This is a genomic window from Sphaerisporangium sp. NPDC049003 (assembly GCF_043197795.1).
Lineage (GTDB): Bacteria > Actinomycetota > Actinomycetes > Streptosporangiales > Streptosporangiaceae > Sphaerisporangium.
In genome coordinates this window covers 1-109,165 of the sequence record NZ_JBICTU010000026.1, presented here as the reverse complement: position 1 = coordinate 109,165, position 109,165 = coordinate 1, and the positions used below count along the sequence as shown (strand labels likewise).

Below are 109,165 nucleotides of genomic sequence, written 5' to 3'. Positions count from 1 at the left end.
CGGACCTGGCGGTGAACATGCACGGGCGCGGGCCGAGAAGCCATCGCCTGATGATGGACCTGCGGCCTCGGCGGCTGTGGGCCTTCGCCAACCCGGCCGTGCCCCGGCTGAAGGGGCCGGGCTGGCACGAGCACGAGCACGAGGTGACGCGCTGGTGCCGGCTCGTCACCTGGTACGGCTCGCGCGCCGACCCCGCCGACCTGGCCCTTCCCGTCCCGCTCTGCCACAACCCGGCGCCCGGAGCCGTGGTGATCCATCCGGGGGCCAGGGAGGCGGCGAGGCGCTGGCCGCCCGAGCGCTTCGCCGCGGTGGCGAGGGCCATGGTCGCCGAGGGCCTGAGGGTGGTCGTGACCGGAAGCCGGCGTGAGCGCCCCATGGCCCTGCTGGTCGCGTCCCAGGCGAAGCTGGCGCCGCGCAGCGTGCTGGCCGGCCGTACATCCCTGAAAGAGCTGGCCGGCGTGGTAGCGGGGGCGGGCCTGGTGGTCAGCGCGGACATCGGGATGGCGCAGCTCGCGACGGCGTACGGCACCCCGTCGGTGGTGGTGTTCGGCCCCGAATCGCCCGCCCGGTGGGGGCCGCCCGCGGACAGGCCGTGGCACCGGGCCCTCGCGCGCGGCGCCGATCCCCGGTCGGTGACCGTGGAGGACGTCGTGGCGGCCGGCCGCGAGGTCCTCTCCGTCCCCGTCCGCTGAGACTCCGTCCTCGTTCGCTGAGACTCCGTCCCCGTCCGCCGGGACGGCGTTCCCGAAAGGCGTTCCCCGAGAAGGCAGGGGTTTGGACGGGCTCCTGAACGGTAGCTGGGAGGGAACGGTGTCCACCAGCAGGAGGAAGAGGACGTGTTCCATCGATCGGCTCAGGTCGTCAACCGGCCGGAGCGCACATGACGTCGGATCTGTCGGGTATGGGAGACGTCCAGCCGAAAGGGGGACCGGCAATGAACGAAACGCCGGAACAGCGGTCTTCGACCGGTAAGCCCATGGTGACGGGAACTCCCCGGGACGTCATTCACCTACGCCTGGGGTCGTTCGTCCTGTTCCTCGCGGTGGCACTCGGAGTGCTGGCGCTGGTCGCCAAGGCCACGTTGATCGTCGTGGTCCTCGCCGTGGTCGCCGTGATCGCCGTCGTGGACGTCGTGCTGGCCGTACGGCGCCAGCGCCGTCTCGGCGGTGGACCGCGGTCCACCGGCTGAAGCAGCGGATCGCATGGTCCGCCGGCTGAAAGGGGAGAACGTGTTAAGCGGGAAGGTCGTCGTCGTGACCGGCGCCAGCGGTGGCGTCGGCCGCGCTGTGGTGCGGATACTCGGAGAAAAGGGCGCGAAGGTCGCCCTCATCGCGCGGGGGGAGACCGGCCTCGCGACCGCCGCCGCCGAGGTGGGAGGCGAGGGCGGCACCGCCAAGGTCTTCCCCGCGGACATGGCCGACCACGAGCAGGTGGACGCCGCGGCCGACAGCGTCGAGAAAGAGCTCGGCCCCATCGACGTGTGGATCAACGTGGCGTTCGCCTCGGTGTTCGCGCCGTTCACGGAGATCGAACCGGCGGAGTACGAGCGCACCACCAAGGTCACCTACCTCGGGTACGTGTGGGGCACCCGGGCCGCGCTGCTCCGGATGCGTCCGAGGAACCGTGGCGTCATCGTGCAGACCGGTTCCGCCCTGGCCTACCGCGGCATCCCGCTCCAGGCGGCCTACTGCGGCGCCAAGCACGCCATGAAGGGGTTCACCGAGTCGGTCCGTACGGAGCTGCTCAACGGCGGCAGCGACGTGAAGATCACCATGGTGCAGCTGCCCGCGGTGAACACCCCGCAGTTCGACTGGGTGCTCTCGCGGCTGCGCCGCCACCCCCAGCCCGTGCCGCCGATCTTCCAGCCGGAGGTCGCCGCGCGGGCGATCGTGTACGCCGCCGAGCATCCGTCCCGCCGGGAGTACTGGGTGGGCGGCAGCACCGCGGCGACGATCATCGGTGAGAAGTTCGCCGCCGGGCTGATCGACCGCTACCTCGGCAAGACGGGCGTCGACTCCCAGCAGACCGACGACAAGCCGAGCGGTGTGGCGAACCTGTGGGAGCCCGCGGACGAGCACCGCGACTACGGCGCCCACGGGAGCTTCGACCAGCGTGCCAAGGACCGCAGCGTCCAGGTGTGGTTGTCGCAGCACCGCAACCTGGTCGCCGCCGGCGTGGGCGGCGCCGCCGCGGCGGCTCTGGCCGTCCTGGCCGCCCGCCGCTGACAGCCGCGGACAGCCGCGGACAGCCGCGGACAGCCGGTCAGAAGGACCGGCCGGGAAGACCGGGTCACGGGAAACGGGCGGGGGAACGCCTCACATGCCGGAGGGCGACGGAATCGATTCCGTCGCCCTCTCGCTTTCCCAGATCTTCTCAACCCTCCCGGGAGGCCTCTGAGCTTTCCCGGACTTCCGAGCCCTCCCGGGGACTTCTGAGCTCTGCCTGGATATCCACGCCATTCCCGGATCTCCAGGCCCTGCTGGGACTTCTAGGCCGTGCTGGGGGCCGTCCGGCCGGATGGGGTCACTTTCCCGGCCATTCTCCTGTGGCGTTCTGGATGCCTTCCGCGCTCGCGCGGTCGATGGCGGCCTTCACGACACCGAAGATCGCGCCCTGGACCGCGGCGGCGATCAGGACCTCACCCCAGCCGTACTTCTTGGACGTGGCCTCGGGGGCGTCGCTCTTGCCCGCCGCCAGCTTCCAGACCTGCTTGAAGATCAGGCCCGAGATGAAGCCGCCGGCCATACCGGACAGCGCGCCCACCGACCTGTAGGCAAGCTTCTTCACGACTACTTCTTCCTCCGCAGCACCCGCCAGAGAACGAGGAGGCCGGCGGCCACCGCGGCGGTGACCCACGGGCGGTTCTTCGCCTGGGTGACGACCTTGTCGGCCGCGTCCTTCACCTCGTCGGGCATGGTGGAGCGGGCCTTCTCGGCGAGGTCGCCCGCCTTGCCCGCCAACTCGGTCGCCTTGCTCCCGGCCAGTCCAGCCAGGTCACCGGCCTTGTCGCTCGCCTTGGCCGCGAGGTCGCCGGCCTTGTCACCGGCCCTCGCGGCCAGGTCCCCCGCTCTGTCGCCCGCCTTGGAAGCCAGCTCTCCGGCCTTGTCACCGGCTTTGGAAGCCAGAACCCCGGCCTTGTCACCGGCTTTGACCGCGAGGTCGCCCGTGCTCTTCTTCGCCTCGGTCAGCGCGTCCTGCGCCCGGCCCGTAATATCCGCCATCGTGTCCTCCTTTGCCATGGCACCCCGCTACCCCCGCAGGAAGGGCTCTAACGGGTTTTCGTTCACCGGCGCGCCCTTAGGAGCCATCCGGAGGGCGAGAACGAGAAGGCCGGCCCGGCTTGAGCCGGACCGGCCGATGTGAACGCCGCCGAATTCGCTGTCGGGTCATCTGGCTTTCGCGGTGAACCTGCGGTTCGCCTTCTTGATGGCCTCGACGAGCTCGCCCTTGTTCATCTTCGACCGGCCTTCTACGCCGAGCCGGGCGGCCACCTTGTACAGGTGTTCCTTGCTGGCGTTGGCGTCGACGCCCTCAGCGGTCTCGCCCCGTGCCGGCGTGCCACGCGCGGCCTGGGCATCGGACGGGCCCTTGTGGGCCTTCGGCTCCCAGTGGTCGCCGACCTTCTCGAACGAATGCTTCAGCGCGGCGAACGCGGTGCGGTGGGCCCTTTCGCCCTCCCCATACGTCTCCACGGCTGAATCATGCGCTTTTATCCATGTTGCTTGTGCCTTTTTCGGGGAGCGCTCGATGGTCGACGGGAGCTCCTGCTTTCCAGGCATGGCCTCTTCCTCCTCGAAGAACCGCTGCCGGCCGCGTGGTGGTACGGCGAAGACGCTCGATGACGTTCCCCGCCCCCGCCGTCTTCCTACGCGAGCGGCGAAACCTTTGAACAGCCCGTCCATCCCCAAGAACCTGTCATGACTTTTCGTGACACATCCGGTTCCCGGGGACCCCACCTACGCCGCCGTCCCACGGGGACTCCAGGGTCAGACAATCGGGTCGTCGTAACGCCGCTCCTCGTACACCTGGGTTCGCGTGCCGTCGACCGGGCTGACAGGACTGACAGGGCTGACCGGGCTCACGGGAGTCGTGCGGCTGACGGCGGTCCGTCGCACGGTGGTCAGGCGCCAGATGCCGAACAGCAGTCCGGCGATACCACCGAGCATGAGAATCACGCCGACGACGTTGATGTCGACGCCCGCGAGGTCGAACTCGACGGCCCACGTCAGGATGGCGCCGAGCATGATCAGGAAGATGCTTCCGGCTATGGTCATGGAAATGCCTCCTTCGCTCCTCGCCCCCCCTACTTTCCCTCCCACGGATCTCAAACGTCCGAGGGCCGCCGAGTCCCGCCGCGCCGTACTCCGGTTATTCCGTTTGCCCAGGCAGACACGTCGGTGGTACGCACTCTTCCGTGACGTTCAGCGATAAACCGACCTTCACCGGCAAGCGTGTCGTCCTGCGCCCCGCCGGCCCTGAGCACGCCGACGGCCCGTGGGAGCGGAAAAGCAACGATCCGAAGGTCCCGCGTTCCGCACGGCCTTCCAGCGATCCTCCCGGCCACCCGGCACCGGCCGCCCCCGAGTGGCCGGCCGCGCGCGCGTCGGTGCTCCGCGACGCGGCCGGGATCGCCCTGACCAGCGGGGCGTACGCCGTGTCCTGCGGCGCGATCTGCACGGCCGCGGGGCTGACCATCCTTCAGACGCTCGCCCTGTCGCTGCTGATGTTCACGGGCGCGTCACAGTTCGCGATCGCCGGGGTGATCGGCTCCGGTGGCAACCCCCTCGCCGGTGCCGCCGTCGCCGTACTGCTGGGCAGCCGCAACGCGCTGTACGGCCTGCGGCTCGCCTCGCTGCTGAACGTCAGGGGCGCCCGCAAGGCCCTGGCCGCGCAACTCGTCATCGACGAGAGCACCGCGATGGCCGTCGGCCGCGATACCGAGCGAGCGGGGCGGCTCGGGTTCTGGGCGACCGGCGTCGGCATCTACGCCCTTTGGAGCCTCGGCAACCTGCTCGGCGCGCTCGGTGCCCAGGTCCTGCCCGATCCCGAGGTGCTCGGCATGGACGTCGCCGCGCCCGCCGCGTTCCTCGCCCTGCTGGCGCCGCGCATGCGCGCCGGCCGTCCCTGGGTCGCGGCCCTGCTCGCCGCCGCCACCGCGCTTCTCGCCGCGCCGGTGCTGCCGGCGGGCGTCCCCGTGCTGCTGGCCGCGCTGGTGGTGGGGGTGCTCGCGCTGCTCCTGCCCTCGAAGGCGACCGGACCGCGGCCCGCCCCGGAGAACGCTCCGGATTCTGTGGAGGAGGCCTCATGATCTGGTATGCCGTGATCGCCGCGAGCGTGGGCTGCTACCTCTTCAAGCTCGCCGGGCTGTCCGTGCCGGAGCGGGTCCTGCGGGACGACCGCACGCGCCGGATCGCCGCGCTGCTCCCCGTGGGCCTGTTGAGCGCCCTCATCGCCACCCAGACGTTCACGACGGGCCACCACATCGCCCTGGACGCTCGCGCCGCCGGGCTCGGCGCGGCCGTGATCGCGCTGCTGTTCCGCGCGCCTTTCCTGGTAGTCGTGGCGGTGGCCGTGACGACCACCGCCCTGTTACGCCTCCTCGGGTGAACGCGGGTGACCGCCTCGCACCCCCGGAGTCATCGGGATCTAGGCGCCGCCGTTCCGCGCCGCGTTCTTCTTGGCGATGCCCCTGACCACCTCATCGACGTGCGGCTCGCACACCGGGTCCCGGGAACGCCTGCCGGAGAACCAGCTCGTCTCGATCACGTAGTCGGCTGGATGCCCGCATAGGCAGGTGCCAGGGTTTTCTGGGTCTACCGGTACTACCGCTGTCTGCTGCCTGACCATGAATCGAGCGTAGCCGCGATATGACCTCTTTTCTCCAAGAACGCTCGCTTCTCCCCAGAAAGCAAGCCGCGTCGCGGGCGTGTGACCTGCTGCGCAGGCATCCAAGGCTAGGCGAAGCCGGCGCCGGCGGCTCCTCATATGCCTACAGTTGGCTCAGCGCGATACGCGCCGACGACCATGATGGGGATGCATGGAGATAGCAAGCTCCTTCTGGCGAGCCATCTCCGTCTACCGCATCGCCTCGCTCGCGTACGCGGCGCTGTTGCTCGCGGGGGCCGGAGGCTACCAGCGGCCCGTCCTCGGATGGCTCGTCATGGGCGTCATGGCCCTGTGGACCGCGGCCACGACGTTCGCCTACTCGATCGCCCGCGGCAGGTCGCTGCTGATGATCGACATGCTCGTCACCATGGGATGCCTGCTCGCCTCGCCGTACGTGCAGGGCGCGGACGCGGGCCCTGCCGGGGTCATGCCGGTCACCGCCACCTGGATCGGCGCCCCGGTGCTCGCCTGGGCCGTGTACGGCGGGCGCCGCGCGGGGGTCGTGGCGGCGGTCGTGCTGTCGATGGGCGACCTGTGGCTGCGAGGCCTGCGCGGATTCGACCTGTCGGTCCACGTCAACGGGGCCGTGCTGCTGGTCCTCGCCGGAGCCGTGGTCGGCCACGTCGCCCGGCTCACCAAACAGGCCGAGGAACGGCTCCAGCGGGCGGTCGAGATGGAGGCCGCCGGCCGCGAGCGCGAGCGCCTCGCCCGGGGCATCCACGACTCCGTCCTGCAGGTGCTGGCCATGGTGCAGCGTCGCGGGCTGGAGATCGGCGGGGAGGCCGCCGAGCTGGGACGCCTCGCCGGGGAGCAGGAGGCGGCCCTGCGCGAGATGATCCGCAGCGAGCCGGTCGCGGCGGGGTACAAGGACGCGGGGCTCGTCGACGTCGGCGCTCTGCTACGCCGGTACGGCTCGGCCACGGTGACCGTGTCCACGCCCGCGACGCCCCTTCTCCTGCGGGCGGAGCGGGCGCGCGACCTGGCCGCGGCCGTGGGCGCGGCGCTCGACAACGTGCGCCGGCACTGCGAGGAGGGCACCCGGGCCTGGGTGTTCGCCGAGGGGGACGCCGAGTCGGTGACCGTGACCGTCCGCGACGACGGCCCCGGCATCCCCGCCGGACGGCTCGCGGAGGCGGAGGCCGAGGGCAGGCTCGGCGTCGCGCAGTCGATCCGGGGCCGCGTCGCCGGTCTCGGCGGCACGGCCGGCTTCGTCTCCGTCCCCGGCCAAGGCACCGAGGTCGAGCTGACCGTCCCGGCTCCCGCTCAGGCCGCGGCCGACCTACAGTGGCCGTTGTGAACGCACTGCGGGTGATGGTGGTGGACGACCACCCGATGTGGCGGGACGCCGTCGCCCGCGACCTCGGCGAGGCGCGGTACGACGTGGTCGCGACCACGGGCGAGGGCCGCCAGGCCCTCCGCGTCGCCGCCGCCGTACGGCCCGACGTGGTGATCCTCGACCTGAGGCTTCCCGACCTGCCCGGGGTCGAGGTGGCAAGGGGGCTCGCGGCCTGCGAGCACCCGCCTCGCGTCCTGGTGCTGTCGGCGAGCGGGGAGCAGGAGGACGTGCTTGAGGCGGTCAAGGCGGGCGCCTCGGGCTACCTGGTCAAGTCGGCCGGCAGGGAGGAGTTCCTCGACGCCGTGCGGCGCACGGCCGAGGGCGAGCCGGTGTTCACGCCCGGCCTCGCGGGGCTCGTGCTCGGCGAGTACCGTCGCCTGGCCGTCCAGACGCCCGCCGACGACGGCCCGCGCCTGACCGACCGCGAGACCGAGGTGCTGCGCCTGGTCGCCAAGGGGCTCTCGTACAAGCAGATCGCCGAGCGGCTGGTGCTCTCGCACCGCACCGTGCAGAACCACGTGCAGAACACGCTCAACAAGCTGCAGCTCCACAACCGCGTCGAGCTGGTCCGCTACGCGATCGAACGCGGCCTCGACGAGACCTAGAGGCCGGCCGCCTCGACGATCGGCTCGACGACCGCCTCAGCGGCCGTTCAAAGGGCCGCTTCAAAGGGCCGTCGACCTCAGATGGTGTCCACCTTGTAGGGGTCGTGCTCGGCGAGAAGCTTGTCGAGGCGCGCCTGGTCGACGCGGCTGGTGATGTTGCCCACCTCCTGCCGGTCGCGCACACATTTGGCGAGCACGAAGGCCGAGGTCACCGTGTACAGCACGGCGACCGACAGGAACGCGCGGATCCAGGCGTCGACGGGCAGGTAGGCGATGCCGATCGCGGTGCCGGCGAGGGCGATACCGAAGGAGATGACGCACTGCGCGTAGTAGGCGCCGCTCATCGCGGGCTGCAGGGGCTTCGTCATGCCTAGATGCTCCCCCGAGGCCCGGCCCGCCGCCTGAGTACGCGTACCGTACCTCCACTGAGTACTTCACACGGCGCTGCGCCGCGGGCGAGACGTCGGGCGGGCCTAGGGGCGCACGGCGCCTGCCAGGCGGCCGCGCCAGTAGGCGTCAAGCGCCACCACCTTGACCACGTCGCCGGTGCGGGGGGCGTGCACCATCTTGCCGTTGCCCGCGTAGATGCCCATGTGGCCGAGCCCGTTGCTGAACAGCAGGTCACCGGCCTGAAGGGCGTTCAGCGACACCCGCCGGGAGGCGCCCCACGCCCACTGCTGGTAGGTGGTGCGGGGCAGTTCGACCCCGGCCCTGGCCCAGGACGCCTGGGCGAAGCCCGAGCAGTCGTACGAACCCGGCCCGGTGGCGCCCCAGCGGTACGGCTTGCCCACCTGGGCGTAGGCGAACTGCAGGGCCACCTTGGCGCTGCCGGACGCCGGGCCGTCGTACTTGATGCCCCGGCTGCCGGGGTCGCCCGCGTTGAACTGGTTGAGCCGCCGCAGCAGTCGTTCCTGCTCGCCGACGAGCGCCTCGACCTTCTTCTTCTCCTTGCCGACGTCGGCCAGGATCGTGGACATGTCGTCGTAGGCGGTCTTGGCCTTGGCGCGCCGCGTGCGCAGCCCGCGCGTGGCGGCGTCGAACGCCTCAAGGGTGCGGGCCTGCCCCGCCGTCACCTGGTCGGCCACGGCCAGCCCGGACAGCAGGCCGGCCGGGTCGTCCTGCGAGATGACGCCCGGCACGCTGAGCATGCCGCCGTACTGGTACATGTTCGAGGCGGTCGAGACGACGTCCTCCCGGAGCGAGTCGACCTTGCTCCGCTCGCGGTTCAGCTCCGCGTCGAGCAGGCCGTACTTCTTCTTGGCGGCCTTGTAGCGCTCGGCGACGGTGTTATAGCGCTCCACCATCGCGTCGGCCTGGTCCTGGAGCTTCTCAAGCCTGGCCTTGGCCTGCGCGACGGTGGGACGCGGCTCGGCCACGGCGCTCCCCTGAGACGCCACGAACATGGCGACGGCCAGCCCGGCGACCGCCGGAACGAGTCCCTTCCGGACGCTGCGCACGGGCACGAGGATCCCTTCCCTGGTCGACCGCGCCGTGGCCGGCCCGTCACCACCTCGACGGACCGGCCACGACGATTCGCACCATCAGGTACGGGCGACGGGGTCGAGCGGTTCACCAGAATGCAGGGATGGTCAGGGATGGGCCGACACACGGGAGGAGATGGGTGTGGCGGCATGGCGGGGCGCGGCGGGACGCCGCGCCGGACCGGCGTCGTCGCTTACAGGCCGGTCTCCGCGACCTGGCCGGCGGAGAGCTGGAGGTGGCGGGTGGTGTGTACGGCCTTCAGCATGCGGCGGTCGTGGGTGACCAGCAGGAGGGTGCCCTGGTAGGACGAGAGCGCCGACTCCAGTTGCTCGATCGCCACAAGGTCGAGGTGGTTGGTCGGCTCGTCCAGCACGAGGAGGTTCACCCCGCGAGCCTGGAGCAGCGCGAGGGCCGCCCGGGTGCGCTCGCCGGGCGACAGGGTCGCGGCGGGCCGCAGCACGTGCGCCGCCCTCAACGCGAACTTCGCGAGCAGCGTGCGCACGTCCGCGGGCGCCATGTCGGGCACGGCGGCGCCGAACGCCTCCAGCAGCGGCTCGTCGCCCAGGAACAGGGCACGGGCCTGGTCGACCTCTCCGACCACGACGCCCGGCCCGAGCGCGGCGTGCCCCTCGTCGAGGGGCACCCGGCCGAGGATCGCCGCGAGCAGCGTCGACTTGCCCGAGCCGTTGGCCCCGGTGATCGCCACCCGCTCGGCCCAGCCGATCTCCAGGTCGACCGGCCCGAGGGCGAACGCGCCCCGCCTGACCACCGTGCCCCGCATGGTCGCCACGACCGCCCCCGCCCGGGGAGCGGCGGCGATCTCCATGCGCAGCTCCCACTCCTTGCGTGGCTCCTCCACGACCTCCAGCCGCTCGATCATCCGCTCGGTCTGCCGGGCCTTGGCCGCCTGCTTCTCGCTCGCCTCGCTGCGGAACCTGCGGCCGATCTTGTCGTTGTCCGTGGCCTTGCGGCGGGCGTTCTTCACGCCCTTGTCCATCCAGGCCCGCTGGATCCCCGCCCTGGCCTGGAGCCCGGCCCGCGTCTCGGCGTACTCCTCGTACTCGGCGCGGGCGTGACGGCGGGCGACCTCGCGCTCGGTCAGGTAGGCCTCGTACCCGCCGCCGTAGGCGCGCACCTCCTGCTGGACGAGGTCGAGCTCGACCACCTTGGTCACGGTCCTGGCGAGGAACTCGCGGTCGTGGCTCACGACCACGGTGCCCGCCCGCAGGCCGGTGACGAAGCGCTCCAGCCGTTCGAGCCCGTCGAGGTCGAGATCGTTGGTGGGCTCGTCGAGCAGGAAGACGTCGTAACGGCTGAGCAGCAGCGACGCCATGCCGGCCCGGGCGGCCTGCCCCCCGGACAGCGCCGTCATGGGGTGGTGGAGATCGACGGCGAGGCCGAGGTCGGCGGCGACCTCCTCGGCCCGTTCGGTGAGATCGGCGCCGCCGAGGGCGAGCCAGCGCTCCAGCCCCGTGGAGTACGCGTCGTCGGCGCCGGGACGGCCCTCCACCAGGCCCTCGGTCGCGGCGTCCAGCTCGCGCTGCGCCGCGGCGACGCCCGTGCGCCTGGCCAGGAAGTCCGCCACCGTCTCCTCTGGCCTGCGCTCTGGCTCCTGCGGGAGATAGCCGACGACCGCCGTGGGCGGGCTGAGCTGCACGGTGCCGCTCTCGGGGGCGGCGAGGCCCGCGAGTATCCGCAGCAGCGTCGACTTCCCCGCGCCGTTGACGCCGACCAGCCCGATGACGTCCTCCGGCGCGACGACCAGGTCGAGCCCGGAGAACAGGGCCCTGTCGCCGTGTCCGGCCGCGAGATCCTTGGCGACGATGGTGGCGGTCATGCGTAAACGCTATCCGGCCCCGGCCGGACATCACACACCCCTGCCCCTGCCGCGCCCGGGATGTGTTTCCCGCCCGCCTACGGCACGGTTTACGATCGCCATGTGACGATCGGCGGTACGGCCCACGGCAAGCTCATGGCGATCAGCGACCTCCACGTGGCGTACTCCGAGAATCGCCAGATCGTCGAGAAGCTCCGGCCCGAGTCCGAGTCCGACTGGCTGCTGGTGGCCGGCGACGTCGGCGAGTTCGTCGCCGACATCGAGTGGGCGCTCACCCTGCTGAAGGAACGCTTCGCCACCGTCGTGTGGACGCCGGGCAACCACGAGCTCTGGACGCCGAAGGACGATCCGGTGCAGCTGCGAGGCGACGAGCGCTATCGCCACCTCGTCGACATCTGCCGGCGCATCGGCGTGCTCACCCCGGAGGATCCCTACGCCGTGTGGACGGGGCACGGAGGGCCCGTCACCATCGTGCCCCTCTTCGTGCTGTACGACTACAGCTTCCGCCCGCCGAACACCACCAAGGAAGAGGCGCTCGCGTGGGCGCACAAGTCGGGCGTGGTGTGCACCGACGAGTACATGCTCCACCCCGACCCGTACCCCAGCCGGGACGCCTGGTGCCGGGCCCGGCTGCGCGAGACCGAGAGCCGTCTCGAAACCCGTGACCCCAGCATCCCGACCGTCCTCGTCAACCACTTCCCGCTGGTCCGCCAGCCCACCGACATCCTGCGCTACCCGCAGTTCGCGCAGTGGTGCGGCACGGTCGAGACGGCCGACTGGCACCTGCGCTACAACGCCGCGACGGTGGTGTACGGCCACCTGCACATCCCCCGCACGACCTGGCACGACGGCGTGCGCTTCGAGGAGGTGTCCCTCGGCTACCCGCGCGAGCGGCGCGCGTACGGGATCGACGGCATGCAGGCGATCAGGCACGTCTTCCCCGAGGAGGCCACGTCGTGATCGTTCCCGAGGAGGCCACGTCGTGATCGAGAGCATCCTTCCCCCCTACGTGGTCTCGGCCGACCTCACAGAGGACCCTCCGGGGGCCGAGTTGTTCCCCGAGGAGGAGAAGATCGTCGAGCACGTCGTCGACAAGCGGCGCCGGGAGTTCACGACGGCTCGGCTGTGCGCGCGGCGGGCCATGAGCGCGCTCGGCCTGCCCCCCGCGCCGGTGCTCCCGGGCGAGCGGGGCGCGCCCCGGTGGCCGAGCGGCGTCGTCGGCAGCATGACCCACTGCGCGGGGTACCGGGGCGCCGTCCTCGGCAGGTCGGCGGAGGTCACCACGATCGGCATCGACGCCGAGCCCAACGACGTGCTGGCCGAGGGCGTCCTGGAGGTGATCTCCCTTCCCGAGGAGAGGGAGCATCTGCGCGAGCTGGCGCGCCACGACCGGGGCGTCCGCTGGGAGCGGCTCCTCTTCAGCGCCAAGGAGTCGGTCTACAAGGCGTGGTTCCCGCTCACGGGGCTGTGGCTCGACTTCGAAGAGGCCATGCTGGAGATCGACCCCGAGCGGGGAACCTTCCAGGCGCGGCTCCTCGTGCCGGGCCCCCACGTCGGCGGTACGGAGATCAAGGGATTCTCCGGGCGCTGGCTGGCCGGGAACGGGCTCGTCCTCACCGCCATCGTCGTCCCGTCCCCTGCCACCATGGCACGCACGACTCCATCCGGGGCTCCCGGCTCGTCGCTGACCGGGTCGTAGACGATCAGTTCCCCGGCTGAGCCCGTATCCCGCCAAGGCACCGTAACTTCCGATTTAAGGATGTTCGTCCGCATTCGTGATCGGGTACGGCTTCTGGAAACGCGGTCCGACCAGCGGAGGGAGGGATCGCGAATGGTCACCGTCGGCCTGCTGGTACGCGTGAACGCCCGGCCAGGGAAGGAACGCGAGACCGAGAACTTCCTGCGTGACGGGCTGGCCCTGATCGAAGACGAGCCGGGGACGGCCGCGTGGTTCGCACTGCGCATCAACTGCGCGACCTTCGGCATCTTCGACGCGTTCGAGCAGGACGCCGCACGGCAGGCGCACCTGGCAGGCAAGGTCGCGGCGGCCCTGACGGAGAGGTCCGACGAGCTCTTCACCCGGCCGCCCACCATCGAGAGGGTCGAGATCCTCGCCACCAGACTCCCGCGGTGACGCGCTCGAATCGTCACGCCCCCGGGTCGGGCTGGATGCGCTCGGAGAGCCAGGCGAGGGACATCGGGTAGCGGTAGTCGATGGCGCCGTGCCCCGCGTCGAAGAGCTCGAAGCGGATCAGGTCGCCCGGCACCTCGTGGTCGAGGAGCGCCCGGTGGAAGGCCTGGGCGCCGAGATCGAGGAAGTACTCGTCGCGCGTGCCCGCGTCGATCCAGATCCCCCGCATGGAGCGCATGGCGTCGGCGTGCTTCGGGACCATGCGGACGGGGTCCCAGTCGAGCCAGCGCTCCCAGACCTCGTCCCTGAGCACGCCCGTACCGGGATCGAACGGCAGCTCGGGGACGCCGTCCGGCCCGGCCGAGAAGGCGGCCGCGCAGCCGAGAACCGACACCAGCACGCCGTCGGCGGGGTGGGTGAACGCGGTGCGGGACCTGAACTCCCGCCACCACCGGCCGATGTCGCCGTCGAAGGCGCGCAGATGGCGGACCGCCTGGGCGAACTCGGGCAGGTAGCAGTGCTCGTAGAGGGTGTCGCCCGCGTGGGTGGCGAACGCGCCGAACAGGTCGGGGCGCAGCATCGGGGTGATCATCGCCCCGAACCCGCCGCTGGACTTGCCGGTGATCGCGCGATGGTCGCGATCGGCGAGGGTGCGGTAGCGGGCGTCTACCCACGGCACGATCTCGTCGCAGAGATAGGAGTGGTAGCGGCCGGTGCCGGGCGAGTCGACGAACTGGCTGCCGCCGTAGCTCGTCCAGGCGTCCACGTAGACGACGATGGCGGGCGGCGCCTCCCGGCGGGCGAAGACCTGGTCGGCGGTCTCGGGGAACGGCTGGCGGAAGGGCGTGCGGTTCCCCCACATGGCCAGGTGACCTGTGTAACCCTGGATCACGTAGATGGAGGGATACCGCCGGTCGGGCTCGTCGTCGTATCCCGGCGGCACGTAGACCCACAACGGTCTCCGGTGCGGATCACCCAGCGGGTTCCCGCGCAGCAACTCGCTCTCGACGGTGTGCTCGTCGATGCGTCCCTCAAGGTCGGCCCGCCACGGCAACATCTGTACCCTCCTTCGGCTCCCACATCCGTATCACGGATCCCGTGCGCTCCGCCTCTCCCTGGGCCGGGTGACCGGCGAGGTCATCACGAGTGAGCCGGCCAGGTCAGTGGAGCAGGATGCGGGCCCACCTGCGCCGGGCGACGACCAGGCCGAGCGCCCCCATGACCGCGAGGTACACCACGCTCACGATCACGCCGGACTCGACGTGGCCCAGGGTGAACCCCCTCAGCAGCTGGATGGCGTGGTTGCGGAGCAGCAGCAGGTGCGCGCCGCCCCCGCGCGGGACGCCGGGCTACTCGGCGACTCCGAGGATCTCCGCCAGGGGCCCGACCAGCATGCTCCTGCCCTTGATGTCCGCGATGACGGCGCTTCCGACGACGGCGTCCTGCCCGGGGAGCTGGCCCGCGCCGCGCTCGGGACCGAGCGGTACGACGATGACGGGCGGCATCGGCTCGTACGCCCGCACCTCGCCCTCGCCGGTGATCAGCGCACGGATGTTCCCCGCGACCACATCGGCCTGGCGGCCCGCGAACCCGGCCATCGGCGGGCCGACGGTGATGATGTCACCGAGCGCGAAGACGGTCTCCTGGCCGAGCACGCGCAGCTCGGGAGTGACCTCGATGAGATGCCCGGCCGTGCGGGCCGGGGCCAGGTCATCGGCGAGGTAGCCGGTGATGGGCCTGGTGCCGTAGCAGCGGTACCAGATGTCGGCGGTCACCTCGGTGCCCGCTTCGGTTGTCACCGTGAACGTCCCGGCGGTGCCGGGCTCTGTGGGAGGCGCCTCGCGCAGGGCGCTGCCCAGCAGCAGCTCGACGCCGAGGTCCTCCAGTTGGCCGCGCAGCTCCGCGCGGAGCTCCGGCATGAACGGCCCGGCGAGGATGTCGTCGGCCGTGTCGAGGAGGGTGACGTGCTTGCCGGGCCAGACGGCCTTGATCTCACCGGCGAGCTCCAGGCCCACGGGGCCGGCGCCCAGCAGCAGCACCCGGCCGGCGTCGGCGAGCGCGCGGTGCGAGGACCGGTAGCGCTCGTGCGCGACCTCGGCCTCCGTGGCGTCCGTCTTGCCGGGGAAGGGGTACGCGGAGCCGGTCGCCAGCACGATGTAGTCGGCGGCGATCTCCTCACCGGAGCCGACGATGACCCGCTTGGAGTCGACGGCGGCGGCGCGGTCACGCACGACCCGGCCACGGGTGAGCAGGTTGTCGTAGGCCATGAAGATGCGAGGCAGCCACGCCGGGTCCACCAGGGCCCGCAGCGCCGCGACGTTGTGCACGAAGGCGTCCTTGGGCTCGACCAGCACGACGTCGGCCACATCGTCGAGCGCCTTGGCGACGCGGATGCCTCCGTATCCGCCGCCGATCACCGCCACGGTGGGCTGCCAGTCAGGTGCGATGGTTTTCATTAGGATCCCCGATCTTGGTTCCTGTGCGGGATCGCGTCCGGCGGGGCCGGGCTCACGACGGCCGCTCGTCCGCGATGTCCGTTGACCCTAACATATCGTTGAACCACATCAATTATATTTCAGGCTCGATCATTTCGGCTGTGTTACGGTATAGGCATGAGAGTCGAGGACGTCGAGTCGCCCCGGGCGATGGACCGTCTCGGTCTGCTGCTGGCCCGCCACGGCGGCATCACGAACGAGCGCATACGTCACGCGCTCGGCGTGACCGGCCTGACCCCGAGGCATGCCGTGACCCTGATGCACCTCGCCGAAAGCGGCCCCATGGGCCAGCAGGTCCTCATCGAGGCGCTGGGCGTGGATCCCAGTGTGCTGGTGTCGATCCTCAACGATCTCGAACGCGACGGACTCGCCGAGCGCCGCCGCGATCCCGCCGACCGGCGCCGGCACATCGTCGAGATGACCACCGCGGGCGCCCGCACGCTCACCAGAGTGGAGCAGGCGCTGGAGGCGGTCGAGCGTGAACTGTTCGCCGACCTCGACGACGACGAGATCGCCCAGCTCCACCGACTTCTCAGTCGCATCAAGACCGCACCGGACGATCCCGGCTGCACCGAGGACTGACCGTCCCACCTGCTCGCCGCCCAACAGGTGCCGGAAAGCAAACGAGCCGGGGCCCGCACCTCGAAGGTGCGGGCCCCGGCCCTGTTACGCGCGTCAGATCAGACGGGAACGATGTTCTCCGCCTGCGGGCCCTTCTGGCCCTGGGTGACGTCGAACGACACCTTCTGGCCTTCCTGGAGCTCGCGGAAGCCCTGAGCGGCGATGTTGGAGTAGTGGGCGAAGACGTCGGCGCCGCCGCCCTCCTGCTCGATGAAGCCGAAGCCCTTTTCCGCGTTGAACCACTTCACAGTGCCAGTAGCCATGTCAATCTCCTTTGATAGGGGGGGTCGAGCCGGAATCGGCACTGTGCCGACCCCGCGTCGCCGCGATGAGCCCATCCGGAGATGACCGGCAAAACAAAAATGCACCTGATGGTTACATCTCGTCAGGTGCACACAGAGTTTATGGGTACCACAACTGCAACTGACACGAGGATAGCACACAGCCGTCACGACCCCCGCGACCCCCCGCCGCGGCAGATCCGCCCCCACGCGGCCACCACCGAACGCATCGTTTCCATCACTCAGAGTGTCGAGGGCGATCGGCCGCAATCCGTCCCGGCAGGTCACGCGTTGATCATGACCACCGGCAAACACCCCCACAAAAGCGACAATCCCACCATTAAGCGCTTTTATCGGGCTTTGTATTGGATTACGCGAGCATTTTGCCGGGAATTTATACCGCCAAAGATCAGGACTGGCGTTATGAATCCGATAATCCCCGGCGTCGTTCACCAGATACCAGGCCCTAGGCGGCCACCAAGGACACGGGTTCCGATCGCGGTGATATCCACCGCGAAATGGGTAAATCCGAGAAAGGCCCGTAGGTGCGGAACTGGCGGTCAATGAGCAGATTTTACTGATATCCGGGGGAAAACCATGCGTGGACGGCTCAAGTCAATCGTGCTAGGAATCGAGGTCGCGGTCCTGTTGGCCGTCTGTGCGCCCATGGCCACGGCCGCCTCCGGAGCGGAATCCGGCGGCGACGGGGACGGGCGGCGTTCGAATGGCGAGGTGGTCCCCGGTCGTGACGGGTCGGGCTCCACCGGGGTGTCGGTGCAGGTACTTCCCGCGCCCACCATCAGCCCGACCGTCAGCCCCACCCCCCTCCCGAGCCCACATCGGCCCGAGCACGGCACCGGCGGCCCGGCGCCCCACTGGCCCGGCGATCTCCCCGCCGGAACCTCGATCGACGAATCAGGAAGCCGTGACTACGGGACCTGGCCGGACATCGAGACCCACAGCTGGAGCAATCACGTCGAGGTCCGTGAATTCGGCCACGACCCATCCGCCGACACGGAAACCAGCCGCATAACACGCCACCAACCACGCGACGAACTCCCCGCCGGAACCGTCCCTTCAGCCCCCAACCCCGCGCCCCGTCAATCCGGCAAACTCCCCTTCACCGGAATGGACGCCCAGAGCGTGGGCATCGTGGTCGCGGGCAGTCTGGCGGCGATTATCCTGGGCGCCTTCCTCGTCAGCCTGTCGATCCGGCGAAGGCGGCCCGCTCCCCGCGAATAGCCCGCCGCCGTGGCACCGCCACGTCGCCGCCATGTCGTCGCCGTGTCACGGCCCTACGTGGACGTAGGGTGGGGCATCCCCATGCACGCGAACCGTGCCGCCACCCGCCGATGACATCATGTGACGGTGGATAGGGATGGGGAACACGGGCCGCGATGGGCCGGCGGGCAGGTCATGGCCGGGGGCTCTCCGCTGGTGCCGGGCGGGTACGCCCTGCCGGAGGCGGGCCTCCCCCTGGACTACTACCTGATCTTCGCCACGGCCGGTGACCGGCGCCGTGGAGCGCCGCCGTCGGGAGTCCTGGTCGAGGAGTTCCTCCTGCACGACGACCACACCGCGGCCGGCATCGGCAGCGCCGGGTGGACGCCGGCGACGGGCGCCTGGCGCAGCTCCCCCGCGCTGAGCCGCGAGATCCGCACCGACGCCCTGCTGCGTGAGCGGGTGCTCCCGGTGAGCCGCGCCGACGCCGCCGGCGCCTGCACGATGCTCGGCGGGGGCGCGTTGCCGCAGGAAGCACGGCTTCGCGGCTTCTTCGGTGACTGCCAGGCGCTGCCCACCGCCGCCCCCCTGGATCTGGGCTCACCCGATGGCGGAGGGGGGCGCCACTATCGCATCCTGTTCGCCGGAGACGTCCACGAACCCGGCCTCACCAACCTGCGGGCGTCCTTGAGGCTGGAGCCGGTCGGCGACCCGGCGGACCCGCGGGCACAAGTGATCGGCACGGCGACGGCGACCCCCGCCGGCCACACGCTCACCTGGGAACTGCGCCGCATCGGGCCGGGAATCGCCTGGTGCCTCGACGTGACCGTGAGCCCGGGCGCCGGCCCAGCCTCCGCCGTCGGGGCGCTGCTCCACCACCACAGGCAGGCGATGCGCGGCCAAGGGCTGATTCCCGTCACGATCGAACGCTTCGCCTGACCTGCGCCGCGGACGACGCCGCGTGCCATCTCGACGAATCCGCCGGCTCCCCAGCGTCGCCACAGAATGCGCGGGGTCGATTTGACGGCCGCCTGGCCGACGACGTCGTACACGCAGTGGCCCGCGGTCATGACGAGGCTCTTCTCGGTGCCCTTCGCGGAGGTCGCCGCGCAGGTGTAGTCGCGGCCGCCGCGGGTGAAGAAGACCCGGCCGACCGTCTTGGGCAACGCCGATGACCTTGGGCGGCTTCCCCTTCACCTTCCCGATCTTCTCCATCTGCCCGGTCGGCAGCCCCGGATTCCGCACCTTCTTGACCGGCACGGCCACCGCGGCCGGAGCCCTGGGTCCCGGCCGTCAGCGTTTGAGCCCACCGACCACCGTGGCGATCTGCTGCCACAACGCGCTGTCTCCGAGCGCGTAGCTGAGGAAGGGGATGAACAGCGCGGCATTGTTGAGGGTGACCCATCGGCGCAGGGATGGTTCGACCGGCCACGTGGGTGCTGCGAGAAGCAACCGGTAGCGGTTCAGCAGGGCTTCGAGCTGTTTGCTGACCTCGTCGTGGTCCTCTCCGACCTCGGTCAACGATGTCTGCGCCACCCGAATACGCGGAATGAGCCGTGCGGCCTGTAATCGCCATTGATCTGAGTTGTTACGCATTACCCGGTGAGCTACCCGCATCGGTAGGACAAAAGCGAGAATCTCGAAAATGACGGCGATCGCCAAAAGCCCCAGATAGGGTGTTCGCCACTGCCAGAGAAACGAGGGAAGAAGGGGAATGAGAAACCACCACATCGCCAGGTACACCGCGGGGAGTGCCGCCACCATAGACTGGCGGAAGTAGAATCGGCCGACCGGACCCAAGCCGGTGGCACCGTCGGGATGCTCCAGCATCGGGTCGAAGAGGGATCCGCGCCGGGGCGCGAGCCGCCACACCCTAGCGTAAGCGACCATCCTTCCCAGTCGTTGGCCCGCAACCACGCCCGCCAAAGACTGGAAGGCCAACCCCGCCGGGTTGTGCACAACGATATAGGCGAAGTTGGACGCGCTGGAGGCGAACCAGGCAGCGGCCAAGGCCACGCCGACCACAGTACCCGCGATTACTTGGTACCGTTTGCAGACCCGGCGCAGATCCCGACGGAGTCTACGCAGCTCGCGATTGGTAAGCCGCAGAATTCCGCTGTCAACCAGATCGCGCATTGTATGGTTCAACGCCGGGCCCAGAGTCTCACTCAACTCCACGCTGACGATGAAGGTCATCACCCCGCTCACATACAGCCAGTCCCACGGGTGACGATGTAGGGCGACCGACATGTATGCGACCACCAGCACGGCTACGATAACCGAAGCCCAAAGGAGCCTGCGCCGGAGTGCGGACATCGTCGTGGCTCTGAAAGAGTCGATGGCGATGACACCCACGGCGGTGATTGACCACGCATCGGCCAGGTTCCGGAGCGGCGCCTCATCTCCCCATACGGATTGGACAACCGCGACGACAGCGGCCACGAGTATCGGGATTACCCAGCTAAGCCAGCCGCGAAGATCGCTATCGCCTCGGAAAATACGGCGCCACATCATCGTCTTACGGTTCTCTTTCCTGGTCGAATTAGTGCCATCCTAAAGGATTCCGGTTGGACATATCCGCCTTACCACCTTCATCCGCCCTGCACCGATTTTGGATTACCTCGCTATCATTTGCCGAGAACATTGCGGTATCCGATCAGAGAGGACTCCATGATGGAACTCGAGAACGGGACGGCGCAGGACTTCCGGAGATCGTCATTCTGCAACCCTGATGGTGGCTGCGTCGAGGTCGCTCGCGGCACGCGCGGGGCCGCAGTGCGCGACGCCAAGAACCCGGCCGGCGCTGTCCTCGTCTTCACCGAAGAAGAGTGGACTGCCTTCGTCCGCGGCGTCCGCGCCCGTGAGTTCGACTGAGACCGTGTCTCAGATGGGCGCCCTCCATCAAACTCTGACCGATCTGGTGACACCCGGCGAACAGGAACTCTTGCGCTCAGAGGCCCTGCGTCTTCGCGCTAGCGCGGACACCCGGATACGGCGGGACCCAAAATTGGTGGATGACGCCCAACTAACGAGCCCGGCCTCCGGCTGGTACACCTCCGGCGGGGATGTCCGCTGGGACCTGCACCAACGCACTCTGGTGGACCGGCTCGGTGGAATGCTGGGCCGTTCCGTGCAGGCTGTGGTGTCGTCCTATCTGTACTACGGGCGAGGCGACTTCATCGGCCTGCACACCGATCAAGGCGCCTGCCAGCTCACCGTGCTGGTTCTCCTGGACGGGACCGCAGGTCCGCTCTGGGTCCATCCTGAGCTCTGCGGACTGTCAGCCGCCGAGTTGCTTCAGCACACCCGTGAACATGGCGTCTGTCCGCCTGGTGGCGTCGCCGTTGACTTAGGAGACGGCCCGACCCTACTTCATGGCCAGCTCCTTCCTCACCACCGTTCCCCTCACGAAGACGACAGGGAGATCGCCCTGGCGGCCTTCTGCTACGAAACCGCCGCCGATTGACCGGCGTAGGGCGGCTCATGACGATGGATCGGCACCATGGCCCCGTGCAACGGCGCCGCCGTGCTCGGACTCAGTGTCGAAGCCCCGGGACACTCGCGCAGGCCGCACAGCTCATTGAGCAACGCCACCATCGACCACAATGATGACCCGCGGCGGACGCAGGGTGGTGATCGTTGATCGGCCGCTTGCGGTTCATCTCCGCCTACCGCCTCGTCTACGGGGTCAAGCGGCTGTGCCGGGTGTGAACGTGGCGCGCAGCGCCTTCTACGCCTGGCTGGGGCGGGAGCCGGCCGGCGCGGGCCGTTGAGGACGAGCGGATCGTGGAGAAGATCCGGCGCTTTCATGACGCCTCGGGGGGACGAACGGCTCGCCGCGGATCACCGCGGACCTGCGTGATTCCGGGGAGCGCGTCAACGCCGAGCGGGTGGCCCGGTTGATGCGTGTGCATGGCATCGTCGGGCTGCATCTGCGTAAGGGCAGGCGGACCACGATCCCTGACGAACTCGCTCCGCCGGTCCCTGACCTGCTCAAACGTGACTTCGCAGCCGGTGGGGTCAACCGGAGGTGGTGCGGGGACATCACCTATCTGCCGGTCGGTGACTCGTGGATGTATCTCGCGACGGTGATCGATATCGGGTCGCGGCGACTGGTCGGCTGGTCGATCGCCTACCACCTGCGGACCGAGCTGATCAGCGACGCGTTGAAGGCGGCGGTCGGAGCGCGAGGCGGCCAGGTCGACGGCGTGATCTTTCATGGTGACCGCGGCTGTCAGTACACCTCGGCCGAGTTCGCGGCGCTCTGCGACGGCTGTCGGATCCGCAGATCGGCGGGCAGGACAGGGACGTGCCTGGACAACGCCCTGGCGGAGGCGTTCAACGCCACGCTCAAGCGTGAACTGCTGCAAGGGGGACAACGATCATGCCGGAGACCCGGTCGCGACCAAAGAGCCCACAACGACCCCACACAGGCCCGGAAATGACTGTGGGCACCCTCCGTCAAGTGGAGAATGCCCAGGTCATCGGCCGGTGCCGTGGTGCGCCGCCAGGGACTCGAACCCCGGACCCGCTGATTAAGAGTCAGCTGCTCTAACCAACTGAGCTAGCGGCGCGTGACTACGGTGACTTTAGCAGTCCTGGCCAGGCTCCGCACATCCTCAGCGGCGATGTGGGGCTTTTCAGGTGGTTCCCCACAGGGCCCACGCCGGGCGTGTCGCGCGGAGGCCTCCGGGTCAGCCGGTGGCGAGGACCACCGGGGTGGGGGGCGTGGCGGGATTGGTGTCGTAGACGCCCCACGCGCCGTTGGAGAACGGGACGGGGTAGTTCTTCTTGCCCACGCCGTCGCCCCACTTGGTGATCACGTAGTCGACCTTGATGTGTCCGGCGGCGAAGCCGGTGACCACCAGGGAGGAGTTGTTGAAGGTACCGCCGGTCAGCTCCGCGAAGGTCTTCCCGTCGATGTCGAGCATGACGCCGCTCTCGGACGGGATCCCCGGGCCTCGGTCGCCGATGAAGAACGGGGCCTTCTTGTCCTTGTAGACGACGTATCCCTCGGTGCCGAGAGGCCAGCTGGGGCTGGCGAACAGGCCCTTCTGCATCGGCTTGCCGATGGCCGGAAGTCCCGTGTCACCCATGCGTCCTGAGGCGTCGTCCCAGAAGTACGAGGCCCTGGTGGAGCCCTTGAGCAGCATCGGCTTCTCGGTCTGGACCGCGACGGGGTTCAGGGGCTTGTCGTCGGCGTGCGCCGAGACCGTGGCGCAGACGGCGGTGGCGCAGGCGAGGACGACGCCGGCGACACCGGACGTCCATCGACACTTGGGGGTGATCTTGAAAGGAGGCATGGGAGGATAGGATCTTTCATCAGAAGACAAGGGGACCCGCGCTCCGAGTGGTCAGGAGTTCGGTGCGGGGGGTGGAAAGCGCTCTCAGGGTGAGGCGAGGCTTCGTGGGGTCCATCGCGGCGCTGAGCGCGCATTCGTACGTGGTCGGTCAGCGGTGGCGGCTTGCCACCATGTGTCACAGAGGGCGTAGATCGCTCGCGTGCACGGCTGCTACCAGCCGACTTGTCCGCCGCTTCTGACGGCGAGATCCGGGTCTAGGGTTGCCCGGTGCAATGACTGCTCGGAGTGGGGTGCTCCACTCGGGTCTCCTCTCCAATCACGTCTACCGGGTTAGCTGACGGGTTCGGGCTTGGAGTCGCCCTACCGCTCACGCGGATTCACCCCAAGAGATTTGGGTCCCCGGCTCCCCCGGGCCTGGTGTGGCCCTGGAGATTCGACACTTGGGGCGGCGGCCTTCGGACTGAAGACCAGGTCACCGCCCCTTTCGTGGTTGAAACCTTACCCACCGAGTCAGGACAAAGCAAACGAAAGTGCTACAAAGCATTATTAGATCTACCTTCGCACCACAAACCCCTATATTTCAGACATCGGGGCTTATAGAGGACGTGCGGCGCGACGATCGGGGAGATCAGGGGAGATCAGGGGCCGGGAGACATGAATCGGGGCCGGACAGTCCCCCGCCTGTCCGGCCCCGATCTTCACGGTCCAGCGCCGATGCCTTCCCCCAAACGCATCGGGCGGTCCCGCTGTACGGACGCGGTCCCCCACCGCGTCCTTCTGGCGAAAAGCTCTGCGGCGCCCTCTCGGGCGGCTGGTCGCATCCCCCTTGACCTGCCTTAACACTACATACCGGGGCCTGAGCTACTCGTCATCGCCGGGTATAGATTCGGTCTAACTCGCTGGGATGACCGGGTACGGCCGGACCCGCCGGGCCAAGCGGCTATTCGGGCAGTTCGACCTTGACCTCGGTGCCCCTCTCCAGGGAGCGGCTGACCGTGCAGTGCCGCTCGTGGACCCGGTGGGCCACGGCGCGGAAGACCTCGTCCGCCTCCGCGTCTCCCTCGGGCAGCTCGACGTCGTACGTGATCGTGACCGGGCCGAGCAGCGTGGGCTCGGCCTTCTGGGCCTCGACCGTCATCGCCAGCCGTACGAGCCTGTGCCCGCGCTGGGCGGTGAGCGGCTCGACGGTCACGATGTTGCAGCCTCCGACCGCGGCGAGCAGTAGCTCGACGGGGGTGAAGACACCCTCCTCGTCACCACTGCCCATCGCGACCTCCGCTCCGCGCGCGTTGCGCGCCACGAAGCCGTTGTCAGTACGCTCCACATTCACCGATGCCATGCTCTGGAGCCTAGAGCCGGCGGGGAACGCTCAGGCGTCGGGGTGCTCGGAAAGGTAGGCGAGGTAGACGGGACGCAGCGCCTCCCCGAGCTCGCCCTCACCGGAGGCCATCGCGTCGCTGAGCAGCGCCGACACCCGGCTGAGATCGTTGGCCGTCTCATCCCCGTGACCGCTCGCGGCCTCGGCCGCCGGGATCACCTTCAGCAGTTCCCACAGGAAGCCGAAGTCACCGTGCGCCACGGCGTAGCGCACCGCCCTGTCGTGGAGCTCCTTGGGCGTCAGCGACTGCAGCTCGTCCTGGTCCATTAAGGCTCACCCCCTTTATGGCCCTTTCCCCGTGATCAGGGGGATATGCACGTTAGGCCAGTCGAACGATCATCTTGCCGAGGTTCTCCCCTCGGAGCATGCCGATGAAGGCGTCCGGGGCGTTCCGCAGCCCCTCCACGACGGTCTCCTCGAAGGTGATCTTGCCTTCCTGGAGCCACCCGCCGACCTCCCTGATCATGTCGGGCCTCCGGTCCGCGTGGTCCCCGACGATGAAGCCGCGCAGCGTGAGCCGCTTGCCGACGATCTTGAAGAGGTTGCGCGGGCCGCAGACCGGCTCGGCCGCGTTGTAGACGGATATGGCCCCGCACGCCGCGGTGCGCCCGTAGCGGCGGAACACCTCGATGGCAGCCTCCAGGTGCTCGCCGCCGACGTTGTCGAGGTAGACGTCGATGCCGTCGGGGGCGGCCCGCCTGAGCTGCTCGACCACCGGCCCCTCGGCCTTGTAGTCGAACGCGTCGTCGAAGCCGAGCTTCTCGATCACATAGGCGACCTTGGCGGGGGAACCGGCGCTGCCGACGACCCGGGAGGCGCCCTTGAGGCGGGCGATCTGCCCGGCCAGGCTGCCGACCGCGCCCGCGGCCCCCGACACGAACACCGTGTCACCCTTCTTGAAGGCCGCGATGTCGAGCAGGCCCACGTACGCGGTCAGGCCCGGCATGCCGAGCACCCCGAGGTATGCGGACAGCGGCACTCCCGGCAGTGGCGTGATCCCACGCGCCTCCGGCGCGTCCAGCACGGCGTGCTCCCGCCAGCCGTAGTCGTGCAGGACGATGTCGCCGATCTGGAACTCCGGAGCGCGGGTCTCGACCACCTCGCCGATCGCGCCGCCGCGCAGCGGCTCACCCAGCTCGAAGGGCGGCACGTAGGACTCGCCCTCGTTCATCCGCCCGCGCATGTAGGGATCGACCGACATGTAGAGGCCGCGCACCAGGATCTGGCCTTCGCGCAGGGGCGGGAGCTCCAGCTCGACCGGCTCGAAGTTGTCCTTTGTCGGCCAGCCGACGGGCCGTGACCGCAACACGATCGCGCGTGTCATGGTTTACCCCCTTCGATCCTCAATTCGCCACCCCTCCAGCGAACACTCCCGGTCAAAACAATCTTCCACCGGCCCCGGAACCGAGGGCCCGAGGTCGTCCGGCCCTACCGCCGGCCCGTGTCCCCGTGCGACCATCGGGAGCGTGAAGATCATTATCAAGATCCTTGTCGTCGCGGCGGCGCTCTGGGCGGCCACGCGCCTGATTCCCGGGATCACCGTCTCCGGGTCGACCACGGCGAAGTCCGCGGGCACCCTCATCGCGGTCGCCCTCATCTTCGGCATCGTGAACGCCGTCCTCAAGCCGATCATCAAGACCTTCGGCTGCGCCTTCTACGTGCTGACGCTGGGCCTCTTCGCGCTGATCGTGAACGCCGTCCTGCTGCTCCTCACGAGCTGGATCGCCGAGCAGCTCAAGCTGCCGTTCCACGTGAGCGGCTTCTGGGCCGCCTTCCTCGGGGCGATCCTCGTCGGCCTCATCACCTGGATCCTCGACATGCTCCTCGGCCTCAACGAGGACTGAAACGAGGACTGAAACGAAAATTGGGACAAGGACGTGAACGAGGACTGACAGGCGGCCTCACGAAGGCGGCCCGACGGACCCCCGCTCGTGCAGCTCGGGCGCCTGGATGATCCTTCGCCTGCGGTTCTGCCCGTCCGCCGCGGCGACCACCAGCCGCACGGCGGCCCGCACGATGCCGTCGATGTCCCAGTTGACCGAGGTCAGGCCGGGGGTGAGCAGCCCTGACATCGGGTGGTCGTCGTACCCCATGACCGAGATGTCGTCGGGGACACGGAGCCCCAGCTCGGCCGCCGCCGCGTACACGCCGTAGGCGATGGAGTCGGAGAAGCAGAAGGCCGCGCTGGGCCGGGCGCCGCTGTCGAGCAACGCGCCCGCCACCTTCGTGGTGGCCGCCAGCCCGTGGGGGGCGGTCACGACGTCGATGTCCAGCCCCAGGCGCTCGGCCTCGGCGGTCACGTGGACGTCGGCGGGCCGGTCGGGGGTGCTGGACCACGTCGGGGTCAGGACGGCGACGCGGCGGTGGCCCTTCTCCCTGAGATATTCGAGGGCCAGCGTGACCCCCCTGCGGTTGTCGAAGACCACCTCCCCCGCCGTTCGCGCGTCGATCAGGGCGTCGCCGATGGAGACCACCGGCAGCGTCTCGGCGAGCTGCGCCCACAGCGGCGCCGCCGGGTCGACCGGTTGCACGATCAGGCCGTCGACCCGCTGGTCGCGGAGCTGGCGTGCCAGGGTGCGCTCACGCGCGGGGTCGCCCGCGGCGTCGAGGATGAGCGCGTACCGGTCCTTGTCGCGCAGGGCCCGCCCGATGCCGAACGCCAGCGACTGCTGCCAGAGGTCCTCCAGCGACCCGCAGAGCAGGCCGATCATGCCGGTGCGCCCGCTCGCCAGGGCGCGGGCGATGGGGTCGGCCTCGTACCCCAGCTCGGCGGCGGCCTGGCGCACCCGCTCTATGGTCTCCTCGGACACCTGCATGCCCCGCAGCGCGTAGGACACGGCCGCGGGCGACAGTCCGGTCGCCTGGGCCACCTCGCGGATCGTCGCCCGTTTGCGTGGCTGGGAGCGCGGCATCAAGCCAGCCTATGCGGAATCCCCGCCACGCGAGGGGCCCGGCGCGTCTCGTCCTCTGGACAGAGTGTTGACGGCGACGAGGTGAAGCGGTTCACTGAATCGAATCAGTGAACCGTTTCACAGCAGATCCCCAGGCATACCCGATAAAGTCGATAGGAATTGTCGGGTAGAGTGCTTCCAGGAGGTGACAGCGGTGAGCATCGATGTGCACCAGCACATGTGGACGCCAGGCTTCGTCGGCGCGCTGCGGGCGCGCACGGAGCCTCCCTTCCTCGATGGCTGGACGCTGTTCCTCCACGGCGAGGAGCCCTTCACGGCCAACCCCCTCGACCACGACCTCGGTCACCGGCTGGCGTTCAACCGCGAGCACGGTCTCGACCTGGCCCTGGTGTCGCTGTCGAGCCCGCTCGGCATCGAGCACCTGCCGGCCGCCGACGCCTGGCCGCTGCTCACCTCCTACCACGAGGGAGCGCTCGACCTGCCCGCGTCCTTCAGGGCATGGGCCTCCACCTGCGTCACCGAGATCGACCCGGCGCGCACCGCCAAGGTGCTGGACGACGGCTTCGCCGGCCTCCAGCTCCCCGCGACCGCCCTGCTCGACGCCGAGGGCTTCGCCAGGGTCGCGCCCCTGCTCGACCTGCTGGAGGAGCGCGACCTGCCGCTGTTCGTCCACCCGGGCCCGGCCGGGGCGCCGGACGGTCCCGCGTGGTGGCCGGCGGTCGTCTCGTACGTCCAGCAGATGCACGCCGCCTGGTACGCCTTCCACGCGTTCGGCCGCCCGCGGCACCCGCGGCTCCGCGTCTGCTTCGCGCTGCTCAGCGGCCTCGCGCCCCTGCACGTGGAGCGTTTCATCGCCCGAGGCGGCTCCACCAGGGGCGTCGTCGACCCGGACGTCTTCCTTGAGACCTCGTCGTACGGCCACAAGGCCATCGACGCGATCAGCCGGGTGCTCGGCATCGAGGTCGTCGTCCTCGGTTCCGACGCCCCTTACGCCTCACCCCCCCAAGCCCTGCTCGGCGAGGCCGCCACCTACCAGATATCGGTGACCAATCCGAAGCGCCTGCTAGCTGTGGAAGGAGTTGTGCCCAGATGAGCTGGGAGTCATTGCCCGACCGATTCCTCGACAAGCGCGAGCTGCGCGGTCTCGTCGAGGATCTGGCGGAGCGGCCTGAGCTCTGGTCGCACCACGTCACGTTCGGCGAGGCCGGAGAGGCCCGCCACTACGCCTCCCTCTACCGGGACTCCTACGTCGACGTGTGGCTCATCTGTTGGCGCCCCGACGACGACACCGGATGGCACGACCACGATGTGTCCTCCGGGGCCCTGCGGGTCGTCGAGGGCACACTCAAGGAGTCGAACCCCCGCATCGGGGGCGAGCACCTGGAGACCCTGCTGTCCGAGGGCGACTCGATCTCCTTCGGGCCCGACCACATCCACCGGGTCAACGGCCACGCGGAGACCAGCGTGTCGATCCACGCCTACTCTCCCCCGCTGTGGCGCCTCGGCCAGTACTCGATCAGTGACGACGGCGTCATGCGCCGGGTCTCTCTCAGCTACGCCGACGAGCTGCGCCCGACGGAGGCCGAGGCGCTGGTCTGAGCCCTGGCCGTGCCCCGGCCCGAGCCCCGCCCTGGCTCTGGCCTGAGCCCGTCGAAGGTACGCCTCGCGATGCCGGGGTCGTCGGTGAACACCCCGTCGACCCCGAGTTCGTAAAGCCTGGTCAGCCAGCCGGCCATGTCGCCGTGCGCGCTCGCGTACCCGGGGGCCGCCGGGTCCCCCAGGCGGTAGTCGGCGGGGAGCTCCGAGTTCTCCGGGCGCACGGTCCAGACGTGCACGGCCAGGCCCGCTCGGTGGGCGTCCCCGACGAGCGTGGTCGGCGCGCCAAGGGTGCCGCCCGCGCCCGTCGGCAGCACCAGGCCCACGGAGGGGCCGATGCCGTCGGCGTACGCGGCGATCTCGCGCAGCCCCTCGGGCGTCGCCAGGTCGCGGTAGGTGCGCGGGTCCCCTGAGACGACCAGGTCCTCCGGAGCCCCGGAGGACTCCAGGAGCTGGATGAGCCGCAGGCGCGTCCTGCCGCGCAGCGCCTTCAGGTTGGCGGTCTCGAACGACTGGATGAACACGGGGTCCGTCCGCTCGCGCCAGCCGTACCGGTCGAGGGTCGCGAGCATCGGCTCCTCCAGGGGAAGCCCGATGGAGGCGAAGTAGCCCGGGTGCTTGGTCTCGGGGTAGAGGCCGACGCCGGCCCGGCGGGCGAGGGCGGCGATCTCGTCGAACGTCGCGACGCGGGCCCTGCCGTCGAAGGCGGCGCTGCCGGGGCGGAGCCCGGGCAGGCGCTCCACGGCCCTCAGCGTGCGCAGCTCGGCCAGGGTGAAGTCCTCGGTGAACCATCCGGTCAGCCTGCGCCCGTCGATCACCTTGGTGGTCCGGCGCGTGGCGAACTCCGGGTGCGTGGCGACGTCGGTGGTGTGGGAGATCTCGTTCTCGTGCCGGGCGACGAGCACGTGGTCCTTGGTGGACACCAGGTCGGGCTCGATGAAGTCGGCGCCCATCCGGATGGCGGTCTCGTACGAGAGCAGGGTGTGCTCCGGCCGGTAGGCGCAGGCGCCGCGGTGCCCGATGACGATCGGGCGAGGACCGAGCCCGCTGGTGTGCGCGCCGGAGACCGCGGTCGCTCCCACGTACGGCTGCGGGCCGGGGGCCGTGACCCCCGGCGGCAGGGACACGACAGCGGCCACGACCCACGCAAAGACGATCACCGGTCGATGTTAGGCCTGGTCAGAGGCTCATTCCCCGGTCGACACGCAGGGGACTCCCGGCCTGCCGCCGCCTGGCGGCATCGATGGCCACGAGTATCGGCGATCACCAGCGGCCGTCACCACTTATCCGCAATCATCTGCACATAAAACGATCAGTCATGCGTCGGCGTCGTTTCATGCTTTCGCGACCTCCGAGGCTTCCCGGCCTCGCGGCCGGTCGCTCTTCCCGTCGGGCAGCACATCAGACACCTCATGAGGAGTCTCTCGTGAACGGACCGTCCCTCCCCCGCCGCACCCTCCTGAAGGGCGTGGGCCTCGGAGCCCTCGCCGCCGGCGCGACCGCGTGCGGCTCGGTCAACGGCCTGGGCGCCGGGCCCGGCGACAAGATCGTGATCGGGTTCGTCAGCCCCCGTACGGGACCGCTGGCCGGCTTCGCCTCCGGTGACGGCTTCGTCGTCGACCGCGTGCGCGCCACCGCCGCGTACGCCAAGGGCTTCACGGTCGGCGGGAAGACCTACGAGGTGGAGATCGTGGTCAAGGACACCCACTCGGACCCGGGCCGGGCGTCCCAGGCCGCTCGCGAGCTGATCTCGCGGCACCACGCCGACATGATCCTCGCCAGCTCCACACCCGAGACGACGAACCCCGTTGCGACGGTATGCGAGGCCCAGGGGATCCCCTGCGTCTCGACCGTGGTCCCCTGGGAGGCGTGGTACTTCTCCCGGCAGGCCGATCCCCGAAACCCCAAGCCGTTCACGTACACGACCATGTTCTTCTCCGGGGTCGACCAGTTCGGCGGATGCTTCGTCCCGATGTGGGACAGGATCTCCACCAACAAGGTGGTGGGCGGTATGTTCCCGGACGACCCTGACGGCAACGCCTTCCGCGCCGCGTACCCGCCGATCCTGGACAACGCCGGGTACAGCTGGGTCGACGGCGGCGCCTACCGCGACGGGACGACCGCCTTCGGCTCGATGATCTCCACGTTCAAGCGCGAGCAGTGCGAGATCTTCATCAACGCCCCGCTCCCGCCCGACTTCACCGCCATGTGGAAGCAGGCCGCCCTGCGGGGGTTCCGGCCGAAGCTCGCCACCGTGGCCAAGGTCCTGCTGTTCCCCGCGGACACCGTCCCGCTCGGCAGCCTGGTCAGCAACATCGCGACCGACTCGTGGTGGGGCCCGTACATGCCCTACGCCTCCTCGCTCGACGGGGAGACCGCCAAGCAGCTCGCGGAGTCCTACCAGTCCGCCAGCGGCAGGCAGTGGCTGCAGACCCTGGGGTCGGTCTACTCGCTGTTCGAGATCGCCGAGAAGGCCTTCACCTCGGTCGACACCCCGCGTGACAGGAAGGCGGTCGCGACCGCGCTTCAGGAACTGAACTACTCGGGGATCTCGGGGGTGCTCGACTTCACCCGGGGGCCGGTTCCGGGCGTCGCCCTCCAGCAGCCCGTGGGGGTCCAGTGGAAGGAAGGGATCGGGCGGTGGCCGTACGAGATGGTCGTCGTGGACAACAGCCTCAACCCCGCCGTCAGGATCGGCGCGGACCTCACCCCCACGAACCCCTGACCGGCTCGGATGCGGGGCGCCCGGCGAGGACGCCGAAGGCCAGCTGGACGCCGCAGATGAGCAGGCCCGTCACCAGCGGCAGCGTCCAGCCGCCCGCGAGCTGGTGGAGCAGCCCGATGAGGAAGGGGCCGAGGGCGGCGAGCAGGTAGCCGGACGACTGCGCGACCGCCGACAACGCGGTGACCGAGGCGGGGTCGGGCGCCCGCAGGGCGATGATGAGCAGGGCGAGCGCGATCGAGGCGCCCTGGCCGACCCCGAGCACGATCATCCACAGCCACGGCAGCGTCGCCGGGGCGAACACCACGCCGAGGTACCCGGCGACGGTCAGCAGCGCGGCCACCACGATGTGCGGCACCTGCGACGGGACGCGACCCGCGTGTACCGGCACCATGAGCGTGGCGGCGATCTGGGCGAGGTTGGTGAGCGCCAGCAGGTAGCCGGCCTGGTCCGCGGGGAGCCCGGCGTCGCGGAAGATCGTCGGCAGCCAGGCGAGCATGATGTAGAAGGTCAGCGACTGAAGGCCCATGAACGCCATGACGTACCAGGTCACGCGCCTGCGCAGCAGCACGGCGTACGGCCTGTGCCCGCCGCCGTCCCGGTCGCGGCGGTACCGTCTCACCGCCTGCGGCGCCCACAGCACGGCCGCCGCCAGCGCGAGGACGGCGACGGATCCGGCCGCCGTGCGCCAGCCGTACCGCTCCTCGATGGGCACCATGACCGCCGACGCCGTGGCCGCGCCCGTCACCAGCCCCGACACGTAGATGCCGGTGAACAGCCCGACACGGTGGGGAAAGTGCTGTTTCACCACACCGGGCATGACCACGTTCATGATCGCGATAGCCGTGCCGGCGACGGCCGACCCGGCGTACAGGGCGGTCAGGCCGCCCATCCCGCGCAGGACGACGCCGGTGGCGAGGACGAGCAGCCCTATCAGCAGCGTGCGGTCGAGCCCGAGGCGCGTGGCCAGTGCGGGCGCGATCGGGGCCTGCAGGCCGAGGCAGACCACCATGACCGTGGTGATCGCCCCGCCCGCCGCGGGGGTCAGCGAGAGGTCGTCCATGATCTCGCTCAGCAGCGGCGACACCCCGGCGATGGCGGGCCGCAGGTTCAGCGAGGCCAGCACGAAACCCGCTATCAGCAGCACCCGTGCCCGGCCGAGCCCTCCAGGGGCGGATGCCCTGGTGGGGGTGGGGCGGGGCACGGACCCCGGTCCGGGCTCGGGGTCGGTGGTCGAACCGGTCATAGGCCCCGGAGCCTATCGGTGGCCATCACAACGGATACCTTGGGCTCAAATCCGTGGTGCTGTGCCGCCACCGTCCTCTGGGGTTCCGTACCTCTGTGGCGCCGCGCCTCTGTGGCGCCGCGCCGTACGGCCGCCCCCGCCCGGCGGGCCGATTGGGTGACAACGTTGTCACACCCCGTTGAAATGCGGGATGATGCGGACCGTGGCAGAGACCAGACGCGGGCGGCCGACGATGAACGATGTCGCCGCGACGGCCGGGGTCGCGCTCAAGACCGTCTCCCGCGTGGTCAACGACGAGCCGGGGGTCAACGCGGCGACCGCCGCGCGGGTCCGGCAGGCCATCGAGCTGCTCGGCTACCGCCGCAACGACGGCGCCCGTGTCCTTCGCCGGGGGCGCACGGCGAGCATCGGGCTCATCATCGAGGACGTCTCCGACCCGTTCTACTCCGGGCTGAGCCGCGCGGTCGAGGACGTCGCGATCCGCAACGGCTCACTGGTCTTCACCGGCTCGTCGGGGGAGGATCCCGAGCGTGAGCGCGAGCTGGTCCTGGCCTTCTGCGCCCGCCGGGTGGACGGGCTGGTCATCGTGCCCGCCGGCTCGGACCACGGCTACCTCGCCCCCGAGCTGAGCGCCGGCATCCGCGCCGTCTTCGCCGACCGCCCCGCCGGTCCCGGGCTCGACGTCGACACCGTGCTGTGCGACAACGCCGGCGGCGCCCGATCGGGGGTGGCGCACCTCATCGCCTGCGGCCACCGGCGCATCGGGTTCCTCGGCGACAGCGCCCGCATCTTCACCGCCGGGGAGCGCCTGCGCGGCTACCGGCAGGCCCTGGAGACGGCCGGCCTGCCGTACGACGGGTCGCTGGTCGTCATGGGCGCCCCCGACCAGAGGCGCGTCCACGCCGACCTCGCGCGCATGATGGAGCGGGGCGACCCGCCCACGGCCCTGTTCACCGGCAACGGCCGCACCACCGTCGCGACCCTGCGGGCCCTGGAAGCCCTCGGCACCGGGGGTCTCGGCGGCAGGTCGCCGTCGCGGATCGCGGTCGTGGGCTTCGACGACTTCGAGCTGGCCGACCTTCTCACCCCGCCCGTCACCGTGATCGCGCAGGATCCCGCGGGCCTCGGCCGCACGGCCGCCGAGCTTCTCTTCCGCCGCCTGGCCGGCGACAACGGCCCCGCCGAACGCGTCCAGCTTCCCACCCACCTCATCCCCCGAGGCTCCGGCGAACTCCCCCCGACCACCTGATCAGCGAACAGCGGCCTTACGACCAGAAATGAAGCGCCGGATCGTCGAGCGCCTCGACCACCTCGCGTCCCCGCAGCACCGTCTCGGCCCCCGGCAGGCTCCGGTAGCACAGCATCGCGTAAAGCACATCGGCGAAAGGCTGCTCACGGAGGGAGTCGGCTATTTCCGCCGCCTCCTCCTTGGCGTCCGAAGTCTGAATGAGACGTGCGCGGTCCCTGAGCATCGACACCGTTCGTATGAAGGCGGCGGCACGACCACGCTGCAGAGCACCCCGGTTCAACCCGAAGACGTCGATCGTCGCCGCGCCCCTGGGAGTCAGCGATCGGTAGACGCCGGTGTTCAGTGCCAGCTCAAGGTGTTCGTACGGGTCCTCGGCCGACGGATCCACGAGAAGGGGCGATCCGTCCTCGTCGAGCGGAAAGCACTCCCGCTTGTGGTGGCTGTTGCAATGGGAGCAGGCGAGGAGGTGGTTCGGCCAGTCGAAGGCGCGCAGAGGGGCATCGGCCAGGGGTTCGAAGTGGTCGATGTCGGTCCCGAAGCCGTCTCCGCAGTACATGCACCGCCTGATTCCGGTCGCCATGCTGTCGAGGTGGTCCGCCAACCCCGACCGGACGGCCCTGGCGTTCTTCCACATGGTGCGAGCCCTGGAGAGACCGGCGTTCTCCTCGCGGAGCTTGCTCGTATGCTCACGTAGCCGCGCACTCAGCTCGTCACTGAGGACGACTCGATAGACACGGATCATGGTGTCAGGCGATCCTCGCGGCGACCTCGTCGACGCGCGCGGCGAGCGAGCTGGTGAGGGTGTCCCGCAGGCGCTCGTACTCCTGCGCTTCCGCGGGAGAAGCCGTCCCCCGGAGGACGGCCCGTTCCAACTCGGTGAGCCTTCGCCGCATGTCCTCGGCGTGGTTCGAGTAGGGCGAATCCATGCCGAACAGGTCGGTCAGCAGCGCGTCGTCTCCACTGCCGTAGACCACGCGCTCGTACAGGTCGTCGTCGACGACGCGGGGAGGCACATGTTCGTCCACCCCGGGAAGCCGGATCAGACCTCCGGGATCGGCACTCTGGCAGATGTAGGGGCTGTGTGTGGTCACGATGAACTGGATGGCCGGGAAATGCTCCTTGAGCCACTCACCGATCTTCTTCTGCCAGCTGACATGCAGGTGGACGTCGATCTCGTCGATGAGAACCACTCCCGGCAGCGGGACAACGTACGTGCCGGAGAGCGCGGTGGTCATTTCGGTGCCGAAAACCTGGTGGAGCTGACGGGTCAGATCAAGCACCAGTGCTGTGACGGTCCTGTACCCGTCGCTCATCTCACGAAGAGAGATGAGCTCCCCGCCTCTCCTGGCCCACAGTCCCTCACTGTCGACCCGGTCGATCTGGAAACCGTCCGGCAGCAGTCCGTCGTTGAGCAGGCCGGTGACGAAGTTCAGAAGGTCGGCGGCTCCCTCGCGCTGCTCCAGCCGGCGTAGGTGCAGGTCGACGAGCCAGCTCACGCTCTCGGCCAGGGAAGCGTCCTCGTGGAACAAACTCGCCAGGCGCGACACGGGGCCGCTGCTCACCATGAGTCGCTGCGTGTCGGACGAGCCACCCACCAGACGACGGAAGGGCCCGTACCCGGCGAAGAACCACCCTTGCGGATTGTCCGCCCACGGACCGCGAAGGGCAGTGGCTCCATATGCCCGCATGGTCGGCTGGGTCCCGTAGTGCCCTGACTCATCGATGAGCTCGCGGCTCCAGGTCAGGCTCGCGGAGAGCCTGGTACCGGGCGGACGGCGCCGCGTACGGCCCGTGAGCCTGTCCGTCTCCGCATCGAAGACCATCTGCACCTGGGATGTGCCTTGGGTGGCCTGGTGGGAGATCCAGCCGTCGAAGGCCGGCACGAGGCTCCGGGCCACCGAAGGCCCGGCAAGGGCGAGGGCGAGGGCGCGCAGCAGTGTGGTCTTGCCGGAGCCGTTGCGCCCAGCGAGGACGGTCCAACCCGCGTGGCTGCCGTCTGGCCTGGTCAGCCGCAGATTCGCCGCGCGCGGACCAGAGAAGCCGCGCACGCCTGCGACTTCGAACTCGGCGATGTGCACCGTCGACTCCAACCCGTGATCGCTGCCTTCCTGCCTGCTGCAACGATAAGACGTCGAAGGTCCCACAGCACCCGGCCACCGTCCCGCCGGATTCCAGCTACTCCGAGATCTTCAGCCCGCCGACGAACGCCCGCCACTCCCCAGAGGCGACCAGCAACACCGGCCCAGGCGAATCCTTACTATCCCTTACCGCGACAACCCCAGAGAGATTCATCGCCACTTCCACGCATGATCCGCCGTCCGATCCCGATTTGGATGACTTTCGCCAAATCGCTCCGCTCAGGTCCACGCGGCCGACTCCCACTCGATGATCTTCAGGCTCATGTTCTGGAAGAGGTCTCCGGGCACCGTCGCCCTGTGGCCGTCACCGTTTCCCCGCCTGCTTCAGCCGCCCAAGAAAGACACGCCATTCACCGTCCGCGACCACCAACACAGGACCCCCCGGATCCTTGCTGTCCCGGACCCCCACCACCCCAGGGAGGTTCGTCGCCACTTCGACGCAGGCTGCCCCGTTCGATCCCGACCGGCTTGACTTACGCCATCTGGCGTCGCTCAGCTCCACTTCGCCCTCGCTTCCTCGATGATCCCTTTAGAAACACGCTGCGGATGAGCATCGGCGCGAATCGCGTCATAGCGACTCATAATCGGCTTAACGACTTCTGGATTATCTGTCACTTCGCCCTGCCCTGACGAGTCCACCCAGATGAGAGTTCGGTAACCGGGCAATTCGGCTGCTCCGAACGCGCCCAGCAGCCCGCAGGTGGACTCCGCCGCGAATGGCACGACCTGGACGGTCACCCTGGGATCTTGTGCGATCTCCAGAAGGTACTCCAGTTGTTGCCGCATGACCGCCGAGCCGCCAATCGACCGGTAGAGGACTCCCTCGTCGATGACGACGGAAACCATAGGAGGACTGTCTCGATTGAGCACTGCTTTTCGCTGCATACGGGTTACGAGCCGCTGTTCCACCAGGTCCGCTGCGACTCCTGGCTCGCCTGACAGGATGTGCCGGGCATACGGCTCGGTCTGGAACAGGCCGGGAACCATGAGCGGATCCCAGCTGCGGATCGCCGTGGCCTCCTGTTCAGCGTCCAGGTACTCACGGAACCAGCGGGGAGCGGAGTCCTTCCATCGATCGACCATCAACCAGAGGCTCGTCATCACTTTGTCGAGACCGAGAACCTGGTCACAGCGTTCCGCGAACATCCTCTCGGGTTTGCGCTCACCCCGTTCGACCATGCCGACCATGCTTGTGGAAAACAGAATCCTCTTGCCCAGTTGATTCTGTGTCATCCCTGCGGCCAGACGATGCCTACGCACCTCGAAGCCGAAGAGCGCCATCGGGGAAGCCTCTGGATTCAACTCCACTGGCTGTGGCATAGATCCTCCCCTGAGCAGGATTAATCCCGGCTAGCTCGCGGTAGCCATCAGCGTCACACTCGAATAGTGCTAGCGAAGAGTTACCGATTGACTTCACACAGTAGCGCAGTCTGGCCAAGCTGGAGAGGCGAAAGCTCCTTCGGACAGGCAGGCTCGGTGGACCGGATGACACTCTCCCAGCAATTCGGGCTCCCTTGGTGTCACTCCCTCACCGCGATCAAGGCGAGGTGGAAATGGCGGCGGACAGGCTGTTGGGGTGCGTGGAAGTGGTCGGGGCGGAGTCCTCGGTGGCGGGGGTGCGGGCGTTCGTGCGGGGGACGCTGGGCATGGGGCACCCCGCCCTGGACGACGTGACGCTCCTGGTTTCGGAGTTGACGACCAATGCCGTGCTGCACTCGGACTCGCGAGACGGCGGGCCGGTGAGCGTCACGCTGCTGGAATGCGATCAGGCCATCCGGGTGATCGTGAGGGACGCCGGTTCCGGCTCCCGGCCGCGCGTCTCGGGTGACCTCTGCGGCGAGGGCGGTCGCGGTCTGTTCCTCGTCGAGGAGCTCTCCCAATGCTGGGGGGTCGACGAGGACGGGACCGGCCGGGCCGTCTGGTGCGAGGTCAAAGTGTGATCACCTACGAACCGACGGGCAGGGAGCGGAACAGAACGATCTCGGTGTCAGGCGTTCGCGGCCGCTCGTTCCGTAGCCTTCACGGGTGGAACGGATTCTTGTGGCGGGCATCAGCGGGGCAGGGAAGACCACCATGGCGCGGGCCCTGTCGGCACGGCTTCGGCTGCCGTTCTACGAGATGGACTCCCTTCACTTCGCCGGTCCCGACTGGGCGACAAATCCCGACTTTCACCAGCAGATCGCGAAGATCGCTTCCACCCCCGGCTGGGTCTTCGACTCCTTCGGGTACCCCGAGGTCCGCGATCTGCTGTGGACGCGTGCCGACACCGTGGTCTGGCTCGACTATTCGCGAGCCGTGATCATGCCTCGCATCCTGCGCCGGTCGTTGCTCCGGACGCTGCGCCGTGAGCGGATCTTCGGCGGGAACGTCGAAACGTGGTCCGACTGGCTCAGCCGTGAGCATCCCGCGAGGTGGGCGTGGTCCCAGCACGCCGCCCGCCGTGCGGAGATCGGGCGACGCGCCCGCGACCCCCGCTTCGAACCGCTCCAGGTCATACGGTTCGCCTCGCCCCGAAAGGCCGACGAGTGGCTCCGGTCCAGGTGAACCGACCTCCCGGACCCACCTACCCTCCTGCCGGACGGACGGACGGCCGCGGCTCGCGCGGTTCGTCGTCTCCGCGCCGCACGCTCGTCAGGACATGCCGACTTGACCTCAACGTTGGTTGAGGTTCAAGACTGATCTCCACGAGATCGGTCATCGTCGTACAAGGAGAGTGGCATGCGGGTGGCACAGGTGACGCGTTTCGGAGGGCCCGAGGTTCTGGAGACGGTCGAGGTGCCGGATCCGGTCGCCGGGCCGGGACAGGTCGTGATCGACGTCTCGGTCGCCGACACCCTGTTCGTCGAGACGCAGATCCGCATGGGCTGGGGACGGGATTTCTTCCCCGATGAGCCGCCGTACGTACCGGGCGGCGCGGTCGGCGGGCAGGTGCTGAGCGTCGGCGAGGGGGTGGATGGAAGCTGGGTCGGCCGCAGCGTCGTGGCGAGCACGGGCGGTGGCGGAGGCTACGCCGAGCAGGCGGTGGTGTCGGAGGAGGCGCTGATCCCGGTGCCCGAGGGACTGGGCCTGGCGGAGGCGGCCGGGCTGCTTCACGACGGGGTGACGGGCCTTGGCGTGTTCGAGAGCGCGGAGGTCGAGCCGGGCGAGTGGGTGCTGGTCACGGCGGCGGCCGGCGGCATGGGGATCCTGCTCGTCCAGCTCGCGCACGCGGCCGGCGCGCGGGTCGCCGCCGCCGCGCGCGGTGTGCGGAAGCTCGACCTGGCCCGTGAGCTGGGCGCCGAGATCGCGGTCGACTACACCGAACCGGGCTGGGCCGAGCGGGTGCGGGAGGCGACCGGTGGCGCGGGTCCCGACGTGGTCTTCGACGGCGCCGGAGGCGAGTCCGGCCTGGCCGCGTTCGAGATCACGGCGCGTGGGGGCCGGTTCTCCGCGCACGGCGCGCCCAGCGGCGGCTTCAGCCCGGTCGACCCCGAAGAGGCGCGGCGGCGCGAGATCACCCTGCGCGGAATCCAGCACGTCCAGTTCGCCCCCGGCGAGCACAAGCGGCTGGCCGAGCGCGCGCTGTCGGAGGCGGCCGCGGGGCGGGTCAAGCCGGTCATCGGCCAGACCTTCCCCCTCGACCGGGCCTCCGACGCGCACGCCGCGATCGAGTCCCGCGAGGTCATCGGAAAGACCCTGCTGCTGGTGTGACCCACTTGGCCCGGTCCGGCTCCGCCCCACCGCTGCTCTAGGGGGCGGAAGCCGCGCCCGCCTGGAAGGAATCCGGCCGCGCGTGGGGAGGCTCCGGATGGGTGGGGTGGCGTTCCGGGCGCAGATGCCGTACGAGGGCGAGGGCGCCGAGGACGCCGCCCACTCCGGTCAGTGCGATGGCGAGGTGCGCGGGGACCATCTCGGCGAGCAGCCCGGCCAGCGCGGCCCCCGTCCCCTGGCTCGTCATCTGTCCCGAGGTCAGCAGGCCGAACGCCTGGCCGCGCACGTCCTCGGGCACGGAGTCGACGAACCTGCGCTGAAGGCCGAGGTTGTAGGCGAGGCAGAGCCCCGTCAGCACGGCGAGCGCGAGGCACCAGGCAAGGCCGGGCCGTACGGCGAACCCGATCATCGGCGCCCCGGCCGCCAGGGCGAGCGGGAAGGACAGGCGTTCGCGCAGCGCGGGGGCGGCGAACCGGCCCACGACGAAGTCCCCGACCGCCATCCCCGCCGCGAACGCGGCCAGGACCAGTCCGGCCTGGGACGGCGCCCCGCGCTCGCTGAGGTAGGGCACCACGACGGCCTCGGCGCCGGCCACGAACATCATCGGCACCCACGTCGCGAGCAGCAGCCCTCGGACGCGTCCGTCGGCGAGGAGCAGCCGGTTGACCCGCAGCGTCGCCCGCACGGGGTTCCTCGCCCGCACGGCTTCCCTGGCCGACACGCGATCACGCGGCGCCTGCGCTCCGGACGGGCCGGCGTCGCGTACCAGGGACGCTCGCGCGGGGCGGTCGGGCAGGCCGAGCCGCAGGACGAGCGCGCCCGCGGCGGACAGGGCCGCGGTGATCAGCAGCGCTCCTCCCGGCCCGGCGACCGTGAGGACGGCGCCGCCCACCGCGAGGCCGCCGATCTGCGCCCCCGCCGAGGTGACCGTCAGGACGGACCTGCCGAGGACGAACGCGTCGCCCGGCAGCAGTTCGGGTAGCGTCGCGGTGCGCGCGGCCCCGAAGACCGGGCTCAGCGCCCCGGTGGCCACGACGAGGAGCAGCATCGCCCAGACCGGCAGCCCCGCGAACCCCAGGGCGAGGCAGACGGCGGCGCGGACGAGCTCGCCCGCGATCATCAATCGCCGGGGGCGCAGGCGGTCGGCGAGCGAGAGCAGGAAGGTCCCACCGATGACGTACGGCAGGAAACCGCTCATATAGGCCAGCGCGGACAGTCCCGCCGAGCCCGTGCGGCCGTACACGAGCACGGAGAAGGCGAGCATCTTCACCGTGTCGCCCGCCACCAGCAGCGTGAAGCTGCCGAATAGCACGCGGAACTCCCGGACGGCGAACACCTCACCGAACCTCGCCTGACGCTCAGATCCCTCGCTCAACGGCCACCTCCCCCTTCCGGGGACGATGCTGCGCGAGGAGCCGGGGGCCTGGCTAAGCTTTCGGAAATAGACGAAAGGTGAGCGCATGCCACGGCTGATCCGCATCGAGGTCAGCCCGCAGGATGTCGTGGCCAGCCGGTTCGCCATCTCGCCGCTGATCGAAACCCTGCACGCCCTGTGGATCCTGTCGGGGATGCAGGAGGCAGGCGTCCACCGGCCGTGGGCCGAGCGGAGGCGGCGGGGGTACGGACGGCTGCTCCGGGAGATGCCCGGTCTCGCGGCCCTTGTGGCGCTGTTCCGGCTTGGCGACTACAACGCGGACTTCATCGCCCCGCCCCCCTCCGGGGTGAACGTCGCGTTCGCGGACGAGCTGACGGCGATGCGCGCCACGCCCCTCGCGCAGGCCCGTGACGAGATCGCCAGGAACCTGCGCGGCAGGCAGGCACCGCCTCCGGAGGTCATGGCCGTCCTCGACCGGCCAGACGTGGTCCAGGTGTTCGCGGACGTGCTGGAGGCCGTCTGGAAGGAGACCGTCGAGCCCGACTGGCCGCGCTTCCACGCGATCCTCGAACGCGACCTCGTGCGGCGCGCGGGACGCCTCGCGACCTACGGGTGGGCGGCGGCGCTCGACGACCTCAGCCCCCAGGTCCGCTGGCGTTCGGACGGCGGGTCAGGTCATGTCCAGGTGCGCATGACCGGGTCAGGGGAGAGCGAGACGCACCGGCTCGGCGGCCGGGGGCTGCTCCTCGTGCCGAGCGTCTTCTACCCGAGCAAAGTGGGGGTCTACCTGGAGGACGCGTGGCCGTACGCGATCGTCTACCCCGCCCGGGGGATCGCCGTGGACGACAGGCCCTCGAAGGGCCTCGCGCGGCTCATCGGGAAGACGCGGGCGACGATCCTGCTGCGGACCCCGGCCACCACGACCCAGCTCGCCGCGCTGCTGGAGCTGAGCGTCGGCGGGACCGGCGACCACGTGGCCGCGCTGCGCGAGGCCGGGCTGATCACCGGCACCCGGGTGGGCCGGTCGGTCCTCTACCACCGGACGCCACTCGGGGACGCCCTGGTCGACGGCGGCTGACCGGTCGTCCGGCGATCGGCGCGGCAGCCCCTCAGCCCCTCAGCCCCTCAGCCCCTACAAGAGCGTCAGCCCTTCAGCGCGCCCGCCATGAGGCCGCGCATGAAGAACCGTCCGAGCAGCACGTAGACGACCATGGTCGGGATCGAGGCGAGGATCGCCGCGGCCATCTGCTGGCTGTACGGGACGGTCTGCGCGCCGGCGATGTTGTTGAGCATCACGGTCGTCGGCCACGACGTCGGGCCGGTCAGGAACACCGCGAACAGGAAGTCGTTCCACATCGAGGTGAACTGCCAGATGATCACGACGGCGAACGCGGGCCCGGAGACCGGGATCACGATCGACCAGAAGCTCCGCAGCATCCCCGCGCCGTCGACCCGGGCCGCTTCCATCAGCTCGTCGGGAATCGTGACGTAGTAGTTGCGGAAGATCAGCGTGCAGATCGGGATGCCGTAGACCACGTGGGCGAGGATCAGCCCGGGGATGCCCCCGTACACGCCGAGGTCCACCATGAGCTGGACGAGCGGGATCATCACCCCCTGGTACGGGATGAACATGCCGAACAGGAACAGCGTGAACACCAGGTCGGCACCGGGGAAGCGCCACTTGGACAGGACGAACCCGTTCATCGCGCCCAGCGCGGCCGAGATGATCGACCCCGGGATCGCCAGCAGGAAGCTGTTGGCGATGCCCGGCCTCAGCTTGTCCCACGCCACCTGCCAGGCCTCGGTCGTCCAGACCTTCGGCAGGCTCCAGGCCTGGCTCGGGTCCGCCTCGGTCAGCGGCTTGAAGCTGGTGACCAGCAGCACGTAGATGGGGATCAGGAAGACCAGGACGAAGCCGATCAGCAGCACGAGCCGCACGTAGACCGGCCAGCGCGCCTGCCGGGCGACGGGCGAAGCCTCGTGCCCGGCCCTGGGCGTGGCCTCGACGGCCGTGGTCATGATCGCTTCTCCCTACGGGCGTTCCAGACCAGGTACGGCACCACGAAGACGGCGACCGTCAGCACGATGTACGCGGCGATCGTCGCGCCCTTCGCCGGGTCGTGGGCGTCGAACACGGCGACCCACATGAAGACGGCGGGCACGTCGGTAATGATCTGCTTGCCGGACACCGAGACGATCAGGTCGAAGACCTTGAGCGAGATGTGCCCGAGGATGATCAGCGCGGACAGGGTGACCGGCCGCAGGGACGGGAAGACGATGTGCCGGTAGACCTGCCACTCCTTGCAGCCGTCCACCCGCGCGGCCTCGCGCAGCTCCTCGGGTACGCCGCGGAACCCGGCCAGGTACAGCGCCATGACATATCCCGACATCTGCCAGATCGCTGGGATGGCCATCGCGGCCATCCCCCAGTCCTGGCCCCGGTACCACTCGTTCTGCAGGAACCCGAGGCCGAGCCCGTCGAAGAGCCGGTTCAGCCCGACCGCCTGGGCGTCCTGCCCGCTGTTCATCAGCCAGCGCCACACGACTCCGGTCGCGACGAAGGAGATGGCCATGGGGAACAGGTAGATGGCCCGGAAGCCGCCCTCACCCCTGATCCCCTTCTCCATGAGGAAGGCGAGGAGCCAGCCGAGGACCAGCGCGCCACCCACGAAGACCAGCGTGAAGACGACCGCGTGCCGGACCGAGATGCCCCAGCGCTCCTGGTCCCAGATGGAGACGAAGTTCGTGAGGCCCACGAACTTCCCCTCGGAGATCTCGTCGTGCTGGTCGGTCATGGCCAGCTTGAAGTTCCAGCCGAGCATTCCGTACACGAAGACCGCTATCGCGATGATCGACGGCGTCACCAGGAGCAGCCCTGGCAGCCATCTCTTGACGCGGGACACACATACCCCCAGTGAAGGCCCGCGCCCGCCACGCGCGGGCGCGGGCCGCTACGAGATCAGCTCACTGATTGTTGGCCTTGGCGGCCTCGACCAGCGCCGCCTGCAGCTTGACCGGGTCCTTGCTCTGCAGGAACAGGCCGACCGCCTCGGTGATGGCCGTCTTCCAGGCGTCGTTGGCGACCACGCCGTGCTGGATCGAACCCGCCAGCTTGTCGTTCGCCCACTGGCCGAGGTCCCACTCCAGGTAGTCCTTGTAGAGGGCCTTGTCTGCGTCCTTGCGAGCCGGGATGGAGCCCTTCTTGGGGTTGAAGGCGTCCTGGCCCTCCTTGCTCGCGGCGACCTTGAGCCACGCGAGCGCGCCCTCCTTGTTCGGAGCGCCCTTCGGGAGGGTGAAGCTGTCGGACAGCCACAGGAAGGTGCCGTCGGTGCCCGGCGACGCCGCCCAGTCGAAGTCCTGCTTGGACGTCTTGCCGAGGCCGCCGTCCGGGGGGTTGTGAAAGTAGCCGTACGCCCAGTCGCCCATGATGTTGAAGGCGGCGGCGCCGTCGGCGACCTGCTTGGCGGCGGGCTGCCAGTCGTCCTGCGGAGCGCCGGTGAACGACATGATCGTGCCGAAGTCGTTGAGCGCCTTGGTGACGGCGGGGCCCGACCAGTCCGCGCCCTTGACCCACAGCGCGTTGTAGGCGTCGGTGCCGAGGGAGCCGAGCAGCACGCTCTCCAGCAGGTGGACGGCCGTCCACTCCGAGCCGATCGACAGCGGGATCTTCCCGGCCTTCTTGACGGCCTGGAGGTCGGTGATGAACTCCTCGATCGTCTTCGGCGCCCCGTCCACGCCCGCGTGCTTCAGGACCCCCGGGTTGAACCACAGGACGTTGGAGCGGTGGATGTTCACCGGCACCGAGTAGACGTTGCCCTCGTAGGTGATCTGGTCGACCAGTTGCTGCGGGAAGACGTCCTTGAGCTTGAGCTCGTCGTAGAGGGAGTTCAGCGGTTCGAGCTTGCCGCCCTTGATGTAACCCTGCAGCTCGGCGCCCGCGTGCCCCTGGAAGGTGTCCGGCGGCTGGTTGGCCTGGAGCTTGCTGGAGAGCAGCGCCCGCGCCTTGTCACCCGAGCCACCCGCGACGGCGGCGTCGAAGAACGTCAGGTTGGGGTTCTGCTTCTCGAAGATCTCCCGCATGGCCTTCAGGCCGTCGGCCTCGCCGGGGCCCGTCCACCAGGAAAAGACCTCGACCTGCTTCCTCGCCGTCTGCCCGCCGCCGGTGTCGCTCGCGCCACCACCACCGCCACAGGCGGAGAGGGAGAGAACGCCCGCCACGGTGACCGCGACGGCCGACATCCACCGTCGTCGCATTCTTTGGTCCCTTCAAGGTTCGATGGAGGCTGTCCACGTAAGCCCGCCCCCGTGTACCAGGCCGTTGGTGACAACGTTGTCAGTACGCAATCAAGCCACTTCTCACAGCAGATCGTCAAGGGTGTGCAAATAACGTCTCCGTATAGGGCAAAACTCCCCATCCTCAAAGCCTGGTGATCACCTTGCGGTCCCCGTCGACGAGGGCCGCGAGTGTGATTCCGAAGTCGTCGACGATGCTCCGCAGCTGGGGGCGGGTGAGGCCGGGGACCGCGACCACCGTCGCGCCGCGCATCAGAGCCAGGCTCACCAGCACGGGGACGTCGCACCCGCCGTCGAGCGGCCAGGCCACCAGCACGACGTCCGACGCGACGAGGTCGGCCGTACGGTCGAGCGTGCGCACGCCCGCGAGGAACTCCCGGTGGCTCAGCACACCTTGCGCCATCGCCACGGCCGGCTCGGTGGCGGGGACCGGCTGCGGCTCGGGCAGGTCGCCCAGGGCGAGCAGTTCGTCGAAGTCGACCGAGTCCGGAGTGGGGCCGAACGTCACGATCTGCCGTACCCGCGAGGTGTCGGCCGCCTCGCCCGCCGCCTCCACGAGTTCGGGAGTGGTGAACAGCAGGCGGACGTCGTGGTGGGTGAACAGCGCGGCCATCTCGGCGATGCCGCTGCTCACGCTCACGGGCAGGGCCACTCCCCCGGCGGCGATCACGCTGAGCAGGGCGATGATCTGCGCGGGCACCGTGTGGACGTAGACCCCGGAGACCTGCCCCGCCTTCATTCCGCGCTTGACCAGGCCGGCCGCCGCCCTCGTCACGGTGGCCGCCAGCCGCTGGTAGGTGTAGACCGCTCCCCCGGCGAGGTCGACCAGGGCGTGCCGGTCACCCCGTTCGCCGGCCCTGCCGAGCAGGGCACCGGTCACGGTGGCGGTCGCCGGGAAAGTGCTGGGCGTCATCTGGACGACGGTACGGGCTGCCGCGTCTCTACCGGATCCGCCAATGTGTGTAGATAACTGTGTAGCCGCGCCGTGGACCCCTACACATGCCCCCTGACCGGAGCCCGGCCGCAGCGAGGCGATCACCGACCCACGGGCCGCGCGGGGACGAGCTCGGGCCGGCGGCGTCCTGAGACGCCGTGACCCGAGCTCGCGGGCCGCGCACCCCCGGGCTCGGTCTCCACCCCTCCGAGGTGACCTCACCCGTCACGCGGGACACGCGGCGTTCCTGCGCGACCGGCCGGCGGCCTGTCCGCGCCGCTCCCACGAGCCCCCTGCCCGGGGTCACCGGAGGACGGCCGCCGCCGACCGATCAGGCCACCAACTTAAGCCGGAAGACCGGGCCTCGCCCATGGTCCACTCTGCGCATTCAGGAGGTGACCAGGAGCCCGCCCACCTATGTAAGGGCTCACGCCCGCCGGCCTTCGGTCAGTCGCGCCCGCCCGACCTGTGGGCGCCCCACTCGACCATCCAGGCGGCCACCTGGGTGCGCGAGGAGAAGCCGAGCTTGGCCAGCATGTTGGCCACGTGCCGGGCGACGGTCGCCGAGCTGATGACCAGCTCGGCCGCGATCGCGCGGTTGCTGAGCCCCTGGGCGATGAGCAGGGCGATCTCCTGCTCCCGCGCGGTGAGGGTGGTTCCCGGGGCGAGGGAGGCGGGCGGCTCGCCGGGCGTGGCGGGGGGAAGGGCGCCGGGCGCGGAAGGGCGATCGCCCTGGGCCGTGATCTCCAGGGCGTACGCCACCGCCTGCTCCACCGTCATCCCATGGCCCCGCGAGGCGAGGCCGACCGGCGCGCCCGGCCCGGCCAGGCGCGCCGGGCCGCCCTGCTCGGCGGACCCCACCGGCTGGTCGAGGAGGGCGAGCAGGATCAGGGCGAGCGCGTCGCCCGCCGGCCCCTGGGCGGCGCGGTAGGACGCGAGCCCGGCCTCCGCGTGCTCGCCCGCCTCGTCCAGCCGCCCCTGCATCAGGGCGAGCGTGCCTCGCAGGGCGAGAGCCCGCCCGCGCAGGGCGCCCGACATGTGCGGCGGGGCGGTGGCGAGCAGGCGCTCCAGCCACGCGCCGACCTGGAACTGGCACGGCCCATCGCCGATCACCACCCAGCGCAGGTTGACGATCAGGCGGATCGCCGGCTCGGGGTCGCCGGTCTCGATCGACCATCTGATGGCGCTTGCCAGGTCGGGCCTCAACCCTTCGAGCCGCCGCGACAGGCGCTCATCCGCCGGCCAGGGCGCCTTGCGGCCCGGCCTGATCGCCGCGTCGAACTCCTCGGCGACCTGGTGGACGTAGTCGCGGTGACGCCGCCGGAAGCGGTCTTCCTCCCCTGCCGAGCTCAGCCGCTCGGCGGCGTAGTCACGAATGGGGCGGAGCAGGCGGTAGCGGGCCTCGCCCGCCATCTCGCCGCCGGGAACCACCAGCGACCTGGAGATCAGGCCGCGCGTGTGCGCCGGCATGTCCTCCATCCAGAGGCCGCCCCCCGCGCAGACCCGCTCGGCCATGCGCGGCGTCCATCCGTCCCTGAAGACGGTGACCCGCCGGAGCAGCGCCTTTTCGGGGTCGCTGAGCAGGTGGTAGCTCCAGTCGATGGTGGCGGCCAGCACGCGGTCGCGCGAGAGCGAACCCTCGCGGACGGGCGGGCTCATCGCCCGGAAATGGCCGCTGATGCCCGCGACCGCCTCTTCGACGCCGAGTTTCGTGGTCGTGGCCGCCACCAGCTCGATCGCGAGCGGGATGCCGCCGAGGCGGCGGACCAGCGACGCGACGGCCGCGGCTCCGTCACGGACCCTTGAGTACCCGGCCCACGCCCCGGCCGCGCGGTCGGAGAAGAGGCGTACGGCCTCACAGGGCGCGAGGTCACCGGGAAAGCGGCCGTCGCCGCCTTCGGGAAGCGTCAGAGGGGGGACCCGCCAGGCCGTCTCGCGAGCGAGCCCGAGCGGCCGGCGGCTCGTGGCGAGGATCCTGGCTTCGGGACAGGCGGACAGCACCCGCCCGCACAACCGGGCGCAGTCGTCGGGCATGGAGTCGCACCCGTCGAGGACCAGGAGCACGCGGCGGGTGCCTATCGCCTCGACCAGGGCGTCCTCGACCGGCTGCGACCCCTTGGGCGAGACGCGGAGCACCACGGCGACACAGGCGGCGATCTCGTGCGGCTGGACGGCGCCGGCGAGCTCCACCAGCCGCACGCCATCGGGGAACCGCCACGCCACCTCGGCTCCGACCCTCAGCGCGAGGCGGGTCTTGCCGATGCCGCCGACGCCGCACAGCGTCACCACGCGGCTCACGGCGAGGAGGTGCGCCAACTCGTCCACATCGGAGTGTCGCCCCACAAAACTGGTGGGCTCCGGCGGAAAGTTGGTGGTGGCGGTCATACGCCTCGGGGGGCTGGGGGGCTGGCCATTGCGTAAGTGTTCCATCAAACAACGGAGCGCGCTCGGCTGATGACGCTATTCGCGTCACCCCTGGTGGAGGCGGCCAAATCTGCCGACAGAATCAGAACTCTTTGTAGACTTCTGCGGGCGATTGAAGTCGCCGGGGAATGCGTCCGGGCACTTTGTCCCATCCAGGCGCCCCAAGTCCCTTCGTCTACGCGGGAGCAGATCTGTCAAGGCGGCGGCGCGATCCCGGTCGGCGGCCACAGAATGTTAACTACTTTCTCGTTTTTCGACCTTCCGTATTTGTGATCTTATTGGCTACTCTGCTCTGATCACGCCGCATGGACGGCCTCGCCGAGCGGGCCGTACACGAGCCCTGGCACGTTCCCGTGTGAAGTGTGCTCCAGCGGGCAGATCGGACGAGCAACGACGGAGACCGACGGTGACGCGAGAACGAACCCCCGTTTTCCTTCCCCCGCCCGTCCCGGGACCGAGGAAATGTTCCACCTCAAATCAGCGTTACGGACCGCCCGTTCTGCACGAAGAGTGATCGACAAAGGCTGAAGCTGCGATCCGCGGTCACGGAAGGTAAGATTCCACGAGCACCGGCCTCCTGGACGACTTTCGGACCGGTAAGGCACCTCACGTCGGGAGACTCAGATGGAAACCGCCGACCTGGAAGACCTGAGCCTCGAACTCCTCCTCATCGCCGCCCTTCACGAGGAGGCCGAGCGCCTTGCCGCGCAGCTTCCCGAGCCCTCGATCGGCAAGATCGACTGGGCCAGGCCCTTTCGCCGCGGGTAGCCCTGTAATGAGCGGCTTCGCCGGGCACAAGCGGAGCAACCGAAGTAATTGCCACTTTCAACTTAAATGCCCACCTTTACGAGGACGGCTTTAAACTGTCGGTGCCGCCGGTCACACTGCGAGCATGGCCGACCTCCCCCCGGAAACCTCCTCCCCGGACGACTCCACCCCCAAGGGCTCGCCACCGGGCGCCTCCGCCGCCGATGACGCGCCGGCCGATCTCGGCGAGGTCACCTTCAGCGACTGGAACGCCCACATCGTCACGATGACCGGCGTTGGATTCCTCACGGTGGCGCGCAGGCTCCCCGCCCTCATCGGCCACGCCGTCCGCATGGCCTGGCAGGCGAGCCCGCGCGACACCGTGGCGACGATCTCCCTGAGCTTGCTGGGCGGCGTCTTCACCGCCTTCGGGCTGCTCGCCACGACGGGCGTGCTGCAGGCCCTGTTCTCCGCCGGCCCGACTCCCGACCGGGTCAAGGCCGCGCTGCCCAGCCTGCTGCTCGTCGGCGTGGCCGCCACCCTGCGCACGACCCTGCAGGCCGGGGCCGGGTGGGCGCAGTCCCGGCTGGAGCCACAGGTCGGCCGCATCGCCGAGAAGCAGTTGTACGACCTGACCAGCCGCGTCGACCTGATCTGCTTCGACGACCCCGACTTCCACGACTCGCTCCAGCGGGCCCGCATGCGCGGCGTCTCCATGGTCGACAGCGTGGTCAACTCGGCGATCGACCTGCTCACCGGGCTGATCGGCATCGGCGCCGCCGCCGGCGTGCTCGGCATCCTGCATCCCGTGCTGCTGCCCCTGCTCGTGCTGGCCGTCATCCCCGACGCCTGGGCCGCCGTCCGCGCGGCCCGCATGCGGTACACCACGATGTTCTCCCTGATCCCGGTCCGGCGGCGCAAGTGGATCCTGAGCGAGCTCATGGCCGACAGGGAGACCGCGGCAGAGGTCCGCTCGTTCACCATGCGGCGCTTCCTCATGCGGCTGTACGACGCGGTGGCGGGCGCCGAGCAGGACGTCGTGGTCGACCTCGCCCGGCGGCAGACCCTGGCGAGGATCGTCGGTGAGGCGCTCGGCGGCGTCGGCACCGCCGTCGTCTACGTCGCGCTCGGCGTCCTGCTCGCGATCGGCGCGGTCCCGCTGGCCGTGGCGGGCACCGCCGTCCTCGCCATCCGGTCGGGTCAAAGTTCCCTGTCCAGCCTGATGTACGCCACCAACCACCTGTACGAGGAGGGCCTCTACTTCACCGATTTCCTCGACTTCTGCGCCCAGGCCCGCGACCGCATGGGCCCGGCCCGGCCTCGCGGGGCGCCCTCGGCCTTCGAGCGGATCACGGTCGACGATGTGACCTTCAACTATCCGGGGAAGGAGGAGCCCGCCCTCGACCACGTGTCCATCCACATCGACAAGGGCGAGGTGGTCGCGCTCGTGGGCGAGAACGGCTCGGGCAAGACCACCCTGTCGAAGATCCTCGCCGGGCTGTACGACCCCGGGAGCGGGCACGTCCGGTGGGACGACGTCGACATCGCGGACGTCGACCAGGAGGAGCTCCGCCGGCACATCGCCGTCATCGCCCAAGACCACACCCGCTGGCCGCTGACGGCGAAGGACAACATCGCCATGGGCCTTGAGAAGGGCGAGGAGGCGTTGATCTCCTCGGCCGAGGTCGCGGGGGCCGACCAGGTGGTCGCCGAGCTGCCGCACGGCTACCGCACCCTGCTCGACCGCCGTTTCAAGGACGGGCACGAGCCCTCGGGCGGCCAGTGGCAGCGCATCGCCGTGGCCCGGGGCTTCTACCGCGACGCGCCGCTGCTGATCTGCGACGAGCCGACGGCCGCGCTGGACGCCCGCGCCGAGCACTCGCTGTTCGAGCGCATCCGCAGGCACGCCGACGGCCGCACCGTCCTGCTCATCACCCATCGTCTGGCGAGCGTGCGCTACGCCGATCGCATCTACGTCCTCGACCACGGCGAGGTGGTGGAGCAGGGCACCCACGACCAGCTCATGGTCCACGACGGCATCTACGCCGACCTCTACAACCTCCAGGCCAGCGCCTACAGCGCGAACGCCGGCGGGCCTCGCGGCGGAGGGCCTGGATCAGCGTCACCTTGGCCATGAGCGCGCAGCCCCCCGCCACCCGGCGGAGGGACCATGGGTGCGGGAGAGCGCCCTCGGCGCGGGGCCGATCAGCCCGGCTGGGGTTCCTCGACGCGTTCGCACGGGGACGGCGTCTCGGAGAGGGCCAGCACGTCGCGGTAGTAACCGATCTTGCGCCGGAGGGCCGCCTGCTTCTCCCGGAGCTGGGCGATCTGCGCCTCGACCTCGCGGTCATGCGCCTCCAGCAGCGTGACGCGGTCGTTGATGGTGTCGTCCCCCTTGCGGACGAGCTTGGCGAAGCGCAGCATCTCGGCGATGGGCATCCCGGTGTCGCGCAGGCACCTGACCATGCCGAGCCACCCGAGGTCCTCGTCGCTGAACCGCCTCTGGCCGGCGGCGTTCCGCTCGACCGGCTCAAGGAGGCCGATGCGCTCGTAGTAACGGAGGGTGTCCAGGCTGAACCCTGTCTCCTCGGCGGCCTGTCCCGGTGTGTAGACGCTCACGGCGTCGAGCATGACACCTGGAGTGGGCTCCAGGTCAAGGGTGTTGACCTGGAGCCCACTCCAGCGTGCAAGGTGTGCCGCATGACACACATCGCACTCGGGACCATTCCCTTCGGTACGACCGTCGACGAGGCGACGTCGTTCGCGATCCTGGACCGCTTCGTCGAGGCGGGCGGCACCTGCGCCCCCGGCCGGGCGTGCGGCTCCCCGAAGGCGGTCACGTGCAGGTCGGCGAGGAGATGCTCGACGCTGCGCGCCCGGCTCGACGATCCCGCCCTGGCCTGATCACCGCCTGGCCTGATCACCGCGCGGGCCGCCTCACAGTTCGGGCAGGTGGTCGGCCAGGTAGCGGCGGACCAGCCGCCTGCACTCGGCGATCAGGTCGGGATCGCCCTCGGGATGTGACCGGAAGGCGAGCTTCAGCACGGCGTCGGCCGCCTCCACGGCCACGATCAGCGCGCGGTCGAGACCGGGGCCGGTCGGCGCCCCCAGAAGTTCGATGGTGAGCGCGCGGAGCCGGTCGGCGACGATGACGTTGTTCTCCAGCGCGGCGTCCAGCAGGCGGTTGGTCCCCTTGAGCGGTGGCCCCTCGGGGGTCGGCAGCACCTCGCCGAAGTCGACGATGGCGAACCCCGGGGTGGTGCGCTTCATCGCCACGAACTCGTCCACCGCCAGGTCGACGGCGTCGGTCCAGTCGGAGACGCCGGCGGCGCCCAGCCGGGCGGTGAGCCGGGCGAGGAACGCGTCGAGGTTGCGCAGCGCGAGCGCCCGCACGAGCCCCTGCTTGTCGGGGAAGAACTGGTAGAACGTGCCAATCGGCACCTCTGCCCTGCGGGCCACTTCCTTGGTGGTCAGCGCGTCGTACCCCACCTCGTCGAGGAGCCGGGCGCATTCGTCCAGCATCCGCTCGACCCGCTCGACACTGCGGCGCTGAGCGGGACGGCGGCGGAGCGTCCCTGCGGAGACGTTCGTCATCCCCCCATCATCCTCCCGAATCGGTTTCCTGGGCTTAACATGAGTTTCACTCATATCACCGGAGGCGACCATGTTCCTTTGGGGTACGGCCACCGCGTCCTACCAGATCGAGGGCGCCGTGGAGCAGGACGGCAGGGGAAGGTCCATTTGGGACACCTTCGCCCACGAGCCCGGCCGGATCAGGGACGGCCGCACCGGAGACGTCGCGTGTGACCATTACAACCGGTGGTCAGAGGATGTCATGCTCATGGACGCCCTGGGGGTGAACTCCTACCGGTTCTCGATCTCGTGGTCACGGATCCAGCCCGAGGGACGGGGGAAGCCCAACGAGGCCGGGCTCGGCTTCTACGACCGGCTGGTGGACGAGCTGTGCGCGAAGGGCATCGTGCCTGCGGCCACGATCTTCCACTGGGACCTGCCGCAGGCCCTGGAGGACCGGGGCGGCTGGCTGAACCGCGACACCTCCCTCTACCTGGCGGACTACGCGGGGATCCTGGCGGAGCGCCTCGCCGACCGGGTCCCGATGTGGATCACGCTCAACGAGCCGTTCATCCACATGGTGTTCGGCTACGCCCTCGGCACCCACGCCCCGGGCAGGACGCTGTTCCTCGACGCGCTGCCCGCCGCCCATCACCAGTTGCTCGGCCACGGGCTCGCCGTACAGGCCCTGCGGGCGCACGGAGCCGAGCGGGTGCTCATCACCAACAACTGCACGCCCGTCTGGCCCGCGTCCGGCTCGGCGGAGGACCTGGCCGCCGCCGATGCCTACGACACCCTGCACAACAGGCTGTTCAACGACCCCGTCCTTCTCGGCAAATATCCGGACTTGTCGGCGTACGGGGTGACCACGCTGGACGCCGTACGGGACGGCGACCTGGAGATCATCGCCCAGCCCCTGGACGGCCTCGGCGTCAACTACTACAACCCCACACGTATCGCCGCCCCCGCCCCGGGGCAGGACCCCGCGCCGCTGCCATTCGAGGACGCGGGCGTCACCGGCTACCCCACCACGGCCTTCGGCTGGCCCGTCGTCCCCGACGGCCTGCGCGAGCTGCTGGTCGGGCTCAGGGACCGGTACGGCGACACGCTGCCGCCGGTGTACGTCACCGAGAACGGCTGCTCGCAGGCGGACGAGCCGGGCCAGGACGGCACGGTGGACGACCAGGCGCGCATCGCCTTCCTCGACGGGCACATCGGCGCCGTCGGCGCCGCCATCGCCGAGGGCGTGGACGTGCGCGGGTACTACGTGTGGTCGCTGATGGACAACTTCGAGTGGGCCGAGGGGTTCGGCCAGAGGTTCGGCCTGGTCCACGTCGACTTCGCCACGCAGAAGCGCACACCCAAGGCGTCGTACCACTGGCTGAGGGAGCGCATCGCCGCCCGGCCCCGGCCGTGACCGGGCGGGACGGCTAGAAGACCGACACGTGGACGTGGTCGTAGTGGTTGGCGGTAACGCCGCCTCTGTCCGACATCTGCCGCCAGCCCGCGCCCGTGCGGATGTCGTAGTAGCGCTGCCGCCAGATGATGTACATGATGCCGATCTGGCGGCCGTTCTCGATGCACCACTGGGCCAGGGCGTCCCCACGGGCGACCGACGCGGCGTCGGGCATGCGTCCGCCCGTGCTCATCATGAAGTCGCAGGCGCGACCCTTGCCGTGCTCGCCCGGGTCGCCGGAACGCAGGCATCCGACGCTGAACGGCATCGGGAAGCTCTGCATGATGAGGGCCCGGACGCTCACCATGCGCGCGGTCAGGCCGCTGGCCGAACCGGGCGTCTGGAACCCGAACTTCTTGAGCAGCTGCTCGACGTCCTGCTTCTTCGACTGGAGCTGCCTGATCTCCTTCTTGAGATCGACGATCTTGTCGTCGGCGTCCGCCTTGGCGGCCTTCGAGTCCTTGATCAGCGAGCTGATGTGCTTCAGCCGCTGGTTCTTCTCCTCGGCGAGGTAGGTGACGGTGGCGGCCTGCCCGAGGATCGTGTCGGGGTCACCGCTGTACGTGAACACCTTCGGGCCGTCGATCGTGCCGGACATGTAGGAGTTGCGGTAGAACTGCGCGACCTGCTCCTCGGCGTCGGCCAGGTCGGCCCGGAGCTTCCTGACCCGGTCGCCGGCCTTCTGCGCGGCTTCCCGGACGTCCTCCAGGCTCTGGATCTGGCCTCGGTAGGCCTTCTGCAGGTCGGCGGCCTGCTTGGTCAGCCTGTTGAGCTGGGCCTGGGGGCTGGGCTTGGCCTCGGCCGCCGGCACGGCGAGCACCGAGAACAAGCCGACGAGGACGGCGGCCAGCCCCATCACACGGCCTGATCGCATCAGCCCTCCCCAACTTCAGACGCCCCGACTATAGAAGCCGATCTTCAGGGCTGTCACACGATCGGAAGAACCTACACACCCTTAGTGAACTATCTACCACTTTGGGAAGATCCGGCATGCGGGTTTCCCGACAATGGGCTCGACCGGACATGCGGACGCCGGATGACGTTCGCGCTGATCGCAGGGTTGACCGAACCTCGACAGCCGGGCGACCGATCTTACCGAGGGACGCTCCCCGGAGTCCGCCACTCTTGCCAACCGGGACAGAACATGATTCTGTCTCAGCGACCGGGCGATGCGGCCCCTTGTGAGCCCGGCCCTCGGCGGCAAGACTAAAACAAGCAAGCATTCGGTCAAGTAAGGACCCGGCCCGCCCGACCAGGAGGCAGACACATGCTTCAGCACGACCGTCTTTTCATCGGGGGCGACTGGGTTGCCCCCGCGGGCACGGCGACGATCGACGTCATCTCCCCCCACACCGAGGAGGTCGTCGGGCGGGTGCCCGACGGCACTCCCGCCGACATGGACAAAGCGGTGGCCGCCGCCCGCCAGGCCTTCGACCACGGACCGTGGCCGAGGATGTCCATGGCCGAGCGCGCCGAGGTGGTCGGCAAGCTGGCCGAGCTGTACGCCGCCCGCCAGGCCGAGATCGCCGACATCATCACGCTCGAAATGGGCAGCCCGATCACCTTCTCGCAGCTCGCCCAGGCCCCGCAGCCGCTCGGCATGTTGCAGTACTTCAGCGAGCTGGGCAAGACCTTCGCGGTCGAGGACGAGCGTCCGGGCCTGTTCGGCCCGGTCACCGTTCGCCGGGAGCCGGTCGGCGTCGTCGCGGCCGTGGTGCCGTGGAACGTGCCGCAGTTCGTCATCATGACCAAGCTGGCCCCCGCGCTGATCGCCGGCTGCACGGTCGTGGTCAAGCCCGCTCCCGAGACCCCGCTCGACTCCTACCTCCTCGCGGAGATGATCAAGGAGTCGGGTGTCCCGGACGGCGTCGTCAACATCGTGGCCGCCGGTCGCGAGGCGGGCGAGCACCTGATCTCGCACCCGGGCGTCGACAAGGTGGCCTTCACCGGGTCCACGGCCGCCGGCCGCCGTATCGCGGGCATCTGCGGCGAGCAGCTGAAGCGCTGCAGCCTCGAACTGGGCGGCAAGTCGGCGGCGATCGTCCTGGACGACTGCGACCTGGGCGCGGCCATGGGGTTCCTCTCGATCGCCTCCCTCATGAACAACGGCCAGGCGTGCGTGGCCCAGACCCGCATCCTCGCCTCCTCCGCGCGGTACGACGAGGTGCTGCAGGCCGTGGCCGACATGGTCGGCGGCCAGCAGGTCGGCGACCCGTCCGAGCCGGCCACCGGTATCGGCCCGCTGGTGGCCAAGCGCCAGCAGGAGCGGGTCGAGGGCTACATCAGGCTCGGCATCGAGGAGGGCGCGAAGCCCGTCATCGGCGGTCTCGACCGTCCCTTCGACCGGGGCTGGTACGTCGCGCCGACCGTCTTCGCCGGCGTCTCCAACGACATGCGCATCGCCCGTGAGGAGATCTTCGGCCCCGTGCTGTCGGTGATCGAGTACCAGGACGAGGCCGACGCCATCCGCATCGCCAACGACAGCGACTACGGCCTGTCGGGCACGGTCTGGACCTCCGACACCGACCACGGCATGGACATCGCCCGCCAGGTCCGCACGGGCACGTACGGCGTCAACATGATGAACACCATGGAGCCGTCCGCGCCGTTCGGCGGGTACAAGGCGAGCGGCGTCGGCCGCGAGCTCGGCCCCGAGGGCCTGTCGTCGTACCTGGAGTACAAGTCGATCGCCCGCCTGGGCTGAGACGGAGTGCGCAACCGCCGCCCAGCGCGCCCCCGCGTCGCTGGGCGACGGCCCCGCATTACAAGGATGTCCGAGATCGCCCCCGCCAAGAGACATGCCCGGGTCTGGAATTCTCCTGGTGGATCTCATACCTCCTTTGGAGGTAGACGACATTTACTCGGATTTAGTTCGCGCCAGTACCTCGGAAGTTTCCCTGGCGATCTCCAACTCCTCGTCGGTCGGGACGACGGCGACGGCCACGGCCGAGTCGTCGGCGGAGACCAGCCGGGCCCCCTTGACCGAAACGTTGCGGAGCGGATCAAGCCGGATGCCCATCGGTTCGAGGCCCGTGAGCACGTTGCGCCTGACCAGAGCGGAGTTCTCCCCCACCCCGCCGGTGAACGCGATCACGTCGACCCTGCCGAGGACCGCGCAGTAGGCGCCGATGTACTTCCTGAGCCGGTGGCTGTACACGTTGTAGGCCAGGGCGGCCTCCTCGTCGCCCGACTCGACCCGCTCCATGACCGTGCGCATGTCGTTGTCGCCGCACAGGCCGAGCAGGCCGCTGCGGTGGATCAGCATCGACTCGACCTCGTCCGGCGTCATGCCGCCCCGGATCAGGTGGAAGATGATCGCCGGGTCCAGATCTCCCGACCGGGTGCCCATGACCAGGCCTTCCAGCGGTGTCATGCCCATGGAGGTGTCCACGCACCGCCCCGCGGAGACCGCCGAGGCGCTCGCGCCGTTGCCCAGGTGCAGGACGATCACGTTGGCGGTGCCGGGCTTGCCCACGAGGGCCGCCGCCGCGCGAGAGACGTACGCGGTGGAGGTGCCGTGGAACCCGTACCTGCGCACGCCGAAGCGCTCCGCCACCTCGCGGTCGATGGCGTACGTGCGGGCGGCGGGCGGGATCGTGCTGTGGAACGCGGTGTCGAAGACCGCCACCTGTGGCAGGTCGGGCCGGAGCCGGCGCGTCACCTCTATGCCTGCGAGGTTCGACGGGTTGTGGAGCGGGGCCAGCGGGACGGCCTCCTCGATCTGTTTGACCACGTCGTCGGTGATCAGGACCGGTCCGGTGAACAAGGGCCCGCCGTGGACGACCCGGTGACCGATGGCGGTCAGGTCGGCGGAGTCCATCGACACGTCCTCGGCCACGCGCAGGAGGGCCGCTTCGTGGTCGGGGACGTCCGACCCGGGCTCCCCGATGCGCTCGATCTTGCCCTCCTTGAGCCGGATGGGCCCGTCGAGGTCGACGAGCTGGTACTTCACCGAGGACGACCCGGCGTTGACGACCAGGATCACTGGTCCACCCCCTGTGCCCGGAAAAGATGATGATGTCCGGGACCGATGCCCCAGGAAAGGGCGGTTAACCGGCGGTGTGCGTCCCCGCAGGCCGGGGACCCTCGTCTGCCCCCACGCGGGAGATCCACGTGCCGACGCGCCTGATGAGATCGGGCGTGGCGGAGGACTCCGCGTGGCCGTAGCCTGGCTCGATCCACAGCTCCTTCGGCTCGCGCGCGGAGTCGAAGAGCTGGTGGGCGTGCTCCAGGGGGAAGAAGTCGTCCGCGTCGCCGTGGACGATCAGCAGCGGCGTGGGCGAGATGCGCGCGACCGCCTCGTACGGCGCGAGCGGCACCGGGTCCCACTTCCCCGACTGGATGCGGGTGCGCTTGGCCAGCCGCGCCGCCAAGCGCCCGGACGCCCTCTCGATGGCCCAGTGGACCTGCCGCATCGGCCGGGTGCCGCGGTAGTACCAACGGGCGGGAGCGCTCACGGCGACGACCGCGTCCGTCCCTCCGTGCAGGGCCGCGTGACGTACGGCCACCGCGGCCCCCATCGAGAAGCCGACGGTCGCCACGCGGGTGTACCCGATGGAACGGGCGTGCCGTACGGCCGCGTCGAGGTCGAGGACCTCGGCGTCCCCGACCGTGGACAGGCCACCCGACCTGCCATGGCCGCGGAAGTCGAGCGCCACGACGCCCCCGAAGCCGCTCAGCACGTGCGCGATGCGCCGCGTCGTCCCCTCACGCCAGGAACCGGTGAACCCGTGGGCGAGGACGATGCCGAGATCGGTGTCGCCTCGCGAGGGGGTGTGCGCCGCGTCGATCCGCACACCGTCCTTCGTGATCAGCGTCGCGGGGAATGCTGCGGCAAGAGGCATGGAACGAGCCTATTCGGATCCGCGTCCGCACAGGAGGTGTGCCACGGAGAGGCCGCCATGGCCGAGGGGGTTTCGGCCTTGGCCACCGCCGGCGTGACGCATCCGGTCACGAAGGCGCCGAGCACGAGTGCCCATACGGCGAGGCGGCAGCGGTGTCCCATCTGCCGCCTGCACGGAAACTGGCCGACAGGTCCGGCGGCCCGGCGTGCGGAGGCGGCGAATTGCGTCAGTCCTTCGTCCACCATGCTGGCAGGTCTGCCCGGGCATGGCGGTGTTAGTCCAGAGTGCGCATTCCTTGACCATCTGCGGCCGGGGTCCTGATCTTCCTCTTCCGCGTTCCATCCCTGGTCATCGGGGGTGCGACCGGCAGACCACAGATTTGTGAAACTCGCCGGAATTGCCCCTCTTTGCGCAGACCCGGCACGTGGTGGTAACAGCGATCAACTAAAATGGTGGAGGCCGCAGTGTCCGCGGCCGGCCTCCACGACCTTGAGCGAGACTCCATCATGCCTTTGAACAGCCGCGACGACCTGCGGAACATCGCGATCATCGCGCACGTCGACCATGGCAAGACCACGCTCGTGGACGCCATGCTCTGGCAGTCCGGGGCGTTCCGCGCCAACCAGGACGTCGACGAGCGAGTCATGGACTCCAACGACCTGGAGCGCGAGAAGGGCATCACCATTCTCGCCAAGAACACCGCGGTCAAGCACGCCGGCATGACCCTCAACATCATCGACACCCCCGGCCACGCCGACTTCGGCGGTGAGGTCGAGCGCGGCCTGTCCATGGTCGACGGCGTCGTGCTGCTGGTGGACGCCTCCGAGGGCCCGCTGCCGCAGACCCGGTTCGTCCTGCGCAAGGCCTTCGCCGCCAAGATGCCGGTCATCCTGTGCATCAACAAGGTCGACCGTCCCGACGCCCGCATCAAGGAAGTCGTCGACGAGGTGTACGAGCTCTTCATGGATCTCGACGCCACCGAGGAGCAGATCGACTTCCCGATCGTCTACGCCTCCGCCAAGGCGGGCCGGGCCAGCCTCAACCGTCCCGAGGACGGCGGCATGCCCGACTCCGAGGACCTTGAGCCGCTGTTCGAGACCATCACCAAGACGATCCCCGCGCCGGTGTACGACCCCTCCGCGACGCTCCAGGCCCACGTCACCAACCTGGACGCCTCCAGCTACCTCGGCCGCATCGCGCTGTGCCGCGTCCACCAGGGCACCATCAAGAAGGGCCAGCAGGTCGCCTGGTGCCGCACCGACGGCACCATCCAGCGGGTCAAGATCAGCGAACTGCTGATGACCGAAGCGCTGGAGCGCAAGCCCGCCGAGCAGGCGGGCCCCGGCGACATCATCGCCATCGCGGGCATCCCCGACATCATGATCGGCGAGACGCTGGCCGACCCCGACGACCCGCGCCCGCTGCCGCTCATCACGGTCGACGAGCCGGCGATCTCGATGACCATCGGCACCAACACCAGCCCGCTGGTGGGCAAGGTCAAGGGCTCCAAGGTCACCGCCCGCATGGTCAAGGACCGGCTCGACAAGGAGCTCGTCGGCAACGTCTCGCTGCGCGTGCTCAGCACCGACCGTCCCGACACCTGGGAGGTCCAGGGCCGTGGCGAGCTGGCGCTCGCCATCCTGGTCGAGCAGATGCGCCGCGAGGGCTACGAGCTGACCGTGGGCAAGCCGCAGGTGGTCACCAAGACCATCGACGGCAAGCTGCACGAGCCGGTCGAGCGCCTCACGGTGGACGCCCCCGAGGAGTACCTGGGCGCGATCACCCAGCTCCTGGCCGTCCGCAAGGGCCGCATGGAGCACATGACCAACCACGGCACCGGCTGGATCCGCATGGAGTTCGTGGTCCCCGCCCGGGGCCTGATCGGCTTCCGCACCGAGTTCCTCACCGAGACGCGCGGCACGGGCCTGGTCCACCACGTCTTCGAGGCGTACGAGCCGTGGTTCGGCGAGCTGCGCACGCGTAACAACGGCTCGCTGGTGGCCGACCGGGCAGGCGTGGTGACCGCGTTCGCCATGATGAACCTCCAGGAGCGCGGCACGCTGTTCGTCTCCCCGACCACCGAGGTCTACGAGGGCATGATCGTCGGGGAGAACTCCCGCTCCGACGACATGGACGTCAACATCACCAAGGAGAAGAAGCTCACCAACATGCGCTCCTCCACCAGTGACGAGACCGAGAAGCTCATCCCGCCGCGGGTGCTCTCTCTGGAGCAGGCCCTGGAGTTCTGCCGCGAGGACGAGTGCGTGGAGATCACCCCGAACACCGTCCGCATCCGCAAGGTCGTGCTCGACGCGGCCATCCGCGGTCGCTCCGCCGCCCGCGCCAAGCGCGGAGGCTGAGGCGGCAGAGCCGGTCTGGGTCCCATCGAAGGTCACCGCCCGTCTCACTTGAGGGCGGTGACAAGCCGGGTCCAAGCCGTCTCCCAATCCCGGATGTGACGATCCATGTCATAGGGATAGGGGGTGTGCCATGCAGATGGCTCACGGCCGGTTGTCACTGGCCTTCCTGATCGCGTGGACGGCGTTCGCCGCGATCGTGCTGCTGCTCGCCTGAGCGGCTTTCCGTACGGCTCGCATCAGAGCCGGGAGTTCCGTACGGCTCGCGTTCGAGCCGGAGTTCCGTACGGCTCGCGTCCGGGGGGGCGCGGGCCGTACCCGATCAGGGCCGGAGGATCAGCGGCGCCTCTTGTCCTGCTCCTCCTCGCCCGCCTCACCGGCGTAGCGCTTTCCAGGAGCCAGACCACGGGCCCCGTACAGCTCCGACACGGTCACGAAGGTGTAGCCCTTGGCCGTGAGCTCCCGCAGCAGGTTCGGCACGGCCTCGGCCGTGGTCTTGTGGATGTCGTGCAACAGCACGATCGAGCCCGGCCTGGCCACCGAGGCCCGCTGGGCGACCAGGACGCTGTTCCTGTCGCGCCAGTCGAGCGTGTCGAGGTCCCAGAGGATCTGCGCCAGCCCCTCGCGGGCGGCCTCCTGCGCCACCGTGGCGTTCGTCGAGCCGTACGGCGGGCGCAGCAGCCGCATCGTGGCCCCGGTGGTGTCCTTGACCATCTGCTGGGTGCGTTCAAGCTGGGCGCGCAGGGCGTCGTGGGACAGCGAGGTGAGCGACGGGTGGTCCCAGGAGTGGTTGCCCAGCTCATGCCCCTCGGAGACCATGCGGCGCAGGTAGGGCCTGGTCTGGGCGTTCACCATCTGCCCGACCACGAAGAACGTGGCCTTGGCGTGGTACTCCGCGAGGACGTCGAGCACCCTTCCGGTGTAGTCGAACGGGCCGTCGTCGAACGTCAGTGCCACGCACTTGACCTGCCCGCACCGTATGGAGCGTTGAGGCGGCGCCACGATCGGGCGCGTCCCCGGCCACCCCGGCTGCTGGGCGACCACCCGCGCGGCCAGGAGCGCGGGATCGACCGCGAGGCGGACGGGCGCGGACTTCCGCACCCGGACGACGTCGTCCTTACGGCCCTGCTGGACGGGCGCCACCACCTCGCCGCATCCCGACAGTCCGAGGACCATCGAGACCGCGAGCGGGAGCGACCACCACAGGACTCCGACACGAAGAACAGCCACCCGCACGCTCCCCCCGAACAGCGGCAGGGGTCACGGGTAGTTCTCGGCCGCTTCCCCTCGCAGAGTCTTGGCGAGCTCGTCCCACCAGGGAGGAGTGTCGGCCTGCAACTCCGCGTGACGACGCGCCACACGAATGGCGCATCCGACGGGATCTGTACCCAGGTGACGACGTTTCACCACACCCTCCTGCCAATGGTAAAAGCCATCACGGAACGTGACGACCAGCCCGATCCAGACAGAAAGGATGGCGTCATCGCACACTTCGTACGCGTCCGTCACCCCCAGGCCGGCGAGTTCCACGCGGAGTTTCGCCATCGCCGCGCGGGAGTCAGTCACCTGACCACCTCCCCGCGACCTCCGGCCGGCCAGAACGGTAAGCCTTCAGCGCACACACAAGGATGATGTACCCCCATTGGGCGGGGCTTTGCACCACCATGAGCGAGACGTGATGTGACTGTGAGGAATCAATCACACACTCAGGGTCGCCCTACTGGTCGAGGGTCTCCCGAGGCTCCGTGACGACCATGACGAAGCGGAGCGTCGTCTCGCCCTCGTTGGCGTAGCGATGCGGACGGTCGGCGCTGAAGAGCACGGCCTCGTCCCGGCCGACGGCGTGGCTGCGGCCGTACACCGAGAGGGTGAGCTCGCCTTCGAGGACGGTCAGCATCTCGCGCGTGCCTGCCGGGTGCGCGTCGCCGTCGTGGTACTCCCCCGGCGCCAGGGTCCAGTCCCACAGCTCCAGGATCGCGGGGGCGTCCGATCCCACCAGGAGCCGTGCCGAGCCGCCCTTGTCGCTGCGCCACAGGGTGACGACGTCCGAGGCGTGGACGACCCGGACCACCGGGGTGTCGGAGACCTCCACCAGGCGGGCGACCGTCACCCCGAGCGCGTCGGCGACGCGCGTCAGCGTGGTCACGCTCGGGTTGGTGCGGCACTGCTCGATCTGGACGAGCATCCCCCGGCTCACACCCGAGCGCGCCGCGAGAGCGTCGAGGGTCAGCCCTCGATGGGCGCGCTGGGCGCGGACGTTGTTGGCGATCGCGGCCGTGATGGTCTCCGGGTCCGGCATGAGTGCAGTGTAGTGACATTTGTGTGCAATGGATTATCCCAATATATTGCCCTAACAGTGCAATCCATTGGGGGTGAGCCGGCGATGACGGCTGTACTGCTGGCGGCGACCTGCGCCGTGGTCTACGGCACGGCGGACTTCTTCGGCGGACTCGCCACCCGGCGCTCGCGCGTGCTCGCCGTGGTCATGCTCACCCAGGTCACGGGCTTGCTCTTCGTGCTGCCGCTGCTTCCGCTGCTGCCCGGCGCGCCGAGCCTCGGGGCGCTCACCTGGGGCATGGCGGCCGGGCTGGCCGGCGGGCTCGCCGTCATCCTGTTCTACCGGGCGCTCGCCGGCGGCGTGATGTCCGTGGTCGCGCCCACGACGGCCACCATGTCGATGGCGCTGCCTGTGGTGGTCGGCCTGCTGATGGGCGAGCGGCCCGAACCGGTCGCCCTGGGCGGGGTGGCCGTGGCGCTGGCCGCGGTGGTGCTCGTCAGCCGTGAGACGGGAGGCGCCGGAGGCCGGGCGGCGCTCACCCCGATCCTCACTTCCCTGGCCTCGGGCATCGGGTTCGGCGGGTTCTTCATCCTGCTCAAGCAGGTGCCGGAGGACACCGGCATGTGGCCGCTGTTCGGCGCCCGCCTCAGCTCGGTGGTCGTGGTCGCCGTCCTGGCCCTGTCGACGGGGCGTACGCTCCGGCCCGGCAAGGGCTCTTTGCCCACGATCATCGCCGCCGGGGTGCTCGACATGGCGGCCAACGTGCTCTACCTGCTGGCGGTCCAGCGCGGCCTGCTAGCCCTGGTGGCGGTGCTCGTGTCGCTGTATCCCGCCAGCACGCTGCTGCTCGCGCGGTATGTGCTCGGGGAGCGCCTCAACGCCGTGCAGACGGCGGGGGTAGGGCTCGCTCTCGCGGCCGTCGCCCTGATCGCCTCCGCGTAGAGGCCCCGCGTCGAGCCTTCGTCGTTTACACCTTCGTCGTTTACACCTTCGTCGTTTACACCTTCGCGTTGAATCGTTCGCGTAGAAGCCTTCAGACGGCCGGAGCGCGGGGAGCCGCGCTCCGGCGTCGCGTCAGGCTCCCGGGGCGCGGTGCGCCGTCACCTCGATCTCGATGCGCATACGGGGGTCCGACAGGCCGCACACCAGCATGGTGGCGGCGGGACGTACATCGCCGAGATACCGGTGCAGCACCGGCCAGCAGGGTTCGAAATCGGCTGGGTCAGGCAGCATGTAGCGCACCCGCACCACGTCCGCGAAGGAGCACCCCGCTTCTTCCAGCGCGGCCGCGATGTTGCTCAAGCACTGCTCGGCCTGCTCCACGATGTCGTCCGAGATCGTCATGGACCGGTAGTCGAACCCGGTGGTCCCGGACACGTGCACCCAGTCGCCGTCGACCACCGCGCGCGAGTAGCCGACCTCCTGCTCGAAGGTGGAACCGCTTGAGATCAATCTGCGTGTCGTCATGGCGAGCACCGTAGGCACTGGGCCAAGTGTACGTCTATATGAGATCGATCTCGGCCGCCCGTCTCCGGGCATGAGACCGTCCGTCTCGGTACATGAGAGAGGCCGGCACGGCGACGCCGTACCGGCCCTTGCCTTCAGTCGTGCGCTGTCAGGCCGCCTGGAACTGGGGGGACGGGCGCAGGGCGCCCTCCTCGTGGGCGTAGCCCTCCAGCATGGTCCTCAGCTGGCGGCGGCCACGGTGCAGACGGGACATGACGGTGCCGATGGGCGTGCCCATGCGCTCGGCGATCTCCTTGTACGCGAACCCCTCGATGTCGGCGAGGTACACCGCGACCTTGAAATCCTCCGGAAGCGACCGCAGGGCGTTCATCACAACGGTGTCGGGGAGTTGGTCCAGCGCTTCGGTCTCGGCGGACCTCAGGCCCGTCGACATGTGCGACTCTGCAGCCGCGAGCTGCCAGTCCTCGATGTCCTCGGCGGCCGACAGCTTCGGCGACCGCTGCTGCTTGCGGTAGTCGTTGATGAAGTTGTTGGTCAGAATGCGGTGCAGCCACGCCTTCAGGTTGGTACCGGGGCGGAACTGGTGGTAAGAGGTGTACGCCTTGGCCACCGTCTCCTGCACCAGGTCCTCCGCGTCAGCGGTGTTGCGGGTGAGGCGCATGGCAGACGCGTAGAGCTGGTTCGTCACGGGCATGACGTCGCGCTCGAACCATGCCTGCCGCTGCTGTTCGGTCATCGAGATCATCTCATCCCCCTCATGCCTGCCTGTCCCCCGTTACCCATCCGGCATGAACCCATGCAGGCTCGGTAACCGCTTTACTCCATCTGACGGCTGATCACATGCTTACGGTTCACCTATAAGGGTGACGTTAAGGGTATTAGCTGGTCAGGAGGGCCTTGAAGCGATTGGCCCGGGGTGGCCACTTCACACCCGAGGCCGGACAAGTCTCATTATAGTAACAGACAACACCCAAAAGATGAGAAAATGTGGTAAGGGTCACATAGATCGGGCACCCAGTAGCGTAGGGCCATGAAGTACGTGGACAGGCATGATCCGACAACGCGGTCGTGGGTCTCCGAGGCCATCCGCACCGTTGAGGCCGACGCCAACCGCAGCTGCGACACCCACCTGCACGTTTTCCCGCTCCCGCCGAGATGGGGCATCGAGCTCTACCTCAAGGACGAGTCGGTCCACCCGACAGGGTCGCTCAAGCACCGCCTGGCCCGTTCGCTGTTCCTGTACGGCCTCGCCAACGGCTGGATCGGCCCCTCCACGACCGTCATCGAGGCCTCCAGCGGCTCCACGGCGGTCAGCGAGGCGTACTTCTCGCGCATGCTCGGCCTGCCGTTCGTCGCGGTGATGCCCGCGTCCACGTCTCCGGAGAAGATCGCGCTCATCGAGTTCTACGGCGGCAAGTGCCGGCTGGTCGCGGACCCCCGAGCGATCTATGAGGAGTCCCGCCGCCTGGCCGAGGACACCGGCGGCCACTTCATGGACCAGTTCACCTACGCCGAACGGGCCACGGACTGGCGGGGCAACAACAACATCGCCGAGAGCATCTACCAGCAGATGTCCCTGGAGCGGCATCCGGAACCGGCGTGGATCGTCGTGGGCGCCGGCACGGGCGGCACGTCCGCCACGATCGGCCGCTACATCCGCTACCGCCGCCACCAGACGCGCCTCGCCGTGGTCGACCCGGACGGGTCGGCGTTCTACCCGTCGTGGATCGCGGGCGACGCCGGCGTGACCGGCCGCGGCTCCCGCATCGAGGGCATCGGCCGCCCGCGGGTGGAGCCCTCGTTCCTGCCCACGGTCATCGACCGCATGATCCAGGTGCCGGACGCCTCCTCGATCGCCGCCATGCGCTGGGTCCGCGAGGTCACCGGCCGCGACGTCGGCGGCTCGACGGGGACGAACGTGGCCGCGGCCGTCCAGCTCATCAGGGAGATGCGCGAGAACGGCGAGCGGGGCAGCGTGGTGACCCTGATCTGCGACGGCGGCGAGCGCTACCGCTGCACGTACGGCGACGACGGCTGGCTCGCCGAGCGGGGCATCGACATCGAACCCTCGCTCGGCGAGCTCCGCGCCTTCCTCACGCTCTGAACGTTCTGACCCACGTTCCGGCCCGGGCCCTCAAGGCTCGGGCGGCGGCGTCCACCCTGAAGGCGACGGCCAGGTCGTCCGGCCGCCGGCCCTCTGAGGGGCCTATCGGATCAGTCGCCGAGGATGGCGTCGATGAAGACCTCGGCGTCGAACGGGGCCAGGTCGTCGGGGCCCTCGCCGAGCCCCACGAGCTTGACCGGGACTCCCAGCTCGCGCTGGACCGAGATCACGATGCCGCCCTTGGCCGTGCCGTCGAGCTTGGTCAAGACGATGCCGGTGATGTTCACGGCCTCGGCGAACACCTGCGCCTGCCGCAGGCCGTTCTGACCCGTGGTCGCGTCGAGCACGAGCAGGACCTCGTCGACCGTGGCCTTCTTCTCGATTACCCGCTTGACCTTGCCCAGCTCGTCCATCAGGCCGGTCTTGGTGTGGAGGCGGCCGGCGGTGTCGACGATCACGGTGTCGACCTTGTCGTCGATGCCCTTGCTCACGGCGTCGAAGGCCACCGACGCCGGGTCGGCTCCCTCGTCCTTGCGCACCACCTCGGCGCCGACACGCCGCCCCCAGGTCTGGAGCTGGTCGGCGGCGGCGGCACGGAAGGTGTCGGCCGCGCCCAGGAGCACCTTGCGGCCGTCGCCGATGAGCGCGCGGGCGAGCTTGCCGGTGGTCGTGGTCTTGCCGGTGCCGTTGACTCCCACCACGAGCACGACGGCGGGCCGCTCGCCGTGGGGCGCGGTGTGCAGCGTGCGGTCCATGTCGGCGCCGATCTGGGCGAGCAGTTGCTCGCGGAGCAGCGCCCGCACCTCGCCGTCGCTGCGGGAGCCGAGCACCTTGACCTTGGTGCGCAGCTCCTCGACCATCGCCCGGGTGGGCGCGACGCCCACGTCGGCGGTGATCAGCATGTCCTCGATCTCGTCCCAGGCGTCGTCGTCCAGGCGGTCACGGGACAGGAGCTCCAGCAGCCCCTTGCCGAGCGCGCTCTGGGAACGGGCCAGCCGGGCGCGCAGCCGTACCATGCGGCCGGCCGAGGGCGGCGGGATCTCGATCGCCGGCGGCGCGGGGGCGACCGGCTCGACCGGCTTGGCGGGCGGGGGGACGGTGGTCGTGGCGGCGTCGTCCTCGACGACGCCGGTGGCCGGGGCCTGTTCCCGCTCGGGGAGGGTCGGCGCCTCCGGCGGCCTGACCGGTGGAGCGTGCCTCTCCTTGGGCCGGAAGAGCAGGAACATGCCACCCGCCGCGAGCAGCGCGACGAGGAGGACGATCACGATGATGCCGAGGTACCCATCCACAAGATGTCAGTTTTCCAGACAACCGGCCGTGCTCACGCCCGGGCTCGCCCACGACGCGCCGATATACCGATATTTACTGATTTACCCACCTGGCCGAAAGCCCACGATCCGGTGTCGCGCCGTCCGGCCGTCCGGCGTCACGCGGCCCGCCGCCCCACGGGCCGCCCGTCCCACGGGCCGGCGTCAGGCGGTCTCGCGTTCGCGGAGGCGCTGGCTGACCACCTGGGTGACGCCGTCGCCGCGCATGCTCACGCCGTACAGCGCGTCGGCGATCTCCATCGTGCGCTTCTGGTGTGTGATCACGATGAGCTGCGAGCTCTGCCTCAGCTCCTCGAACAGGGTGAGCAGCCGCTGGGTGTTGGTGTCGTCGAGCGCGGCCTCGACCTCGTCCATGACGTAGAACGGGGACGGGCGCGCCTTGAAGATCGAGATGAGGAACGCCACGGCGGTCAGCGACCGCTCGCCGCCCGACAGCAGTGACAGGCGCTTGACCTTCTTGCCGGGCGGCCTCGCCTCGACGTCGACACCCGTGGTGAGCATGTCGGAGGGGTCGGTCAGCAGCAGGCGCCCGTCGCCTCCGGGGAAGACCCGACCGAAGATCGCCTCGAACTCGCGCGCGACGTCCTCGTAGGCGGCGGTGAAGACCTGCTCCACCCGCTCGTCGACCTCCTTGACGACCGTCAGCAGGTCGCGCCGGGTCCTGCGCAGGTCCTCCAGCTGGGAATTGAGGAAGGTGTGCCGCTCCTCCAGCGCGGCGAACTCCTCCAGCGCCAGCGGGTTGACCTTGCCGAGCTGGGTCATCTGCCTCTCGGCGGTCCTCGCGCGCTTCTCCTGCTCCTCGCGGACGTAGGGCGCCATCTCGCCGCCGGCGAGCGGAACGGGCTGCTCGGGGCCGTACTCGGAGATCAGGGCGTCCATCTCGACGCCGTACTCCTCCATCGCCCGGGTCTCCATCTGCTCCAGGCGCAGCCGCTGCTCGGTGCGGGCCACCTCGTTGCCGTGCACGCGGTTGACCAGTTTGTCGAGCTCGCCCGACAGCTCGCGGACGCGCACACGCACGGCCTTGAGCTCGGCGTCGATCTCGCCGCGCGCTCGCTCGGCCTCGTCGCGCTCGTCGGCGGCCAGCGCCAGGGACGCCTCCAGCACCCCGAGCGCGCGACCCGCGCCGTGGACGACCACCTCGGCCACCTGGGCCTGGGCGCGCCGCCGCTCCCGCAGGGCCGCGGCCCCCGCCCGCTCCTCACGCTCGCGCCTGGCCGCCCGCGTGAGCTGGTCGGCGCGGCCCGCGATGCCCTTGACCCGCTCCTCCGCCGTGCGGACCGAAAGGCGGGCCTCCATCTCGGCCTGCCGGGTGACCGAGCAGGCACTGGCCAGCTCGTCGCGCGTCTCGGTGGTCGGCTCGGCGGAAAGCTCGTCGGCGTACTCGGCCTCGGCCAGGCGCTCTTCCAGCTCGACCACGCCGGCGAGGTCGCGGTCGCGCGCCTCCTCGGCCGCCACGACGTTCTTCGCCAGCCGGTCGCACTCGTCACGGGCGGCCTTCGCCGCCGCGTCGAGCTGCGCCAGCCTCCTGGCCGCGACGGCCACCCGCTGGTCGGCCTCGCGCTGCCTGCCGCGTACGCGATCGAGCACGCCCTGGGCGGTGTTCACCCCGGCCTGGGCGGTGTTGACGCCGGTCTGCGCCTGGCCCGCCCATGCCTGGGCGGCCTCCACGGCCTGCTGGGCGGCGCGCTCGGCATCGGCCGCCTCCGTCAGCGCGACGGCCGTACGATCGGCGGTGCCGCGCGCCTCGGACAGATCGGCGACCGCCTGGTCGAGAGCGGTGCGCACCTGGAGCACCGAGGTGCCGCCGCCGGACCCGCCGGTCGCGAAGTACGCGCCGACCAGGTCGCCCGACCAGGTGACGGCCCGCAGGTCGGGACGCTCCTCCACGAGCTTCCTGGCGATCGAGACGTCGTCCACCACGACGACGCCGGACAGCAGGGTCGCAACGGCGGGACGGAACGCGTCGGAGACCACCACGAGGTCGCCCGCCCACGGGTGACCGTCGACCGCCGCGGGCCTCGCGACGGCGGCGTCGGAGGCGATGACCAGCCCGGCCCTGCCCGCCTCCTCGGCCCTGAGCAGCTCGACCGCGTCGACGACGGTGGACAGCGACTCCACGGCGACCGCCTCCGCGGCGGCGCCGAGCACGGCCGCGACGGCCACCTCGGCCCCCGCCTGGACGGTCATCATCGTGGCGAGCGGCCCCAGCACTCCGGACAGACCCGCCGCCATGAGGGTCGCGCCGCCGTCGGCACCCTGGGAGAGACCCATCTCCAGGGCGTCGCGGCGGGCCTCCAGCGCGGCGACCGCCCGCTGTGCCTCCTGGTCGGCGGCCCGTGCCGTGCTCATGGCCGAGCGCGCCTCGGCGAAGGCCCTCCTCGGGCCCTCCACGGAGGCCTTGGCCTCCTCGACGGCGGCTCTGGCCTCCTCGACCGCGGCCTTGGCCTCGGCCACGCCTTCCTCGGCCCGCGCCAGCTCCTCGGCGAGGACCGGGTCGGCGGCGGGCTCGCTGAGCTCCTGGGCGTCGTGCTCCTCCTGTGCCCGCTCGCTGCGCTGCCGCGCCTCCGAGAGGGCCTTGGCGAGGCGCCCGATCTCCTCCTCCGCGGCCCTGGCCCGGCCGCGCACGGCGGCCACCTCGCCCCGCAGCCTGGCGAGGCCCTCGCGCCGGTCGGCCGCCTGCCTGGCCGCCGCGGCCAGGCGCCGCTCCTCGGCGGCGAGCGCGCTCTCGGCCTCGGTGCGCCGCCAGACGGCCTGCTCCAGGATCTCCTCGGTCTGCTCCAGCTCGACCTTGAGCGCCTCCTCGCGCCCGGCCACCTCGGCGGCCTCGCGCTCGTAGTCCTCGGGGTCGCGCCCGCGTCGCTCGATGGAGGCCGCCTCGATGGCGTGGCGGTGCCGCTCGGTGGCCAGGGTCTCGACGCTGTGCAGCCGCTCCTTGAGGGCCGCAAGGCGGTAGAAGGTCTCCTGGGCGGTGGCCAGGCGGGGCTGGGCGGCGCCCTCGGCCGCCTCCAGCTCGGTCTCGCGGGCCTGTCCCTGCTCCAGATCGGCCTCGACCTGGGCGCGCCTGGCGCGCACCGTGGCCTCGTCGGCCGCCTCGCGGTCGAGGTGGGTGCGCAGCCGTACGACGTCGTCGGCGAGCAGACGCAGGCGGGCGTCGCGCAGGTCGGCCTGGATCACGGCCGCCTTCCTGGCGATCTCGGCCTGGCGGCCCAGCGGCTTGAGCTGGCGGCGCAGCTCGTTGGCGAGGTCCTGCACACGGGTGAGGTTGGCCTGCATGGCGTCGAGCTTCCGCAGCGCCTTCTCCTTGCGCTTGCGGTGCTTCAGGACGCCCGCGGCCTCCTCGATGAAGGCCCTGCGCTCCTCGGGGCCGGCGTGGAGCACGGTGTCGAGCTGGCCCTGGCCCACGATCACGTGCATCTCGCGGCCGATGCCGGAGTCGGACAGCAGCTCCTGGATGTCGAGGAGCCGGCAGGTGTCGCCGTTGATGGCGTACTCGCTCTGCCCCGACCGGAACATCAGCCGGCTGATCGTGACCTCGGTGTAGTCGATGGGCAGCGCGCCATCGCTGTTGTCGATCGTCAGCGTCACCTCGGCGCGGCCCAGGGGCGGGCGCGAGGACGTGCCGGCGAAGATGACGTCCTCCATCTTGCCGCCGCGCAGGGACTTCGCGCTGTGCTCGCCCATGACCCAGGCGAGCGCGTCGACCACGTTGGACTTCCCCGAGCCGTTCGGGCCAACCACGCAGGTGATGCCGGGCTCGAAGCGGAGCGCCGTGGCCGAGGCGAAGGACTTGAAGCCGCGCAGCGTGAGGTTCTTGAGATACACGCGCGCCGACCTCCCCATCCGCTGCGAGATCGCCCGCAGACCACTGGGACGATCCCTGCGGGGCACACTACCGGCTCAGGGACCGTTCGAGTGTCGCTTGCGGCGATGCTCAGGCAGGGGAAGACGCTTCATCCCGGCTCGATGCTTCGCAACCGCCTCGGCGGGGAACGATTGGGCAAAGAAAAGCCGGGTAAATGACAAGGGACGCCTTTGCGGGGCGTCCCTGACAGTGTGTTGCCGTACCGGAACCTCTCAGGTGAGGGCCGGCTCGCGATCTTGCAGACTTGCGAACGCCTCATCGCGCGACTGCGCGGCGAGAGCGTCGTTCTGGGCCTGGAGCCTTGTGAGCTCTGCCTCCAGATCCCGGATTCGCTGCTGGAGACGGCGCATTTCCGAGACCATTCGAGGGTCAAGACCGCCGACGTGGCCGAGTAGAGCCTTCGCCATGGTTAAGGGTCCTCCACGCTGAGTGACCAAACTGGTTCGCGCACTTCATGCCGCGGGAGGGGTGCGCGTGTTTCCTATCAAGAGTCGCACCGGCAATGGAGGCGGTCAAGTTGAACGCTCCCCATGAATGCACCAATGGGCACTCCCGACATGTAAATGTACCCTATTTAGGGGGTTTAAGGGAAGCGCCTACCGCTCCACAAATCCACCAAAACCACCGCGAACCGGCGACCAGCGCTCCACCACTGCATCTACCCGCCCCGGAGCGTCACCACCCCTGAGCAGGGCAAGGAGCTTCTCGCAGGCCTCGCGGGGCCCCTCGGCGACCACCTCGACCCGGCCGTCGGCGAGATTCGACGCCGATCCGACCAGACCGAGCTCCAGCGCACGAGACCGCGTCCACCAGCGGAAACCCACTCCCTGGACCCGGCCGCGCACCCAGGCGTTGAGACGAATGTCACTCATACCCGCATCATGCGCCTCTGTCATGCCCGGATCCGGGGTTGACAGCGGGGGCAGCTGTACGAAGACCTGTTCATGAACGCCTCCCGCAGAACGGGCCCGCCGCAACGGGCACAGGGCTCGCCCTGCCTGCCGTACACGTTGAGTGACCGATCGAAGTAGCCACTCTCACCGTTGACGTTGACGTAGAGGCTGTCGAAGGACGTGCCGCCCTGGCCGAGCGCCTCGCCCATCACCGCCCGCACCGCCGCCAGCAACTCGTCGATCTTCCGCCTGCTGAGGGCCCGGGTCGGCGTCCCTCCGTGCAGCCGGGCCCGCCACAGCGCCTCGTCGGCATAGATGTTGCCGACACCGCTGATCAGCGACTGGTCGAGGAGCGCCCGCTTGATCTCGGTCTGCCTCGCGCTCAGCCGCGTCGCGAACACGTCGTCGTCGAACGCCTCTTCGAGGGGATCGGCCGCGATGTGCACGATGGGCTCCGGCACGGGGCGTCCGAGGGTCACCAGCGAGGCGATCAGCAGGTGGCCGAAGGTGCGCTGGTCGACGAACCGCAGCTCCGGGCCGCCGTCGTCGAAGCCGAGCCGCACCCGCAGGTGCTTCTCGACCGGAGAGCCGGGCTCGACGACCAGCAACTGGCCACTCATCCCCAGATGGGCGAGCAGGGCGTCGGATGCCCCGGCCGGGGCATCTTCCCCGGAGCCACCCGAAGGGCCCTCTGAGGCGCTCTCGGCGTCGCCGAGGGGCATCCACAGGTACTTACCCCGGCGCTCGGCGGAGACCAGCGTGCGGCCCGCCAGCCTTCCGGCGAACTCGGCGGCCCCGGGCACGTGCCTGCGGATCGCGCGGGGATGCAGGACCTCGGCGTGGGTGATGGTGCGGCCGGCCACCCAGCGCGAGAGCCCTCGCCGGACGACCTCGACCTCGGGCAACTCTGGCATGGGCTAGGTGGTCGCCTTCTCCAGCTTTTCCTGGGCGTCGCTGCGGGCGCGGATGGCGGTCCACGCGGCCTCGGCGGCCTGCTGCTCGGCCTCCTTCTTGCTGCGGCCGGCGCCCGAGCCGAACTCCTGCCCGCCGACCCTGACGACCGCGGTGAACGACTTGGCGTGGTCGGGCCCGCTCTCGTCGACGTGGTACTCGGGAACGCCGAGCATCTCGGAGGCGGTGAGCTCCTGCAGCGAGGTCTTCCAGTCGAGGCCGGCGCCGAGCGAGGCGGAACGCTTGATCAGCGGGTCGAAGAGCAGGTGGACCACGCGGAACGCCTCGTCGAGCCCCTTGTCGACGTAGACGGCGCCGATCAGCGCCTCCAGGGTGTCGGCGAGGATGGAGGACTTGTCACGGCCCCCCGTGCCCTCCTCGCCCCTGCCGAGCCGGGTGAAGCGGCCGAGGTCGAGGGCGCGGGCGACGTCGGCGAGCGCGCGCATGTTGACCACCGCGGCCCGCAGCTTGGCCAGTTGGCCCTCGGGCAGGTCGGGGTGGCCGCGGAACAGGGTGTCGGTGACCACGAGACCCAGCACCGAGTCGCCCAGGAACTCCAGGCGCTCGTTGGTGGGCAGGCCACCGTTCTCGTAGGCGTACGAGCGGTGCGTCAGCGCACGCTCCAGGAGCGCGTCGTCCAGACGGACGGCGAGCACTCGCTCAAGCTCATCTCTGGCGACCTCTACGGCGATCGGCTTTCCACCTGCGGCCACGTCTCCTCCTCGGACGGGAATCTCCGGCCGTCACGTAGCACGTCACGACCATGGTCGCGATGGCGGATGGAACGCGGGAAATGCCCGAAAACGTGGTGGACGCCGGGAGATTGCGGCAACCCCGGCGCCCACCACGGTCGCGGGCGAACCGCCACCGCACGCCTTGGAACGGTGGACGGTCGTCCCGGCCGGATGCGAGGCATCCGGCCGGCTCACCGGCCACCGCAGGCGTGATCAGGCCGACGGCTCGATGACCTGTCGGCGGTTGTAGGTGCCGCAGGTCGGGCATGCCACGTGCGGCAGCTTCGGCGACCGGCACTGGTTACAGCTCACGAGCGCGGGCGCGGCGGTCTTCCACTGCGCGCGGCGGGAGCGGGTGTTGCTCCGCGACATCTTCCGCTTGGGGACGGCCACGTCAACCCTCCGGGTCATTGTTGTTATCGGATTTCAGGCCCTGCAACGCCGCCCAGCGGGCGTCGATCTTCTCGTGCCGGTGGTCCGGGCCGGCTTCCGCCAGTTTGGCCCCACACTCCACGCACAGCCCGGGGCAGTCTTCACTGCAGACCGGGCTCAACGGCAGTGCGAGCACCACCGCGTCGCGGAATGTCGGCTCGAGATCGAGAAGTTCACCGTCGAGGAGTGAGTCGTCCTCGGCGGCGTCTTCCGCCGAGTAGAAGAAGAGCTCCTGGAAGCCGACCTCGATCTCCGAGGTCAACGGATCCAGGCAACGCGAGCACTCTCCGCTGAGGGGAGCCTTCGCCGTGCCCGTGACGAGCACGCCTTCCATCACTGCCTCGAGCCGCATGTCCAGCTCGATTTCGGCGTCCTTGGGAACGCCGATCATGCCGACGGAGAGATTCACCGGAGCCGGGAGAGAGCGGGTGATCTCGCGCATAGAACCCGGTCGCCGCCCCAGATCGTGGGTGGAAATCACCCAGGGGGCACGGGGGTCGAGGCTATGCAGCGTCTTCCTGCTCTCTTGAGGCATGGCGAATCACCGCCGTCGTACAAGGCCGATGAGAAAGAATACCAGGACTTAGCCGCGCAGCCGCTCGACGAGCATCTGGTGCACGAGATCGGGCACGAGTCCGGACACGTCTCCACCGTACCGCGCGATCTCCTTCAGCCTGCTCGACGACAGGAAGGAGTACTCCGGGTTGGTCGACATGAACAGCGTCTCCACGCCCGACATCCGGTAGTTGAGCTGGGCCATCTGCAGCTCGTAGTCGAAGTCGCTGACCGCGCGCAGACCCTTGACGATGGTCGGGATGCCCTGCTGCTTGCAGAAGTCGACGAGCAGCCCGTGAAACTTCTCCACGCGCACGTTGCCGTACTCCCGCGTCACCGCTTCGAGCGTCGCGATGCGCTCGTCCACGGTGAACAGGCTCTTCTTCTCCACGTTGATCAGAACGGCGACGACCACCTCGTCATACAGGCGCGACGTCCGGCCGATGATGTCGAGGTGACCGTTGGTGACGGGGTCGAAGGACCCCGGGCAGACGACACGACGCAAGGCTTACCCCCAGCTTGACTGGTTCCCGGCGGCGCGACCGTACCAAACAGACGCTTCGCCATAGCGACGGACCCTCTCCTCTTCGAATCCCGAGGGCCAGACCAGGTCCTTCCCCCGTGACTCGCGCTCCACCGCGACCAGGGCGTCCTCGGCGAGCCAGCCGTTGTCGCGCAGCCCTTCGAGCACCTGGCGGACCACCTGGTCGCCGACGGCGTAGGGAGGGTCGGCGAACACGAAGTCGTACGGCTCGGAGCACGCGCCGGCGACCACCCGCTCGACCCTGTCGCCCACGACGACGGCCCCCGGCAGCCCGAGCTCTGAGATGTTCGCCTTGATCGTGCGCGCGGCCTTCGCGTCGGACTCCACCAGCAGCGCGTGCGCGGCCCCCCGCGAGAGCGCCTCCAGGCCCACCGCGCCCGACCCTGCGTACAGATCGAGCACCCTGGCGCCGTCGAGCGGCCCAAGGAGGGAGCCGACGGAGGAGAACAGGCCCTCCCTGGCGCGGTCGCTCGTCGGCCGCGTGGCACGCCCCGGAGGGACGGCGATGCGCCGCCCGCCGGCGGTTCCTGCGATGACTCGGGTCACCCGTCCATTCTCGCGGTTCGGCGCGACTTCCGAAGCCGCAAGGTCAAGAGTGGCCAAGTGTCGGCGACGAATGCGCAAGGGTCGTTCCCCACCGCCGCCCGAACCCACATGATGAGTTCTGCGGCCTTCATGGTGACCCAGGGGAAGGCCGACCGGCGTGATCGTGAGCCCTTCCGCGCGCCGGTGCCCTCGGCACCTGACCCGAGGGTGGGCCCAGCCAGGGACGGCATTCGGGGGGAGGCCGTCCCAAGGCTGGGCCCTGGGTCATTCTCATGACCCAGGGCAGCCCCCCATCACCAGGCGGATCAGGCCTTTTCCAGGTATTCGGCGCGGTCGTCGCCGAGCAGCCTGTCGATCTCGGCCTTGAGCGCGGGATGCTCCTTGAGCTCCGGATCACCTGCCAGCAGGCTCGCCGCCTCCTCGCGCGCGTGCCTGATGACATCCTCGTCGCGGAGCAGCCTCAGCATCTTGAGCGACGACCTGCGCCCGGACTGCGCCGCGCCCAGCACGTCGCCCTCGCGCCGCTGCTCAAGGTCGACCCTGGACAGCTCGAAGCCGTCGAGGGTGGCGGCCACGGCGTCGAGCCGGTCGCGTGCCGGCGTGCCCGCCGGGAAGTCGGTGACGAGCAGGCAGAGGCCGGGCAGCCCGCCACGGCCCACCCGCCCGCGAAGCTGGTGGAGCTGGGAGACGCCGAAGCGGTCGGCATCCATGATCACCATGACCGAGGCGTTGGGGACGTCCACCCCGACCTCGATCACGGTGGTCGCGACGAGCACGTCCAGCTCGCCCCGCGTGAAGGCGCGCATCACGCCGTCCTTCTCGTCGGGGGGAAGGCGTCCGTGCAGCGCCTCGACGCGCAGGCCGTGCAGGGGCCCGTCGGCGAGCATCGGGGCGACCTCCAGCACGGCCAGAGGCGGGCGCCGCTCCTCATCGGAGTCAGGCGCCGCGTCGCTCAGGTCGCCCTCGTCGCCCTCCAGGTCGCCGATGCGGGGACAGACGATGTACGCCTGACGGCCGAGGCCGACCTCCTCGCGGATGCGCTCCCAGGTGCGCTCCAGGAAGTGGGGCTTGTCGGAGGCGGGCACCACGTGGGTCGTGATCGGCGCCCGGCCCGCGGGAAGCTGGGTCAGGGTGGAGACCTCCAGGTCGCCGAAGACCGTCATGGCGACCGTGCGCGGGATCGGGGTGGCGGTCATGACCAGGACGTGGGGACGGCCGCCGCCCGCCTTCTCGCGCAGCGCGTCGCGCTGCTCGACGCCGAAGCGGTGCTGCTCGTCGACGACGACGAGCCCGAGGTCGGCGAACTGGACGTGCTCCTGGAGGAGGGCGTGGGTGCCCACGACGATGCCGGCCGCACCGGACGCGGCGTCGAGCAGCGCCGCGCGCCGGCCCGCCGCCCCCATCGAGCCGGTCAGCAGGGTCACCGCCGTGCCGCCGAACATGCCGCCCGTGCCGAGGTCGCCGAGCATTCGGGTGATCGACCTGTGGTGCTGCTGCGCCAGGACCTCGGTGGGGGCCAGCAGAGCCGCCTGGCCGCCGGCGTCCACGACCTGGAGCATCGCCCGCAGCGCCACCACGGTCTTGCCCGCGCCGACCTCGCCCTGCAGGAGCCGGTGCATGGGGTGGGCGCGTGCCAGCTCGGCCGCGACCTCCTCGCCCACCTCGACCTGGCCCTCGGTGAGCTGGAACGGGAGCCGGCCGTCGAAGTCGGTGAGCAGCCCGTCGTCACGGCGGGGCCGGGGCGTGGCGGGCCACGCGGCGGCGGCCTGGCGCCGCTGGGCCAGCACGGCCTGGAGGACGAACGCCTCGTCGAACCTCAGCCGCTTGCGCGCCCGGGAGATGTCGCCCTGGTCGCGCGGCCGGTGGACGGCCTCCAGCGCATCGGCCAGGCCGGGAAGCCTGTGGCGCGACCGCAGCTCCTCGGGGAGCGGGTCGGGCAGCGGGCCCAGCGTGTCGAGCACGATGCCGATCGCCCTGCGGATCACCCACGACGAGATGCCGCCGGCCGCCGGGTAGATGGGGACCGGGGCGGCGGCGTACTCGGCCGCCGAGGATTCGCTCTCCTCGAAGAGCTCGAACTCGGGATGGTTGAGCTGCCACTTGGCCCGCTCGCCGCGCCCGAACCGCCCGACCTTGCCGGAGAACATCGCGCGCGTGCCGGCCTTCAGGCGGCTCTCGATCACGTGGGAGACCTTGCCGAAGAACGACAGGTAGATCGCGTTGCGCCTGGCGTCGACGACCTCGACCTCAAGCCATGTGCCCGAGCGGTTTCGCATGGGCTTGCGCATCAGGCGTGAGACCTCGCCCACCACCGTCACGTGCTCGTCGACCTCAAGGGCGTCGAGGGCGGTCAGCTCGCCCCGCTCGGCGTACCGCCGGGGGTAGTGGCGCAGCAGCTCGCCGACCGTGGTGATGTTGAGCGAGCTCTCCAGCGGCTTGGCCGTCTTGGGGTCAAGCGCCTTGATGAGCGGCTCGTCGAAACGCGTCACGTCACCAAGTTCTACCGCTCCCGGCCGACAAGAACACCATGCTCACCGTCCACGCAAGCACGGATGCTCCGTGTCCCGGCCCCGGGCGGCGGGCGCATTCGACGCGGACCGGGTCATTCGATGCCGATCAGGAGGGGATAGCCGCCCTGCCCGCCCTCGTAGGTGACGACCTCGATGTCCGGGCGCACCGCGTCGAGGTGCTCCCGTACGGCCGGCGCCAGCCGCGCGCCGGCGGTGGACCCCACGATCAGGGTCGCGAGCTCGCTGCTGACCGAGAGCATGCGGGAGGCGACCTCCACGGCGACGTCCTCCACAGCGACGCCCTCCGCGGCCGTGCCGATGAGGGCGACGTCCCCGTCGATGACACCGAGCACGTCACCCGGGCGGCACATCCCCGCGCTGGTCATGGCCTCGCGGTCGGCCACCCAGACGTGGCCGTGGCGGGTGTGGCCCGCGGTGTCGGTCATCGCCACCACGTCGTCGTCGAAGCGGCGCAGCGGGTCGTGCACGGCCAGTGCGGCGAGGCCCTGCACGGTCGCCTTGGTGGGCAGCACGCTGACGACGACGCCCTCCTCGCGGGCGATCTCGGCGGCGGCCACCGCCACCGCGTTGACCCCGGTGTCGTTGGGCAGCACCACGACCTCGGTCCCCGCCTCCCTGATCGCGGCGAGCACGGCCGCCAGCGAGGGGCTCGATCCGGGCTCACGGCGCACCACCACGGCCCCGGCCTCCTGGAACAGCCTCGCGATGCCGTCGCCGGCCGCCACGGCGACCACGCCGCGCCCGTTCCCGGCGCGATGGGTGCGGGCGGGCGCCTCCAGGTAGACGACCTTGATCCGGTACGGCCGTCCGGCGCGCATCCCGGCCTCGATCGCGGCCCCCGCGTCGTCCACATGGACGTGGACGTTCCACAGGCCGTCTCCCCCGACCACCACCAGGGAGTCGCCGAGGCCGTCGAGCTCGTGGCGCAACCCGGCCACGGCGTCCTCACCGGCCGCGAGGAGGTACATCACCTCGTATCCGGGGCTCTGCGACGCCTCCGGCTCCAATCGCTCGGTGGGCGCGGGCACGTCGTACCGATCGACGTAGGAGTCGGTGATCACGGCCGCGAGGCTCTCGACGATGACCGTGAGCCCGGCCGCGCCCGCGTCCACGACGCCGCTCCGCGCGAGCACGTCGAGCTGGCCCGTGGTGCGGCCGAGCGCCCCGCGGGCGGCCACCGCCGCCTTTCTGGCGACCTCGGCCAGCTCGTCGGACGCGTCCTGCACGGCTCCCGCCACCGCGCTTAGCACGGTGAGGACGGTGCCCTCCACGGGCCTCGCCACGGCCTCGCGTGCCATCTCTGCCGCCCTTGTCAGCCCTTCTCGCAGGTCACGGCCGCCGCCCTTGGTGTGCTTGAGCACCTCGGCCATGCCGCGCAGCGCCTGGCTGACGATGACTCCGGAGTTGCCCCGGGCGCCGAGCAGTGCCCCCTGGGCGAGAGTGCGCCACGTGCTCTCGGAGTCGGCGTCCTGCGGCAGCCCGTCGAGCGCCTCGGCGGCCGACAGCATGGTCAGGTGGAGGTTGGTCCCGGTGTCGCCGTCGGGGACCGGGAAGACGTTGAGCGCGTCGATCTCCGTACGGGCGCGGCCGAGGACGTCGGCACACAGCCGTGACCACCGGCGCACGGCCTGGGGATCGAGAACCTGGAGCGACTCGCGCACGCCCTGACCGGCAGCGGCGGGCTCCGGGGAATCCAGTGCCCGGGACGACCCATGGACACGCCCACCGGCGTCGGCGGGCTCCGGAGGATCGAGGATCTGGAGCGACTCCTGGACGCGCTCACCCGGATCGGCGGGCTCCGAAGGCATGCGGCTCCTTCCTCCTGCGCGGGCGCGTTTCCGCGCTCGTTCGCGCGTGTGTCGCGGGCGCCTTCCCGTGCGCGTCCGTACGTACGAGTCTCCTGCGCGGATGCCTTCCGCGCTCCCTTGTGAGTACATGAGATCACCGGGGATGTTCAAGATCTTCCGGCACGGTCATGTGAGCACACGGATGCCTCGCGTGGCTCCGAGGTGTACGGGGTCCGGTTCTTCTCGTCCGGGATCGTCTTCTCGTCCGGGATCGTCTTCTCGTCCGGGATCGTCTTCTCGTCCGGGATCTCGCCGGGTTCGCACGTGCGCGAACGCGGGGTCTCCGGTAATGCGCTACGGTTGGCGTTACGAGATTATCTCCGTTCGCCGGTTCCCCCATTTGGCGTGCACCGCGCAACATCGGATACCCTCGTGTGGCCAGCCGGTTGTCCCGGCATGCCCGACCACCGCTTCTACCTCGGTTTCGGGCCTATTGACTGATCTAAGGAGCGATGACCGTGGCTTCCGTCTGCGACGTTTGCGGCAAGGGGCCGACTTTCGGCAACAACATCTCGCACTCGCACCGCCGCACCCGCCGCCGCTGGAACCCGAACATCCAGCGTGTGCGCGCCATGGTGGGCAGCACGCCGAAGCGGCTGAACGTGTGCACCTCCTGCATCAAGGCGGGTAAGGTCACCCGCTGACCCGAGCTTCCAGAAAGCCCGTCACCCACCAAGGGCGACGGGCTTTCTGCGTCGCGGGTGTGGTCTGGGGGCGTGGCGCGAGGCTCGCTGGGTAGCTTGTTCTCGTGCTGAATCCGCCCGTACGACTGAGCGTGAACGCCTCCACCGGCCAGAAGGTCACGGTCTCGGTCATCGCGCTTCTCTTCCTGGCCGTGCTCGGCGCCATCGCCGGGGTCGCCACCCTCGTCCTCGGGGGTCCCACGCCAGGTTTCCCGTCCAGCGGGTCCATGGATTCGCCGTTCGACGACTTCCCCGGCACCGGGGTCAAGGTGCTCTTCGGAGTGATCGCCGTGCTGATGGTGGGGTTCGTCGCCACCATGGTGCTCGGCACGTACAGGCGGCGGGCGGTCCTCAGCGGCACCGTGCTGGAGGTACGCGGCCTGCTCGGCACCCGGGAGGCCGACCTGGCCACGGCGCGCGTGTGGATCGACTCAGAGCCGGAGTACGTCAGGAACCCCCATGGCGAGGGCACGATCCCCACGGGGCGCCGCGTGCCCCATCTGGTGGCAGAGGACCCGGGCGACGGGCGGAGGATCCGGCTCCGCCTCCACAGCATGGCCCGCACCCTGCTGCCGCCCCACGAGCTGAACGCCCTGGCCAACGCCGTCGAGTCGGGCACCCGCGCCGGGTCCGACGTGGACGCCTCCCAGGCCGCCGACACCGCGGTCCTCCTGCGCCGCCTCGCCGACGACCCCATAGCCCGCCTGCTCTGACCGCCCCCGTCCGCACAGCGGACCGCCCCGGCCGCCGTGAGTGAGGACGTACGGCTCAGCGGAGGCGCCAGGCGTGGTCCACCGGGCCGATGCCGGCGCCGAGGGGGAAACCGTGGGCGATGGCGCCCGTGACGTACTCCTTGGCCCTCCCGACCGCGCCCGGCACGTCCTCGCCCAGCGCGAGGTACGACGCGATGGCCGAGGCCAGCGTGCATCCCGTGCCGTGGGTGTGCCGGTTGTCGTGCCGCTCGGCGGAGAAGCGGTACTCGCTGACGCCGTCGGTGAGGAGGTCGACCGGCGGGCCAGGGAGGTGGCCTCCCTTGATCAGCACCCATGTGGAGCCGAGCTCCAGCATCGCCTGGGCCGCCGGGCGCAGGCCGTCCTCGTCCTCGACCTTCACCGACGTGAGCTGCTCGACCTCCCAGAGGTTGGGGGTCACCACGGTCGCCACGGGCAGCAGGCGGGACGCGAGCGTGTGCACCGCCTCGGGGGCCAGCAGCGAGTCGCCGTGCTTCGAGACCCCGACCGGGTCGACCACCACCGGCACGTCCACACCGGCCAGCGCCTCGGCGACCACCTCGACCAGCTCCGGGGACGCCAGCATGCCCGTCTTGATCGCCTGGGCGCCGATGTCGCCGAGCACCGAGTCGAGCTGGGCGCGCACCGCCTCGGCGGGCAGCTCCCAGTAGCCCTGAACGCCGAGGGAGTTCTGCGCGGTGACGGCCGCGATCACGCTCATGCCGTGGACGCCCAGCGCGAGCATGGTCTTCAGATCGGCCTGGATGCCCGCGCCTCCGCCGGAGTCGGAGCCTGCGATCGTCAGCACACGGGGAGGAGTCACCCACCCATCAAATCAGGGCGCGGCACCCACCAAGGCCACCGGTCATCGGTTCCCCCGGGGTCCCGGCCCGGTGCCAGGGCAGCGACCCGTCGTCCGCTTCGAATGGCCCGCCTGGTCGCAGGCGGCCACCGTTCCCGGCGACACCGACGGGTCGCCCCCGTCGGCCAGGGGCGTCGCGTCCGGGGACGGGGTGTCGGTCTCCTCGGTCGAAGGGACGGGCTCCGGCGCGTCCTCGACCGTCCGGCTCGGTCTCGGGGTGGGGGTGCGCGTACGGTCCGGCGTGGGGCGGGCGGAGGCGACAGGTGCCGACCGGTCCGGGGTACGGCCGGCGCTCGCCGACGGCTTGGCCGACTTGGACGCGCGAGGGGACCCGGTGCCGGACGGATCCGGTGTGGTGAGGCCTTCGGTGTCCGTGGGTGCGGGCAGCACGTTCGCCGGCGGCTTGCCCGTGACGATGGCGGCGCATGCCTGGCCCGCGGGACAGTCCGGGGCACGTCTGAGTTCGAGCTGCGACGAGGAGAGCTTGACGCCGATGACGACGGTGCCGACGGCGGTGACCGCCGCTACCGCCGACAGCGCCATGAGACGGCGCCCCCGCCAGAACCGGGTCCGGCTCGCCCGTGCCCTCCTCCCATGCCTCCCCGGGTCCAGGGTGACCGAGATGGCCTCACGGCCCGGCCTCGTTCGCGGTGGCTCGGAATCGGGGAACGCGGCCTGCTCCTGCGGTCCTGCCTCCGGCTCCGGAGCGGCCACAGCGGCGTCCCATGCGGGAGACCGGACGCCACCGTACGAACCGGTGGTGGGGGCGTCCTGGGATGGGGTGGGGTCGTCCAGCCAGGCTGGGCCGGTCGCTTCGGCCAGCCACTCCTGGGTGCCGCGCTCGTCGTCGTGCCACCCCGGACCCCTGTGCTCACCCGCCCGCCCAGGGTCGGACTCCCGGTCTCGGGATGACGTGTGGCGTCCCCGTCGCATGAAGCGCCCTTCTGGTAGAAAATACGACGCCACACTTCATAACACCTTTAATACGTATTTGTCACAATTTTCACCTTACTCACGGAAGTGATCCCAGCCACCCTGAGGCTCGTCATGGCCTCTGACCTGCACGCCTTCCCCTTCGACGACCCGCCCGATGACCCGCCACTCCGGCGGCAGCCGTACGTCCGCCGGGAAGACCGCGACCAGCGCGTGATCGTCCCCGCCCGTGAGCACCCACCGCAGCGGGTCCACCCCCAGCTCGGCCGCGGCGGCGGCCAGCGGTTCCGGCACCGGCAGGTCCTGGGGCTCCAGCTCGACCCGCACGCCGCTCGCCTTGGCGATGTGCCCCACATCCTGGAGCAGCCCGTCGCTGACGTCGGCCATGGCCGTGGCACCGAGGACGGCGGCCCCCGGTCCGCAGCCGTACGGCGGCTGGGGGCGCCGGTGGGCGTCCACCAGCTCGGGATAGGGAAGCTCTTCACGTCCCGCCAGCAGCAGCGCCAGCCCGGCCGCCGCGTGGCCGAGCCGGCCCGCCACGGCCACGACCTGGCCCGGCCGGGCTCCCGACCGCGTGACCGGGGCACGCCCGCCCAGGTCGCCCAGCGCCGTCACCCCCAGCACGATCTGCTCGGAACTGGAAATATCACCTCCCGCGACGCTTGCGCCGACCAGCGCGCATTCGTCCCCGAAGCCGTCGGTGAGCCCGTCGAGCCACGCCGTCGGAAGATCCCCGGGAAGCCCCAGCCCGACGAAAATGGCCGTAGGATCGGCACCCATCGCCACCACGTCGGCGAGGTTCTGCGCTGCCGCTTTTCGACCGATGTCGTACGCACTGGACCAATCACGGCGGAAGTGTCTACCCTCAAGTAGGAGATCCGTCGTTACGACAACTCGTCCATCGGGGGCGCGAAGGACCGCGGCGTCGTCGCCGGGGCCAAGCAATACCGCCGGAAATTGTGGCAAGCGTCCGACAATACGTGCAATGATCCCGAATTCACCAAGATCTGCGACTCTGATAGCACACCTCCAGGTGTGTTGCATGTACGGTGGCGATTCGGCACTGATCTAGCTACGGACTGATACAAAGCTTCGCCCCCGCGGGAGGACGTGATGGTGCAGGCCTACATCCTTATCCAGACAGAAGTTGGCAAGGCCGCCGAGGTCGCAGGCGCGATCGCGGTCATCTCGGGGGTCACCCAGGCGGAGGACGTCACCGGCCCCTACGACGTGATCGTTCGCGCCGAGGCAAGCAACGTGGATGATCTCGGCAAACTCGTCGTCGCACAGATTCAGGCCGTTGAGGGAATCACGCGTACCCTTACCTGTCCGATAGTCCATATCTGAGCGTCGACACCTCTGGGGGAAGCCGTGGTCCGGGTCGTCTTGGCCGCGGTGGTCCTGGCGCTGCTCGCGGGCTGCGGCGGGGCCGTGAGAGTCGATCCCCCCACTCCGCGGGGCGCCACGGCTACCGCTTGCGCCACGCTGAACGATCGGCTGCCCCACACTCTCGACGGCGCGGAGCGCGTCCCGTCCGAACCCCGCTCGCCGTACGTCGCGGTGTGGGGCGGGGCCGAGATCGCGCTCCGCTGCGGAGTGTCCCGCCCCGTCGCCATGGATCCCATGCAGCAGGTGCCCGAGATCAACGGCGTCGCGTGGTTCGCCGACCCGGTCAGGCCCGCGCTGTTCACGGCGATCACCCGTGACGGCTATGTCGAGGTGACGATCTCCCGCAAGCACCAGTCCGCCGGGGTGCTCGTCGACCTCGCCGCCCCGATCAAGGCGGCCTTCCCCGGCTGACCAGGCCGACCCGACTGACCCGGCTGCCTTGGCTGACCCGGCTGAACGGCCGCGATCAAGCCGGCACGGCGGATCACCGCAGTCCCACGGGACGGTTGAGCGCGAGCTGGATGAGCCGGTCGACCAGCTCGGCGTACGACACGCCGGAGGCGGCCCACAGCTGCGGCGCCACGGACACGGCGGTGAAGCCGGGCATCGTGTTGATCTCGTTAAGGATCAGGCCGCCCGCCGGGGTGTAGAAGAAGTCCACGCGGGACAGCCCCTCGCATCCGAGTGCCTCGAACGCCCGTACGGCCATCTGCCGCAGCTCCTCGCTCACGGCCTCGGGGAGGTCGGCGGGCACGGCGAGCGACATGTCGGAGCCGATGTACTTGGCCGAGAAGTCGAAGAACTCGTGGTCCTCGTTGACCAGCACCTCGCCGGGGTGGCTCGCGGCGGGCGGCTCGTCGCCGGGGGACTCCAGCACCGCGCACTCGATCTCGCGCCCCTCGATGGCGGCCTCGACGAGGACCTTCGGGTCGTGCTCGCGGGCGTGCTCGATGGCCCGCTCCAGCTCCTCGAAGTCCGCGGCCCGGGAGATGCCCTGGCTGGAGCCCGCGCGGGAGGGCTTGACGAAGACGGGCCAGCCGAGCACCTCGACGTCCTTCATGACGCGCTCGCGATCGAGGCGCCAGTCACGGTCGCGCACCACGACGTACGGGCCGACGGGGAGCCCCGCGGCCGACAGCAGCGCCTTCATGTACGCCTTGTCCATGCCGACCGCGCTGGCCAGCACGCCCGAGCCGACGTACCGCACTCCGGCCATCTCCAGCAGGCCCTGGATGGTGCCGTCCTCGCCATAGGGGCCGTGCAGCATGGGGAACACGACGTCGACCTCGCCGAGCGAGCTGGGGATCCGCCCGGCGTCGAGCGCGACGATGGACCCGCGGTCGGAGGGGAGCGCGAGCGAGGTGCCGCTCGCGTCGACGGCGGGAAGCTCGCCGCCCTCGATCTCGAACCTCTGGTCGTCTGAGGCCAGCACCCAGCGCCCGTCCGGCGAGATGCCGATCGGGACGACGTCGTACTTGGACCGGTCGATGGCCGAGAGGACGCTGCCCGCGCCCATCAAGGACACCGCGTGCTCGGAGTTGCGCCCGCCGAAGACGACCGCCACCCGTACACGAGGCCGGGATTCATGCTGATGGCTCATGATGCACGAATCTACCTTGCGCCCGTGTCGTCCCTGCTTGTCAGGTGCGGGTCGCGGTGTTCGAACGGAGCGCGTCGAGGGCGTCCGTGACGTCGGCGATCAGGTCCTCGGAGTCCTCAAGGCCGATGGAGAAGCGCACCGCGCCCGCGTCGATGCCGGAGGCCGTGAGGGCCGCCTCGTCGAGCTGGCGGTGGGTCGTGGAGGCCACGTGGGCGACCTTGGTGTGCGTGCCGCCGACCGAGGTGGCGATGCGCGCGAGCCGTACGGCGTCCGCCAGCATGACCCCCGCCTCGTAGCCGCCGTGCGGGGTGACGGTGACGCACGCGCCGTACCTGGTGCCCTCGGGGCCGGAGTCGAAAAGCTGGCGGGCGAGCTGGTGGCCGGGGTGGTCGGACAGGCCGGGGTAGTCGACGCGCCGTACGGCCGGGTGCTTGGCCACGGCGGCGGCGAAGACCATCGCGGTGGCGCACATGCGCCGCACCCGGAGCGGGAGCGTCTCAAGGCCCCGGCGCAGCAGGAAGGCCTCGTCGGGCGACAAAGTGCCCCCGGTGTCGATGCGCACCTCGCGGATCTGGGAGATCAGGTCGGGACGGCCCACCACCGCCCCGCCGGTGCAGTCGTCGTGCCCGCCGATGTACTTGGTGGCGGAGTGGATGACCACGTCGGCGCCGTGTTCCAGGGGACGGCACACCACGGGGGTGGCGAAGGTGGAGTCGACCACCAGCAGCGCGCCCGCGTCGCGCGCGATGCGGTAGAGCCCCCGGATGTCGGCGACCGTCATCGTGGGGTTGCTCAGCGTCTCCGCATAGACGATCTTGGTTGATGAGCGCACGGTGGCGTGGACGCGGCGCAGGTCGGAGTAGTCCACGAAGTCGACGGAGACGCCGAAGCGTGCCAGCACGTTCGACAGCAGGGAGTACGTGCCGCCGTACACGGGAGCGGGCGCGACGACGTGGGAACCGGCCCGCAGGAAGGTCATGAGCACCGCGCTCACGGCCGCCATGCCCGACGAGAACGCCTGGCCCGCGACGTCCTCGGGAGCCGCGGCCCCCTCCAGCGAGGCGATGCCGGAGGCGAAGGCCGCCACGGTGGGGTTGTCGACGCGGCTGTAGGCGAAGCCCGGGACGCGGTCGCCGACCACGTCGGCGTACTCGGCCGAGCTGTCGAAGCTCCAGGCGGCGCTGCGCCACACGGGCAGCCCGATGGGAAGCTGACGGGGGACGGGAGCGGGCGGCAGATGGACCGCCCGGGAGTTCTCGCCGAGTCTCCTGCGCATACGTCGAGAGAGTGTCACACGCCGTACCGTTCGGGCTTGGGAGTACGCGACATGAGCAGCATCGCGGCCTCGCTGGGGGTCATTCCGTCGTGGACCACGCCCACCACCACCTCGGTGATCGGCATTTCCACGTCGTGCTTCCTTGCCAGGTCGAGAACCGACTCGCAGGACTTGACCCCCTCGGCGGTCTGCCTGGTCGCGGCGATCGTCTCGGCCAGGGTCATGCCCCGGCCAAGATTCTCACCGAAAGTGCGGTTCCTGGACAGCGGGGACGTGCAGGTCGCCACGAGATCGCCCATTCCCGCGAGGCCGGCGAAGGTGTGGGGGTCGGCCCCGAGCACCGCGCCCAGCCGCGAGATCTCGGCCAGGCCGCGCGTCATGAGCGTCGCCCTGACGTTGTCGCCGAGCCCCATGCCCGCCGCCACGCCCACGGCGAGGGCGATGACGTTCTTCACGGCGCCGCCGAGCTCGACCCCCACCACGTCCGCGTTGGTGTAGGCGCGGAACCACGGCAGATGGCATGCCTCCTGCAAGCGCCCGGTGACCTCGTCGTCGACGCTGGCGACCACCGTGGCGGCCGGCTCGCGCCGGATCAGCTCCCCGACGAGGTTCGGGCCGGACACGACGGCGACCCGCTCGGCCGGGACGCCGGCGACGTCGCAGATGACCTCGCTCATGCGCTTGGACGTGCGCAGCTCGATGCCCTTCATCAGGCTGACGAGCACGGCGTGGCCGGGAATGTGCGGGGCCCAGGCGGCCAGGTTGCCGCGCAGGGTCTGGGACGGCACGGCGAGGACGACGAAGTCGGCGCCCTCCATCGCCTCGGCCGCGTCGGTGGTCGCGCGCAGCGACGAGGGGAGCCGCACCCCCGGCAGGTACTCGGGGTTCTCGTGCCTGCGGTCGATGGCCTCGACCACCTCGGCGCGCCGCCCCCAAAGCGTCGTCGAGGTGCCCGCCTCCGCCAAGATCATCGCGAAGGTGGTCCCCCACGAACCGGTTCCGAAAACGACGGCCTTGGTCATCTGTTCACCGTACGCTCACTCCACCGCGCCGAGTCGGCGCTCACCACCGGACGTCTCGCGGTCACCCGGCGCGGCTCTCGGCCTCGTCGAAAGGGGCGCCGGGCGCCTTCTCGCCGCGAAGCTCGGAGAGCTGGGCGGTGATGGCGGCCATGATGTCGGCGGTCGCCTCCTTGAGCACGCTGCCGCGCATGGGAAGTCCCTCGTACTTCGAGAGATCGACCGGTGGCCCGGCGAGCACGCGGAAGGTCTTGCGGGGGAACAGCCTCGGCCTCTTCTTGCCGTACGGCAGGATCTCCTGCGCGCCCCAGTGGGCGACGGGGACCACCGGGACGCCGGTGGCCAGCGCCAGCCGGGCCACGCCGGTCTTGGCGGCCATGGGCCAGAACTCGGGGTCGCGCGTGATCGTGCCCTCGGGGTAGAAGATCACGCACGAGCCGTCGCGCAGGGCCTGCTCCGCGTCCTTCAGTGAGCGCGCGGCGTCGGTGCTTCCGCGATACACCGGGATCTGCCTGCACTTCCTGATGATCGCGCCGATCACCGGGATGTCGAAGACCCCGGACTTCGCCAGGTAGACGGGCCAGCGGCCGTTGTCGTAGGCGTAGTGCGCGAACAGCAGCGGATCGCTCCACGACAGATGGTTCGCCGCGATGATCACGCCACCGGTGCGCGGCAGGTGGGCGCGGCCCCGCCAGTCGCGCTTGGTGAACAGATACAGCAGCGGCTTGACGATCGCCACGACTAGGGCTTCCCACGGGATGGGCGGACGTCCGGGGCGGCTCATTGACTCCTCCAGTCATGCCTGTGCGTCATCAGTCTCCCGGTTGGCTCCACGAGATGTCGAGGCGGGATGCTAAGGCTATGCGTGGTACGGAACGTAGCGTCCTCGGCCGGCACTCCGGCTGGACCATTGTGGTGCCGGTGAAGACCCTGGTCGCCGCGAAGACCCGCCTGGCCGCGGCGACCGGGCCCTACCGCGCCGCGCTCGCCGTGGCGATCGCGTGTGACACGGTCTCGGCTGCGCTGGCCTGCGGGGACGTGGCCCGGGTCGTCGTGGTGACGGGTGATCCCGTGCCCGCGGAGGCCCTGGCGGCGCTGGGCGCGCACGTGGTGCCCGACCCGGACGCCGGGCTCAACGCCGCGCTCCGGTTCGGCGGCGCCGAGGCCGTACGGCTGGCGCCGGGCGACCCGATCGGGGCGCTCCAGGCCGACCTGCCCGCCCTGCGGCCGGAGGAGCTGGGCGTGGCGCTGGCCTTGGCCGCCGACTTCGACCAGTCGTTCGTCCCCGACGCGGCCGAGATCGGGACGACCTTCTACGGGGTACGGCCCGGCGTGGCGTTCGCCCCGAGGTTCGGTGGCGAGTCGCGGGCCAGGCATCTCGGCGGCGGCGCGAAGGAGCTGACGCCGGACGGCATCCCCTCGGTGCGCCGTGACGTCGACACGCCTTCGGACCTGGAGGAGGCGCTGGCCCTCGGTGTCGGCCCGCACACCGCGGCCGTGGTGAAGACGCTGAAGGAGTCCTCCACGTGGAGGACTCCTTCGTGATCGGTAGGTAGCCGGTACGGTCGGTGGCCGGCGGTTCATATGGGGTCAGTGGCCGGCCGCCTCACCCTCACGCGCGTGCTTCGGCAGCAGGAAGGCGACGAGGAACGTCAGCAGCAGCATGCCGTCGACGACCCACAGGATGGTCTTCATCGCGTCGCTGAAGCCTTCCTTGCCCGCCGCGGCGCCGGCCGTCATCACCGCCTTCTGGATGCCGCCGCCGGTCTCTGGGGACGTCGCCGCGGCCCTGGCGTCGGCCTCCAGCCGCGTGCAGGAGGCGGGCACCTCGGCCGGGTCCTTGGCGACCGCGCGGTCGTGCCCGCAGGCGCGCACCCCGGTGACGATCCGGTCCTGCGCGGGGCCGGTCACCCGTACGGCGGCCAGGTCGGAGCGCAGCTTCGGCGTCACGTCGTCGGCGGCCGTGGCGACGCTGCTACCGAGGATCCCGAAGAACACCGTGCCGAGGAGCGCCACGCCGAACGCGCTGCCGAGCTGCTGGATCGCCGTCAGCGAACCGGAGGCCGAGCCGGTCTCGTGGTCCTCGACCCCGGCGAGCACGATGTTGAAGAACGGCGCCATCAGCATGCCCATGCCGATGCCCGTCACGAGCAGCGCGGGGGCGAGCTGCCACGGGGTGACGCCGACGCCGGCGAGGTTGAGCGTGACCAGGATGGCGAGCACGCCGAGGGCCATGAGCAGCGTGCCGCCGTGCAGGAGCTTGCGGCCGTACTTCTGGAGTGGCTGGGCGAGGCCGAAGCCGACGACCATGCCGAGCGACCACGGCACCATCGACAGGCCGGCCTTCAGGGTCGAGTAGCCGAGGCCGAGCTGGGTGTAGAGGTTGAAGACCAGCGAGAAGCCGACCATCCCCGAGAAGAAGACCAGGCCCGTGACCAGCCCGCCGGTGAAGGCGCGCTTGCGGAACAGGCTGGGGACGATGAGCGGGTCGCCGCCGGCCCTGCTCCTGCGGGACTCGAACCAGCCGAAGAGCGCGAAGACCACGACGGACGCGCCGATCATCAGGAACGACCAGAGCGGCCAGTCGTGCTCCCGGCCCTGGACCAGCGGGAAGACGAGCAGCAGGCCCGCCAGCGTGGCGAGGACCACGCCCGCGAAGTCGAGCTTCAGCGGGTGAGGCGACCGCGACTCGGGCAGGAACCGCAGCCCGCACAGCACGGCGGCGACGCCGAGCGGCAGGTTGATCAGGAAGATCATGCGCCAGCCGGTGCCGAAGAAGTCGGCGTCGATCAGCCAGCCGGCGAGGATGGGGCCGCCGACCGAGGACAGGCCCATGACCGGCCCGAACATGCCGAAAGCCGCCTGCATCTCCTTGGGCGGGAACATCTCCTTGATCATGCCGAGGCCCTGCGGGAGCATGACCGCGCCGAACAGCCCCTGGACGACCCGGGCGGCGATCAGCAACTCGGGCCCCTGGGCGACGGCGCACAGCAGCGACCCCACGGTGAAGCCCGCGGCGCCGATGAGGAACATCCGCTTCCGGCCGAAGATGTCGCCGAGCCTGCCACCGGTGATCAGGCCGACGGCCATCGACAGGGTGTAGGCGGCGCCGAGCCACTGGATGGTCGCGGCGCTCCCGCCCAGCTCGTCGCGGATGGTGGGCGAGGCGATGTTGGTGACCATCGCGTCGAGCAGGTCCATCACCTCGGCGGCGAGGATGACGAAAAGGGCCGCCCAGCGCCACCGGTATGGCGCCGTCTCGGGCGGTGCCTCCTTCAGGGAGGTGTCTGTCGTCGTCATGCGGGCTCCTTATGCGACCGAGCGTCGTCCACGCTCATAGAACAGTGTTCACTTGAATTGAGCAGTGTTCTACCATTGAACACCGTTCGACGGCAAGTGCGGCGTTCTCAAGATATGTCGCATGTGCCGGATAGACAAGATATATCGCGAAATAGAGTGGTGTTCTAGTAGGGCGAGCACTGTTCAGCGGGCCAACTACACTCGATCACCACGGACTCCAAGGGGCGTGACGCATGAGCGAGCCAGAGCGCGACGACCAGACCATGCCCTCTGCCGCTCCCTGGGAGCGGGCACGCAAGCGGCCGGCCCCCGTGCGCGTCCCGCTGACGCGCGAGCGCATCGTCGACGCGGCGTTCGTCGTGCTCGACCGCGAGGGCTTCGACAGGCTGAGCATGCGCCAGGTGGCCTCCGAGCTCAGCGTGGCCGTCTCGGCGCTGTACGCCCACGTGCGGAGCAAGGACGAGCTCTACCAGCTCATGTACAACCGGCTGTTCGACGGCCACGAGCTGCCCGATCCGGACCCCGAGCACTGGCAGGAGCAGATCAAGGAGTTCGCGCGGCACGGCCGGGCGCGGCTCCTCGCGCACCGTGACATGGCCCGCATCTCCATGTCCCACGTGCCCTTCACCCCCGAGCTGCTGCCCCACGTCGAGCGGCTGATGGCGATCTTCCGCAGCGCCGGGCTGCCGGACAAGGTGGCCGCGACGGCGGGCGACATGATCTCCACGTACATGGACGGGTTCGCCTTCGAGGAGAGCATGTGGGAGGAGCGCCGCCGCACCAGCGAGGCGGACACGTGGGACGAGATGCGCGCCACGCTCATGGGGTACTTCGACGCGCTCCCGCCCGACCGGTTCCCCAACCTGGTCGCCCTGGCGGGCATGATGTTCCACGAGACCAACGACGCGAGGTTCGAGCTCGGCCTGGAGATCATCCTGCGGGGCCTGGCCTCGTACGTCCAGCCGCGCGACCCTGCCTGAGCTCCTGACTCCTGTGGAGTGATTTCCCGCGCGGTAGGCTGGCCGGCGTGCAGGCAACGGTGCGCGTCTTCGACCTCGAAACCCGTGAGGGTTCGGTCTTCCTCGACGACGGGACCGAGATCCCGTTCGGCGCCGCCGCCTTCGACGCGGGCCCTCTGCGACTGCTGCGGGCCGGCCAGCGGGTGAACATCCGCGTCGAGGGCGACGCCATCACCGCGATCACCCTCTCGACCTTCCCGCTGCCTGAGTGACCCGCCGCCCGCGCCCCCTGACACGGCGACGCCCGGAACCCCTGGTGGGGTTTCCGGGCGCGCAGGTGAGCCGGTAAGGCGTCACTTCTTCTTGGCGGCCTTCTTTCCGGCCGCATTGACCTGATCCTTGAAATCGGCCCCGGCACGGAACTTTGGTCCCCAGCTCTCGGCGACCTTGATGGGCTCCCCCGTCGACGGGTTCCGTGCCTGGCGGGCCGGCTTGTGCGCCATCTCGAACGCGCCGAAGCCCGTGATCGAAACCTTCTCCCCGTTCGAGACAGCGTGCTGGATGGCCTCGATTATCGCGTTCACGGCCTCGGTGGCCGTCTTCCTGTCGCCGACCCGATCTGCGATCGCGTCCACGAGTTCTCGCTTGTTCATCTAGGTTGCTCCCCCTGTTACCGCTGTCTGAGGATGAGCGCTGCGGCGGGCCAGTGCCCGTACCCCGCCTCACCCGGTGTGGCCAAGCGCGGGGTTTCGGCACGCACCCACCAGTCAACGGTCAGAAACCCCTTACCCGCTTGAAATTAAGGGACACGCGGCCAGGACTCAATCACATTCCGCAATGTTTCGCCTACGCGGCGTGTCGGAATCCTCTTCGAGATCCGCGAGAAAGGCGTCCAGACGGGTGTCCGCGTGGTCGACGTCCCGCTTTGCGAGGTCGCAAATCGCTACGAACCTCCTCGCGAACCGCTCTTTCTCGTCAGGGGAAAGCCTCGCGGCGGTCACGCGGCGGTAAGCGTCGCGCAACCGCCGCGCCAGCTCGTGCTCGGGGCTCGCGGGATCGGTCAGACGGTCGTCGGCAGCCATGGCTGCCGACCATTCTCGTACGCCGCGACGTCGTCCGCGTGACGCAGGGTCAGCCCGATGTCGTCGAGTCCCTCCAGAAGCCGCCAGCGGGTGTAGTCGTCGATCTCGAATCCGGCCCGCTCGCCGCCCCAGCGCACCTGACGTTCGCGCAGGTCGACGGTCACCTCGGTCGCCGGATCCGCCTCGATCGCGGCCTGCAGCGCCTCGACCGTCTCCGGGGGCAGGACGATCGGCAGCAGGCCCATCTTGGTGGAGTTGTTGCGGAAGATGTCGCCGAACCGGGCGGCGATCACGGCGCGGAAGCCGTACTGCTGGAGCGCCCAGACGGCGTGCTCGCGCGAGGATCCGGTGCCGAAGTCGGGCCCGGTCACGAGGATCGAGGCGCCCTCGTAGACGGGGTTGTTCAGGACGAAGGACGGGTCCTCGCGCCAGGCGGCGAAGAGGCCCTTCTCGAACCCGGTGCGGCTGACCTGCTTGAGCCACACGGCGGGGATGATCTGGTCGGTGTCCACGTTGCTGCGGCGCAGGGGCACGGCCCGGCCTGTGTGCGTGGTGAAGGCGTCCATTTTTATCGTTCCCAAGCTCTCAGAGGTCGGCCGGCGCGGTGAGACGTCCGGTCACGGCGGAGGCGGCGGCGACCGCCGGCGACACCAGGTGGGTGCGGCCGCCCTTGCCCTGGCGGCCCTCGAAGTTGCGGTTGGAGGTGGACGCGCTGCGCTCGCCGGGGGCGAGGGTGTCGGGGTTCATCCCCAGGCACATCGAGCAGCCCGCCTCGCGCCACTCGGCGCCCGAGGCCTTGAACACCTCGTGGAGGCCCTCGGCCTCCGCGTCGGCCTTGACCTGCATCGAGCCCGGCACGATGAGCGTGCGGGCCGTGACCGTACGGCCGCGCAGCACGTCGGCGACGGCGCGCAGGTCCTCCAGCCTGCCGTTGGTGCAGGAGCCGACGAAGACGGTGTCGACCTGGATCTCGCTGAGCGGGGTGCCCGCGCGCAGGCCCATGTAGTCGAGCGCCCGCTGGGCGGCGGCCGGGTCGGAGGTCTCCTCGGGGGCCGGGACGGCGTCACTGAGCGGCGCCCCCTGGCCCGGGTTGGTGCCCCAGGTCACGAACGGCGACAGCGTGGCCGCGTCGATCTCCACCACCGTGTCGAAGACGGCGTCGTCGTCGGTCCTGAGCGACTTCCAGTACGCGACGGCGGCGTCCCACGCCTCGCCGGAGGGGGCGTGCTTGCGGCCCTTGAGGTACTCGAAGGTCGTCTCGTCCGGGGCGATCATGCCGGCCCGGGCGCCCGCCTCGATGGACATGTTGCAGACGGTCATGCGCCCCTCCATGGAGAGGTCGCGGATGGCCTGGCCCCGGTACTCGACGATGTGGCCCTGGCCTCCGCCGGTGCCGATCTTGGCGATGATGGCGAGGATCAGGTCCTTGGCGGTGACGCCGAACGGCAGCTCGCCGGAGACCTCGATGGCCATCGTCTTCGGCCGGTACGCCGGGAGGGTCTGGGTGGCCAGCACGTGCTCCACCTCGGAGGTGCCGATGCCGAAGGCGAGGGCTCCGAAGGCGCCGTGCGTGGAGGTGTGGGAGTCGCCGCAGACGACCGTCATGCCCGGCTGCGTGAGGCCGAACTGCGGGCCGATGATGTGCACCACGCCCTGGCCGGCGTCGCCCATCGGGTGCAACCGGACGCCGAACTCCGCGGCGTTCTTGCGGAGGGTCTCCACCTGGGCCTTCGACACGGGGTCGGCGATCGGACCGAGCACCGTGGGAACGTTGTGGTCTTCGGTGGCGATCGTGAGGTCGGGCCGTCGCACCTTCCGCCCGGCCATGCGCAGGCCGTCGAACGCCTGCGGGCTGGTCACCTCGTGGATGAGGTGGAGGTCGATGTAGAGCAGGTCGGGCTCGCCGTCGGCACGGCGGACTACGTGCTGCTCCCATACTTTCTCAGCCAGTGTGCGACCCATGTCGTGAACGCCTCCTTGCGTTTCATCCCTGGGGAACGTCTCATATCATAAGACGGTAATTTCGGGATATGGACAGCCTACCCATCCCTCCCCGGAATGCCAGTTGCATCTCGGATAGCGAGACGGCAGTATCGGGGTATGGACAACTCTAGCGGAGTCGGCGTACTGGACAAGGCCGTGCTCGTGCTCAACGCTCTGGAGGCCGGCCCCGCGTCCCTCGCACAGCTCGTGCAGGCGACAGGGTTGGCCCGCCCCACCGCCCACCGCCTGGCGGTCGCCCTTGAGCACCACCGCATCGTGTCCCGCGACACGCAGGGCCGCTTCATCCTCGGGCCCCGGTTGTCGGAGTTGTCCACAGCGGCCGGCGAGGACCGCCTGCTCGCCGTCGCCTCCCCCGTTCTGACCCATCTGCGCGACCTGACCGGTGAAAGCGCGCAGCTCTACCGCAGGCAGGGCGACGAGCGCGTGTGCGTGGCCGCCGCCGAGCGCGCGAGCGGGCTGCGCGACACGGTGCCCGTCGGCAGTTCCCTCCCCATGACCGCCGGGTCCGCCGCCCAGATCCTGCTGGCCTGGGAGGAGCCCGACCGCCTGCACCGCGGCCTGCGCGGCGCCAAGTTCACCGCGGCGACCCTGGCCAGCGTGCGCAGGCGGAGCTGGGCCCACAGCGTCGGCGAGCGCGAGCAGGGCGTCGCCAGCGTCTCGGCTCCCATCCGGGGCGCCGGCGGCAAGGTCATCGCCGCGGTCTCGGTCTCCGGGCCCATCGAGCGCCTCACCCGTACGCCCGGCCGCATCCACGCCGCTCCCGTGGTCGCCGCCGCCGAGCGCATCACCGAGGCCATGCGCCGCGCGAACTGACTCCTCGTCATCTCGGGGTAAGCGTTGTGCCAACCGGAGGTGACCGTGCCCGCCAATCGGACATGTGCTGACCGATTGGGCGTCGAAGCCGTGCGAACTGATTAGAGACGGCCGCCGCCAAGCACTAGCCTGGCGGAGTGACAGATCGCATCGAGGCAGCGGCAACGGAGCTGCGTCCCCTCCTTCAAGAGTTCATTCTCTGGGCATCAGACAACGCACCGGACAGTGATCCCGACCTGGTGGGACCCGCCGCTCTCTGGCACCGCCTGATCGCTCGAGACGACGTCCACCTGTGGAAGCGTGACGATCTCCGCCAGGTCCTGGTCGAACGCATGCCCCAGGTCGTCGAGGATCCCGACGCCGCGGCCGACGGCATGATCCCGGCCGTGCGCTCCTACCTCACCTTCCTGTCCGTCACGGGCCGGCTGTCGAAGGGCTCCGACAGCCTCGACGACCTGCTCGACGAGCTCGACGCGGTCGAGGACGACTTCATCGAGGCGATGGAGGAGGTCCTCGGCGAGCGCGACTGGGACGAGGAGGAGGAAGACCTCGACGAGGAGGAGGTGGAGGGCCTCGGCGACTTCGAGCCCTTCGCCGACGAGCTCGCCGACCTGCCGACCATCCGCCTGCGCCCCGACGCCGAGCTGGCCTCGGCCGCCCGCGAGGTGCCGCTGATCTTCAAGGCCCGCGACCTGGCGGTCTGGGTGGGCAGGTCGCGCAAGGTCGGCGAGGACACCCTTCTCAGCGACGACGAGATCCGCCAGGCCCTGGCCGTCGTCGGGCTTCCCGAGCCCGACGAGGGGCCCTTGGCCCACGAGGTCCCCGCTCTGTGGAACCTGTGGAACCTCGCCGTCGACCTGGAGTTCCTGACCCCCGACGGAGAGGACACCGTCAGCGTCGACGAGGACACCGCCGCCTGGCCGTTCGACAACGACGAGGACGTCCTGGACGCCTGGATGCTCGGCCTCCACTCGGTCGACTACGGCGACCCCGAGCTCGACGACGACGATCTGACCCTCGCGCTCTCCGGCCTCACCCGCGCGCTGCTGATCAGGCTGCTGGTCGCGGGCGGCGAGCGCCTGATCGACGACCTGCGCGAGGAGCTGGCCGAGGCCGCCGCCGAGTTCGACGACCTCGGAGCCACCGCGTGGGCCGAGGTGGGCGACCCGCTCGCCTCCGTCCTTGAGTGGCTGTCCGGGTTCGGCATGGTGACCGTGTCCGGCGACCGGGTGGCGCTCACGCCGCTCGGCACCGAGGGCGTGGTCCACCTGCTGGACGACGACGACATCGAGGTGGACGCGCGCCCCGCGATCGACGCGATGACCGCTCTCGACCTGCTGTCGTTCAGCGCCGATCTGCCCGAGGAGGAGGCCGACTCCGAGTTCGCCGCCTGGATGAAGCTGCGCCAGCCCGCCACGGCCGCCGAGGAGCTGCTGGAGGCCGCCGCGGAGGACGAGGCGGACGCGCTCATCAGAGTCCAGGCTGCGAGCCTGGTGGGGTCTCTGGGGCCCGTCGCGGTTCCCGCCTGGCAGGAGGCGCTCAACGAGCCGTCGCTGCGGCCGTACGCCGCGACGCACCTCGCCCAGCTCGGCGTCGAGGACGCGCCCGAGCCCAGCCAGAGCGACACGCACTGGCTGATCCTCGACATGTGGACGATCTCGGCGGGTCTGGGCAGGCCCGAGTTCGTCAGCAGCCTGCACGACATCGGCCCCTCGCCGGTGCTGAGCAGCCTGCTCGAAGTGATCTGGAAGGTGCCTCACCCGCACGTCGAGGAGCTGCTGGAGGCCATCAGCGAGGCCCACCCCGACAAGCAGGTGGCCAAGGCGGCCAAGCGCGCCCTGTTCAAGGTCCGTTCCGGAGGGGCCGGCCGCGCGTAGCCTCGCCCGTCGCCCGGGTAGCGGGTGCGTCGCCGACGGACGGTGACGCACCCGTACTGGTTCTCAGCCGTGTTCCTCCGTCGTGGCCGAGCTTCTGGGACAAATGCGAAGCCCTCTGGAGAATGCGAAAAACCCCCGGAAGGAATGCTTCCGAGGGTTCTCGATCTGTAGCCCCGACCGGATTCGAACCGGCGCTACCGCCTTGAGAGGGCGGCGTCCTAGGCCACTAGACGACGGAGCCAGGTTGTGCATGACCTGGGTCAATGTTGCGGCAGCGTGGTAGTCCCGACCGGATTCGAACCGGCGTTACCGCCTTGAGAGGGCGGCGTCCTAGGCCACTAGACGACGGGACCTTGCCACTGCCTGCCGGAACCGGATTGTGAACCGACTGAGGCGCCCCTGCGGACGCCTCGGCAACGGGCGTAACTCTACCGCACCCTTCAGAGCACGGCCAAACCGATTCCCCTTCCCCGTACGCCCGGGGGCCTCGATGACCGGATCCGAGCAGCACAGGCGGCACTTCTGGAGTAGACGACAGAGAAGCCCTCGGCCGTATGCCAGGGATCCACGACCCTGCTCGCCGGCCTCGCGGCCGGAGCGCTCCGAGCGGCCGGGGACCCCGCGAGGGCCGGAGCCTGCCGGACGATCCGGCGGCGCGCGGGGGAGATCGTCAAGATGTCGCACGGGCATCGCACCGCGATGCCGGAAGGTGCCGGAAAGCAAAAACGCCTATGCCTTACTTCAAGGCATAGGCGCTGCACAGGTGGAACCTGCTGGGGTACCAGGACTCGAACCTAGACTAGCTGAACCAGAATCAGCCGGGCTGCCAATTACCCCATACCCCATTGCTCGCGGCCCGCTTGCTGCCTGGCTCGCTTGCGACTCCGAAAGAATAGCCCAGCTTGGGGGCCAAGACCAAAACGATTGCCGAAGCGGCGGATCACCCCTGGTGAGCCACGGATCCGGCCCTGTGGCATCCGGTCCCCGGTTAGGAGTGCCGAGCACCGGTCCGCCTGTGTAACGCTGCAAGAAAGAGCCTTTGCCACGTGAGGAGCCCGCGCGTTGACCGAGAACCCCTTCTTCGTCCCGAGTGTCCTGCCCTACGAGCTGCCGCCGTTCGCGGAGATCCGCGAGGAGCACTACGCGCCGGCCTTCGAACGCGGCATGGCCGAGCAGCTCGCGGAGGTCGAGGCCATCGCCGGCGACGCCGACCAGCCGACCTTCGACAACACCGTGGCGGCGCTCGAACGCTCGGGCCGGCTCCTGTACCGCGTCTCCACGGTGTTCTTCAACCAGGCCTCCTCGGACACCAACCCGGCCGTCCAGGCGATCCAGAAGGACGTCACCCCAAAGCTCGCCCAGCACAGTGACGCGATCCACCTCAACACGCGGCTCTTCGCCCGGATCAAGGCCATCTCCCCCGGCGAGCTGGACCCCGAGCAGCAGCGGCTGCTGGAGCGCTACGTCACCGACTTCGTCCGCGCGGGCGCCGAGCTGGGGCCCGAGGACCAGGAGCGGCTCAGGGGCCTTAACGAGGAGCTGTCGACGCTCTCGACGCAGTTCGAGCAGAACCTGCTGGCCGACACCAACGCCTCGGCGATCGTGGTCGAGGACGCCGCCGAGCTCGACGGCCTGTCCGAGGACTCGATCAGGGCCGCCGCCGAGACCGCCAAGGCGCGCGGGCTCGAAGGCAGGTACGTCCTCACGCTCGTGCTGCCCACCGGCCAGCCCGTGCTGACCGAGCTCACCAACCGCGACCTGCGCGAGCGCATCCACAAGGCGTCCACCGAGCGGGGCCTTCGGGACAACGCCGAGCTGGTCGTCCGCATGGCCGAGCTCAGGGCCGAGCGGGCGGCGCTCCTCGGCTACGCCAGCCACGCCGCGTACGTGGTCGCCGACCAGACCGCGCCCGGCACCGAGGCCGTCACCGAGATGCTGGGCAAGCTCACCCCGGCCGCCGTGGCCAACGCCCACAGGGAGGCGGGCGAGCTGCGCGAGACGGCCGGCTTCGACATCGCGGCCTGGGACTGGTCCTTCTACGCCGAGAAGGTCCGCGAGGCCCGCTACGCGATCGACAGCCGCCAGATGCGCCCGTACTTCGAGCTCGACCGCGTCCTGCGCGACGGGGTGTTCCACGCCGCCCGCAAGCTGTACGGGCTGAGCTTCAGCGAGCGCTCCGACCTGGTGGGATACCACCCCGACGTGCGCGTGTTCGAGGTGTCGGACGAGGACGGCTCGCCGCTCGGCCTGTTCCTCGGCGACTTCTACGCAAGGGCGTCCAAGCGCGGTGGCGCGTGGATGAACAGCCTGGTCAAGCAGTCGGACCTCGACGGCACGCGGCCCGTGGTGGTCAACAACCTCAACATCGTCAAGCCTCCGGCCGGAGAGCCGACGCTCATGACCTTCGACCAGGTCAACACGATGTTCCACGAGTTCGGGCACGCGCTGCACGGGCTGTTCTCCGCCGTCCAGTTCCCGCGGTTCTCGGGTACGTCGGTGCCGCGCGACTTCGTCGAGTATCCCTCGCAGGTCAACGAGATGTGGGCGGTCTGGCCCGAGGTGCTGGCCAACTACGCCCGCCACCACGAGACCGGCGAGCCGATGCCGCAGGACCTGGTCGACCGGATGCTGGAGGCGCAGAAGTTCAACCAGGGCTTCGAGACGGTGGAGTACCTCGCGGCCACCCTGCTCGACTGGGCGTGGCACACCCTCGACGGGGAGCCGGGGAGCGACCCCGAGGAGTTCGAGAGGAAGGCGCTGCGCGAGGCCAACGTGGAACTTCCGCTGGTGCCGCCGCGCTACCGCAGCACGTACTTCGCCCACATCTGGGCGGGCGGCTACAGCGCGGGCTACTACTCCTACATCTGGAGCGAGATCCTGGACGCCGACACCGTCGAGTGGTTCAAGGAGAACGGCGGCCTCTCGCGGGAGAACGGCGACACCTTCCGCCGCGAGCTGCTCTCCAAGGGCGGCAGCGTGGACGCCATGACCGCCTTCAGGAGCTTCCGCGGCCGCGACCCGCGCCTTGAGCCCCTGCTGGAGCGCCGCGGCCTGCTCTGAGCGCCATAGCGCGTCCAGGTCGCGAAAGGTCCCCCTGGCCCTGCTCAGCCTCGGGCAGGGCCTGTAGGGGGACTCAGGCCTGGGACGTCAGCTTCGCCAGGGCCGCGCGCAGCCGCTCGACGGCCTTCTCGCGGCCCAGCACCTCGATCGACTCGAACAGCGGAAGCCCCACCGTGCGGCCGGTGATCGCGACCCGGACCGGGGCCTGGGCCTTGCCGAGCTTCAGCCCGTGCTCGGTGCCGACCTCCTCCAGCGCGGTCTTCAGCGACTCGGGGTCGAAGGACACCGTCTCCAGCCGCGCGAGGTAACCGGCCAGGATGCCCTCGGCTCCCGGCTTCATCGCCTTGTCCCAGCTCGCCTGGTCGAAGACCGGCTCGTCCAGGAACAGGAAGTCGACGTTGGCCGTGATCTCGGACAGCACCGCGATGCGCGTCTGGGCCAGCGACGCGACCTTGGCGAAGGTCTCGCGGCCCCAGCTCTGGTCGAGCCAGGGCTCGCAGCGCCTGATGAAGACCTCGACCGGCAGCGCCCGGATGTACTCCCCGTTGAACGCCCGCAGCTTCTTCTCGTCGAAGAAGGCCGGGGAGGGGTTCACATCGGAGAGCTTGAACAGCGGCACCATCTCGGACCAGGGCATGATCTCGCGGTCGTCGCCGGGGCCCCAGCCGAGCAGCATGAGGTAGTTGACCATCGCCTCGGGGAGGTAGCCCTCCTCGCGGTAGGACTCCAGCGCCACCTTGTCGCGGCGCTTGGAGAGCTTCTGCCGCTTCTCGTTGACGATGACCGGCACGTGCGCCCACGTCGGCGGGGCCACGCCCAGCGCCTCCCAGAGCAACTGCTGCTTGGGGGTGTTCGACAGGTGCTCCTCGGCGCGGACGACGTGCGTGATCCGCATCTCGATGTCGTCGACCACGTTGGCGAGGACGAACAGCGGGGATCCGTCGCCGCGGGCGATGACGAAGTCCTCGATGGCCTTGTTCGGGAACTCCACCCGGCCGCGGACCAGGTCGTCGACCACGGTCACGCCCTCGTCGGGCGTACGGAAACGCACAGCCCCCTCGGTGAGCCCCCGGTCGCGGCAGAACCCGTCGTATCCCTGTTGCTCCGAGCCCGTGCGCGCCTTGACGTCGTCACGGGTGCAGGTGCAGTGGTACGCCTTTCCGTCCGCGACCAGCTTCGCCGCGGCGGCGCGGTGCTGCTCCTCGTACGCCGACTGGAAGTACGGCCCCTCGAAGTGCGGGGACTCGCCGTTGATGCCGATCCAGGCGAGCGCCGAGATGATGCCCTCGGTCCACTCGGGACGGTTGCGCGCGGCGTCGGTGTCCTCCACGCGCAGGACGAAGCGCCCGCCCGACTGCTCGGCGAGCGCCCAGTTGAACAGCGCGGAACGGGCGCCGCCCACGTGGAACATGCCGGTCGGGGACGGTGCGAAACGGACCCTCAGGGCAGGGTCGGCCTGGAGATCAGTCACGGGGAACCACCCGGTTCGTGAGAGTGCCGATGCCTTCGATGCCCACACTGACCTCGTCGCCGTCGTCGAGCGGGCCGACCCCCTCCGGCGTGCCGGTGAGGATCACGTCGCCCGGGATGAGGGTCATGACTTCGGTGATGTAGGCGATCAGCTTCGGGATGTCGTGGATGAGCTGGGATGTGCGCGCGCTCTGCTTGAGCTCGCCGTTCACGGTCGTGGTGATCGCGAGGTCGGAGGAGTCGAGGTCGGTCTGGATCCACGGGCCGAGCGGGCAGAACGTGTCGAAGCCCTTGGCCCGGGTCCACTGCCCGTCCTTGCTCTGGAGGTCGCGGGCGGTGACGTCGTTCGCGCAGGTGTATCCGAAGACGACCTCATGGGCCCGCTCGACCGGCACCTCGCGGCAGAGCCGGCCGATCACCACGGCGAGCTCGCCCTCGTAGTCGACCCGCTCGGAGAGCTTGTGGGGGTACACGATCGCCTCACCGTGGCCGATCACCGACGTGGACGGCTTACTGAAGATCAGCGGCTCGGCCGGGGGCTCACCGCCCATCTCGCGGGCGTGCTCGGCGTAGTTCCTGCCCACCGCGATGACTTTGCTCGGCAGCATCGGCGTCACGAGGCGGACCTCCTGGAGCGGATAACGCTCGCCGGTGAACTGGATCTCGCCGAACGGGTGCCCGGCGACCCGGGAGACGAACTCCTCACCCTGAGCGCCTTCGACCACGCCGAACGCGACACCTTCACCTGTGGAGAACCTTGCGATACGCACTCCACAAGGCTAGTGCCGCCCGCCAACCCGCAAGGACACCACATGGCCGGACATCAGCCGTGAGGCGCTCTGCCTGGCCGGCGGTGTGCTCGTAGGGTGGCGTTACCGGAACCGCCCCACGGCGGCCGGGCGAGGAGTACGAGCACGCCTGACGAGGAGTGGACATGTCCGTTGTGAAGATCAACGCGCTGACCGTCCCGGCCGAGATGCGCGAGGCGCTTGAACAGCGGTTCGGGAACCGCGCCGGCATGGTGGAGTCGTCCGACGGCTTCGAGTGGTTCGAGCTGCTCAGGCCGGTCGAGGGCACCGACCGCTATCTCGTGTACACGCGCTGGCGCAGCGAGGAGGACTTCCAGCGCTGGCAGGAGAGCCAGGCGTTCCAGGCCGGCCACGCGCGGGCGAGGGCCGAGGCCGAGGCGCAGGGACAGGGCGAGGGCCACGGGCACGGCCAGGCGGCGGGCCAGGGGCACGGCCACGGGCAGGGCCCGGCCGCGACGGGCTCCGAGCTGTGGTCCTTCGAGGTCGTGCAGAGCGCCGGCCGGAAGTAGACACCTCCTCTGTACGGAGAGGTCCGTAGGGAGAGGTGAGCCACCCGTGCGCCCGTACGGAGCAGGTTCGCGCGCGGTCCCTGTGACCTGTCTCGTACGCCTCCGGTCGCCGCGCGGCCGGGGGCGTACGCGTACCCGGAATCTGGGGATTACCTGGGGCTCCGGCATCTGCTTGTTAACGATGTGATCGATGGGGCTCGCGCGACTTGACCTATTTGGTGGGATTCGGTCAGCATGATCCGCCCCCACTTCGGTCACGGAAGGAACTCGCGTGCGCCGCCGGACACGAGCTCTCGGTCTTCTCCTCACCCTCCTCCTGACCGGCGGCGGGATCTCCCAGGCGGCACCGGCCGCGGCCCTCGGCGCGCCGTCGGCCGTCAAACCCAGCGCGGAGTGCCAGGGCGACTGGCTGCCCGCCACGCCGACCTCGGCGCAGGTCATGTCGGGCGAGGTCCAGTTCCTCGACCTCCCGCCCGTCAAGATCGGTAAGACGATCGACTGGCGCTGGAGCCCGTACAAGAACCGCTCCTGGGACATGGTCTTCTCCTCGCTCCGCTGGGTCGGCCGGCTGGTCGCCGACTACGAGACCTCCGGTGAGGAGAGCTACCTCAAGCGCGCGACCGAACTGGTCAAGAGCTGGGTGGAGAGCAACCCGCGCGGCGGCTCCCGCGCGAGCCAGTACGCCTGGGCCGAGCACCCCATCGCGCTGCGCGCCCCCGTGCTCGTGTGCCTGAGCAGGCACGTCAAGGCGTCGTGGCTCACCGGCAGCCTCGCGGACCACGCCAAGATGCTGTCGAACCCGGCCCTGTACGAGAAGGGCCACAACCACGGCATGGACCAGGACATCGCGCTGCTGCGCATCGGCTGCCGTACCGGGCACAAGGAGTGGACCGACCTCGCCATCCGGCGCATGACCGGATCGGTGAAGCTCGACATCGACGCGCAGGGCGCGCTCCAGGAACAGGCCCCGCGCTACGGCATCTACGTCCACGAGCGGCTGAAGGTCGGGATGGAGGCCATCGCCGACTGCGGGCGCAAGGTGCCGTCCGAGATCGAGAAGCGCTGGGAGTCGCTGGAGGCGTACATCACCCACGCCACCGAGCCCAGCGGCTTCATGGTGCCGATCGGTGACGGCGGCGCCGACGTCAAGCCCTCCGGGTACAAGCACTCCAAGAAGACCGTGCAGGTGTTCAAGGCCGGCTACGCCTTCGGCCGTACGGCGTGGGACAAGCCGGAGTCGGCGTACTACTCCCTCCGGTTCGGCCCGGCCCTGAAGTTCCACGGGCACGAGGACCACATGGGCCTGACCTACTACGCGCAGGGTCACGACGTGCTGGTGGAGGCCGGTTTCCACTCCTACGAGAAGACCGCCTACCGCTACTGGACGATGTCCCCGGAGGCGCACAACGTGCCGGTCGTGGTGGGCAAGCCGTTCCGGGGACGTACGGCCACGCCGCTGGTCCGCTCGTCGATCAAGGACGACCGGCAGTCGTACAAGGTCACCGACAAGGCCTACGGCGTGAGCCGTACCCGGTCGGTGCTGGTCAACCACGGCGATGACCTGATGGCGGTGCTCGACACCGTGCAGTCCGGCGCGCAGGCCCGCAGCTACTGGCACCTGGACCCGTCACTCACTCCGGTGTCCACCAACGGCGGCCGGATCGTGGTGAAGGACAGGGCGGGGTGGAAGGCCACGCTCGTCCAGCTCGCCATGCCGTCGTGCGAGCCGATCTCCGGCCAGTCGGTGGTACGCGGCCAGACGAACCCGTACCAGGGCTGGGTGTCGCCGTCCTACATGCAGAAGGTGCCCGCCTCGGTCGTGGTCTCCCCCGCCACCGGATCCCTGCTCACGGTCGTCGTCCCGGGTACGGACAAGCCCGACGTCACCTGCTCGGGCACCCGCGTCAAGGTCGCGACCTCCGACGGCTCCACTTCCTTCCGCGCGGCCTCCGGGACCCTCTCGTAGCCGGTGTCCCGGCCCCGCCTACTCCGGCTTGGCGTGGATCAGGTGGCGATGGGACTCCTGGAGGCCTTCCGGGAGGGCGTCCGGTGAGAACCATCCCGCCTCCAGGATCTCGAAGGAGTCGATGGTTCACTGAAGCGGCCCCCGCAGAAGCCGCTAGACCCGGACAATAAGCCTCTTCATCTTCATTCCTTCAATGGAGCGACCTGACGCGGATCGACACCGGCACCCGGTTACATCCAGATTGCTTAGGTTTGAGCTGCTCAACGTACTGCCGAATTCGAAGGCGATCCGCAGGGAAGGCACTGCCCCAATCATGGGCCAATGGAACCCACGCCGCGGGTCGATGGCTTTCCCCGCTCAGCGGACGCGACCTGTCTACGATCGCGGCATGGGACAACCCGAGCGTAGGTGACCAGTCCGAGCGGTATGAAGAAGAGCGTCGATTGTCGCTGCTCCCAACGTGAGCTGGTCAGGCCCATTCTGAAACACCGGGACAGGGTACAACCGGTAGACGCTTCTGCTCAGGGCCCCGGCGAGTTGAGGTTTTGATGGGGTTCGTTCATAAACATACGGCTACGCAGGTAAGGAAATGCCAAGCCGCCACAGATGGAAAGGC

At 69.8% G+C, this 109,165-nt stretch carries 109 protein-coding genes, 4 tRNA genes, 1 pseudogene and 1 riboswitch (1 of these 115 cut by a window edge); of the genes and pseudogenes, 45 read left to right on the top strand and 69 right to left on the bottom strand.

The window, feature by feature from the left end; translation table 11 throughout:
- The 3 genes from ACGFIV_RS27270 to ACGFIV_RS27260 form a co-directional block, all read left to right on the top strand.
- Window positions 1-692, top strand: partial view of a glycosyltransferase family 9 protein gene (locus tag ACGFIV_RS27270; RefSeq protein ID WP_358553458.1) — the 3' portion only. The gene continues 205 nt to the left of window position 1, outside the view; the window shows 692 of its 897 coding nt (coding positions 206-897); its start codon lies off the left edge, out of view; it ends in the stop codon at window positions 690-692.
- A 242-nt stretch (window positions 693-934) separates the two neighbouring features.
- On the top strand, window positions 935-1,189 hold the full coding sequence (locus ACGFIV_RS27265; protein WP_358553460.1) for a hypothetical protein: 255 nt from the start codon (window positions 935-937) through the stop codon (window positions 1,187-1,189).
- Window positions 1,190-1,202: 13 nt separating this feature from the next.
- Complete coding sequence (locus ACGFIV_RS27260) at window positions 1,203-2,225, top strand: SDR family oxidoreductase (protein ID WP_392838099.1); 1,023 nt, start codon at window positions 1,203-1,205, stop codon at window positions 2,223-2,225.
- A 298-nt stretch (window positions 2,226-2,523) separates the two neighbouring features.
- On the opposite strand, the gene ACGFIV_RS27255 is transcribed toward ACGFIV_RS27260, so the two are convergent.
- The 4 genes from ACGFIV_RS27255 to ACGFIV_RS27240 form a co-directional block, all read right to left on the bottom strand.
- Complete coding sequence (locus tag ACGFIV_RS27255) at window positions 2,524-2,787, bottom strand: DUF4235 domain-containing protein (RefSeq protein ID WP_358548635.1); 264 nt, start codon at window positions 2,785-2,787, stop codon at window positions 2,524-2,526.
- A gap of 2 nt (window positions 2,788-2,789) precedes the next feature.
- Window positions 2,790-3,221 (bottom strand): hypothetical protein, encoded by a 432-nt coding sequence (locus tag ACGFIV_RS27250; protein WP_358548632.1) that lies wholly within the window; start codon window positions 3,219-3,221, stop codon window positions 2,790-2,792.
- Between the two features lie 165 nt (window positions 3,222-3,386).
- Window positions 3,387-3,779, bottom strand: a complete 393-nt coding sequence (locus ACGFIV_RS27245; protein WP_358548642.1) for a ChaB family protein — start codon at window positions 3,777-3,779, stop codon at window positions 3,387-3,389.
- Window positions 3,780-3,986: 207 nt separating this feature from the next.
- Window positions 3,987-4,274 carry a DUF6458 family protein gene (locus ACGFIV_RS27240; protein WP_358548630.1) on the bottom strand — a complete coding sequence of 96 codons (288 nt, stop codon included), beginning with the start codon at window positions 4,272-4,274 and terminating at the stop codon, window positions 3,987-3,989.
- A 140-nt stretch (window positions 4,275-4,414) separates the two neighbouring features.
- Between ACGFIV_RS27240 and ACGFIV_RS27235 the strand changes: the two genes are divergently transcribed.
- The 4 genes from ACGFIV_RS27235 (at window position 4,415) to ACGFIV_RS27220 (ending at window position 7,827) form a co-directional block, all read left to right on the top strand.
- Window positions 4,415-5,308: an AzlC family ABC transporter permease gene (locus ACGFIV_RS27235; RefSeq protein ID WP_358548628.1), complete on the top strand. Its 894-nt coding sequence runs from the start codon at window positions 4,415-4,417 to the stop codon at window positions 5,306-5,308.
- A complete protein-coding gene (locus ACGFIV_RS27230) occupies window positions 5,305-5,607 on the top strand; it encodes an AzlD domain-containing protein (RefSeq protein ID WP_358548625.1) in 303 nt (100 codons plus the stop codon). Before ACGFIV_RS27235 ends, ACGFIV_RS27230 begins: the two co-directional genes overlap by 4 nt.
- Before the next feature lie 430 nt (window positions 5,608-6,037).
- A complete protein-coding gene (gene macS / locus ACGFIV_RS27225) occupies window positions 6,038-7,183 on the top strand; it encodes a MacS family sensor histidine kinase (RefSeq protein ID WP_358548622.1) in 1,146 nt (381 codons plus the stop codon).
- A 14-nt stretch (window positions 7,184-7,197) separates the two neighbouring features.
- Entirely contained in the window at window positions 7,198-7,827 is a 630-nt protein-coding gene (locus tag ACGFIV_RS27220; RefSeq protein ID WP_358548639.1) for a response regulator transcription factor, read from the top strand.
- Window positions 7,828-7,904: 77 nt separating this feature from the next.
- On the opposite strand, the gene ACGFIV_RS27215 is transcribed toward ACGFIV_RS27220, so the two are convergent.
- From ACGFIV_RS27215 to ACGFIV_RS27205, 3 genes are all read right to left on the bottom strand, one after another.
- Window positions 7,905-8,195: a YiaA/YiaB family inner membrane protein gene (locus ACGFIV_RS27215; RefSeq protein WP_358548619.1), complete on the bottom strand. Its 291-nt coding sequence runs from the start codon at window positions 8,193-8,195 to the stop codon at window positions 7,905-7,907.
- A gap of 105 nt (window positions 8,196-8,300) precedes the next feature.
- Complete coding sequence (locus ACGFIV_RS27210; protein ID WP_358548616.1) at window positions 8,301-9,284, bottom strand: C40 family peptidase; 984 nt, start codon at window positions 9,282-9,284, stop codon at window positions 8,301-8,303.
- A 218-nt stretch (window positions 9,285-9,502) separates the two neighbouring features.
- The gene (locus tag ACGFIV_RS27205; RefSeq protein ID WP_392838098.1) at window positions 9,503-11,146 is read right to left on the bottom strand and encodes an ABC-F family ATP-binding cassette domain-containing protein; all 1,644 of its coding nucleotides are present in this window, start codon (window positions 11,144-11,146) and stop codon (window positions 9,503-9,505) included.
- Between the two features lie 135 nt (window positions 11,147-11,281).
- On the opposite strand from ACGFIV_RS27205, the gene ACGFIV_RS27200 reads away from it, so the two are divergent.
- From ACGFIV_RS27200 to ACGFIV_RS27190, 3 genes are all read left to right on the top strand, one after another.
- Window positions 11,282-12,106 carry a metallophosphoesterase family protein gene (locus ACGFIV_RS27200; protein WP_392838112.1) on the top strand — a complete coding sequence of 275 codons (825 nt, stop codon included), beginning with the start codon at window positions 11,282-11,284 and terminating at the stop codon, window positions 12,104-12,106.
- A gap of 22 nt (window positions 12,107-12,128) precedes the next feature.
- Complete coding sequence (locus tag ACGFIV_RS27195) at window positions 12,129-12,845, top strand: 4'-phosphopantetheinyl transferase (protein WP_392838097.1); 717 nt, start codon at window positions 12,129-12,131, stop codon at window positions 12,843-12,845.
- Between the two features lie 132 nt (window positions 12,846-12,977).
- Window positions 12,978-13,280 (top strand): antibiotic biosynthesis monooxygenase, encoded by a 303-nt coding sequence (locus ACGFIV_RS27190; RefSeq protein WP_358548608.1) that lies wholly within the window; start codon window positions 12,978-12,980, stop codon window positions 13,278-13,280.
- A gap of 13 nt (window positions 13,281-13,293) precedes the next feature.
- Here ACGFIV_RS27190 and ACGFIV_RS27185 read toward each other — a convergent pair whose 3' ends face one another.
- Together ACGFIV_RS27185 and ACGFIV_RS27180 are read right to left on the bottom strand one after the other, a co-directional pair.
- Entirely contained in the window at window positions 13,294-14,334 is a 1,041-nt protein-coding gene (locus ACGFIV_RS27185; protein ID WP_358548606.1) for an alpha/beta hydrolase-fold protein, read from the bottom strand.
- A gap of 292 nt (window positions 14,335-14,626) precedes the next feature.
- Window positions 14,627-15,733 carry an NAD(P)/FAD-dependent oxidoreductase gene (locus tag ACGFIV_RS27180; protein ID WP_392838096.1) on the bottom strand — a complete coding sequence of 369 codons (1,107 nt, stop codon included), beginning with the start codon at window positions 15,731-15,733 and terminating at the stop codon, window positions 14,627-14,629.
- Window positions 15,734-15,889: 156 nt separating this feature from the next.
- Here ACGFIV_RS27180 and ACGFIV_RS27175 point away from each other — a divergent pair, with 156 nt between their 5' ends.
- Window positions 15,890-16,354, top strand: a complete 465-nt coding sequence (locus ACGFIV_RS27175) for a MarR family winged helix-turn-helix transcriptional regulator (protein ID WP_392838095.1) — start codon at window positions 15,890-15,892, stop codon at window positions 16,352-16,354.
- A gap of 98 nt (window positions 16,355-16,452) precedes the next feature.
- Here the strand turns inward: ACGFIV_RS27175 and ACGFIV_RS27170 are convergent, their stop codons facing one another.
- The gene (locus ACGFIV_RS27170) at window positions 16,453-16,656 is read right to left on the bottom strand and encodes a cold-shock protein (protein ID WP_358548598.1); all 204 of its coding nucleotides are present in this window, start codon (window positions 16,654-16,656) and stop codon (window positions 16,453-16,455) included.
- A gap of 615 nt (window positions 16,657-17,271) precedes the next feature.
- On the opposite strand from ACGFIV_RS27170, the gene ACGFIV_RS27165 reads away from it, so the two are divergent.
- Both ACGFIV_RS27165 and ACGFIV_RS27160 read left to right on the top strand, forming a co-directional pair.
- Window positions 17,272-17,916, top strand: a complete 645-nt coding sequence (locus ACGFIV_RS27165; RefSeq protein WP_358548595.1) for a hypothetical protein — start codon at window positions 17,272-17,274, stop codon at window positions 17,914-17,916.
- Window positions 17,917-18,042: 126 nt separating this feature from the next.
- Window positions 18,043-18,834: a hypothetical protein gene (locus tag ACGFIV_RS27160; RefSeq protein WP_358548592.1), complete on the top strand. Its 792-nt coding sequence runs from the start codon at window positions 18,043-18,045 to the stop codon at window positions 18,832-18,834.
- A 354-nt stretch (window positions 18,835-19,188) separates the two neighbouring features.
- Here ACGFIV_RS27160 and ACGFIV_RS27155 read toward each other — a convergent pair whose 3' ends face one another.
- On the bottom strand, window positions 19,189-20,337 hold the full coding sequence (locus ACGFIV_RS27155) for a hypothetical protein (protein WP_392838094.1): 1,149 nt from the start codon (window positions 20,335-20,337) through the stop codon (window positions 19,189-19,191).
- Between the two features lie 228 nt (window positions 20,338-20,565).
- On the opposite strand from ACGFIV_RS27155, the gene ACGFIV_RS27150 reads away from it, so the two are divergent.
- The 3 genes and pseudogenes from ACGFIV_RS27150 to ACGFIV_RS27140 all read left to right on the top strand — a co-directional run.
- The gene (locus ACGFIV_RS27150; RefSeq protein WP_392838093.1) at window positions 20,566-20,769 is read left to right on the top strand and encodes a DUF397 domain-containing protein; all 204 of its coding nucleotides are present in this window, start codon (window positions 20,566-20,568) and stop codon (window positions 20,767-20,769) included.
- Window positions 20,770-20,782: 13 nt separating this feature from the next.
- Window positions 20,783-21,361 carry a hypothetical protein gene (locus ACGFIV_RS27145; RefSeq protein ID WP_392838092.1) on the top strand — a complete coding sequence of 193 codons (579 nt, stop codon included), beginning with the start codon at window positions 20,783-20,785 and terminating at the stop codon, window positions 21,359-21,361.
- A gap of 367 nt (window positions 21,362-21,728) precedes the next feature.
- Window positions 21,729-22,340, top strand: a pseudogene (locus tag ACGFIV_RS27140) (IS3 family transposase); the annotation flags it as partial.
- A 52-nt stretch (window positions 22,341-22,392) separates the two neighbouring features.
- Here the strand turns inward: ACGFIV_RS27140 and ACGFIV_RS27135 are convergent.
- The 5 genes from ACGFIV_RS27135 to ACGFIV_RS27115 all read right to left on the bottom strand — a co-directional run bounded on the left by ACGFIV_RS27135 (window position 22,393) and on the right by ACGFIV_RS27115 (window position 25,900).
- Window positions 22,393-22,469: transfer RNA gene (locus ACGFIV_RS27135), tRNA-Lys, on the bottom strand.
- Between the two features lie 120 nt (window positions 22,470-22,589).
- Window positions 22,590-23,198, bottom strand: coding sequence for a hypothetical protein (locus ACGFIV_RS27130; RefSeq protein WP_358548579.1), 609 nt, complete (start codon window positions 23,196-23,198; stop codon window positions 22,590-22,592).
- Between the two features lie 303 nt (window positions 23,199-23,501).
- A riboswitch (cyclic di-AMP (ydaO/yuaA leader) is annotated at window positions 23,502-23,647 on the bottom strand.
- A 491-nt stretch (window positions 23,648-24,138) separates the two neighbouring features.
- Window positions 24,139-24,537, bottom strand: a complete 399-nt coding sequence (locus tag ACGFIV_RS27125; RefSeq protein WP_358548576.1) for an OsmC family protein — start codon at window positions 24,535-24,537, stop codon at window positions 24,139-24,141.
- A 30-nt stretch (window positions 24,538-24,567) separates the two neighbouring features.
- On the bottom strand, window positions 24,568-24,843 hold the full coding sequence (locus ACGFIV_RS27120; RefSeq protein ID WP_358548574.1) for a hypothetical protein: 276 nt from the start codon (window positions 24,841-24,843) through the stop codon (window positions 24,568-24,570).
- A 52-nt stretch (window positions 24,844-24,895) separates the two neighbouring features.
- Window positions 24,896-25,900, bottom strand: coding sequence for an NADP-dependent oxidoreductase (locus tag ACGFIV_RS27115; protein ID WP_392838091.1), 1,005 nt, complete (start codon window positions 25,898-25,900; stop codon window positions 24,896-24,898).
- Between the two features lie 142 nt (window positions 25,901-26,042).
- Between ACGFIV_RS27115 and ACGFIV_RS27110 the strand changes: the two genes are divergently transcribed.
- Window positions 26,043-26,420 (top strand): phage holin family protein, encoded by a 378-nt coding sequence (locus ACGFIV_RS27110; RefSeq protein ID WP_358548569.1) that lies wholly within the window; start codon window positions 26,043-26,045, stop codon window positions 26,418-26,420.
- 57 nt (window positions 26,421-26,477) lie between these two features.
- Here the strand turns inward: ACGFIV_RS27110 and ACGFIV_RS27105 are convergent, their stop codons facing one another.
- A complete protein-coding gene (locus ACGFIV_RS27105) occupies window positions 26,478-27,488 on the bottom strand; it encodes a LacI family DNA-binding transcriptional regulator (RefSeq protein WP_358548567.1) in 1,011 nt (336 codons plus the stop codon).
- 193 nt (window positions 27,489-27,681) lie between these two features.
- Here ACGFIV_RS27105 and ACGFIV_RS27100 point away from each other — a divergent pair, with 193 nt between their 5' ends.
- Both ACGFIV_RS27100 and ACGFIV_RS27095 read left to right on the top strand, forming a co-directional pair.
- Window positions 27,682-28,581 (top strand): amidohydrolase, encoded by a 900-nt coding sequence (locus ACGFIV_RS27100; protein WP_392838090.1) that lies wholly within the window; start codon window positions 27,682-27,684, stop codon window positions 28,579-28,581.
- Window positions 28,578-29,087 carry a cysteine dioxygenase family protein gene (locus tag ACGFIV_RS27095; RefSeq protein ID WP_358548561.1) on the top strand — a complete coding sequence of 170 codons (510 nt, stop codon included), beginning with the start codon at window positions 28,578-28,580 and terminating at the stop codon, window positions 29,085-29,087. The genes ACGFIV_RS27100 and ACGFIV_RS27095 overlap by 4 nt, the downstream gene beginning before the upstream one ends.
- Here the strand turns inward: ACGFIV_RS27095 and ACGFIV_RS27090 are convergent.
- Window positions 29,042-30,244: a glycerophosphodiester phosphodiesterase gene (locus ACGFIV_RS27090; protein ID WP_392838089.1), complete on the bottom strand. Its 1,203-nt coding sequence runs from the start codon at window positions 30,242-30,244 to the stop codon at window positions 29,042-29,044. The genes ACGFIV_RS27095 and ACGFIV_RS27090 overlap by 46 nt on opposite strands.
- A 266-nt stretch (window positions 30,245-30,510) precedes the next feature.
- Between ACGFIV_RS27090 and ACGFIV_RS27085 the strand changes: the two genes are divergently transcribed.
- Entirely contained in the window at window positions 30,511-31,809 is a 1,299-nt protein-coding gene (locus tag ACGFIV_RS27085; protein WP_392838088.1) for an ABC transporter substrate-binding protein, read from the top strand.
- Here the strand turns inward: ACGFIV_RS27085 and ACGFIV_RS27080 are convergent.
- Window positions 31,790-33,052, bottom strand: a complete 1,263-nt coding sequence (locus ACGFIV_RS27080) for a CynX/NimT family MFS transporter (protein ID WP_392838087.1) — start codon at window positions 33,050-33,052, stop codon at window positions 31,790-31,792. The two genes, ACGFIV_RS27085 and ACGFIV_RS27080, sit on opposite strands and share 20 nt — an antisense overlap.
- A 193-nt stretch (window positions 33,053-33,245) precedes the next feature.
- On the opposite strand from ACGFIV_RS27080, the gene ACGFIV_RS27075 reads away from it, so the two are divergent.
- Window positions 33,246-34,301 (top strand): LacI family DNA-binding transcriptional regulator, encoded by a 1,056-nt coding sequence (locus ACGFIV_RS27075; RefSeq protein WP_358548550.1) that lies wholly within the window; start codon window positions 33,246-33,248, stop codon window positions 34,299-34,301.
- 16 nt (window positions 34,302-34,317) lie between these two features.
- On the opposite strand, the gene ACGFIV_RS27070 is transcribed toward ACGFIV_RS27075, so the two are convergent.
- The 5 genes from ACGFIV_RS27070 to ACGFIV_RS27050 form a co-directional block, all read right to left on the bottom strand.
- A complete protein-coding gene (locus tag ACGFIV_RS27070) occupies window positions 34,318-35,043 on the bottom strand; it encodes an HNH endonuclease (protein WP_358548548.1) in 726 nt (241 codons plus the stop codon).
- A gap of 4 nt (window positions 35,044-35,047) precedes the next feature.
- Window positions 35,048-36,379: an AAA family ATPase gene (locus tag ACGFIV_RS27065; protein WP_358548545.1), complete on the bottom strand. Its 1,332-nt coding sequence runs from the start codon at window positions 36,377-36,379 to the stop codon at window positions 35,048-35,050.
- A 97-nt stretch (window positions 36,380-36,476) separates the two neighbouring features.
- Window positions 36,477-36,668 (bottom strand): DUF397 domain-containing protein, encoded by a 192-nt coding sequence (locus ACGFIV_RS27060; protein ID WP_392838086.1) that lies wholly within the window; start codon window positions 36,666-36,668, stop codon window positions 36,477-36,479.
- A gap of 75 nt (window positions 36,669-36,743) precedes the next feature.
- Window positions 36,744-36,941, bottom strand: coding sequence for a DUF397 domain-containing protein (locus ACGFIV_RS27055; protein WP_392838085.1), 198 nt, complete (start codon window positions 36,939-36,941; stop codon window positions 36,744-36,746).
- Complete coding sequence (locus tag ACGFIV_RS27050) at window positions 36,932-37,720, bottom strand: Scr1 family TA system antitoxin-like transcriptional regulator (protein ID WP_392838084.1); 789 nt, start codon at window positions 37,718-37,720, stop codon at window positions 36,932-36,934. The genes ACGFIV_RS27055 and ACGFIV_RS27050 overlap by 10 nt, the downstream gene beginning before the upstream one ends.
- A 272-nt stretch (window positions 37,721-37,992) precedes the next feature.
- Here ACGFIV_RS27050 and ACGFIV_RS27045 point away from each other — a divergent pair, with 272 nt between their 5' ends.
- From ACGFIV_RS27045 to ACGFIV_RS27035, 3 genes are all read left to right on the top strand, one after another.
- Window positions 37,993-38,379, top strand: a complete 387-nt coding sequence (locus ACGFIV_RS27045; RefSeq protein WP_392838083.1) for an ATP-binding protein — start codon at window positions 37,993-37,995, stop codon at window positions 38,377-38,379.
- Window positions 38,380-38,464: 85 nt separating this feature from the next.
- Window positions 38,465-38,983 (top strand): AAA family ATPase, encoded by a 519-nt coding sequence (locus ACGFIV_RS27040; RefSeq protein ID WP_392838082.1) that lies wholly within the window; start codon window positions 38,465-38,467, stop codon window positions 38,981-38,983.
- Between the two features lie 174 nt (window positions 38,984-39,157).
- Complete coding sequence (locus ACGFIV_RS27035) at window positions 39,158-40,129, top strand: zinc-binding dehydrogenase (RefSeq protein ID WP_392838081.1); 972 nt, start codon at window positions 39,158-39,160, stop codon at window positions 40,127-40,129.
- Window positions 40,130-40,166: 37 nt separating this feature from the next.
- On the opposite strand, the gene ACGFIV_RS27030 is transcribed toward ACGFIV_RS27035, so the two are convergent.
- Complete coding sequence (locus tag ACGFIV_RS27030) at window positions 40,167-41,504, bottom strand: MFS transporter (RefSeq protein ID WP_392838080.1); 1,338 nt, start codon at window positions 41,502-41,504, stop codon at window positions 40,167-40,169.
- 85 nt (window positions 41,505-41,589) lie between these two features.
- Between ACGFIV_RS27030 and ACGFIV_RS27025 the strand changes: the two genes are divergently transcribed.
- Window positions 41,590-42,582, top strand: a complete 993-nt coding sequence (locus ACGFIV_RS27025) for a DUF5937 family protein (RefSeq protein WP_358548524.1) — start codon at window positions 41,590-41,592, stop codon at window positions 42,580-42,582.
- Window positions 42,583-42,647: 65 nt separating this feature from the next.
- Here the strand turns inward: ACGFIV_RS27025 and ACGFIV_RS27020 are convergent, their stop codons facing one another.
- The 5 genes from ACGFIV_RS27020 to ACGFIV_RS27000 form a co-directional block, all read right to left on the bottom strand.
- Entirely contained in the window at window positions 42,648-43,523 is an 876-nt protein-coding gene (locus tag ACGFIV_RS27020) for a carbohydrate ABC transporter permease (protein ID WP_392838079.1), read from the bottom strand.
- Entirely contained in the window at window positions 43,520-44,407 is an 888-nt protein-coding gene (locus ACGFIV_RS27015; RefSeq protein WP_358548520.1) for a sugar ABC transporter permease, read from the bottom strand. The genes ACGFIV_RS27020 and ACGFIV_RS27015 overlap by 4 nt, the downstream gene beginning before the upstream one ends.
- A gap of 61 nt (window positions 44,408-44,468) precedes the next feature.
- A complete protein-coding gene (locus tag ACGFIV_RS27010; protein ID WP_358548518.1) occupies window positions 44,469-45,758 on the bottom strand; it encodes an extracellular solute-binding protein in 1,290 nt (429 codons plus the stop codon).
- Between the two features lie 163 nt (window positions 45,759-45,921).
- Window positions 45,922-46,710 (bottom strand): AMP-binding protein, encoded by a 789-nt coding sequence (locus tag ACGFIV_RS27005; RefSeq protein WP_358548516.1) that lies wholly within the window; start codon window positions 46,708-46,710, stop codon window positions 45,922-45,924.
- Window positions 46,711-47,178: 468 nt separating this feature from the next.
- The gene (locus ACGFIV_RS27000) at window positions 47,179-49,056 is read right to left on the bottom strand and encodes a LuxR C-terminal-related transcriptional regulator (protein ID WP_358548514.1); all 1,878 of its coding nucleotides are present in this window, start codon (window positions 49,054-49,056) and stop codon (window positions 47,179-47,181) included.
- A 723-nt stretch (window positions 49,057-49,779) separates the two neighbouring features.
- On the opposite strand from ACGFIV_RS27000, the gene ACGFIV_RS26995 reads away from it, so the two are divergent.
- Window positions 49,780-49,923 (top strand): hypothetical protein, encoded by a 144-nt coding sequence (locus tag ACGFIV_RS26995; RefSeq protein ID WP_358548512.1) that lies wholly within the window; start codon window positions 49,780-49,782, stop codon window positions 49,921-49,923.
- 124 nt (window positions 49,924-50,047) lie between these two features.
- The gene (locus ACGFIV_RS26990; RefSeq protein WP_392838078.1) at window positions 50,048-52,039 is read left to right on the top strand and encodes an ABC transporter ATP-binding protein; all 1,992 of its coding nucleotides are present in this window, start codon (window positions 50,048-50,050) and stop codon (window positions 52,037-52,039) included.
- A 68-nt stretch (window positions 52,040-52,107) separates the two neighbouring features.
- Here ACGFIV_RS26990 and ACGFIV_RS26985 read toward each other — a convergent pair whose 3' ends face one another.
- Window positions 52,108-52,521, bottom strand: coding sequence for a MerR family transcriptional regulator (locus ACGFIV_RS26985; protein WP_358548507.1), 414 nt, complete (start codon window positions 52,519-52,521; stop codon window positions 52,108-52,110).
- An 81-nt stretch (window positions 52,522-52,602) separates the two neighbouring features.
- On the opposite strand from ACGFIV_RS26985, the gene ACGFIV_RS26980 reads away from it, so the two are divergent.
- Window positions 52,603-52,806, top strand: coding sequence for a hypothetical protein (locus ACGFIV_RS26980; RefSeq protein ID WP_358548505.1), 204 nt, complete (start codon window positions 52,603-52,605; stop codon window positions 52,804-52,806).
- A gap of 33 nt (window positions 52,807-52,839) precedes the next feature.
- On the opposite strand, the gene ACGFIV_RS26975 is transcribed toward ACGFIV_RS26980, so the two are convergent.
- Window positions 52,840-53,496 carry a TetR/AcrR family transcriptional regulator gene (locus tag ACGFIV_RS26975; RefSeq protein WP_358548503.1) on the bottom strand — a complete coding sequence of 219 codons (657 nt, stop codon included), beginning with the start codon at window positions 53,494-53,496 and terminating at the stop codon, window positions 52,840-52,842.
- Between the two features lie 70 nt (window positions 53,497-53,566).
- Here ACGFIV_RS26975 and ACGFIV_RS26970 point away from each other — a divergent pair, with 70 nt between their 5' ends.
- Complete coding sequence (locus ACGFIV_RS26970; protein WP_358548500.1) at window positions 53,567-54,892, top strand: GH1 family beta-glucosidase; 1,326 nt, start codon at window positions 53,567-53,569, stop codon at window positions 54,890-54,892.
- Between the two features lie 13 nt (window positions 54,893-54,905).
- Here the strand turns inward: ACGFIV_RS26970 and ACGFIV_RS26965 are convergent, their stop codons facing one another.
- Window positions 54,906-55,805, bottom strand: coding sequence for a hypothetical protein (locus ACGFIV_RS26965; RefSeq protein WP_358548497.1), 900 nt, complete (start codon window positions 55,803-55,805; stop codon window positions 54,906-54,908).
- 393 nt (window positions 55,806-56,198) lie between these two features.
- On the opposite strand from ACGFIV_RS26965, the gene ACGFIV_RS26960 reads away from it, so the two are divergent.
- Window positions 56,199-57,635 (top strand): aldehyde dehydrogenase, encoded by a 1,437-nt coding sequence (locus tag ACGFIV_RS26960; RefSeq protein WP_358548494.1) that lies wholly within the window; start codon window positions 56,199-56,201, stop codon window positions 57,633-57,635.
- Between the two features lie 153 nt (window positions 57,636-57,788).
- Here the strand turns inward: ACGFIV_RS26960 and ACGFIV_RS26955 are convergent, their stop codons facing one another.
- Window positions 57,789-58,916, bottom strand: a complete 1,128-nt coding sequence (locus tag ACGFIV_RS26955) for an acetate/propionate family kinase (RefSeq protein ID WP_392838077.1) — start codon at window positions 58,914-58,916, stop codon at window positions 57,789-57,791.
- Between the two features lie 64 nt (window positions 58,917-58,980).
- On the bottom strand, window positions 58,981-59,775 hold the full coding sequence (locus ACGFIV_RS26950; RefSeq protein WP_358548489.1) for an alpha/beta fold hydrolase: 795 nt from the start codon (window positions 59,773-59,775) through the stop codon (window positions 58,981-58,983).
- Window positions 59,776-60,281: 506 nt separating this feature from the next.
- Here ACGFIV_RS26950 and typA point away from each other — a divergent pair.
- Window positions 60,282-62,135, top strand: coding sequence for a translational GTPase TypA (gene typA / locus ACGFIV_RS26945; protein ID WP_358548486.1), 1,854 nt, complete (start codon window positions 60,282-60,284; stop codon window positions 62,133-62,135).
- Window positions 62,136-62,468: 333 nt separating this feature from the next.
- Here the strand turns inward: typA and ACGFIV_RS26940 are convergent, their stop codons facing one another.
- The 3 genes from ACGFIV_RS26940 to ACGFIV_RS26930 form a co-directional block, all read right to left on the bottom strand.
- On the bottom strand, window positions 62,469-63,362 hold the full coding sequence (locus ACGFIV_RS26940; RefSeq protein WP_392838076.1) for a polysaccharide deacetylase family protein: 894 nt from the start codon (window positions 63,360-63,362) through the stop codon (window positions 62,469-62,471).
- 30 nt (window positions 63,363-63,392) lie between these two features.
- Window positions 63,393-63,698 carry a hypothetical protein gene (locus ACGFIV_RS26935; RefSeq protein ID WP_358548481.1) on the bottom strand — a complete coding sequence of 102 codons (306 nt, stop codon included), beginning with the start codon at window positions 63,696-63,698 and terminating at the stop codon, window positions 63,393-63,395.
- 151 nt (window positions 63,699-63,849) lie between these two features.
- Window positions 63,850-64,431, bottom strand: a complete 582-nt coding sequence (locus ACGFIV_RS26930) for an XRE family transcriptional regulator (protein ID WP_358548478.1) — start codon at window positions 64,429-64,431, stop codon at window positions 63,850-63,852.
- A gap of 84 nt (window positions 64,432-64,515) precedes the next feature.
- Between ACGFIV_RS26930 and ACGFIV_RS26925 the strand changes: the two genes are divergently transcribed.
- Window positions 64,516-65,352 (top strand): EamA family transporter, encoded by an 837-nt coding sequence (locus ACGFIV_RS26925; RefSeq protein WP_392838075.1) that lies wholly within the window; start codon window positions 64,516-64,518, stop codon window positions 65,350-65,352.
- A gap of 132 nt (window positions 65,353-65,484) precedes the next feature.
- Here ACGFIV_RS26925 and ACGFIV_RS26920 read toward each other — a convergent pair whose 3' ends face one another.
- Window positions 65,485-65,877: a RidA family protein gene (locus ACGFIV_RS26920; protein WP_392838074.1), complete on the bottom strand. Its 393-nt coding sequence runs from the start codon at window positions 65,875-65,877 to the stop codon at window positions 65,485-65,487.
- Between the two features lie 148 nt (window positions 65,878-66,025).
- Window positions 66,026-66,622 (bottom strand): sigma-70 family RNA polymerase sigma factor, encoded by a 597-nt coding sequence (locus tag ACGFIV_RS26915; protein WP_358548470.1) that lies wholly within the window; start codon window positions 66,620-66,622, stop codon window positions 66,026-66,028.
- 285 nt (window positions 66,623-66,907) lie between these two features.
- On the opposite strand from ACGFIV_RS26915, the gene ACGFIV_RS26910 reads away from it, so the two are divergent.
- Window positions 66,908-67,981 carry a PLP-dependent cysteine synthase family protein gene (locus ACGFIV_RS26910; protein WP_392838073.1) on the top strand — a complete coding sequence of 358 codons (1,074 nt, stop codon included), beginning with the start codon at window positions 66,908-66,910 and terminating at the stop codon, window positions 67,979-67,981.
- 110 nt (window positions 67,982-68,091) lie between these two features.
- On the opposite strand, the gene ftsY is transcribed toward ACGFIV_RS26910, so the two are convergent.
- The 12 genes from ftsY to ACGFIV_RS26850 all read right to left on the bottom strand — a co-directional run bounded on the left by ftsY (window position 68,092) and on the right by ACGFIV_RS26850 (window position 82,168).
- Entirely contained in the window at window positions 68,092-69,207 is a 1,116-nt protein-coding gene (ftsY, locus tag ACGFIV_RS26905) for a signal recognition particle-docking protein FtsY (RefSeq protein ID WP_392838111.1), read from the bottom strand.
- A gap of 246 nt (window positions 69,208-69,453) precedes the next feature.
- A complete protein-coding gene (smc, locus tag ACGFIV_RS26900; RefSeq protein ID WP_392838072.1) occupies window positions 69,454-73,134 on the bottom strand; it encodes a chromosome segregation protein SMC in 3,681 nt (1,226 codons plus the stop codon).
- Window positions 73,135-73,386: 252 nt separating this feature from the next.
- On the bottom strand, window positions 73,387-73,581 hold the full coding sequence (locus tag ACGFIV_RS26895) for a hypothetical protein (protein WP_358555265.1): 195 nt from the start codon (window positions 73,579-73,581) through the stop codon (window positions 73,387-73,389).
- A gap of 189 nt (window positions 73,582-73,770) precedes the next feature.
- Window positions 73,771-74,046 carry an acylphosphatase gene (locus ACGFIV_RS26890; protein WP_358555262.1) on the bottom strand — a complete coding sequence of 92 codons (276 nt, stop codon included), beginning with the start codon at window positions 74,044-74,046 and terminating at the stop codon, window positions 73,771-73,773.
- Between the two features lie 20 nt (window positions 74,047-74,066).
- On the bottom strand, window positions 74,067-74,981 hold the full coding sequence (gene mutM / locus ACGFIV_RS26885; RefSeq protein ID WP_392838071.1) for a bifunctional DNA-formamidopyrimidine glycosylase/DNA-(apurinic or apyrimidinic site) lyase: 915 nt from the start codon (window positions 74,979-74,981) through the stop codon (window positions 74,067-74,069).
- A 3-nt stretch (window positions 74,982-74,984) separates the two neighbouring features.
- Window positions 74,985-75,674 (bottom strand): ribonuclease III, encoded by a 690-nt coding sequence (gene rnc, locus ACGFIV_RS26880; RefSeq protein ID WP_392838110.1) that lies wholly within the window; start codon window positions 75,672-75,674, stop codon window positions 74,985-74,987.
- A 291-nt stretch (window positions 75,675-75,965) separates the two neighbouring features.
- Complete coding sequence (gene rpmF, locus ACGFIV_RS26875) at window positions 75,966-76,145, bottom strand: 50S ribosomal protein L32 (protein WP_189161846.1); 180 nt, start codon at window positions 76,143-76,145, stop codon at window positions 75,966-75,968.
- A gap of 1 nt (window position 76,146) precedes the next feature.
- Entirely contained in the window at window positions 76,147-76,719 is a 573-nt protein-coding gene (locus ACGFIV_RS26870) for a YceD family protein (protein WP_358555257.1), read from the bottom strand.
- Between the two features lie 48 nt (window positions 76,720-76,767).
- Window positions 76,768-77,244: a pantetheine-phosphate adenylyltransferase gene (gene coaD / locus ACGFIV_RS26865; protein WP_358555254.1), complete on the bottom strand. Its 477-nt coding sequence runs from the start codon at window positions 77,242-77,244 to the stop codon at window positions 76,768-76,770.
- 3 nt (window positions 77,245-77,247) lie between these two features.
- Complete coding sequence (rsmD, locus tag ACGFIV_RS26860; RefSeq protein ID WP_358555251.1) at window positions 77,248-77,829, bottom strand: 16S rRNA (guanine(966)-N(2))-methyltransferase RsmD; 582 nt, start codon at window positions 77,827-77,829, stop codon at window positions 77,248-77,250.
- Between the two features lie 305 nt (window positions 77,830-78,134).
- Window positions 78,135-80,318 (bottom strand): ATP-dependent DNA helicase RecG, encoded by a 2,184-nt coding sequence (gene recG / locus ACGFIV_RS26855; RefSeq protein WP_392838070.1) that lies wholly within the window; start codon window positions 80,316-80,318, stop codon window positions 78,135-78,137.
- A 113-nt stretch (window positions 80,319-80,431) separates the two neighbouring features.
- The gene (locus ACGFIV_RS26850) at window positions 80,432-82,168 is read right to left on the bottom strand and encodes a DAK2 domain-containing protein (RefSeq protein WP_392838069.1); all 1,737 of its coding nucleotides are present in this window, start codon (window positions 82,166-82,168) and stop codon (window positions 80,432-80,434) included.
- 497 nt (window positions 82,169-82,665) lie between these two features.
- On the opposite strand from ACGFIV_RS26850, the gene rpmB reads away from it, so the two are divergent.
- On the top strand, window positions 82,666-82,851 hold the full coding sequence (rpmB, locus tag ACGFIV_RS26845) for a 50S ribosomal protein L28 (RefSeq protein WP_262848146.1): 186 nt from the start codon (window positions 82,666-82,668) through the stop codon (window positions 82,849-82,851).
- Window positions 82,852-82,955: 104 nt separating this feature from the next.
- The gene (locus ACGFIV_RS26840; protein WP_358555242.1) at window positions 82,956-83,603 is read left to right on the top strand and encodes a hypothetical protein; all 648 of its coding nucleotides are present in this window, start codon (window positions 82,956-82,958) and stop codon (window positions 83,601-83,603) included.
- Between the two features lie 55 nt (window positions 83,604-83,658).
- Here the strand turns inward: ACGFIV_RS26840 and thiD are convergent, their stop codons facing one another.
- The 3 genes from thiD to ACGFIV_RS26825 all read right to left on the bottom strand — a co-directional run bounded on the left by thiD (window position 83,659) and on the right by ACGFIV_RS26825 (window position 86,460).
- Window positions 83,659-84,444, bottom strand: a complete 786-nt coding sequence (gene thiD, locus ACGFIV_RS26835) for a bifunctional hydroxymethylpyrimidine kinase/phosphomethylpyrimidine kinase (RefSeq protein ID WP_392838068.1) — start codon at window positions 84,442-84,444, stop codon at window positions 83,659-83,661.
- A 42-nt stretch (window positions 84,445-84,486) separates the two neighbouring features.
- Window positions 84,487-85,416 (bottom strand): hypothetical protein, encoded by a 930-nt coding sequence (locus ACGFIV_RS26830; RefSeq protein ID WP_392838067.1) that lies wholly within the window; start codon window positions 85,414-85,416, stop codon window positions 84,487-84,489.
- Window positions 85,417-85,491: 75 nt separating this feature from the next.
- Window positions 85,492-86,460, bottom strand: coding sequence for a thiamine-phosphate kinase (locus tag ACGFIV_RS26825; RefSeq protein WP_392838066.1), 969 nt, complete (start codon window positions 86,458-86,460; stop codon window positions 85,492-85,494).
- A 69-nt stretch (window positions 86,461-86,529) separates the two neighbouring features.
- On the opposite strand from ACGFIV_RS26825, the gene ACGFIV_RS26820 reads away from it, so the two are divergent.
- Complete coding sequence (locus ACGFIV_RS26820; RefSeq protein ID WP_358555230.1) at window positions 86,530-86,763, top strand: Lrp/AsnC ligand binding domain-containing protein; 234 nt, start codon at window positions 86,530-86,532, stop codon at window positions 86,761-86,763.
- Window positions 86,764-86,787: 24 nt separating this feature from the next.
- Window positions 86,788-87,216 (top strand): DUF3515 family protein, encoded by a 429-nt coding sequence (locus ACGFIV_RS26815; RefSeq protein WP_358555227.1) that lies wholly within the window; start codon window positions 86,788-86,790, stop codon window positions 87,214-87,216.
- Window positions 87,217-87,289: 73 nt separating this feature from the next.
- Here the strand turns inward: ACGFIV_RS26815 and ACGFIV_RS26810 are convergent, their stop codons facing one another.
- From ACGFIV_RS26810 to ACGFIV_RS26795, 4 genes are all read right to left on the bottom strand, one after another.
- A complete protein-coding gene (locus tag ACGFIV_RS26810) occupies window positions 87,290-88,405 on the bottom strand; it encodes a D-alanine--D-alanine ligase family protein (RefSeq protein WP_358555224.1) in 1,116 nt (371 codons plus the stop codon).
- Window positions 88,406-88,445: 40 nt separating this feature from the next.
- Window positions 88,446-89,681, bottom strand: coding sequence for a trans-sulfuration enzyme family protein (locus tag ACGFIV_RS26805; protein WP_392838065.1), 1,236 nt, complete (start codon window positions 89,679-89,681; stop codon window positions 88,446-88,448).
- A 14-nt stretch (window positions 89,682-89,695) separates the two neighbouring features.
- Window positions 89,696-90,703: an NAD(P)H-dependent glycerol-3-phosphate dehydrogenase gene (locus ACGFIV_RS26800; RefSeq protein ID WP_358555218.1), complete on the bottom strand. Its 1,008-nt coding sequence runs from the start codon at window positions 90,701-90,703 to the stop codon at window positions 89,696-89,698.
- Between the two features lie 61 nt (window positions 90,704-90,764).
- Window positions 90,765-91,484, bottom strand: a complete 720-nt coding sequence (locus tag ACGFIV_RS26795; protein WP_358555216.1) for a lysophospholipid acyltransferase family protein — start codon at window positions 91,482-91,484, stop codon at window positions 90,765-90,767.
- Between the two features lie 77 nt (window positions 91,485-91,561).
- On the opposite strand from ACGFIV_RS26795, the gene cofC reads away from it, so the two are divergent.
- A complete protein-coding gene (gene cofC / locus ACGFIV_RS26790) occupies window positions 91,562-92,245 on the top strand; it encodes a 2-phospho-L-lactate guanylyltransferase (RefSeq protein ID WP_392838064.1) in 684 nt (227 codons plus the stop codon).
- Window positions 92,246-92,290: 45 nt separating this feature from the next.
- Here the strand turns inward: cofC and ACGFIV_RS26785 are convergent, their stop codons facing one another.
- Window positions 92,291-94,000 carry an MFS transporter gene (locus tag ACGFIV_RS26785; protein WP_358555210.1) on the bottom strand — a complete coding sequence of 570 codons (1,710 nt, stop codon included), beginning with the start codon at window positions 93,998-94,000 and terminating at the stop codon, window positions 92,291-92,293.
- Window positions 94,001-94,233: 233 nt separating this feature from the next.
- Between ACGFIV_RS26785 and ACGFIV_RS26780 the strand changes: the two genes are divergently transcribed.
- Window positions 94,234-94,980 (top strand): TetR/AcrR family transcriptional regulator, encoded by a 747-nt coding sequence (locus ACGFIV_RS26780; protein WP_358555207.1) that lies wholly within the window; start codon window positions 94,234-94,236, stop codon window positions 94,978-94,980.
- 47 nt (window positions 94,981-95,027) lie between these two features.
- A complete protein-coding gene (locus ACGFIV_RS26775; protein WP_358555204.1) occupies window positions 95,028-95,231 on the top strand; it encodes a hypothetical protein in 204 nt (67 codons plus the stop codon).
- Between the two features lie 81 nt (window positions 95,232-95,312).
- Here ACGFIV_RS26775 and ACGFIV_RS26770 read toward each other — a convergent pair whose 3' ends face one another.
- The 4 genes from ACGFIV_RS26770 to leuC all read right to left on the bottom strand — a co-directional run bounded on the left by ACGFIV_RS26770 (window position 95,313) and on the right by leuC (window position 98,003).
- On the bottom strand, window positions 95,313-95,612 hold the full coding sequence (locus ACGFIV_RS26770; protein WP_358555201.1) for an HU family DNA-binding protein: 300 nt from the start codon (window positions 95,610-95,612) through the stop codon (window positions 95,313-95,315).
- 168 nt (window positions 95,613-95,780) lie between these two features.
- Window positions 95,781-96,041 (bottom strand): hypothetical protein, encoded by a 261-nt coding sequence (locus ACGFIV_RS26765; RefSeq protein WP_392838063.1) that lies wholly within the window; start codon window positions 96,039-96,041, stop codon window positions 95,781-95,783.
- Window positions 96,020-96,607 carry a 3-isopropylmalate dehydratase small subunit gene (gene leuD / locus ACGFIV_RS26760; RefSeq protein WP_392838062.1) on the bottom strand — a complete coding sequence of 196 codons (588 nt, stop codon included), beginning with the start codon at window positions 96,605-96,607 and terminating at the stop codon, window positions 96,020-96,022. The genes ACGFIV_RS26765 and leuD overlap by 22 nt, the downstream gene beginning before the upstream one ends.
- 19 nt (window positions 96,608-96,626) lie before the next feature.
- Complete coding sequence (leuC, locus tag ACGFIV_RS26755; RefSeq protein ID WP_358553329.1) at window positions 96,627-98,003, bottom strand: 3-isopropylmalate dehydratase large subunit; 1,377 nt, start codon at window positions 98,001-98,003, stop codon at window positions 96,627-96,629.
- A gap of 138 nt (window positions 98,004-98,141) precedes the next feature.
- Between leuC and ACGFIV_RS26750 the strand changes: the two genes are divergently transcribed.
- Entirely contained in the window at window positions 98,142-98,858 is a 717-nt protein-coding gene (locus tag ACGFIV_RS26750) for an IclR family transcriptional regulator (RefSeq protein WP_358553331.1), read from the top strand.
- A gap of 239 nt (window positions 98,859-99,097) precedes the next feature.
- Window positions 99,098-100,735 (top strand): hypothetical protein, encoded by a 1,638-nt coding sequence (locus ACGFIV_RS26745; protein ID WP_358553333.1) that lies wholly within the window; start codon window positions 99,098-99,100, stop codon window positions 100,733-100,735.
- A gap of 168 nt (window positions 100,736-100,903) precedes the next feature.
- Here ACGFIV_RS26745 and ACGFIV_RS26740 read toward each other — a convergent pair.
- The 3 genes from ACGFIV_RS26740 to ACGFIV_RS26730 form a co-directional block, all read right to left on the bottom strand.
- Window positions 100,904-100,976, bottom strand: a tRNA-Glu gene (locus ACGFIV_RS26740).
- Window positions 100,977-101,012: 36 nt separating this feature from the next.
- A tRNA-Glu gene (locus ACGFIV_RS26735) sits at window positions 101,013-101,088 on the bottom strand.
- A 420-nt stretch (window positions 101,089-101,508) separates the two neighbouring features.
- Window positions 101,509-101,580: transfer RNA gene (locus tag ACGFIV_RS26730), tRNA-Gln, on the bottom strand.
- Between the two features lie 217 nt (window positions 101,581-101,797).
- Between ACGFIV_RS26730 and ACGFIV_RS26725 the strand changes: the two genes are divergently transcribed.
- A complete protein-coding gene (locus ACGFIV_RS26725) occupies window positions 101,798-103,795 on the top strand; it encodes a M3 family metallopeptidase (protein WP_358553335.1) in 1,998 nt (665 codons plus the stop codon).
- Window positions 103,796-103,868: 73 nt separating this feature from the next.
- Here ACGFIV_RS26725 and gltX read toward each other — a convergent pair whose 3' ends face one another.
- Window positions 103,869-105,266, bottom strand: a complete 1,398-nt coding sequence (gene gltX, locus ACGFIV_RS26720; RefSeq protein ID WP_358553337.1) for a glutamate--tRNA ligase — start codon at window positions 105,264-105,266, stop codon at window positions 103,869-103,871.
- Window positions 105,259-106,035 carry a fumarylacetoacetate hydrolase family protein gene (locus ACGFIV_RS26715; RefSeq protein ID WP_392838061.1) on the bottom strand — a complete coding sequence of 259 codons (777 nt, stop codon included), beginning with the start codon at window positions 106,033-106,035 and terminating at the stop codon, window positions 105,259-105,261. Before ACGFIV_RS26715 ends, gltX begins: the two co-directional genes overlap by 8 nt.
- 164 nt (window positions 106,036-106,199) lie before the next feature.
- Here ACGFIV_RS26715 and ACGFIV_RS26710 point away from each other — a divergent pair, with 164 nt between their 5' ends.
- Both ACGFIV_RS26710 and ACGFIV_RS26705 read left to right on the top strand, forming a co-directional pair.
- Window positions 106,200-106,583: an antibiotic biosynthesis monooxygenase gene (locus tag ACGFIV_RS26710; RefSeq protein ID WP_358553341.1), complete on the top strand. Its 384-nt coding sequence runs from the start codon at window positions 106,200-106,202 to the stop codon at window positions 106,581-106,583.
- 271 nt (window positions 106,584-106,854) lie between these two features.
- Window positions 106,855-108,549: a heparinase II/III family protein gene (locus ACGFIV_RS26705; protein WP_358553343.1), complete on the top strand. Its 1,695-nt coding sequence runs from the start codon at window positions 106,855-106,857 to the stop codon at window positions 108,547-108,549.
- Window positions 108,550-109,165: the final 616 nt, after the last annotated feature.

Excerpts from the sequence above, each read along its gene's own strand:
- ACGFIV_RS27265 (WP_358553460.1), top strand. The coding sequence starts at position 935 with ATGAACGAAACGCCGGAACAGCGGTCTTCGACCGGTAAGCCCATGGTG.
- ACGFIV_RS27260 (WP_392838099.1), top strand. The coding sequence starts at position 1,203 with ATGGTCCGCCGGCTGAAAGGGGAGAACGTGTTAAGCGGGAAGGTCGTC.
- ACGFIV_RS27250 (WP_358548632.1), bottom strand. The coding sequence starts at position 3,221 with ATGGCGGATATTACGGGCCGGGCGCAGGACGCGCTGACCGAGGCGAAG.
- ACGFIV_RS27245 (WP_358548642.1), bottom strand. The coding sequence starts at position 3,779 with ATGCCTGGAAAGCAGGAGCTCCCGTCGACCATCGAGCGCTCCCCGAAA.
- ACGFIV_RS27240 (WP_358548630.1), bottom strand. The coding sequence starts at position 4,274 with ATGACCATAGCCGGAAGCATCTTCCTGATCATGCTCGGCGCCATCCTG.
- ACGFIV_RS27230 (WP_358548625.1), top strand. The coding sequence starts at position 5,305 with ATGATCTGGTATGCCGTGATCGCCGCGAGCGTGGGCTGCTACCTCTTC.
- macS (WP_358548622.1), top strand. The coding sequence starts at position 6,038 with ATGGAGATAGCAAGCTCCTTCTGGCGAGCCATCTCCGTCTACCGCATC.
- ACGFIV_RS27220 (WP_358548639.1), top strand. The coding sequence starts at position 7,198 with ATGGTGGTGGACGACCACCCGATGTGGCGGGACGCCGTCGCCCGCGAC.
- ACGFIV_RS27215 (WP_358548619.1), bottom strand. The coding sequence starts at position 8,195 with ATGACGAAGCCCCTGCAGCCCGCGATGAGCGGCGCCTACTACGCGCAG.
- ACGFIV_RS27205 (WP_392838098.1), bottom strand. The coding sequence starts at position 11,146 with ATGACCGCCACCATCGTCGCCAAGGATCTCGCGGCCGGACACGGCGAC.
- ACGFIV_RS27200 (WP_392838112.1), top strand. The coding sequence starts at position 11,282 with ATGGCGATCAGCGACCTCCACGTGGCGTACTCCGAGAATCGCCAGATC.
- ACGFIV_RS27190 (WP_358548608.1), top strand. The coding sequence starts at position 12,978 with ATGGTCACCGTCGGCCTGCTGGTACGCGTGAACGCCCGGCCAGGGAAG.
- ACGFIV_RS27185 (WP_358548606.1), bottom strand. The coding sequence starts at position 14,334 with ATGTTGCCGTGGCGGGCCGACCTTGAGGGACGCATCGACGAGCACACC.
- ACGFIV_RS27180 (WP_392838096.1), bottom strand. The coding sequence starts at position 15,733 with ATGAAAACCATCGCACCTGACTGGCAGCCCACCGTGGCGGTGATCGGC.
- ACGFIV_RS27175 (WP_392838095.1), top strand. The coding sequence starts at position 15,890 with ATGAGAGTCGAGGACGTCGAGTCGCCCCGGGCGATGGACCGTCTCGGT.
- ACGFIV_RS27170 (WP_358548598.1), bottom strand. The coding sequence starts at position 16,656 with ATGGCTACTGGCACTGTGAAGTGGTTCAACGCGGAAAAGGGCTTCGGC.
- ACGFIV_RS27165 (WP_358548595.1), top strand. The coding sequence starts at position 17,272 with ATGCGTGGACGGCTCAAGTCAATCGTGCTAGGAATCGAGGTCGCGGTC.
- ACGFIV_RS27150 (WP_392838093.1), top strand. The coding sequence starts at position 20,566 with ATGATGGAACTCGAGAACGGGACGGCGCAGGACTTCCGGAGATCGTCA.
- ACGFIV_RS27145 (WP_392838092.1), top strand. The coding sequence starts at position 20,783 with ATGGGCGCCCTCCATCAAACTCTGACCGATCTGGTGACACCCGGCGAA.
- ACGFIV_RS27130 (WP_358548579.1), bottom strand. The coding sequence starts at position 23,198 with ATGCCTCCTTTCAAGATCACCCCCAAGTGTCGATGGACGTCCGGTGTC.
- ACGFIV_RS27125 (WP_358548576.1), bottom strand. The coding sequence starts at position 24,537 with ATGGCATCGGTGAATGTGGAGCGTACTGACAACGGCTTCGTGGCGCGC.
- ACGFIV_RS27120 (WP_358548574.1), bottom strand. The coding sequence starts at position 24,843 with ATGGACCAGGACGAGCTGCAGTCGCTGACGCCCAAGGAGCTCCACGAC.
- ACGFIV_RS27115 (WP_392838091.1), bottom strand. The coding sequence starts at position 25,900 with ATGACACGCGCGATCGTGTTGCGGTCACGGCCCGTCGGCTGGCCGACA.
- ACGFIV_RS27105 (WP_358548567.1), bottom strand. The coding sequence starts at position 27,488 with ATGCCGCGCTCCCAGCCACGCAAACGGGCGACGATCCGCGAGGTGGCC.
- ACGFIV_RS27095 (WP_358548561.1), top strand. The coding sequence starts at position 28,578 with ATGAGCTGGGAGTCATTGCCCGACCGATTCCTCGACAAGCGCGAGCTG.
- ACGFIV_RS27080 (WP_392838087.1), bottom strand. The coding sequence starts at position 33,052 with ATGACCGGTTCGACCACCGACCCCGAGCCCGGACCGGGGTCCGTGCCC.
- ACGFIV_RS27075 (WP_358548550.1), top strand. The coding sequence starts at position 33,246 with ATGCGGACCGTGGCAGAGACCAGACGCGGGCGGCCGACGATGAACGAT.
- ACGFIV_RS27070 (WP_358548548.1), bottom strand. The coding sequence starts at position 35,043 with ATGATCCGTGTCTATCGAGTCGTCCTCAGTGACGAGCTGAGTGCGCGG.
- ACGFIV_RS27050 (WP_392838084.1), bottom strand. The coding sequence starts at position 37,720 with ATGGCGCTCTTCGGCTTCGAGGTGCGTAGGCATCGTCTGGCCGCAGGG.
- ACGFIV_RS27045 (WP_392838083.1), top strand. The coding sequence starts at position 37,993 with ATGGCGGCGGACAGGCTGTTGGGGTGCGTGGAAGTGGTCGGGGCGGAG.
- ACGFIV_RS27035 (WP_392838081.1), top strand. The coding sequence starts at position 39,158 with ATGCGGGTGGCACAGGTGACGCGTTTCGGAGGGCCCGAGGTTCTGGAG.
- ACGFIV_RS27025 (WP_358548524.1), top strand. The coding sequence starts at position 41,590 with ATGCCACGGCTGATCCGCATCGAGGTCAGCCCGCAGGATGTCGTGGCC.
- ACGFIV_RS27020 (WP_392838079.1), bottom strand. The coding sequence starts at position 43,523 with ATGACCACGGCCGTCGAGGCCACGCCCAGGGCCGGGCACGAGGCTTCG.
- ACGFIV_RS27010 (WP_358548518.1), bottom strand. The coding sequence starts at position 45,758 with ATGCGACGACGGTGGATGTCGGCCGTCGCGGTCACCGTGGCGGGCGTT.
- ACGFIV_RS27005 (WP_358548516.1), bottom strand. The coding sequence starts at position 46,710 with ATGACGCCCAGCACTTTCCCGGCGACCGCCACCGTGACCGGTGCCCTG.
- ACGFIV_RS26995 (WP_358548512.1), top strand. The coding sequence starts at position 49,780 with ATGGAAACCGCCGACCTGGAAGACCTGAGCCTCGAACTCCTCCTCATC.
- ACGFIV_RS26990 (WP_392838078.1), top strand. The coding sequence starts at position 50,048 with ATGGCCGACCTCCCCCCGGAAACCTCCTCCCCGGACGACTCCACCCCC.
- ACGFIV_RS26980 (WP_358548505.1), top strand. The coding sequence starts at position 52,603 with ATGACACACATCGCACTCGGGACCATTCCCTTCGGTACGACCGTCGAC.
- ACGFIV_RS26975 (WP_358548503.1), bottom strand. The coding sequence starts at position 53,496 with ATGACGAACGTCTCCGCAGGGACGCTCCGCCGCCGTCCCGCTCAGCGC.
- ACGFIV_RS26970 (WP_358548500.1), top strand. The coding sequence starts at position 53,567 with ATGTTCCTTTGGGGTACGGCCACCGCGTCCTACCAGATCGAGGGCGCC.
- ACGFIV_RS26965 (WP_358548497.1), bottom strand. The coding sequence starts at position 55,805 with ATGCGATCAGGCCGTGTGATGGGGCTGGCCGCCGTCCTCGTCGGCTTG.
- ACGFIV_RS26960 (WP_358548494.1), top strand. The coding sequence starts at position 56,199 with ATGCTTCAGCACGACCGTCTTTTCATCGGGGGCGACTGGGTTGCCCCC.
- ACGFIV_RS26950 (WP_358548489.1), bottom strand. The coding sequence starts at position 59,775 with ATGCCTCTTGCCGCAGCATTCCCCGCGACGCTGATCACGAAGGACGGT.
- typA (WP_358548486.1), top strand. The coding sequence starts at position 60,282 with ATGCCTTTGAACAGCCGCGACGACCTGCGGAACATCGCGATCATCGCG.
- ACGFIV_RS26930 (WP_358548478.1), bottom strand. The coding sequence starts at position 64,431 with ATGCCGGACCCGGAGACCATCACGGCCGCGATCGCCAACAACGTCCGC.
- ACGFIV_RS26925 (WP_392838075.1), top strand. The coding sequence starts at position 64,516 with ATGACGGCTGTACTGCTGGCGGCGACCTGCGCCGTGGTCTACGGCACG.
- ACGFIV_RS26920 (WP_392838074.1), bottom strand. The coding sequence starts at position 65,877 with ATGACGACACGCAGATTGATCTCAAGCGGTTCCACCTTCGAGCAGGAG.
- ACGFIV_RS26915 (WP_358548470.1), bottom strand. The coding sequence starts at position 66,622 with ATGATCTCGATGACCGAACAGCAGCGGCAGGCATGGTTCGAGCGCGAC.
- ACGFIV_RS26910 (WP_392838073.1), top strand. The coding sequence starts at position 66,908 with ATGAAGTACGTGGACAGGCATGATCCGACAACGCGGTCGTGGGTCTCC.
- ftsY (WP_392838111.1), bottom strand. The coding sequence starts at position 69,207 with ATGTTCCTGCTCTTCCGGCCCAAGGAGAGGCACGCTCCACCGGTCAGG.
- ACGFIV_RS26895 (WP_358555265.1), bottom strand. The coding sequence starts at position 73,581 with ATGGCGAAGGCTCTACTCGGCCACGTCGGCGGTCTTGACCCTCGAATG.
- ACGFIV_RS26890 (WP_358555262.1), bottom strand. The coding sequence starts at position 74,046 with ATGAGTGACATTCGTCTCAACGCCTGGGTGCGCGGCCGGGTCCAGGGA.
- mutM (WP_392838071.1), bottom strand. The coding sequence starts at position 74,981 with ATGCCAGAGTTGCCCGAGGTCGAGGTCGTCCGGCGAGGGCTCTCGCGC.
- ACGFIV_RS26870 (WP_358555257.1), bottom strand. The coding sequence starts at position 76,719 with ATGCCTCAAGAGAGCAGGAAGACGCTGCATAGCCTCGACCCCCGTGCC.
- ACGFIV_RS26850 (WP_392838069.1), bottom strand. The coding sequence starts at position 82,168 with ATGCCTTCGGAGCCCGCCGATCCGGGTGAGCGCGTCCAGGAGTCGCTC.
- ACGFIV_RS26830 (WP_392838067.1), bottom strand. The coding sequence starts at position 85,416 with ATGCGACGGGGACGCCACACGTCATCCCGAGACCGGGAGTCCGACCCT.
- ACGFIV_RS26825 (WP_392838066.1), bottom strand. The coding sequence starts at position 86,460 with ATGCAACACACCTGGAGGTGTGCTATCAGAGTCGCAGATCTTGGTGAA.
- ACGFIV_RS26820 (WP_358555230.1), top strand. The coding sequence starts at position 86,530 with ATGGTGCAGGCCTACATCCTTATCCAGACAGAAGTTGGCAAGGCCGCC.
- ACGFIV_RS26810 (WP_358555224.1), bottom strand. The coding sequence starts at position 88,405 with ATGAGCCATCAGCATGAATCCCGGCCTCGTGTACGGGTGGCGGTCGTC.
- ACGFIV_RS26805 (WP_392838065.1), bottom strand. The coding sequence starts at position 89,681 with ATGCGCAGGAGACTCGGCGAGAACTCCCGGGCGGTCCATCTGCCGCCC.
- ACGFIV_RS26800 (WP_358555218.1), bottom strand. The coding sequence starts at position 90,703 with ATGACCAAGGCCGTCGTTTTCGGAACCGGTTCGTGGGGGACCACCTTC.
- ACGFIV_RS26795 (WP_358555216.1), bottom strand. The coding sequence starts at position 91,484 with ATGAGCCGCCCCGGACGTCCGCCCATCCCGTGGGAAGCCCTAGTCGTG.
- cofC (WP_392838064.1), top strand. The coding sequence starts at position 91,562 with ATGCGTGGTACGGAACGTAGCGTCCTCGGCCGGCACTCCGGCTGGACC.
- ACGFIV_RS26785 (WP_358555210.1), bottom strand. The coding sequence starts at position 94,000 with ATGACGACGACAGACACCTCCCTGAAGGAGGCACCGCCCGAGACGGCG.
- ACGFIV_RS26780 (WP_358555207.1), top strand. The coding sequence starts at position 94,234 with ATGAGCGAGCCAGAGCGCGACGACCAGACCATGCCCTCTGCCGCTCCC.
- ACGFIV_RS26770 (WP_358555201.1), bottom strand. The coding sequence starts at position 95,612 with ATGAACAAGCGAGAACTCGTGGACGCGATCGCAGATCGGGTCGGCGAC.
- ACGFIV_RS26765 (WP_392838063.1), bottom strand. The coding sequence starts at position 96,041 with ATGGCTGCCGACGACCGTCTGACCGATCCCGCGAGCCCCGAGCACGAG.
- leuD (WP_392838062.1), bottom strand. The coding sequence starts at position 96,607 with ATGGACGCCTTCACCACGCACACAGGCCGGGCCGTGCCCCTGCGCCGC.
- leuC (WP_358553329.1), bottom strand. The coding sequence starts at position 98,003 with ATGGGTCGCACACTGGCTGAGAAAGTATGGGAGCAGCACGTAGTCCGC.
- ACGFIV_RS26750 (WP_358553331.1), top strand. The coding sequence starts at position 98,142 with ATGGACAACTCTAGCGGAGTCGGCGTACTGGACAAGGCCGTGCTCGTG.
- ACGFIV_RS26710 (WP_358553341.1), top strand. The coding sequence starts at position 106,200 with ATGTCCGTTGTGAAGATCAACGCGCTGACCGTCCCGGCCGAGATGCGC.